This window comes from Kitasatospora sp. NPDC052896 (genome assembly GCF_044547075.1).
GTDB lineage: Bacteria > Actinomycetota > Actinomycetes > Streptomycetales > Streptomycetaceae > Kitasatospora.
The window spans coordinates 1142991-1258333 of record NZ_JBITZU010000001.1 but is presented as its reverse complement, the minus strand read 5'-3'; the positions used below and the strand labels follow the sequence as shown (position 1 = coordinate 1258333).

96 protein-coding genes, 1 tRNA gene and 3 pseudogenes (1 of these 100 only partly in view) are annotated in these 115343 nt (G+C 70.4%); 49 read left to right on the top strand and 51 right to left on the bottom strand.

Going from position 1 to position 115343, the window contains the following annotated elements; genetic code table 11:
* Nucleotides 1-1055, bottom strand: partial view of a LamG-like jellyroll fold domain-containing protein gene (locus ACIGXM_RS05815; protein ID WP_396557147.1) — the 5' end (the start) only. Its footprint begins 3136 nt before the window's first position; 1055 of the gene's 4191 nt are visible here — the first part of the coding sequence; it begins with the start codon at nucleotides 1053-1055; the stop codon falls past the left edge of the window.
* A 559-nt stretch (nucleotides 1056-1614) separates the two neighbouring features.
* On the opposite strand from ACIGXM_RS05815, the gene ACIGXM_RS05810 reads away from it, so the two are divergent.
* From ACIGXM_RS05810 to ACIGXM_RS05800, 3 genes are all read left to right on the top strand, one after another.
* Nucleotides 1615-8343: an RHS repeat-associated core domain-containing protein gene (locus tag ACIGXM_RS05810; protein ID WP_396557145.1), complete on the top strand. Its 6729-nt coding sequence runs from the start codon at nucleotides 1615-1617 to the stop codon at nucleotides 8341-8343.
* On the top strand, nucleotides 8312-8734 hold the full coding sequence (locus ACIGXM_RS05805; RefSeq protein ID WP_396557143.1) for a hypothetical protein: 423 nt from the start codon (nucleotides 8312-8314) through the stop codon (nucleotides 8732-8734). The genes ACIGXM_RS05810 and ACIGXM_RS05805 overlap by 32 nt, the downstream gene beginning before the upstream one ends.
* A 377-nt stretch (nucleotides 8735-9111) precedes the next feature.
* Nucleotides 9112-9339, top strand: coding sequence for a hypothetical protein (locus ACIGXM_RS05800; protein WP_396557141.1), 228 nt, complete (start codon nucleotides 9112-9114; stop codon nucleotides 9337-9339).
* A gap of 597 nt (nucleotides 9340-9936) precedes the next feature.
* On the opposite strand, the gene ACIGXM_RS05795 is transcribed toward ACIGXM_RS05800, so the two are convergent.
* The 3 genes and pseudogenes from ACIGXM_RS05795 to ACIGXM_RS05785 all read right to left on the bottom strand — a co-directional run.
* A complete protein-coding gene (locus ACIGXM_RS05795; protein ID WP_396557139.1) occupies nucleotides 9937-10821 on the bottom strand; it encodes a phosphotransferase enzyme family protein in 885 nt (294 codons plus the stop codon).
* Nucleotides 10818-11828, bottom strand: coding sequence for a hypothetical protein (locus ACIGXM_RS05790; RefSeq protein WP_396557400.1), 1011 nt, complete (start codon nucleotides 11826-11828; stop codon nucleotides 10818-10820). Before ACIGXM_RS05790 ends, ACIGXM_RS05795 begins: the two co-directional genes overlap by 4 nt.
* A gap of 159 nt (nucleotides 11829-11987) precedes the next feature.
* A pseudogene (locus ACIGXM_RS05785) lies at nucleotides 11988-12188 on the bottom strand (helix-turn-helix domain-containing protein); the annotation flags it as partial.
* 247 nt (nucleotides 12189-12435) lie between these two features.
* On the opposite strand from ACIGXM_RS05785, the gene ACIGXM_RS05780 reads away from it, so the two are divergent.
* The 12 genes from ACIGXM_RS05780 (at nucleotide 12436) to ACIGXM_RS05725 (ending at nucleotide 26621) form a co-directional block, all read left to right on the top strand.
* Nucleotides 12436-13686, top strand: coding sequence for a methionine adenosyltransferase (locus ACIGXM_RS05780; protein WP_396557138.1), 1251 nt, complete (start codon nucleotides 12436-12438; stop codon nucleotides 13684-13686).
* Nucleotides 13686-14645: an aminoglycoside phosphotransferase family protein gene (locus ACIGXM_RS05775; protein WP_396557136.1), complete on the top strand. Its 960-nt coding sequence runs from the start codon at nucleotides 13686-13688 to the stop codon at nucleotides 14643-14645. The genes ACIGXM_RS05780 and ACIGXM_RS05775 overlap by 1 nt, the downstream gene beginning before the upstream one ends.
* Complete coding sequence (locus ACIGXM_RS05770; protein ID WP_396557134.1) at nucleotides 14642-15352, top strand: histidine phosphatase family protein; 711 nt, start codon at nucleotides 14642-14644, stop codon at nucleotides 15350-15352. Before ACIGXM_RS05775 ends, ACIGXM_RS05770 begins: the two co-directional genes overlap by 4 nt.
* On the top strand, nucleotides 15345-16637 hold the full coding sequence (gene serS, locus ACIGXM_RS05765) for a serine--tRNA ligase (protein WP_396557132.1): 1293 nt from the start codon (nucleotides 15345-15347) through the stop codon (nucleotides 16635-16637). The genes ACIGXM_RS05770 and serS (ACIGXM_RS05765) overlap by 8 nt, the downstream gene beginning before the upstream one ends.
* A 156-nt stretch (nucleotides 16638-16793) precedes the next feature.
* The gene (locus ACIGXM_RS05760) at nucleotides 16794-17660 is read left to right on the top strand and encodes a glycosyltransferase (RefSeq protein WP_396557131.1); all 867 of its coding nucleotides are present in this window, start codon (nucleotides 16794-16796) and stop codon (nucleotides 17658-17660) included.
* Nucleotides 17654-18694 (top strand): hypothetical protein, encoded by a 1041-nt coding sequence (locus ACIGXM_RS05755; RefSeq protein ID WP_396557129.1) that lies wholly within the window; start codon nucleotides 17654-17656, stop codon nucleotides 18692-18694. The genes ACIGXM_RS05760 and ACIGXM_RS05755 overlap by 7 nt, the downstream gene beginning before the upstream one ends.
* A gap of 3 nt (nucleotides 18695-18697) precedes the next feature.
* On the top strand, nucleotides 18698-18973 hold the full coding sequence (locus ACIGXM_RS05750) for a hypothetical protein (protein WP_396557127.1): 276 nt from the start codon (nucleotides 18698-18700) through the stop codon (nucleotides 18971-18973).
* 160 nt (nucleotides 18974-19133) lie between these two features.
* Nucleotides 19134-19682 carry a hypothetical protein gene (locus ACIGXM_RS05745; protein WP_396557126.1) on the top strand — a complete coding sequence of 183 codons (549 nt, stop codon included), beginning with the start codon at nucleotides 19134-19136 and terminating at the stop codon, nucleotides 19680-19682.
* A complete protein-coding gene (locus tag ACIGXM_RS05740) occupies nucleotides 19679-20359 on the top strand; it encodes a hypothetical protein (protein ID WP_396557124.1) in 681 nt (226 codons plus the stop codon). The genes ACIGXM_RS05745 and ACIGXM_RS05740 overlap by 4 nt, the downstream gene beginning before the upstream one ends.
* 411 nt (nucleotides 20360-20770) lie before the next feature.
* Nucleotides 20771-22342 carry an N-6 DNA methylase gene (locus ACIGXM_RS05735; RefSeq protein ID WP_396557122.1) on the top strand — a complete coding sequence of 524 codons (1572 nt, stop codon included), beginning with the start codon at nucleotides 20771-20773 and terminating at the stop codon, nucleotides 22340-22342.
* Nucleotides 22335-23513, top strand: coding sequence for a restriction endonuclease subunit S (locus ACIGXM_RS05730; RefSeq protein ID WP_396557120.1), 1179 nt, complete (start codon nucleotides 22335-22337; stop codon nucleotides 23511-23513). The genes ACIGXM_RS05735 and ACIGXM_RS05730 overlap by 8 nt, the downstream gene beginning before the upstream one ends.
* Before the next feature lie 69 nt (nucleotides 23514-23582).
* On the top strand, nucleotides 23583-26621 hold the full coding sequence (locus ACIGXM_RS05725) for a type I restriction endonuclease subunit R (RefSeq protein WP_396557398.1): 3039 nt from the start codon (nucleotides 23583-23585) through the stop codon (nucleotides 26619-26621).
* Nucleotides 26622-26722: 101 nt separating this feature from the next.
* Here the strand turns inward: ACIGXM_RS05725 and ACIGXM_RS05720 are convergent, their stop codons facing one another.
* Genes ACIGXM_RS05720 through ACIGXM_RS05695 form a run of 6 tightly spaced genes read right to left on the bottom strand, consistent with a single transcriptional unit; the run spans nucleotide 26723 to nucleotide 36637 of the window.
* Nucleotides 26723-27292 carry a transposase gene (locus tag ACIGXM_RS05720; RefSeq protein ID WP_396557396.1) on the bottom strand — a complete coding sequence of 190 codons (570 nt, stop codon included), beginning with the start codon at nucleotides 27290-27292 and terminating at the stop codon, nucleotides 26723-26725.
* Entirely contained in the window at nucleotides 27208-27804 is a 597-nt protein-coding gene (locus ACIGXM_RS05715) for a winged helix-turn-helix domain-containing protein (RefSeq protein ID WP_396557118.1), read from the bottom strand. Before ACIGXM_RS05715 ends, ACIGXM_RS05720 begins: the two co-directional genes overlap by 85 nt.
* Nucleotides 27805-27856: 52 nt before the next feature.
* The gene (locus ACIGXM_RS05710; protein ID WP_396557116.1) at nucleotides 27857-30712 is read right to left on the bottom strand and encodes an RNaseH domain-containing protein; all 2856 of its coding nucleotides are present in this window, start codon (nucleotides 30710-30712) and stop codon (nucleotides 27857-27859) included.
* A gap of 52 nt (nucleotides 30713-30764) precedes the next feature.
* Nucleotides 30765-34073: a hypothetical protein gene (locus tag ACIGXM_RS05705; protein ID WP_396557114.1), complete on the bottom strand. Its 3309-nt coding sequence runs from the start codon at nucleotides 34071-34073 to the stop codon at nucleotides 30765-30767.
* Complete coding sequence (locus ACIGXM_RS05700) at nucleotides 34070-35317, bottom strand: hypothetical protein (protein WP_396557112.1); 1248 nt, start codon at nucleotides 35315-35317, stop codon at nucleotides 34070-34072. Before ACIGXM_RS05700 ends, ACIGXM_RS05705 begins: the two co-directional genes overlap by 4 nt.
* Nucleotides 35318-35377: 60 nt before the next feature.
* Nucleotides 35378-36637, bottom strand: coding sequence for a helix-turn-helix domain-containing protein (locus ACIGXM_RS05695; protein ID WP_396557110.1), 1260 nt, complete (start codon nucleotides 36635-36637; stop codon nucleotides 35378-35380).
* Between the two features lie 143 nt (nucleotides 36638-36780).
* Between ACIGXM_RS05695 and ACIGXM_RS05690 the strand changes: the two genes are divergently transcribed.
* Nucleotides 36781-38439, top strand: coding sequence for a PE-PGRS family protein (locus ACIGXM_RS05690; protein WP_396557108.1), 1659 nt, complete (start codon nucleotides 36781-36783; stop codon nucleotides 38437-38439).
* Here ACIGXM_RS05690 and ACIGXM_RS05685 read toward each other — a convergent pair.
* Nucleotides 38369-39214, bottom strand: a complete 846-nt coding sequence (locus tag ACIGXM_RS05685; protein WP_396557106.1) for a PE-PGRS family protein — start codon at nucleotides 39212-39214, stop codon at nucleotides 38369-38371. The genes ACIGXM_RS05690 and ACIGXM_RS05685 overlap by 71 nt on opposite strands.
* Before the next feature lie 177 nt (nucleotides 39215-39391).
* On the opposite strand from ACIGXM_RS05685, the gene ACIGXM_RS05680 reads away from it, so the two are divergent.
* The 3 genes from ACIGXM_RS05680 (at nucleotide 39392) to ACIGXM_RS05670 (ending at nucleotide 42015) form a co-directional block, all read left to right on the top strand.
* On the top strand, nucleotides 39392-40159 hold the full coding sequence (locus ACIGXM_RS05680) for a hypothetical protein (protein WP_396557104.1): 768 nt from the start codon (nucleotides 39392-39394) through the stop codon (nucleotides 40157-40159).
* 439 nt (nucleotides 40160-40598) lie between these two features.
* Nucleotides 40599-41177 carry a Uma2 family endonuclease gene (locus ACIGXM_RS05675; protein ID WP_396557102.1) on the top strand — a complete coding sequence of 193 codons (579 nt, stop codon included), beginning with the start codon at nucleotides 40599-40601 and terminating at the stop codon, nucleotides 41175-41177.
* Nucleotides 41178-41301: 124 nt separating this feature from the next.
* Complete coding sequence (locus ACIGXM_RS05670) at nucleotides 41302-42015, top strand: oxygenase MpaB family protein (RefSeq protein ID WP_396557100.1); 714 nt, start codon at nucleotides 41302-41304, stop codon at nucleotides 42013-42015.
* 8 nt (nucleotides 42016-42023) lie between these two features.
* On the opposite strand, the gene ACIGXM_RS05665 is transcribed toward ACIGXM_RS05670, so the two are convergent.
* Nucleotides 42024-42365, bottom strand: coding sequence for a transcriptional regulator (locus ACIGXM_RS05665; RefSeq protein WP_396557099.1), 342 nt, complete (start codon nucleotides 42363-42365; stop codon nucleotides 42024-42026).
* Nucleotides 42366-42381: 16 nt separating this feature from the next.
* Entirely contained in the window at nucleotides 42382-42816 is a 435-nt protein-coding gene (locus ACIGXM_RS05660) for a hypothetical protein (protein WP_396557097.1), read from the bottom strand.
* 235 nt (nucleotides 42817-43051) lie between these two features.
* On the opposite strand from ACIGXM_RS05660, the gene hrpA reads away from it, so the two are divergent.
* Complete coding sequence (hrpA, locus tag ACIGXM_RS05655; protein ID WP_396557095.1) at nucleotides 43052-47038, top strand: ATP-dependent RNA helicase HrpA; 3987 nt, start codon at nucleotides 43052-43054, stop codon at nucleotides 47036-47038.
* 116 nt (nucleotides 47039-47154) lie between these two features.
* A tRNA-Asp gene (locus ACIGXM_RS05650) sits at nucleotides 47155-47228 on the top strand.
* Nucleotides 47229-47712: 484 nt separating this feature from the next.
* Here the strand turns inward: ACIGXM_RS05650 and bldC are convergent.
* On the bottom strand, nucleotides 47713-47919 hold the full coding sequence (gene bldC, locus ACIGXM_RS05645) for a developmental transcriptional regulator BldC (protein WP_014137253.1): 207 nt from the start codon (nucleotides 47917-47919) through the stop codon (nucleotides 47713-47715).
* Between the two features lie 517 nt (nucleotides 47920-48436).
* Nucleotides 48437-49339, bottom strand: a complete 903-nt coding sequence (locus ACIGXM_RS05640; RefSeq protein ID WP_396557093.1) for a hypothetical protein — start codon at nucleotides 49337-49339, stop codon at nucleotides 48437-48439.
* 140 nt (nucleotides 49340-49479) lie between these two features.
* Between ACIGXM_RS05640 and ACIGXM_RS05635 the strand changes: the two genes are divergently transcribed.
* On the top strand, nucleotides 49480-50655 hold the full coding sequence (locus ACIGXM_RS05635) for a Glu/Leu/Phe/Val dehydrogenase dimerization domain-containing protein (RefSeq protein WP_396557091.1): 1176 nt from the start codon (nucleotides 49480-49482) through the stop codon (nucleotides 50653-50655).
* A 350-nt stretch (nucleotides 50656-51005) separates the two neighbouring features.
* The gene (locus tag ACIGXM_RS05630; protein ID WP_396557089.1) at nucleotides 51006-51257 is read left to right on the top strand and encodes a DUF3073 domain-containing protein; all 252 of its coding nucleotides are present in this window, start codon (nucleotides 51006-51008) and stop codon (nucleotides 51255-51257) included.
* A 126-nt stretch (nucleotides 51258-51383) separates the two neighbouring features.
* On the opposite strand, the gene purM is transcribed toward ACIGXM_RS05630, so the two are convergent.
* The 3 genes from purM to ACIGXM_RS05615 form a co-directional block, all read right to left on the bottom strand.
* A complete protein-coding gene (purM, locus tag ACIGXM_RS05625) occupies nucleotides 51384-52463 on the bottom strand; it encodes a phosphoribosylformylglycinamidine cyclo-ligase (protein ID WP_396557088.1) in 1080 nt (359 codons plus the stop codon).
* 70 nt (nucleotides 52464-52533) lie between these two features.
* Entirely contained in the window at nucleotides 52534-54114 is a 1581-nt protein-coding gene (gene purF / locus ACIGXM_RS05620) for an amidophosphoribosyltransferase (protein WP_396557086.1), read from the bottom strand.
* Nucleotides 54115-54303: 189 nt separating this feature from the next.
* Nucleotides 54304-55137, bottom strand: coding sequence for a diacylglycerol kinase family protein (locus tag ACIGXM_RS05615; RefSeq protein ID WP_396557084.1), 834 nt, complete (start codon nucleotides 55135-55137; stop codon nucleotides 54304-54306).
* A 126-nt stretch (nucleotides 55138-55263) separates the two neighbouring features.
* Between ACIGXM_RS05615 and ACIGXM_RS05610 the strand changes: the two genes are divergently transcribed.
* The 4 genes and pseudogenes from ACIGXM_RS05610 (at nucleotide 55264) to ACIGXM_RS05595 (ending at nucleotide 59472) form a co-directional block, all read left to right on the top strand.
* On the top strand, nucleotides 55264-56547 hold the full coding sequence (locus ACIGXM_RS05610; RefSeq protein ID WP_396557082.1) for an adenylosuccinate synthase: 1284 nt from the start codon (nucleotides 55264-55266) through the stop codon (nucleotides 56545-56547).
* Between the two features lie 125 nt (nucleotides 56548-56672).
* Nucleotides 56673-57275, top strand: coding sequence for a GNAT family N-acetyltransferase (locus ACIGXM_RS05605; protein ID WP_396557080.1), 603 nt, complete (start codon nucleotides 56673-56675; stop codon nucleotides 57273-57275).
* A 30-nt stretch (nucleotides 57276-57305) separates the two neighbouring features.
* Nucleotides 57306-57605: pseudogene (locus ACIGXM_RS05600) on the top strand (type II toxin-antitoxin system PemK/MazF family toxin); the annotation flags it as partial.
* Between the two features lie 40 nt (nucleotides 57606-57645).
* Entirely contained in the window at nucleotides 57646-59472 is a 1827-nt protein-coding gene (locus ACIGXM_RS05595; protein WP_396557078.1) for an NHL domain-containing thioredoxin family protein, read from the top strand.
* A gap of 43 nt (nucleotides 59473-59515) precedes the next feature.
* On the opposite strand, the gene ACIGXM_RS05590 is transcribed toward ACIGXM_RS05595, so the two are convergent.
* Both ACIGXM_RS05590 and ACIGXM_RS05585 read right to left on the bottom strand, forming a co-directional pair.
* Nucleotides 59516-60820 carry a M18 family aminopeptidase gene (locus ACIGXM_RS05590; RefSeq protein WP_396557076.1) on the bottom strand — a complete coding sequence of 435 codons (1305 nt, stop codon included), beginning with the start codon at nucleotides 60818-60820 and terminating at the stop codon, nucleotides 59516-59518.
* 340 nt (nucleotides 60821-61160) lie between these two features.
* The gene (locus tag ACIGXM_RS05585) at nucleotides 61161-62990 is read right to left on the bottom strand and encodes an acyl-CoA dehydrogenase (RefSeq protein WP_396557074.1); all 1830 of its coding nucleotides are present in this window, start codon (nucleotides 62988-62990) and stop codon (nucleotides 61161-61163) included.
* A 433-nt stretch (nucleotides 62991-63423) separates the two neighbouring features.
* On the opposite strand from ACIGXM_RS05585, the gene ACIGXM_RS05580 reads away from it, so the two are divergent.
* Together ACIGXM_RS05580 and ACIGXM_RS05575 are read left to right on the top strand one after the other, a co-directional pair.
* Nucleotides 63424-63963, top strand: a complete 540-nt coding sequence (locus ACIGXM_RS05580) for an SseB family protein (protein WP_396557072.1) — start codon at nucleotides 63424-63426, stop codon at nucleotides 63961-63963.
* 353 nt (nucleotides 63964-64316) lie between these two features.
* Nucleotides 64317-65267, top strand: coding sequence for a pirin family protein (locus ACIGXM_RS05575; protein WP_396557070.1), 951 nt, complete (start codon nucleotides 64317-64319; stop codon nucleotides 65265-65267).
* Between the two features lie 120 nt (nucleotides 65268-65387).
* On the opposite strand, the gene ACIGXM_RS05570 is transcribed toward ACIGXM_RS05575, so the two are convergent.
* Entirely contained in the window at nucleotides 65388-66209 is an 822-nt protein-coding gene (locus tag ACIGXM_RS05570; RefSeq protein ID WP_396557068.1) for a protein phosphatase 2C domain-containing protein, read from the bottom strand.
* A gap of 377 nt (nucleotides 66210-66586) precedes the next feature.
* On the opposite strand from ACIGXM_RS05570, the gene ACIGXM_RS05565 reads away from it, so the two are divergent.
* Nucleotides 66587-66817 carry a DUF5302 domain-containing protein gene (locus ACIGXM_RS05565; RefSeq protein WP_396557066.1) on the top strand — a complete coding sequence of 77 codons (231 nt, stop codon included), beginning with the start codon at nucleotides 66587-66589 and terminating at the stop codon, nucleotides 66815-66817.
* 48 nt (nucleotides 66818-66865) lie between these two features.
* Here the strand turns inward: ACIGXM_RS05565 and ACIGXM_RS05560 are convergent, their stop codons facing one another.
* Nucleotides 66866-67507 carry a TetR family transcriptional regulator C-terminal domain-containing protein gene (locus ACIGXM_RS05560; RefSeq protein ID WP_396557065.1) on the bottom strand — a complete coding sequence of 214 codons (642 nt, stop codon included), beginning with the start codon at nucleotides 67505-67507 and terminating at the stop codon, nucleotides 66866-66868.
* A 99-nt stretch (nucleotides 67508-67606) separates the two neighbouring features.
* Between ACIGXM_RS05560 and ACIGXM_RS05555 the strand changes: the two genes are divergently transcribed.
* Entirely contained in the window at nucleotides 67607-68794 is a 1188-nt protein-coding gene (locus tag ACIGXM_RS05555; protein WP_396557063.1) for an acyl-CoA dehydrogenase family protein, read from the top strand.
* 62 nt (nucleotides 68795-68856) lie between these two features.
* Here ACIGXM_RS05555 and ACIGXM_RS05550 read toward each other — a convergent pair whose 3' ends face one another.
* Genes ACIGXM_RS05550 through ACIGXM_RS05535 form a run of 4 tightly spaced genes read right to left on the bottom strand, consistent with a single transcriptional unit; the run spans nucleotide 68857 to nucleotide 71858 of the window.
* A complete protein-coding gene (locus tag ACIGXM_RS05550; RefSeq protein WP_396557061.1) occupies nucleotides 68857-69105 on the bottom strand; it encodes a hypothetical protein in 249 nt (82 codons plus the stop codon).
* A gap of 32 nt (nucleotides 69106-69137) precedes the next feature.
* Nucleotides 69138-70190: an allantoicase gene (gene alc, locus ACIGXM_RS05545; RefSeq protein ID WP_396557059.1), complete on the bottom strand. Its 1053-nt coding sequence runs from the start codon at nucleotides 70188-70190 to the stop codon at nucleotides 69138-69140.
* A 50-nt stretch (nucleotides 70191-70240) separates the two neighbouring features.
* Nucleotides 70241-71173, bottom strand: a complete 933-nt coding sequence (locus ACIGXM_RS05540; protein ID WP_396557057.1) for a LysR family transcriptional regulator — start codon at nucleotides 71171-71173, stop codon at nucleotides 70241-70243.
* Between the two features lie 31 nt (nucleotides 71174-71204).
* Nucleotides 71205-71858 (bottom strand): ATP-binding protein, encoded by a 654-nt coding sequence (locus tag ACIGXM_RS05535; RefSeq protein ID WP_396557055.1) that lies wholly within the window; start codon nucleotides 71856-71858, stop codon nucleotides 71205-71207.
* A gap of 244 nt (nucleotides 71859-72102) precedes the next feature.
* On the opposite strand from ACIGXM_RS05535, the gene ACIGXM_RS05530 reads away from it, so the two are divergent.
* The 9 genes from ACIGXM_RS05530 to ACIGXM_RS05490 all read left to right on the top strand — a co-directional run bounded on the left by ACIGXM_RS05530 (nucleotide 72103) and on the right by ACIGXM_RS05490 (nucleotide 81754).
* Nucleotides 72103-72909: a hypothetical protein gene (locus tag ACIGXM_RS05530; protein WP_396557053.1), complete on the top strand. Its 807-nt coding sequence runs from the start codon at nucleotides 72103-72105 to the stop codon at nucleotides 72907-72909.
* 121 nt (nucleotides 72910-73030) lie between these two features.
* Nucleotides 73031-73738 (top strand): YcnI family protein, encoded by a 708-nt coding sequence (locus ACIGXM_RS05525; RefSeq protein ID WP_396557051.1) that lies wholly within the window; start codon nucleotides 73031-73033, stop codon nucleotides 73736-73738.
* Between the two features lie 89 nt (nucleotides 73739-73827).
* Nucleotides 73828-74493, top strand: a complete 666-nt coding sequence (locus ACIGXM_RS05520; protein ID WP_396557049.1) for an SCO family protein — start codon at nucleotides 73828-73830, stop codon at nucleotides 74491-74493.
* Nucleotides 74490-74960 (top strand): copper chaperone PCu(A)C, encoded by a 471-nt coding sequence (locus ACIGXM_RS05515; RefSeq protein WP_396557047.1) that lies wholly within the window; start codon nucleotides 74490-74492, stop codon nucleotides 74958-74960. Before ACIGXM_RS05520 ends, ACIGXM_RS05515 begins: the two co-directional genes overlap by 4 nt.
* A 6-nt stretch (nucleotides 74961-74966) precedes the next feature.
* Nucleotides 74967-76913 carry a copper resistance protein CopC gene (locus tag ACIGXM_RS05510; RefSeq protein WP_396557045.1) on the top strand — a complete coding sequence of 649 codons (1947 nt, stop codon included), beginning with the start codon at nucleotides 74967-74969 and terminating at the stop codon, nucleotides 76911-76913.
* Nucleotides 76914-76922: 9 nt separating this feature from the next.
* Nucleotides 76923-78146 carry an iron uptake transporter deferrochelatase/peroxidase subunit gene (efeB, locus tag ACIGXM_RS05505; RefSeq protein ID WP_396557043.1) on the top strand — a complete coding sequence of 408 codons (1224 nt, stop codon included), beginning with the start codon at nucleotides 76923-76925 and terminating at the stop codon, nucleotides 78144-78146.
* Nucleotides 78147-78236: 90 nt separating this feature from the next.
* Complete coding sequence (gene pheA / locus ACIGXM_RS05500; protein ID WP_396557041.1) at nucleotides 78237-79172, top strand: prephenate dehydratase; 936 nt, start codon at nucleotides 78237-78239, stop codon at nucleotides 79170-79172.
* A gap of 504 nt (nucleotides 79173-79676) precedes the next feature.
* On the top strand, nucleotides 79677-80951 hold the full coding sequence (serS, locus tag ACIGXM_RS05495; protein WP_396557039.1) for a serine--tRNA ligase: 1275 nt from the start codon (nucleotides 79677-79679) through the stop codon (nucleotides 80949-80951).
* Nucleotides 80948-81754, top strand: coding sequence for an HAD family hydrolase (locus ACIGXM_RS05490; RefSeq protein WP_396557037.1), 807 nt, complete (start codon nucleotides 80948-80950; stop codon nucleotides 81752-81754). The genes serS (ACIGXM_RS05495) and ACIGXM_RS05490 overlap by 4 nt, the downstream gene beginning before the upstream one ends.
* A 35-nt stretch (nucleotides 81755-81789) precedes the next feature.
* Here ACIGXM_RS05490 and ACIGXM_RS05485 read toward each other — a convergent pair whose 3' ends face one another.
* Nucleotides 81790-83412, bottom strand: a complete 1623-nt coding sequence (locus ACIGXM_RS05485; RefSeq protein WP_396557035.1) for an LCP family protein — start codon at nucleotides 83410-83412, stop codon at nucleotides 81790-81792.
* A gap of 194 nt (nucleotides 83413-83606) precedes the next feature.
* Nucleotides 83607-83930, bottom strand: a complete 324-nt coding sequence (locus ACIGXM_RS05480; protein WP_396557033.1) for a hypothetical protein — start codon at nucleotides 83928-83930, stop codon at nucleotides 83607-83609.
* 160 nt (nucleotides 83931-84090) lie between these two features.
* Here ACIGXM_RS05480 and ACIGXM_RS05475 point away from each other — a divergent pair, with 160 nt between their 5' ends.
* On the top strand, nucleotides 84091-84816 hold the full coding sequence (locus ACIGXM_RS05475; RefSeq protein WP_396557031.1) for a FadR/GntR family transcriptional regulator: 726 nt from the start codon (nucleotides 84091-84093) through the stop codon (nucleotides 84814-84816).
* Between the two features lie 57 nt (nucleotides 84817-84873).
* Nucleotides 84874-86115 carry a CynX/NimT family MFS transporter gene (locus tag ACIGXM_RS05470; RefSeq protein ID WP_396557029.1) on the top strand — a complete coding sequence of 414 codons (1242 nt, stop codon included), beginning with the start codon at nucleotides 84874-84876 and terminating at the stop codon, nucleotides 86113-86115.
* Nucleotides 86116-86190: 75 nt separating this feature from the next.
* Here ACIGXM_RS05470 and ACIGXM_RS05465 read toward each other — a convergent pair whose 3' ends face one another.
* The 4 genes from ACIGXM_RS05465 to ACIGXM_RS05450 are packed head-to-tail and all read right to left on the bottom strand — an operon-like array spanning nucleotide 86191 to nucleotide 89772.
* Nucleotides 86191-86910 carry an ABC transporter permease gene (locus ACIGXM_RS05465; protein WP_396557394.1) on the bottom strand — a complete coding sequence of 240 codons (720 nt, stop codon included), beginning with the start codon at nucleotides 86908-86910 and terminating at the stop codon, nucleotides 86191-86193.
* A 59-nt stretch (nucleotides 86911-86969) separates the two neighbouring features.
* Complete coding sequence (locus ACIGXM_RS05460) at nucleotides 86970-87887, bottom strand: ABC transporter ATP-binding protein (RefSeq protein ID WP_396557027.1); 918 nt, start codon at nucleotides 87885-87887, stop codon at nucleotides 86970-86972.
* A gap of 9 nt (nucleotides 87888-87896) precedes the next feature.
* The gene (locus ACIGXM_RS05455; RefSeq protein WP_396557025.1) at nucleotides 87897-88823 is read right to left on the bottom strand and encodes an ABC transporter permease; all 927 of its coding nucleotides are present in this window, start codon (nucleotides 88821-88823) and stop codon (nucleotides 87897-87899) included.
* Entirely contained in the window at nucleotides 88807-89772 is a 966-nt protein-coding gene (locus tag ACIGXM_RS05450; RefSeq protein ID WP_396557023.1) for an ABC transporter ATP-binding protein, read from the bottom strand. The genes ACIGXM_RS05455 and ACIGXM_RS05450 overlap by 17 nt, the downstream gene beginning before the upstream one ends.
* Before the next feature lie 249 nt (nucleotides 89773-90021).
* On the opposite strand from ACIGXM_RS05450, the gene ACIGXM_RS05445 reads away from it, so the two are divergent.
* Nucleotides 90022-90603: a hypothetical protein gene (locus ACIGXM_RS05445; protein WP_396557021.1), complete on the top strand. Its 582-nt coding sequence runs from the start codon at nucleotides 90022-90024 to the stop codon at nucleotides 90601-90603.
* Here ACIGXM_RS05445 and ACIGXM_RS05440 read toward each other — a convergent pair.
* A complete protein-coding gene (locus ACIGXM_RS05440; protein WP_396557019.1) occupies nucleotides 90578-90802 on the bottom strand; it encodes a hypothetical protein in 225 nt (74 codons plus the stop codon). The two genes, ACIGXM_RS05445 and ACIGXM_RS05440, sit on opposite strands and share 26 nt — an antisense overlap.
* Here ACIGXM_RS05440 and ACIGXM_RS05435 point away from each other — a divergent pair.
* Nucleotides 90801-91037, top strand: a pseudogene (locus ACIGXM_RS05435) (LLM class flavin-dependent oxidoreductase); the annotation flags it as partial. The gene ACIGXM_RS05440 and the pseudogene ACIGXM_RS05435 overlap by 2 nt on opposite strands.
* A 44-nt stretch (nucleotides 91038-91081) precedes the next feature.
* Here the strand turns inward: ACIGXM_RS05435 and ACIGXM_RS05430 are convergent.
* From ACIGXM_RS05430 to ACIGXM_RS05415, 4 genes are all read right to left on the bottom strand, one after another.
* Nucleotides 91082-91543, bottom strand: a complete 462-nt coding sequence (locus ACIGXM_RS05430) for a hypothetical protein (protein WP_396557018.1) — start codon at nucleotides 91541-91543, stop codon at nucleotides 91082-91084.
* On the bottom strand, nucleotides 91540-92187 hold the full coding sequence (locus ACIGXM_RS05425) for a DUF433 domain-containing protein (protein WP_396557016.1): 648 nt from the start codon (nucleotides 92185-92187) through the stop codon (nucleotides 91540-91542). Before ACIGXM_RS05425 ends, ACIGXM_RS05430 begins: the two co-directional genes overlap by 4 nt.
* 76 nt (nucleotides 92188-92263) lie before the next feature.
* Entirely contained in the window at nucleotides 92264-93517 is a 1254-nt protein-coding gene (locus ACIGXM_RS05420) for a hypothetical protein (protein ID WP_396557014.1), read from the bottom strand.
* Nucleotides 93518-93570: 53 nt separating this feature from the next.
* A complete protein-coding gene (locus ACIGXM_RS05415) occupies nucleotides 93571-93882 on the bottom strand; it encodes a hypothetical protein (protein ID WP_396557012.1) in 312 nt (103 codons plus the stop codon).
* Nucleotides 93883-93967: 85 nt separating this feature from the next.
* Between ACIGXM_RS05415 and ACIGXM_RS05410 the strand changes: the two genes are divergently transcribed.
* Nucleotides 93968-94855 (top strand): LLM class flavin-dependent oxidoreductase, encoded by an 888-nt coding sequence (locus ACIGXM_RS05410; RefSeq protein WP_396557010.1) that lies wholly within the window; start codon nucleotides 93968-93970, stop codon nucleotides 94853-94855.
* 127 nt (nucleotides 94856-94982) lie between these two features.
* The gene (locus ACIGXM_RS05405; protein ID WP_396557392.1) at nucleotides 94983-95282 is read left to right on the top strand and encodes a hypothetical protein; all 300 of its coding nucleotides are present in this window, start codon (nucleotides 94983-94985) and stop codon (nucleotides 95280-95282) included.
* Between the two features lie 15 nt (nucleotides 95283-95297).
* Here the strand turns inward: ACIGXM_RS05405 and ACIGXM_RS05400 are convergent, their stop codons facing one another.
* The 4 genes from ACIGXM_RS05400 to ACIGXM_RS05385 all read right to left on the bottom strand — a co-directional run bounded on the left by ACIGXM_RS05400 (nucleotide 95298) and on the right by ACIGXM_RS05385 (nucleotide 98507).
* Nucleotides 95298-95909, bottom strand: coding sequence for a hypothetical protein (locus ACIGXM_RS05400; protein ID WP_396557008.1), 612 nt, complete (start codon nucleotides 95907-95909; stop codon nucleotides 95298-95300).
* Nucleotides 95906-97075, bottom strand: a complete 1170-nt coding sequence (locus tag ACIGXM_RS05395) for an MAB_1171c family putative transporter (RefSeq protein WP_396557006.1) — start codon at nucleotides 97073-97075, stop codon at nucleotides 95906-95908. The genes ACIGXM_RS05400 and ACIGXM_RS05395 overlap by 4 nt, the downstream gene beginning before the upstream one ends.
* The gene (locus tag ACIGXM_RS05390; RefSeq protein ID WP_396557004.1) at nucleotides 97072-97722 is read right to left on the bottom strand and encodes a hypothetical protein; all 651 of its coding nucleotides are present in this window, start codon (nucleotides 97720-97722) and stop codon (nucleotides 97072-97074) included. Before ACIGXM_RS05390 ends, ACIGXM_RS05395 begins: the two co-directional genes overlap by 4 nt.
* A 155-nt stretch (nucleotides 97723-97877) precedes the next feature.
* Entirely contained in the window at nucleotides 97878-98507 is a 630-nt protein-coding gene (locus ACIGXM_RS05385; protein WP_396557002.1) for a helix-turn-helix domain-containing protein, read from the bottom strand.
* 279 nt (nucleotides 98508-98786) lie between these two features.
* Between ACIGXM_RS05385 and ACIGXM_RS05380 the strand changes: the two genes are divergently transcribed.
* On the top strand, nucleotides 98787-99617 hold the full coding sequence (locus ACIGXM_RS05380) for an HAD family hydrolase (RefSeq protein ID WP_396557000.1): 831 nt from the start codon (nucleotides 98787-98789) through the stop codon (nucleotides 99615-99617).
* A 56-nt stretch (nucleotides 99618-99673) separates the two neighbouring features.
* Here ACIGXM_RS05380 and ACIGXM_RS05375 read toward each other — a convergent pair whose 3' ends face one another.
* The 6 genes from ACIGXM_RS05375 to ACIGXM_RS05350 all read right to left on the bottom strand — a co-directional run bounded on the left by ACIGXM_RS05375 (nucleotide 99674) and on the right by ACIGXM_RS05350 (nucleotide 108711).
* A complete protein-coding gene (locus tag ACIGXM_RS05375) occupies nucleotides 99674-100609 on the bottom strand; it encodes a phosphate ABC transporter ATP-binding protein (protein WP_396556998.1) in 936 nt (311 codons plus the stop codon).
* A gap of 150 nt (nucleotides 100610-100759) precedes the next feature.
* Nucleotides 100760-101698, bottom strand: a complete 939-nt coding sequence (locus ACIGXM_RS05370) for a sortase (protein ID WP_396556996.1) — start codon at nucleotides 101696-101698, stop codon at nucleotides 100760-100762.
* Nucleotides 101695-103473 (bottom strand): substrate-binding domain-containing protein, encoded by a 1779-nt coding sequence (locus tag ACIGXM_RS05365; RefSeq protein ID WP_396556994.1) that lies wholly within the window; start codon nucleotides 103471-103473, stop codon nucleotides 101695-101697. Before ACIGXM_RS05365 ends, ACIGXM_RS05370 begins: the two co-directional genes overlap by 4 nt.
* 65 nt (nucleotides 103474-103538) lie before the next feature.
* Nucleotides 103539-104681 (bottom strand): phosphate ABC transporter permease PstA, encoded by a 1143-nt coding sequence (gene pstA, locus ACIGXM_RS05360; protein ID WP_396556992.1) that lies wholly within the window; start codon nucleotides 104679-104681, stop codon nucleotides 103539-103541.
* A gap of 109 nt (nucleotides 104682-104790) precedes the next feature.
* Nucleotides 104791-105933 carry a phosphate ABC transporter permease subunit PstC gene (pstC, locus tag ACIGXM_RS05355; protein WP_396556990.1) on the bottom strand — a complete coding sequence of 381 codons (1143 nt, stop codon included), beginning with the start codon at nucleotides 105931-105933 and terminating at the stop codon, nucleotides 104791-104793.
* Between the two features lie 186 nt (nucleotides 105934-106119).
* On the bottom strand, nucleotides 106120-108711 hold the full coding sequence (locus ACIGXM_RS05350) for a hypothetical protein (protein WP_396556988.1): 2592 nt from the start codon (nucleotides 108709-108711) through the stop codon (nucleotides 106120-106122).
* 498 nt (nucleotides 108712-109209) lie between these two features.
* Here ACIGXM_RS05350 and ACIGXM_RS05345 point away from each other — a divergent pair, with 498 nt between their 5' ends.
* Nucleotides 109210-109956: a class I SAM-dependent methyltransferase gene (locus ACIGXM_RS05345; RefSeq protein WP_396556986.1), complete on the top strand. Its 747-nt coding sequence runs from the start codon at nucleotides 109210-109212 to the stop codon at nucleotides 109954-109956.
* 173 nt (nucleotides 109957-110129) lie between these two features.
* Here the strand turns inward: ACIGXM_RS05345 and ACIGXM_RS05340 are convergent, their stop codons facing one another.
* The 4 genes from ACIGXM_RS05340 to ACIGXM_RS05325 all read right to left on the bottom strand — a co-directional run bounded on the left by ACIGXM_RS05340 (nucleotide 110130) and on the right by ACIGXM_RS05325 (nucleotide 113460).
* Nucleotides 110130-110759, bottom strand: a complete 630-nt coding sequence (locus ACIGXM_RS05340; protein ID WP_396556984.1) for a hypothetical protein — start codon at nucleotides 110757-110759, stop codon at nucleotides 110130-110132.
* Between the two features lie 376 nt (nucleotides 110760-111135).
* Entirely contained in the window at nucleotides 111136-112191 is a 1056-nt protein-coding gene (locus ACIGXM_RS05335) for a PstS family phosphate ABC transporter substrate-binding protein (RefSeq protein WP_396556982.1), read from the bottom strand.
* Between the two features lie 305 nt (nucleotides 112192-112496).
* Nucleotides 112497-112919 (bottom strand): hypothetical protein, encoded by a 423-nt coding sequence (locus ACIGXM_RS05330; protein WP_396556980.1) that lies wholly within the window; start codon nucleotides 112917-112919, stop codon nucleotides 112497-112499.
* On the bottom strand, nucleotides 112912-113460 hold the full coding sequence (locus ACIGXM_RS05325) for a YegP family protein (RefSeq protein WP_396556978.1): 549 nt from the start codon (nucleotides 113458-113460) through the stop codon (nucleotides 112912-112914). Before ACIGXM_RS05325 ends, ACIGXM_RS05330 begins: the two co-directional genes overlap by 8 nt.
* A 479-nt stretch (nucleotides 113461-113939) precedes the next feature.
* Here ACIGXM_RS05325 and ACIGXM_RS05320 point away from each other — a divergent pair, with 479 nt between their 5' ends.
* Nucleotides 113940-115109: a hypothetical protein gene (locus tag ACIGXM_RS05320; protein ID WP_396556976.1), complete on the top strand. Its 1170-nt coding sequence runs from the start codon at nucleotides 113940-113942 to the stop codon at nucleotides 115107-115109.
* Nucleotides 115110-115343: the final 234 nt, after the last annotated feature.

Sequence of the window (115343 nt, the reverse complement as noted above, 5' to 3'; positions counted from 1 at the left end):
AGGGCGCCGGTGTCGAACTGGAAGAAGCTCCGGTAGGTGTCGGTCGGCGAGCAACTGCCGCCTGCGGCGTAGTAGCCGCACAGGCCGACCCCCGGGTGGTCGGTGTCGGCACTGCCGCTGCGATCCCAGTTGGAGAGGTTCGGATAGGCGGCCTGCACCCAGGTCCAGGCGCTGGCCTGGTTGCTGTAGGGGATCCAGGCCGGGTCGATGTAGAACGGAGCGGTGCCGTGGGCCAGCAGGTTCTGGTCGGGAGTCAGGTCGATGCCGTCGGCGTTCACCTTCACCGGCATCTGGGTGACCTTGGCCCCGTCTCCGGGACCGGCCTGGGTGCTCGTCGCTCGGCTGTGCTCCTGGGCATCGGTGGTGGGAACGTTCGCTGTGGGCGCCCCGGCGTCGGCGGTCCGGGCGGCGGCCTCGGCCGCCGATGTCGGGGCCGTGGAGCTGTCCCACATCTGCGGGGTCGGCGCGGTCCAGAGGACCGCGCCGTTGCTGCCGCTGGCGGTCAGGGCGCCGCTCTTGTCGGCACTGAGCGTCACTCCATCGGCGGTGGTCCCGAAATGCAGATCGCGGACCACCGGGTTGGCTGCGGCGGCCCGGGTCTTGAGGACTACTACGGTGGTCAGGCCACCGAACTTGGTGGCGGTGACTTGCAGATCGGTGTCGGGGGCGACGTCCGCGTAAGTCAGCACGTCACCATTGACCGTCGGGGCCGGCAGGCTGAACGGCGCGGTGATCGCCAGCTTCTTGCCGTTGCCGCTGGTCATCGTGGCCAGCGGCCCGTCGCCCCCCTTGGACAGCACCAGCGAGCCGGCCGCCGCCTTGGGCGAGAACGTCCCGTCGGAGTTGGTGACGAGCGTGGCGTCCAGGGGGACCCAGGTGCCGTTCCTCTTCATCCGCTGCTGGTCAGGGTGCTCGGTCAGCTGCAGGTGGCCGGCGGGCGTGGCCACCGTCTCGCTGAACTCGGTGGTCAGCGAGTCGATCGGGACGTTCCCACCAGTGGCCTTCGCCTGCGCGATGGCCTTGTCGGTCTCGTCGGCCGGAGGCTCCTCCTTCATGCGCTGCGCGGTCGCGGCCGTAATGGCGCTCTGGGAGGGCATGTCCACGGCCGAGGCGGCGCGCGCTCCCGGACCGGCGAGCGTGACAGCGAGTGTCGCTGCGGCGGCCAGTGCCAGGAGGCGGGTCTGGGCCGGCCTGCGCCGGCGGTGTCTGTTCAAGGTGGTGATTCCCCCCAAGGAACGTGAGCAGCTCCATGCTCTCTGTACAGAGGTCAGGGAGCACGGTGGTGGGTGGATGCCATTCAAGCAAGCAATTTTGGCGGTGACATGTCCCCTTTGGTTGCATTCAAGGCATTGGTGAGTCAGTGATATGACTCACTGTCAGAATTTCAACATCCTTGAGCTCAGCTTGAGTTGAGCTGATAGGGCGCCTGGTGAGATCAGCTCCGTCCGTCGGCTACTTCGCGAATCATCGAGCGGCGGAACGTGTCGGCCCGTAGTGTGCGAACGGCTCACGCCAAGAGAAGTTGACTGTAAATCAACTAAACGAGGACACATGCTGGTTCATCGACGAAGTTCGACCCGAAGCAGACCGCCTGGATCGCTTGCCGGGAAGCTGGTGGCAGTCAGCGCGATGACGTTGGTGGGTTCCCTGCTGGTCCCGGCCCAGGTGGCCGGTGCGGCAGACCTGCACGACTACTCCCGGAAGTGGTCGCCGCCGAAGACCGCGCTGCCCAGGACGCCTTCGGTGAAAGGCAAGAACGCCCCATCCACACCGGTGACCAAGCCGGCCCACCCGGTGCCCCCGACCTGGCAGCCGCCGGCCGCCGGTGTCGTCGAGGCCCGACCGCACGGCACAGCCGACGTGGTGCTCGGCACCGCGCCGGCCGTCGACTCGAAGGCCGCCGCCCATGCGGACGGTGCCCAGGCCACCGAGCCGGCGGCCGGCGCCGCCGTCCAGGCACAGGGCCTGCCGGTGAGCCTGGCTCCCCTGGCCGGCTCCCCGAATGCCTCCGCGCAGGCCGTGCGGGTGACCGTGGCCGATGACAAGACCACCTCCGCGGCCGGTATATCGGGAGTCGCGTTCTCGCTACTGCGGGCGGACTCCTCGGTCCGGAGCCAGGTCCGGGTGGCCGTCGAGGTCGACCAGCTGGGCAACGCCACCGGCGGCGACTGGACCGACCGTGCTCGGCTGGTCGAGCTGCCCGCCTGCTCCCTCTCGACTCCTCAGCTGCCCGGCTGTCTGGCGCAGACGCCGGTCTCCTCGCACTACGACGCGGCCGCCAAGAAGCTGGTCGCCGACGTCGTCCTGCCGGCGAGGGCTACCACGCCGCGCGGCGAGCCGCACGCCATGTCCACGACGGACCGGACGCAGATGCAGACCGCGGCGCCGATGGTGCTCGCCACCGTCAGCGGCTCCTCCAGCGGCGCCGGCACGTACGCGGCAACCAGCCTCAACCCCTCGCAGGCCTGGACGGCCGGCGGATCCTCGGGCTCGTTCACCTACAACTACCCGATCGCCGCGCCACCGACCCTCGGTGGCGCGCAGCCGCAGGTCGCGCTCGCCTACGACTCCTCGGCGGTGGACGGCGAGACCTCCTCCACCAACTCCCAGGCGTCGTGGATCGGTGACGGCTGGAGCTACAGTCCCGGCTACGTCGAGCGCTCCTACCAGCCCTGTGACAACGACGGCATCAACAACTCGATGGACGACTGCTGGGCGGGTGCCAACCTGACCCTCTCGCTAGCCGGCCACTCGGGTGAGCTGGTGCCCGACGACGCGAGCTGCCAGGCGAACGCCCCCGGCACCACCGAGCAGTCGAACTGCACCTGGCGGCTGAAGGACGACGACGGCATCAAGGTCCAGTTCCTGACAGGTGCCACCAACGGCACCTGGAACGGCGCCTACATCAAGGTGACCGACACCTCCGGCGGCGCCTACTACCTGGGCCTGAACCACTTGCCCGACCCCAACGGCAACCCGACCACCACCGGTCCGGCCAGCAACTCGGCCTACACGGTGCCGGTCTACTCTCCCAAGAGCGGTGACCCGTGTTACGACAGCGGCAAAGGCCAGAACTCCTGGTGCACCATGGCCTGGCGCTGGAACCTCGACTACTACGTCGACCCACACGGCAACCTGACCAGCTTCACCTACACGCCGGAGACCAACTACTACGCGCTGGGCGGCGGTCAGAACAACGGCACCGGGACCAACACCATCTACACCCGGGCCGGCGTGCTGAACACGATCAGCTACGGCCAGCTGCTGTCCGACCAGCTGAACGCGGGCGGTACCTACCAAGCGGCCGCGCAGATCGCCTTCAACTCCTCCGAGCGCTGCGTCACGTCCACGTCGGCCTGCGACCCGTCGCAGCGCACCAGCGCCAACGCGGGGAACTGGCCGGACGTTCCGATGGACGAACAGTGCGGTGCCACGGGCTCGTGCACCAACTACCAGCCCACCTTCTGGAGCACCAAGTGGCTTTCCGGCATCAGTACCCAGATCCGGTCGGGTGGCAAGTACATCCCGGTGGACACCTACACGCTGAACCACAGCTTCGTGAACGTGCAGAACGCCACGGAGAACACCCAGGTGCCCTGGCTCGGCTCGGTGCAGCGAACCGGACAGGACTCCACCGCGTCCGGGACGCAGGTCCCTCTACCGCCAGTGACCTTCACCGATGAACTGCTGCCCAACCGGGTGGACGGCACCAACCTGGTCCCGGCCCGTCCGGCGTTCAACCGCCCGCGCATCCAGCTGATCACCACTGAGACCGGCGGCACGATCGGCGTCAACTACGCCCCGCCAGCCTGCTCCCGGGTGAGCAACGTGATGCCGACCTCGGCGGACAGCGACACCTTGTCCTGCTTCAACGTCAAATGGCACCCCAGCACCGAGCAACCGGGCGCCCAGCCGATCGACGACTGGTTCCTGCGCTACCCGGTGGCCAGCGTGACGGTGAACCCGAACATCACCAACTCGGTTCCGCAAACCACTTCCTACACCTACGGCAACGCCGCCTGGCACCGCGACGACTCACCGCTGACCAAGAACATGGACCGCACTTGGGACCAGTTCCGCGGCTACGCCTCGGTCACCACCACCACCGGTAGCGGCCAGGACGGGCCCCAGGCTCAGACGTCCAGCACCTTCTACCAGGGCATGGACGGCGACCTGCTGGCCAACGGCAGTACCCGCAGCGTCACGGTGGCGGGTCCCAGGAGCGGGACGGTCACCGATACCGACTGGCTCTCCGGCCAGACCCTGGAGTCCGACACCTACTCGGCGGCCGGCGGTTCGATCACCTCGTACACCGTGAACACCAGCAGCGGCCCGTCGACCACCGCGACCCACAGCCGCGGCAGCCTGCCGGCCCTGATCGCCCGCTACGCCTCCACCACCGCAGTCTCCACGACCAAGGCGCTGAAGGCAGACGGTAGCTGGCGGACCACCAGTACCACCACGACCACCGACCCGGTCCACGGCAACCGGGTGCTGACCACGCTGAACAGTGCGGACAACCTACCGGACAGCTGTGAGCGCGACGTGTACGCGGCCGGCCCCGACCCGCAGGTCTCCTCCCTGCTCTCCGAGCAGCAGACCATCTCCGGCACGGGGGCGTGCACCACGACGCCGACCGCGGCCAACACGGTGACCTGGACCCGCTCGCTCTACGACGGGCAGCCGCTCGGCCAGCTCGGTGCCAAGCACGAGGTGACCAGTGCCCAGGCGGTGGAGGGCATCGACGGCTCGGGCAACCCGACCTTCACCACGTCGGCGGTCACCACCTACGACGCCTACGGACGTTCGATGGCGGTGACCGACCCGAACCACACCGACGCCACCCACCCCAACGGTGTCACGATCACCACCGCGTACTCCTCGGCGAACCCCGGCGAGCTGCCCAACGCGATGACCGTCACCACCCCGGCGCCAGCCGGTGCCCCGGACGCGCAGAGCGCGGGCCGGGTCACCACCACGACGCTGGCCGCCGGCCGCGACCTGCCGCTGGTGACGACCGACCCCAACGGACGGGTGACCACCCGGACTTACGACGAGCTCGGCCGCCTCACCGCAGTCTGGCAGCCGGGTGAGCCAACCGGTCAGCCGGCCAGCACGACCTTCGCCTACTCGGTACCGGGGGTGGTGAACAACGCACTGGTGCCGCCTACCATCACCACCAAGACTCTGCTGTCGAACCAGTCCTACACCACCTCGATCCAGATCATGGACGGGCTGGCGCGGACCGTGCAGGTACAGGCGGACCCGGCGATCTCGGCCTACACCGGCCGCGTGATCACCGACACGATGTACGACTCGCAGGGCCGCACCGCCCGCTCCAACGCGGCCTGGTACAACAACGACAGCGCACCCAGCACCACGCTGTACCAGACGAACACCCAGCAGGTGCCGGCGCAGACCGACACGGTCTTCGACGGCCGGGGCCGGCCGGTCAGCAGTCAGTTCCTGGCCTACGGCGTGGTACAGACCACGACCACCACCGCTTACCCGGGTGTGGACCGCACCGATGTCACCCCGCCTGCCGGTACCACGCCGACCAGCACCGTGACCGACGCCCGCGGCCAGGTGGCGCAGATCTGGCAGTACAGGACCACCACCGCCACGGGTAACGCGTCGGACGCGGACGTCACCACGTTCACCTCCACGCCCTCCGGCAAGCCGGCCACCCGCACCGACTCATCGGGCAACAACTGGACCTACAGCTACGACCTGCGTGGCCGCCAGACCAGGTCGACCGATCCGGACAGCGGAACCGTGACCCAGGTCTACAACCCGGGCGGCAGCCTGGTGAGCCAGACCGATGCCCGCGGGCAGACCATCGCTTACACCTACGACCTGCTGGGCCGCAAGACCGGCTCCTACCAGGGATCGGTGTCATCGGCCAACCAGCTGACCGCGCAGGCCTACGACACCGTGGTCAAGGGCCAGCCCGCCTCCTCGACCCGCTATGTGGGCGGGGCGGGTGGCACCGCGTACACCAGCAACGTGCTGGCCTACGACACCGCCTACCACCCGACCAAGACCACGACCACGATCCCGGGCACCGACATCGGCCAGGGTTCGACTCCGTTCACCTACACCTACCAGGCCGCCTACGACCCGATCACTGGCGCGCTGACGGCCGACAATCGCTCGGCGGTCGCGGACATCCCGGCCGAGACCGTCACTTACCACTACGACGTCTACGGGCCGCTGATCACCTTCGGCAGCGCCTCCACCACCTACGACCTGTCCTCGGACTACGACGCCTACGGGCGCGACATCCGCTCGACGGTCAACCCGTGGGGCACCCAGATCGTCCTGACCAACACCTACGACGAGTCCACCGGCCGTCAGCTGCAGCAGTTCGTCGACAAGCAGACCGCCGCCACCGGCTCGGTCCAGCAGACCACCTACGCCTACAACCCCTCGGGGCAGGTCACCGGCGTCCGGTCGATCGCCGACAACACACCGAGCAGCACGGACCTGCAGTGCTTCGGCTACGACTACCTGGGCCGGCTGACCACCGCCTGGTCGGACACCGGCACCCTGACCCTCACCCCCAACCCCTCGGTCGGTGGCCAGGGATCCTGCGCCAACAGCTCACCCACCAGCGGGGCACAGGCGCTGGCGGCCACCACGGTCGGCGGACCGGCTGCGTACTGGCAGAGCTACAGCTACGACGCCAGCGGCAACCGGACTCAGTTCGTCCAGCACGACCCGTCCGGCAACACTTCCAAGGACACCACCGTCACCCAGTCCTTCCCTGCCGCGGGAACCGTTAACGGGGCGAACGGCGCCACCGCTGGGCCGCACGCGCTGGTCTCCGCCAGCTCAGTGACCGGCGCCGGCACCCCGGCGGTGACCACCACGCAGTACGACCAATCGGGCAACACCACCCAGGTCACTGACCCCAGCGGCAACCAGTCCAAGCTGACCTGGAACAGCGAGGGCCAACTGAGCCAGTTCTCCAGCCCCAAGGCCGGCAACGTCACGTACATCTACGACGCTTCCGGTCAGCAGTTGGAGAAGCAGACACCTGGATACACCACGGTCTACCTCGGCGACGACGAACTGACCTACCAGGACGGCACACTGACCGGGACCCGGTACTACAGCATCCCCGGCGGCATCACCCTGGTCCGCCAAGGCGGCAAGCAAACCTATGAGTTCGCCGACGACCACGGCAGCAACACACTGTCGATCGACGGGACCTCACTGGCCGAGACCAGGCGTCCACTCGATCCGTTCGGCAACCCGCGCGGCCTCCAGCCGAGCACCTGGGCCGGTGACAAGGGCTTCGTGGGCGGCCTCGAGGACGACACGACTGAACTGACCACGCTCGGCGCCCGGTTCTACCAGCCGAGCACCGGACGCTTCATCAGCCCCGACCCGCTCACCCAACCCACCAGCCCCCAGCAGTGGAACGCCTACGCCTACGCCAACAACAACCCGGTCGACAGCAGCGACCCGACCGGACTCTGCCCGGCGGACCTCTGCGGGATCGGCACCCCGATCGGAGGCACCGGAAGCGGCCCGGACAACCCGGTCAGGGTGGTTACCACCGGTCCGGAGGACCCCGACAATCCGGACAGCGGCGACGTTCACAACGGGGTCCTGACCAAGCCCTACTCTCCCCCGGACGACAAGGTCGACAAAGCCCAGAGCGCGGGGTTCGGATGCGACAAGCCGACCGGCTCCCAGCGGACCTGGTTCATGGACAAGGCCGGCAGCGACCACGGCATCATCATGGTGAGGTTCTTCATCCATCACAAGGACGCCGCCTTCGGCTCCCTACTGGGTGACGACCGCGGATTCTCCGACGACCCGGATGCCCCCTACCGCATGGTCCTGTACTGGGACACCGAAACCGGTGAGATCAGCTTCACCGTCGCGCCCTCCACAGAGCCGGGAACCTACCAACCCGCCGCGACGAGGTTCGGCCGACCCCCCACGGCCCCGCCGACGCTGCTTCCGGCACGGCCATTGGACGTCGGCCCCTACAGCGCTGAGACGACCCTGAAGTGGCACAACAACATCAACCCAGAGATCGAGACCCCCGATGAGGTCAAGGTGGACATCCACGGCATCAACGCCGGAATACCGGTGTTCTCGGCCAATGCGACAGTGACCATCAGCCTCGGCAGTCACTCAGTATCGGTGGAGCGCAAGGGCGACAGCTATCCGGACATGGAGGTGGTGCAGTACCGTCCCGGCATGACACCGAACACGATCGGCCAAGACCCCATGCAGAAGGTCAGCGGCTCCCCGGACGACGGCATCATCACCGTGCCGGGCCTCGCTGGGAACCGTGATCACACCTTCGGTTGCGATGCCTGCTAACCAGCAGCCCGGGGGAGCGCTGCGCTGGTTCGTCACGGCGGCCGGGAGATACGTGCTGGCCTGTACCGCCTTCTGGCTGGCCCTCGCCGCGACCGCCGCTTTGTTGACGGAGCTGCACACCGACTCGGGCTGGACCCAACTGCCGAACCTGATCAGGCGAGGAATTCCGATGCTCGCCGGAATATCGATCCCGCTGCTCCTGCTGGTCATTCCGATACGGTATACAAAGGAATCACGAGCGATGGCCGGGCTGGTCCTGTCATTCCCGCTGATCTGCCTCATGTTCCTTTTCGGGCCCGCGCTGCTGCTGGTTGCTCTGATCGCGTTCCAGGCCGCTTTCGCGTGGTGGGGCCTGCCCACCCGCCGGCCCGGGGCTACCGGCAACCGCTGAGCGAACACCAGACGCCGGTCCGTGAGAACTTCTCACGGACCGGCGTGCTCTCGTGTTCGCCTCGACCGTCTGGTCTTGCGAGGTGGCCATACGGAACCCTGAGCTGGCGATGTGCCTGGCTGAACTCCTCTCGCGCCCAGGTCGGTTCCCTGGTGTTGGCCGAACAGGACCTGGCCGTTGAGCTGGGAGTCCATCTCTGCGGTCTACGGCTGCGCCAACACTCGTGACAAGGTCTCACTTGGCTGGAGGACCCCGCGCTCAACGGCACAGATAGCCTCATCGCTTTTCCAATACCCCTCGACAGCGAGCTGCGCTCCACCGCCCAGCAGCAACTGCACCACCGCGTCGTCAGGGCCGTCGGCGAGGCGGTAGCCGCCGTGATCGCCATGGACCAGCTGGTCCGAGCGGTGTACGCCGACCTCGACACGGACATCATCACCAGCATCAGCCAGGTCGACCTCGCCCAGCTCCACGCCCACCGCCCCTCCCTGGCCTGGGAGGACGCCGTCAAGACCCTGGTCAACAACCGGCTGCCCGACACCCCCCGCCTCACCGCCCTCGCCTACCAGGCCGTGGCCGATCAGCTGGCCGCAGACCGCCAGTAGCAGGCAGCCCTGTGGCTGCCACCCCCACGGTGGGCGGCAGCCACAGGGCGTATGTCGCTTCGATGTCGTTCCTGCCAGTCACGATCCATTCAACGGCCTTGCAGCGTATGGTCCTTGCTACCGAACCGCTCTGCGAAAGGATCGCATGACCGACTACGACCACAAGTTCTATAACCCCGCCCCGAACCCGCCCGCACCGCCATCCTCGCAGTCCCCCACCCCGCAGAGCTCAACCCCCACGGCATCACCATCACCTGCACCAACTGCGGCGCCCACCGCGACTGGCTCCTCCTCGCCGTCCGCGACCAGATCTTCGTCCGCTGCCACTGTGCCCACGAATAGCGCGAGGCCGACCTCACTCGTGCCGAATTCGACCTGCACTACGTCGAACCCGAGCGTGAATGGGCCGACTTCGAGACCACCATGAGAGCCCTCGCCTTCGACGGGATGATGGCCGGAACGACTTGGAATTGACGAGCCGGATTGCGCTCGTCGCAACCGATGCGTCCTCGTTCCGATTATGGGACTGGCGCGCAGCGAAGGCCGGGACTGGGATCCCGTGCGGCGGGTGAAGTGCTGGATCTCACCAAGCTGGCGTCAGCCGACTGCCGTCCACCCCCAAGGTCGGCGCCCGTTCTCTCCCCGTAGGCACGCGAGCCGGTAGTGGGCCTCGGCACGGTGCCGAGCCGGATCGGCCGCGGCGTGCTGGAGCGCGAAGCAAGTGACCCGGAGCTCGCGGATGTCCCGCAGTACCGGGTAGCCGGCCCACGTCATCACGTCGGTTCCGTACGCCTCGCAGTACGCCGCGTACTCCCGTTCCGAAACGGTGCCGAAGGTGCCGTAGCCAACCGCAGTGGCGGTGAGGTCCCACTCTGGGGGCCCGAGCGACGTTCGTTCGAAGTCCAGCAGGTACGAGGCAGTTGGCGTGACGGCCACGTTTCCGCGCCAGGCATCGCCGTGGATGACGCTCCTCGGCAGGCCCGGCGGGAGACCGAGCCATGCCTTCTCCAGCTCGATCAGACGGTCGCGCAGCCACTGGCGTTGCGCGTCCTCGAGGGTGGCCGCACCGTCGATCCGAGCGGCGAGCCGGACAAACGGGTCGAGGATGCCCAGCGCCAGCTCCGGAATTGGGAGTTCGTGGACACGGCGGAGGAGCGGCGCGATGTCGGCGGCGGTCCCCGGCCGGTGCGGAGGCAGCTCGTGCCAGAAGGTCACCGGGCTGCCGTCGACGTCCACAGGCTTCCGTAGGTGAGCGAGCGGGCGCACCGCCGGCACCCCGCAGTCGCGCAGCCATCGGGTGACCGCCAGCTCACGTCCGGCAGCAGCCAACTGCCCGGGGCGGCTGATACGGGCCACGACCCCGCGCGGCAGCCGCCACAGCGCGTTCTCACCGATCTGGATCGGCTCGGCGCCAGCCGCGGACAGGCCCACGGCCGCGCACGCCTCGAGCAGCAGGGAGTGGGAGTCCTCGATGCTGCTCACAAGGCCACCGCAGCGGCGATCTGCTCCCGCAGGTCGCGGACGTCGGCGAGACTGCGGTGGCGGTGGGCGACCCGGCCCAGTTCGGCCAGTTCGTGGTTGGCACGCAGCGAGCGGAGGTCGCTCACTTCGGCGAGCGCGCTGAGTCCCTCAGCCAGGGCCTGCTCCGGGTCACTGGCTGCCATCTGCAGCGTGGCCAGCTTGGTGCGTGAGAACGCGCGGGACCTGGCGAAGCCGTCGCCGTGGCTGTCGACTGCGGTCTGCAGCCGCCGGAGCGCCTCCTGGGGCGGATGGCCGGCGAGGGCGAGGTCGAACAGGGCGTGACCGGTGTCCCCGTGGTGCTGCGCGCTGTCGTAGTACGCCATCCACGGTCCCTCGGCCGCCGGGACAATCGACGCGAACGAGTCGTCGGAGGCGCCGATGGCGGCCAACGTCGGTTGGGTCCGGCCCATCTTGGCCAGGGCCCGGGCGCGCGCGTTGTGGAGCATGGAGCGCTCGGCAGGGGAGAGCCGGTCGGCGCGGGCCAGGCCGAGCTCCGCGAGGGTGAGACCGGTGTCGGGATCGCCGCGCCAGATGGCCTGGCGGGAGCGCAGGTTGTAGGAGATGGCGCGCAGCGGCCAGTTGTCCACTTCCTCGGAGCACGCCGTCGCGAAGGCGAACAGGCGCTGCGCGTCCTCGTGGGCGAAGGCGTCGAAGGCCGAGGCCCCGACCACGGTAGCGAGGCGGCTCACGGCGCTGAACAGGTCACCGCGCAGCGGTGCTGGGCAGCGGCTGTTCAGGAGGGCGGCGGCCCAACGGAGTTGGGCGAGTGCGGTGTCGCGGACGACACCCGCGCCGCCGTAGAGGTTGTCCCAGCTGCGCAGAGTGGTCGCCGCACTGTGGATCTGTTCGACATCGGCGGGTCGGACCACGGCGGGTGCGGCGGGTGCAGGGGTGGCGGCCAGCAACTGGAGCAGCGGACCGGCGGCGATGGCCGTGCTCGTTGCGGCGAGAAAGTTCCGTCGTTCCATGGGATCGGACTCGCTCCACTCGGAGGTGGGTTGGGATCCCTCCAGCCTGCCTCCGAGACGGGTCTGTCGGGGAGACTCAGTGGGCCCGCCGTGCCGTTTGTCCATTTCCCGGGAGCGGTTGTCCATTTCGGCTTGAGCCAGTGCCAGGCTCCGCGCGAGAACGCCCCCCGTGTCCAACGCGGCGTCTAAAGCCTTCGCGTGCTGGAGCTTGCACACCCGCTCCGCCCGCTCGAACTTGCTGATCAGGTCACCACTGAGGTGGACCAGGCGCCCGAGTTCGTCCTGGCTCAGCTTCCTGAGCTCCCGCCAGTGCCGGAGTTCCGCGCCGAACCAGTGCGCCGCGGACTGGGTGGGGTCCAAGGGCTTCGGTGGTCGCGGCAACTGATCCCCCAGGCGTCTCTAGTGGACAGCAGCCGCTGTCCGATTGCCGGGACTGGTCGGGCGGTTCCCGGCAGGGCTGGATGTCTCCAAGCGCTCACCGCCCATTACACACCGCTACCGGTGCGGTGTGGAGGGGGATCGGCGCATTCGCAACGACGAACCGCATGTGCCCATGGTCCGGGCGCGCAGTCGGTTCGACGACACCCGCCTGGAAGAGGAGATCGCCGTGCAACGTGTCAGCACGATCGTGCAGAACACCAGCATCACCATCGAAACGGGACGCCCGCAGCCCACTGACCTCGTCCTGCTGGAGCGGAAGGGACTCGGTCACCCCGACACCCTCGCCGACCACCTGGCCGAGGAGCTCTCCAGGGCCTACAGCCGTTACACGCTCGACCGCTTCGGGGCCGTGCTCCACCACAACTTCGACAAGCTCGCCCTGCTCGGCGGCTCCTGCGAGGTCCGCTACGGCGCCGGCCGGATGACGGCTCCGGTGAAGGTACTGGTCAATGGCCGGGCCGCGTACGCCTGCGGCGGCGAGGACATCCCGGTGTGGGAGTTGGTCGAGCAGGCCGTCATGGCCTTCTTCCACGACCGGCTGCCCGAGCTCGCCGGCCACCTCGACCTGGTCTTCAACATCACCAGCAACCCCAGCCCCGGCGCGGTGGTCACTAACGAGAGTGGCACCGACCGCTCGCGCTGGTTCGCCCCCCGCTCGGTGGACGACCTGCGCGAGCGTCACACCCTGCTCGCCAACGACACCTCGCTCGGCACCGGCTGGGCTCCGATGGCCCCGTTCGAGCAGTTCGCCCACGCACTCGTCAACCACCTGTCAGGGCTCAGCGAGTTCACCCGGGCGAACCCCTGGTGCGGCTCCGACGTGAAGCTGATGGGGCACTTCGACGGCGCCAAGGCCGAGGCCATCCTGTGCGTCCCGCAGAAGTCCGAGCACGTGCCCGACCGGGCCGCGTACCTCGCCAACAAGGAGGAGGTCCTGGCCGAGTGCGCCCGGTTCACCGAGCAGCACCTCCCCGGCGTCGAGATCACCTTCCTCCTCAACGCCCATGACGTCCCCGAGAAGGACGAGCTCTACCTGACCTACACCGGCAGCTCCATCGAGTCGGGCGACGAGGGCGTCGTCGGCCGCGGCAACCGGGTCAACGGCCTGATCACCCCGCTTCGCCCGATGAACCTGGAAGGGGCCAGCGGAAAGAACCCCGTGTACCACGTCGGGAAGCTCTACAACCTCGCGGCCACCCGGCTCGCCCAGCGCCTGTACGACGAGACCGGCAGCTACGCCGAGGTGCACCTGGTCAGCGCGACCGGCCAGCGGCTCGACCAACCCTGGAAGGTCCTGGTCCGGCTCGCGGCCGAGGACCCGGAGATCGAGAAGGTACAGGCCCAGGTCACCCTGGCCCTCGGGGGCTTCCCGGAGCTCACCGCCGAGCTGGTCCACCACGGCGTCCGCCTCAGCTGATGCACACCGACTCGCCCACGCTCCTGCCCCCGCGCAGCGCTTGGCAGCGGCTCCGGGAGCACTACGGTCCGGGGGTGCACGGGTGGCTGGCCCGAGCCCCTGAGGTCTTCAACGAAGCCGCACGCCGCTGGCAGTTGACCCTCGACAGCTACCACGACGCCGGCCACGCCTCCCTGGTGATGGTGGCGCGCGAGCGAACCAGCGGGCGCGAGGTCCTGTTGAAGGCATGGCCCGACCACAGCCGCTACCGCAACGAGATGATCGCACTGGGGATCTGGGCGGCTGGGCCGGCCGTCAGGGTGCTCGAGCACGCGGACGACCTCGGCGTCGCCGCCCTGGAGATGGTGGCAGCCGTACCCGGCGGTTCCGTCGGACCGGAGATGCACGAGTACGAGACAGTGGCCGCCGCTCTGTGGCAACTACATCGCCTCGGCCGGGCCGCGAACACCGCAGCGGCAGCACTTCCCAGCCTCCACGACTTCCTCGAATGCGAGTTGGTACCGCGAGTGCACCGTCGCCTGGCGGCGCAACGCCCCCAGCTGGAGGTCGACTGGGCGAGGCTCGGCGAGCGCTTGGTCACCGGCCTGCGCCCGGACGCGGCACGGGCATCGGTCCTTCACGCGGACGTCTACCGCGAGAACGTCCTCTTCGACGACCACCGGAAGCCGGTCCTTGCGGACCCCCTGCCGATGGTAGGCGACGAGGTCTTCGACTGGGCGTTCTGGACCGTCTACTACAACCTGGGCACGGACACACGGGACCGCTTCGAGATCGCCGTCACCACCGCTGGCCACGATCCGCGGCGGCTACGCCACTGGAGCCTCGCACTTTGCGTGGACGGACTCCTCTACTACCGCGAACTGGGGGACCACCGCGCCTTGGTGATGGAGCGGGTGATCGCAGGGCTGGCCGGCGACCTCGATCTCACTGCGGTACCGGAGAAGGGCGGCCAGACGTGACCACCTACCTCCTGCGCCATTCCAGCACCCACTACAGCGCGGCTCACCGGGTCAACGGCGACCCGACTGTCGATCTTCCACTGGATTCGGCGGGACGCGCCGCCTGCCGGACCGGTAGCGGCGTGCTCGCTGCAGTTCAACCGAAGATCTGGCTCACCTCGGCGTTCGCCCGGACGGGTGAGACGGCCCGGCTGCTGATGGGCGATGCCGATCAGCCCGTCAGGGTCGAGCCCGCCTTCAATGAAGTCGACTACGGGCACTTCGAAGGCGGCCTCTTCACGGAGTACGCGCGCTGGCTCGTGGCCGCCGGACCATGGGAAAACCCGCCCGGGGCCGCCGAGTCACAGCGCGAAGCCATCCGCAGAATGCTTGCCGGCCTCCGGAGCGCACTCCAACTGCCCTCGCCTCGGACTGTCGTCGCGCACGGCCTGCTGGCCTCCGTGCTGCGGTGGCAAAGACGGACCTCGCACGACGCCCCCGGGCGGGCCATGCCGATCTTCTTCGACGAGGTGCCCTGCCTGTACCTGGTCAGGATCGAGGACGGCGAACTCGAAGACCTGACCACGGCCCTGCTCGAAGTCCTGGAGGCGGAGGAAAAGGACACCGCCGCAGCGGGCGGATGGTCATCGCGGCCAGAAGACCAGCGCACGCTTGCTACCTTCGATGGACCATCTGTCCAGCTGGAGGAGAAGAACTCCCATGCATGATCCCCGCGCCCTCATCGAGATGGGCTCCGAGGCGGTCCGCCGCCTCGCCCGCCGCGGCTACACCCTGGATCTCTCTGCGTTGGAGTCTCTTCAGTCCCGCCGATCCCAGCTCATCACTCGCGTGGACGAGCTGCGGGCCGAGTCGAAGCGGGTCGCCCAGCAGGTCCAGCAGGCGGCCCGCCAGGGCGGCGACACCGAGACGCTGAAGGACCGGGCCCGCGAGCTCAAGGAAGAGATCCGGTCGGCCGAGGCGGAGCAGGAGCAGGTGCAGCAGGAGTTGCGCGACTTCCTGCTGACCATCCCCAACCTGCCGCTCGACAGCACCCCCGAGGGCGACTCGGACGAGCACGCCGTCGAGATCCGTCGCGTCGGCGCGCCGCCGTCCTTCTCCTTCGAGCCGAAGGACCATGTGGACCTCGGCGAGGCCCTCGGCATCCTCGACTTCGCCCGTGCCAGCAAGCTCTCCGGCTCCCGGTTCAGCGTCTCGCGCGGTCCCGGCGCCGCCATCGAGCGCGCCCTGGCGACGCTCTTCCTGGACCTGCACACCAAGCGGCACGGCTATGTCGAGCACGCCGTCCCGTACCTCGTCACCCGGCAGACCATGACCGGCACTGGCCAGCTCCCGAAGTTCGAGGAGGACCTCTTCGCCACCGGCATGGGGGAACGCGAGCTCTTCCTGATCCCGACCGCCGAGGTCCCGCTCACCAACCTCTACGCGGACGAGATCATCCCTCCCGCCGAACTCCCCCTGGCCCTCACCGCGCACACCCCGTGCTTCCGCTCGGAGGCCGGCTCCTACGGCCGTGACACCCGCGGCATCCTGCGCCAGCACCAGTTCTCCAAGGTCGAGATGGTCCGCATCTGCGACCCCGAGGACTCCCAGGCCCAGCTGGAGAAGATGCTCAGCCACGCCGAAGCCTGCCTCAAGGAGCTGGGACTGGTCTACCGGGTCGTCCAGCTCGCCGCCGGCGACCTCGGCTTCTCCGCCCAGATCACCTACGACATCGAGGTCTGGCTGCCCAGCCAGCAGACCTACCGCGAGATCTCCTCCGTCTCAGACTGCGGCTCCTTCCAGGCCCGCCGCGCAGGCATCCGCACCCGGGACGAACACGGCAAGACCAAGCCGGTCGCCACCCTCAACGGCTCCGGACTGCCCATCGGCCGCACCCTGGCCGCCCTTCTCGAACAGTGCCAGCAGCAGGACGGCTCCATCGTTCTGCCCGAGGCCCTGGTGCCCTACCTCGGATTCCGCCGGATCTCGGCGGACGGAACAACGGAGGCATAAGTGTTAGTCGGCATCTGCGACTTCCCCAGCAGCTACACCTTCCCGCCCGTCGGCTACGGCGGGATCGAACGCTGGCTCTGGGCAGTGGCGGAAGGCGCCCGAGCCGCAGGCGCCGACGTACACCTCCTCGGCCCCGGCTGGAGGACCGACCTCGGAGTGGACTGGGCTCTGCGCCCGGTCCGGCTTGAGGACCTCCAGCCGGGTACCCGGACGACCCGCGAGCTGCGCGCGACCGAATACGACCTGCTCGTCGTCGGACATGAATACCCGTCACATCCCCAGTGGCGGAAGGTCTGGGACGAGCTCGACTGCGATGTCGCGACCTTCCAGCACTCACCCGTGTTCCAGCACACGGTGGACGCGTTCGACGGCCGACGCTCCAGGCTCTACTGCTACTCACCGGAGATGGCCGCGCGCTACGCGACGCACAAGCCGGTCCTGGAACACGCCGTCCACCTTGGCATCGGCGAAGCCGAGCCGCCGGCCGTTCCCGGCTGCGACCTGGTCTGGCTCGGCCGCATCGACGAGGAGAAGGCACCCCACCTCGCAGTCCGAGCCGCCCAGCTGCTCGGACGACGGATCAGCATCGTCGGCCCCGTGTTCGACACCGACTACCTGCGCAGGCACCAGCCCCTTCTCTCTGCCAACCACGTCACCTGGGTCGGCGAACTGGGCGGCGCCGCCAAGACCGCCACTTTCTCCAATGCCGCCGCATTCGTCTACACGTGCTCCCGAACCTACATAGAGGCCGGCGCCGCGGTATTCGGCGAATCACTGCGGGCCGGCACCCCGGTCGCCGCGCTCTGCTGGCGCGAAGGAACCTGCGCAGAGGCGGCGATCTGCGACACCACCGGAGCCGCCGCGTACGCCGACCCGGACAGCGACGACGAGGCAGCCGCCCGCGCCCTTGCCGTTGCAATCGAACAGGCCCTGACGCTGGACGCGCCCACCGTGCAGGAGATCGGGCTCCAGCGCTTCGACCCGGCACGCCACTTCCGCACTCTGGCGACCCAGCCATGCTGACAACCGATATACCGTCGAGGAAGGTAGGCCTCCTGGACAGCGACCGCCTTGGGCTCGGCCCAAAGTGGGAGATAGCCCAAAGCCCCGACGGACGCTTCGAAATCCGCCACCGCGACCGAGGAACGCCGTACCGGCCGACGACCCGACCCCACTCGTGGGCCAGCCTGCTGGACCGACTGGAGCACAGCTTCCGCGCGGCAGGCGTGCCGCGAGCCAGACCACTGCCGACGAAATGGGGCCGAGACACCGAACTGACGATCTCCGCCGTCCAGGCGCTCGACCCCCTCCTCAAGGACGGCGAACCGTACGTCCTCCGCCGAGGCTACCTTCCTCAGCCAGTCGTCAGGATGACCGGCGAGCGGCACCCCACCGGCGCCCTAAGAGACGGATTCCTCACCTCGTTCGTCAACGTCTCGCGCATCGAACCCATCGCCCAGAAGGCCGAGTTCACCGGAATCCTCGACCACTGGCTCACGGTGCTCTCCGATATCGGACTCCACGCCAGGCACATCACCATCCACGGGCACAACGCAGTCTGGAGACGGCGAGAGGTCTGCGGATTCACCGTGCACTTCCGCCACCTGGACCTGCCGATCAGCGACATCGTCCTGCTCTGGAACGCCGAAGACCCCACCAGCATGGCAGTGGACCTGGGCTCCGGACTCGAACGCCTCGCCTGGGCACGCACCCGCCAACCCTGGTGGGACCTAGTCCTCGACCGCTTCGCCACGACGGGCGCGACACCCGACGCGCTCGACGCCATCCGGACCGCCACCCTCCTCGTCGGCGGCGGCATAAGCCCAGCAGCGAGAGGCGCCGGCGGCATAGTCCGCCGAGTCCTTGCCAACGTTCCTGCCGACGCCGCGCCGCTGGGAGTCAGCGCCCTGGTGCGCGCGAGCCACGGCTACTGGAGCCTCACCTCGCCGATGGCCGTGCCCTGGCCTGAGGTCGCGTCCGTCATCGAGCGTGAGATCCACCGACGTGGCCTGAGAGCGGACGTGCCTATTCCAACTCCTCGGGCAGGGTGGAGCTAAGGCGTGAGGGCCAGACGCGACCGCAACCCACCCGTCGAGTTCCACCTCCGCTTCACCTGGACGACCGGATTCTGCTTCAAGTGCGAAGAGGTCACCCAGGTCGCCGAGATCGGAACACTCACCGTTGAACGGGAAACCGTCACCCTCGCGGCCTGCCACCTATGCGCCTGGCGCCTGGAACGGCAGCACCACCACGCCCGCCAGGCCCACCTGCGCGCTCAGCTCGCCACCGCATGGGCCGACGCGACCAGGCGGCGGTGGCCTGTCGCGCGGTCGTGACGGGGCCAGGTCTGCCGCGCACCGCACGGCTGCGCGACGGGTGCGACCCCCTCCGCTGCGCTGAAGGGCCAACCACAGCCGACTCGCACGCCCATCTGTCAGCCCTGCCCCCTACGGTAGAGGAGCGACGAGCGGCTCAGACTGCGGTGGAGAAGACTGGATGAACGAGTTCGAGCTACGCCAGACGGAGCAGGCGCTCCGCGAGGTGCTGTCGGGCAGTGCCCTCGAGTGGGTGCTCAATGAGGTGGATGCCGCCATCGCGGAGGGTGTGGCTGAGGAGAAGGTGCTTCGCCGCCGGAACCGAAGCGGCCAGCAGCGCCGGGCCGCCGAAGGATCACTCTACGAGGCTCTCGAGCGTTCCCTCGTCAGCGCCGAGGAGTACGAGGCATCGCGGAAGCGGGGCTCACTGGTCATCACGACCAGGGCCATGACGGTCCTTGAGCGAGTGGAGTTGCTCCTGCAGGCTCTTCGGCGGGTTCTGGTGGAAGTGCCCCTGATCGAGGAGGAGACCCTCAAGTCGCTCATGGCAGCACCGGCCGACGAAGCCGGCCAGCGCGCCGCCGCCGAAGGCGTCTCGTTCGAACCGGAGGAGGACGCCTTCCGCTCGCGCGATCAGCGCGCGGATCTGCGGTACGGCCGGGTCGAGGACGAGGAACGAGAGCGCCTGACAGTCCTCTTCAACGACGCCATGAGCGAGGTCCAGAGTTGAGTCCCGTCAATCAGCTGATCCACGAGATTCAGAACCTTCTCGCGACGCAGCAGGTGCCGTACCACTCCGCCTCGGCTCCCTCGGACGTCTATGAGGGATACGTATTCTCGCTGATCGCGGCGACCGCAAGCCGGCACGGCGCCACCGTCACCTACGAGGATGTCTACGGGGCAAATGCCACCAAGCTCGTCTTCCGCACGAGCCCCGGCCAGCTATACGGCAGCAGCCAGCCCTTCACGCATGCGCGAATCGAGTTCCAGGGGGCGCCTGCACTCGAACTGCATCTCGGGGTCCAGGTGCAGGGCACCTCCGGTGTCCTGCACGAGTGCGACGTTCTCCTGCTGCCCGTAGAGGAGGCGGCCCTGAGCCGCGCTGAACGGATCGCTCCTCGGGGCAGCCAATGCCTGCTTATCATCGAGTGCAAGTACTATGTGGCCCCCATGAACATCGGCCTCGCTCGGAATTTCGAGGGGCTGCGCGCCGATATTCGTACCCACAGCGAACTCTTCGTCTCCAACACGAGCACGTCAAGCATTGTGCGCTACCTGCACGCGCGCAAGCGCGGGTCGGAGCGAGACGTAGTGCCGAACTCGGCCCAAGCCGGCTACCTCCAAGGGAAGATCCGCGAAGTCTTCAAGGATTACCTCAGTCGGCACTCTCCTTCAACGGTGATCTGATCAAGCCCTGGGACTCCAGCCTGGCTCCGTGATCTCGTGGTGGACCCGGCATCCCCAGCTCAGAGTGCCGGGCGAACATGATGTCGGGTTTCGGGCGGGGCGTAGAGCTGCGGTTGGGCGGGAACCCTGGCGAGGCGCCCACCATGGCGCGTGCCTGGCCAAGGAGTTCGATGGCGTGGCTCAGGCGGCGATGCTGGAGCGGGAAAGAAGATCAACAAGCGGGGGTTGTCCCGGGGGAGGGATATCGTTGGCGAGTCGCCCGCACAGGGATTACGACGCCCAGCGTGGCTTCACCCAGCAGGACACGCCCGGCCTATACATGCCGAGCGCGCCCCAAACTTGGGGTGACCAGCAGGAACACCACGGCCTTCGGGTCACCCACCCTTTGACGAGCAAGGACACCCCCGACTGATGGCAGTGACCCAACAGGAGATCGAGAACCGGCTGTGGGACGCCGCCGACGAGCTGCGTGTGGCGATGCCTGAATCGCAGTACTCCTCGGTCGTCTTCCCGCTGATGTTCTGGAAGTACCTGTCGGACACCTGGGAGCACCGCCGCCAGGAGTTCCAGGCCGAGAACCAGGGCCTGGACTACTCCGCTGAGGAAGCCCGCGAGATCGAGTACCGCGACTACCAGTCGTTCGAGATCCCGTTCATCCACCCCGGCACCGTCCAAGAGCGTCGTTCCTCTTGGGCGTCCATCCTCGCCACCGTCACCCGGCCCGGCCTCGGCCAGCGGGTCCGCGCCTCCCTGCAGGCCATCGAGACGGCCAACCCTGACAAGTTCTCCCGCATCTTCGGGACCATGACCTGGACGTCCGAAGAGGTGCTGTCGGGGGAGGTCCTGGCAGCGGTCATGCAGGCGATGGACCGAGTCCCGAAGATGCACGAGGGCAACATGTCCTACGACGTGCTCGGTGGGGCGTACGAGTACCTGCTGAAGCGCTTCTCCGACGGGTCTGGCACCCGCGCCGGCCAGTTCTTCACCCCGCGCGAGGTCGTCGAGCTGCTCGTCGAGGTCCTGGACCCCCAAAACCGCGACTCGGTGTACGACCCGACGTGTGGGTCGGGCGGCATGCTCATCGCCTCCGCGAACCTCCTGAAGGCACACAATAAGCGTGGCTACACGCTCAAGCTGCACGGGCAGGAGGCCGTAGCGGACACCGCGGGTGTGGCACGCATGAACCTCTTCATGCACAACCTCACCGACTTCAAGGTCGAGGTTGGCGACACCCTGAAGGACCCGCGCTTCAAGAAGTCGGACGGATCCGTCGCGCAGTTCGACGTGATCCTCGCCAACCCGCCTTACAGCTTGAAATGGAAGCCCTGGACCAAGGACCCGCGTGCCATCGGTGGAGTCGCGCCCCTGTCATCGGCGGACTGGGCGTTCGTGCAGCACATGATCGCCAGCATGGACCCGATGAAGGGCCGCGCCGGCGTCGTCCTTCCTCACGGCGTTCTCTTCCGCGGCGGCCAGGAAGCAGCTATCCGCCAGCGAGTCCTGGATGACGACCTCCTGGAAGCCGTGATCGGGCTGCCGGCGAATCTCTTCTACTCGACGGCCATCCCCACGACGATCCTGGTGTTTCGAGCATCCGGTACCAAGCCCCCGGAGCGCAAGGGCGGGGTGCTGTTCATCGATGCCTCCAAGCGGTTCACCAAGGCCAAGAACCGCAATGTCCTCACCAAGGTCGACATCGCCGACATGGTGCGCGCCTACCAGGCGGACTTCGACGCCGACGGCAACCCGGTGGACCTCAGCGTAGAAGCTGCTCTGCCAGCACGGTTCGTGCCCACCACGGAGATCGTGGCTCATGGATACGACCTGAAGATTGACAGGTACGTCAAGCAGGTCGTCACTGAGAGCGAAGACCTTGGCACCCTTATCGACGCCTACAACGTCGCGCGTGCCGAACGGCAGAAGAGCGAGGCTCGCATGCTCGCCGTACTCGCCGACGCCGGGATCGAGGGATTCGATGAGTGACTCGAGCAATGACCAGGCCGCCGAAGTGCAGGAGGGCTGGATCCGGGCGCCTTTGGCACGGTTTCTCGTGCCGAAGGTTGAATCTGTGGACGTGGACCCGCAACAGATGTACCCAACCGTCGGGGTGCTGAACAGGGGGCGAGGGCTCCTCTACCGCGATCCCGTAGCGGGGAGCTCAACCTCCTACAAGAAGCTCAACCGGATTGGCTCGGGCGTGCTTGTCTACAGTCGACTCAAGGCGTTCGAGGGTGCGATCACCGTCACGCCCGACGACCTGCCGGAATCGTACGCGTCACAAGAATTCCCCACGTTCGCCTTCGCGTCCGACGTGGACCCCGAGTTCTTTCGCATTCTCACCACGACTCAATCCATGTGGGATGCCCTTCAGGGCGCCTCCAAGGGGATGGGTGGCAGGCGTGAGCGAGTGAAACCCGCGGACTTCCTCAACATCGTCATGGACATTCCATCGCTGCCGGCACAGGAGCGGATCGTCGAGGTCATTCGCGCAGTCGACGACCAGATCACCGCGCTCGGCGCTGAAGCAGACGCGCTAGAAAAAACTCTCGACGGTTTGATTGCAACCGAGTTCTCAACTGCCGATCGCAATGCGCCCTTGGGAGATATTGCTGAAGTTCAGCTAGGCAAGATGCTCTCAAAGGAACGGGCTGCAGGACCGGAGCAAGCCCCGTATGTCCGGAACGCGGACGTGCAGTGGCAGGGTCTGAACCTCACCGATCTGAAGACGATGACGTTCACTGAGAAGGACCGTGGACGGTTTGCGCTGCGCGCCGGCGACATCCTCTCGTGCGAGGGTGGCGATCCAGGCCGAAGCGTCATCCTGTCCGAGGACCTTGATGGGATCTACTATCAAAAGGCCGTGCACCGTGTACGTGCCACTGGGGTGAACCCTCGCTTCCTCTACGTCGCCATCAAGCATTCCTACGCAAGCGGCGCGATTGCAGACCTGTGCACCGTTACGACCATTAAGCACCTGACCGCCGAGAAGTATCGAACTCTTCGCGTTCCATTGCTCGATGATGAACAACAGGTGCGAGCAGTCGAGGTGCATGACGCGTTCTTCGCTCAGGTCGCCGCGATCCGGGCCGAGGCCAGCCGCTTGAGCGGAGTACGCGCTGGCCTGCTGGCGGGGCTGCTGGACCGCACCATTTAGATTGAGTCTGCCGAACTGGGGGGTTGAACTGTGGCGAAGGGCATTCGGGAGCGCGAGTTCCAGAACTTGATGATCCGGTGGTCCCTCCCTATGGGCTGGGGCTTCACCGCGGGGCGGGCGTTGCCGCGTGAGACGACGCAGACAGTGATTGCCTCTCAGCTGCGAGATGCCATCGTCAGGTTGAACCCCCGGGTGATCGGGGGGTTCGACGTGGACGCCGTGGTCGAGGAAATCGTCGCGACGATCAATGCTGTCGAAGGCGGACTGGTTCGGGCCAACAAGCAGGTACTGCGCCTGCTGCGCGGACACAAGGAGTTCCGGGACGCCGATGGCGTGTGGCACGCCCTAAAGGTCATCGACTTCGAGCACCCGACTGCCAACACGCTGGTCGTGTCCGATGAGGTGACCATCACCGTCCCCGGCAAGACCTCCCGCCGCTTCGACCTCGTGTACTGGGTCAACGGCCTGCCCCTAGTCGTGGTCGAGGTGAAGTCACCGACCGCAAAGTCCGGGTGGGTCGACGCCGCCAACGAGATCAACAACGTGTACGCCACCGAGTACCCGTGGTTCTTCACGCCCAACGTGTTCGCCGTCGCCTCCGACGGGCTGAAGCTGCGGTTCGGTGCCGCCGGCGCGCCCACGAACCTGTGGCAGCCGTTCCGGTCCACCGCCGACGACGAGAACCTGTCCGGGCAGGCCGACGTGAAGCGCTCCGTCGAGCTGCTCATGAATCCGGCCACGATCCTGGACATGCTCGCCAACTTCGTCCTCTTCGACACTGCCGGGGGTGGGGCTGACATCAAATACCTGCCCCGCTATCCGCAGATGGAGGCCGCCCACCTGATCCACGAGCGGGTCCTGGAGGGCGGGTCGAAAGGTCTGGTCTGGCACCATCAGGGGTCGGGGAAGACGCTGCTGATGGTCTTCGCCGCCTCGCTGCTGCTGGCTGACACCCGCACCGATTCACCCACGATCATCCTGCTCTCGGACCGGACCCACCTCGTGCGGCACACCGCCGGGGTGTTCACCTCCGCCATGGGGGATGCCTACTTCCACCGGCCCAAGACCAGCCAGAAGCTGCGTTCCCTGCTGGCCGACGATGTGCGCGGTGTCATCTCCACGACCGTCCACAAGTTCGCCGACGCTGGCGAGAACCTGTCGACCAGGGCCAACATCATCGTGCTGGTCGACGAGGCACACCGCACCCAGTCCGACAAGAAGAAGTCCCTGGCCGGGCAGATGCGCGCAGCGCTGCCGAACGCGAAGTTCTTCGGCATGACCGGCACCCCCGTACGGAACCTCGCCACTGACACCTTCGCCCTCTTCGGCGAGGAGGCCGACCCGGGCAGGGTGCTGCACCGCTACTCGGTGTCCCGGTCTCTGCTGGACGAGGCGACCGTGCCGGTCGTGCTGGACCCGCGCCCGGTCGTCTTCGAGATGAACGACCAGGAGTTGCAGGCCGAGTTCGACCAGTTCGCCGACGATTTCGATCTCGATGACCCCGACCGTGAGACGCTGTCCCGGAAGTTCGGCCGTCTCACCTCGGTCTTCGCCAACCCCGACCGCATCCACGCGGTCTGCCAGGACATCGTGGACCACTACCTGGCTGGCACCTACCGCAACGGGCTCAAGGCCCAGGTCGTCGCCTTCAACCGCGAGCTGGCCGTGGCATACATGGAGAAGATCAACGAGCTGCTGGCCGGCTTCGAGGCGTCACAGGTGCTCGCCGAGGTCGGGAAGCACGTCCGGATCACCGCCGAGGTGAACATCTCCGTCTCGGATGCCAAGGACGAAGTCGCCGCCATGAAGCCGTTCCAGCTCTCGGAGGCCGAGGAGGAGGAGCAGAAGCGGCGGTTCCTCTCCCCGGACGACCCGCTGTGCTTCCTGGTGGTGACCGCAAAGCTGATGACGGGGTTCGACGCCCCGAACGAGGGCGTTCTCTACCTGGACAAGCCCTTGAAGGCCCACAGCCTGTTCCAGACCATCACCCGCCCGAACCGCACCTGGGTGTCCCCGACGGGGTTCGTGAAGACCCGCGGCGTGGTCGTGGACTACATCGGCCTGGCCGAGGAGGTCCAGCGGGCCGTCGTCGACCCCACCTCGAAGGGAGCCGGCAAGGGCGGCGGATTCGTCACTGACTTGTCCGAGCTGGTCGCCGAGTTCCGCACCACCTTCGCCCGCATCGAAGACCTCCTCGCGGACGTGGACGGCCTCGACCTCACAGTCCACGGTTACGAGTCCGTACGGGCCATCAACGTCTTCCTGGACGCCAACCCTGACGCGGCCGAGGTGTTCACGAAGGACTACCGGCTCCTGGCCCGCCTGTACCCGCTCATCAACACCGACAAGCGGGTCGCCAAGTACCAGGACGGCTTCGGGCTGTTCGGATCGGTGTACACGACTCTGTTCAAGAAGTCCTCCGATGAGGAGAGGAAGGAACGGCTGGGCGAGCTGGGGCCGATGGTCCTGGAGATCATCAACGCTCACGTCCACTCCTTCTCCGTGGCCGCCTCCCAGGAGGAAGCCCTCGTCCTGGACGCTCAGGGCATTGTCATCCTGAAGGAGCTGCTGGCCCTCGTCCGCCCCAAGCCCGACAAGGGTGACGGTGAGGACAAGACGCCGCCGTCCGCGGCGGAGATCCTGGACCACATCAAGGCCGCCCTCGACAAGGGCGTCGAACCGGGGTCCGCGAGGTACACCGCCCTCGCGGAGCGGATAAGGCTGCTGCGCGACCGGATCATCCAGAACGCTCAGGACGCCCTGGACTTCCTGTCCGAGGCGCTCCGGATCGCCCGCGCCGTCGTAGACGCCGAAAAGCACCCCGACACGGCCGTCGTCGTGCTGGACGACGACCACGTGGGTGTCCTGTCGCGGATCATCCACGACCACGCGCCGTCCGGCCTCACAGTCACCGAAAGGAACCTGGCCGAGGAGATCGACCAGGTAGTCACCCGCACCCTCGCCCGATCGTGGGACAACGCCGACGCTCGCAACCGGGGCGCCCGCCGCGCCACCGCCGCAGTCTTCCGCCGGTACATGCTGAAGCCAGTGGGGGAACCGTACGACTCCACCGTGGCCTACATCGAAGCCCACTACCTCGTCGACTGACGACCCGGCGGAGGCCCGGCAAGCTGTGACGGCTGCCGGGCCTCGTCGCTGCGCGACCCAGACCTACGCTAATCCTCTGCTCCATTACTGACCTCGGCGCTTCAAGGTGATGGCGGCGGGAGGTCGAGGGAAAGTCCGGTCCCGGTGAGGAAGCCGTCGAGGATGTCGGAGCGGTACTGCAGTCGTTTGAGTCGGTTGCGGACGAGGGCTTCGAGGCGGTCGAGGGCGACGCTGGCAAGGTTCACGAGACTGCGTTTGACATGGGCCCACAGGTACTCGACCGCGTTCAGCTCGGGTGCGTAGGCAGGCAGGATGAACACCGACAGCCAGTCCCGCGCGTCGATCAGGTCGCGCATCGCATGGGAGACGTGGGTGTTCAGCCGGTCCCACACCAGCACGATCGGCGCCTTGACCAGCTGGTGAACCCCGTCGATCAGGCCGATGTAGTCGTGCTCGGACAGGCTGCGGCGCTCGCCCTTGCGTCCGGTGTGCCGACGCAGCCGGTGGCACAGCCGGGTCCGGGAGCCCGGTCGCATCGCGATCAGCCCGGCGGCCGAGACCCGTCCCGAGCGGCTGCCGCTGACCTTCACCACCGGGGTGATGCCGCGGCGTCCCCACGTGCGTCCCTTGGGCGGCCTGCGGGTGAACCCGGCTTCGTCCTCGAAGCATATGAAGCCGTTGCAGGCCGCCCGAGCGCTTTTACCTCCGCCCAAGTCGCCTCCTTCCATGTGGTGACGGCCTGCTCGTCGCGTTCGGCTGCCCGACGCACGGGGACCCGCGGGGTGAAGCCCAGCCGACGCATCAGACGGGTGGCCCCCGAGACGCTGTGGGACACGTGGAACTTCCGCCCGATCAGCGTGGCGACCCGCGCGCCGGTCCAGACCTGGTCCTGGTCCCAGCCGTGGGCGGCCGGTCCCTGCTCGAGATACTCGGCGAGCTTGTCCTGGCATCGAGCCGACAGCTTGCACCGCTGCCCACCCGGTCCCCGTGAAACCAGCGCCCCGGCCCCGTCCTCCCGCCAGGCCTGATGCCACTGGTAGGCCGATTTCGCGGTCACCCGCAACCTGCGGGCAACCTCCCTCGGTGGGACACCTTCGTCGAACAACGTGGCGGCCTCCAGCCGCACCGACTCGCGGCGCTGACGTGCCTTCGCCGTCAGCCCGCCCCCATCCGCATAGCGCATACCAACGACATAGCGCGCAAATGACCGTCCGTCAGCTACGCAAACAGGCCAATCACTTTGAAGCGCCAAGGTCAGTAACCGGTGCTTCCTCAGCACCTGGTTCCGCGAGCGGCTTCTCCTCCGGTGCAGCGGTGCGCCGGTACTGCGGATGGTCGAGGTCCATCTGCTTCGCCGCGTGCAGAGGAAGGGGGAAGCGGGAGCGTCCGTCCCAGAACTGGGCCTGGTGGGAGAGCTTCGCTGTGGTGATGGCGAGAGCCTCCTCAGAGACGCCCTCGGCGCATGCGAGCGGGTAGATCTCGTTGGCCGTCATGGAGTACCAGTTCTGGGGCATCTCACCCTTGCGTCGTCCCTCCTTCTTGTCGGAGAAGACGGAGGGCTTCGCGTCCCATCGGGTGTACTTGGATCCCAGCCGGCCTGCGCCGTCCCCATCGAAGGCGCGTGGCACGTTGCAGAAGATCCACACCGGGGTGCCGAAGTCCGTGGTGACCTGGTACAGCGTGGTCGCGGTGTCCTGTTCCACAGGGTCGCCGCCCTTGGCCTTGGCGATCCGGGTCGTGCTGACCGGTTGCGGAACCTCCTCATCGCTGACGTTAATACGGATGACGGCCTGGGGCCGCTCGTCACGGCTCAGGGTGCTGCCGGGAAGCCAGTAGCGGCTGTTGCGCTTCTCGGGAGAGCTGCCGAGACGCATGTTCTGCAGCCCGTCCCACATCCGTCGTGAGGCAAGCTCGTCCACGGTGACGACGTACGGGGTGTCGTCCAGTTCCTCGGACAGATCGGCGAGGGCTCGCTCGACGGTCTCGGCCGCGTCGTCCCATCGCTGCCGGTAGGTCTTCTTGTCGCCGGTGCCCTCGGGGTAGGCGCTGGCGTGGAAGGCCGGTTGTGCCAGGCGGTAGGGCTGCCATACAGGCCGGGTGGAGCTCCAACCGAGCATCGTCCAGGTGCCACCGGCAACCGCCGGGGGCACGAGGGCCGAGGCGGTGATGACCACCTTGGGCTGGCCGAACTCTCCCTTACGCCTGTTCTGCTGCCTTACGTGGATGCCGACGTGGGCGATGCGGTCGACCGGATAGCCCGCCTTCTCGGGTTGCAGCGCATTGGCGATGCGGTCGTCGATGACGCCGAGCGAGCGGTAGAGGTCGAGGAGGGCCATCTCGGCGGGGTGGTCCTTCGCCTTGGGCTTGATAACGCCCTTCTCGTCCTTGCCCCGGAGGTACTGGGTCGGGACACCGAGGTCAGCGAGGATCTTCCTGGTCTGAGGCTTGGCGTCAAGGTCGTCGGGGCTCGTCTCACCGCCGCCGTCGGCGTCGGCCGCTGTGGGGATCTCGGTCTCGCACCAGGCACCGACAAGCACCCCGTCCTGGGACCGAAGCGCGGCTCCGGTGGCCGCCAGCGCCTCCTTGCGGCCACCGGAGGGCCCAGGTTCAAGGAAGTCGCCGGCCTGATGGAAAACGGCGGTGATCTGATCTCCGTACAGGCTGAGCTCGTCGCCACCGCGCGGGTCGAGGCCCTCTGGCTCGAGGCCGAAGGTCTTGCAGAAGGTGTCGAGCATCCGCAGTCGGGTTTCGTCCCGATACCACAGGCAGACGATACGCAGCTTCTTGAAGCCGGCAGCTTCGATGGAGGCGAAGATGGACTCCGGGGTGGGGAAGAGGCTGCCGCGTTGGCGGATCGGGCCGAGCGTCTTCGGATCCGGATGCTGCTCGCGCTCCGCCTTGCGGCGCAGGTACTCCTGCTTGGAAATGTTCTCCGGGTCGGTGGGGCGGTGCGGGAGGCTCATTCGCACCTCGAGCATGTCCAGGTGCTCGGCGCGGTCGGCGAAGACGTTGGTGAAGTGCTGGTGCAGGAGCCGAAGGTGGTGCATGCCAGTGCCGGTGCCGATGGGGAAGGAGAAGTTCTTCGGCAGGATGGGCCAGACCTGTCCGGGGTGCTCGCGCGGGAAGCGGGCTGCTTCCTTCTTTTCCTTCGCGTCGGCGAGGAGCTTCTGCTCCCGCTTCGAACGGTCGTCGATGGTGCGCAGGATCGAGTAGTTCATCTCCAGCCGGCCGAGGGCCTGGAGAGCGAGGCGGTTGATGGTGCGGGCGCCACCGCGGCCGTTGAGCTTGACCTCGAGCAGTGGGTTGTCCGGGCCGGGCTGCTCCGCGAGGGCGGTGGTGGAGAAGACGAGGGAGGAGGAGACGCGGGTCACCCGGGAGCTCAGCAGCAGCACGGGGTTGGCGACGTTGGGCAGGGTCTTCAGCTTCAGCGCGGTCCGGGAGAGGGCGAAGCGGCCTCCCTGTTCGTTCTGCCAGGGGTCGTCGAAGGCGACCAGGCCGCCGGTGGTGTCCGCCCGTAGTTGGATGGACTTGCTGTCGGAGATCGCCCAGGGCTCGGCGGCGAAGCGTCGGGACAGCTCCCAGGCAACTGTGCTGAAGAGCCAGTTGGGGGCACTGGGTTGGGTGTTGTTGGTGGGTTGGAGGTACTCGGCCAGCAGGTGCGTGCGCTCCGGGGTGTCGGCGATCCGCTTGGCCAGTTCGGGCGCTGTGGTGATGTCGATCGTGCTGACGTCCTGACCGAGGGCCAGGTAGTGGGTGAGGGTGAAGACGCGGCGGAGCAGTTTGCTGTCGACTGGGCGGAGCGAGGCGAGGAACGGGGCGCGGCGGTCCGGGTCGAAGCAGACGTAGCCGCCGCTCATCATGCTCAGGACGGTGGTGGCGATGGAGTAAGGGGCCTGGGCCGAGTCATTGTTGAACTTCTTCTTGCACAGGTGGTCGAAGTCGTCCCAGAGCTTCCAGGTCGCTTCGTCGAAGTGCCGCACGTGGACAACGGCATCGCCGACCAGCTCGGGGGTGCAGCGGAAGGCGAGGGTGTTGAGGTACTTGCCGGGTGCGCGGTCCTGGTCGCCCGGTGCGGGGTCCTGCTCGGTCACGTGGTCTCTTCTTCTCTCTTGTGAGTCTCGTCGGTTGCCCGGGTGCCCAGGGTCAGTGGGGGTCGATGCCGGCGTAGGAGAGGAAAGCGTTGAGTGCCTCTCCGTACAGGTCGTTCATGCGTCGTCGCACGTCGGGCGGCCACTGGGAGTGGATGCGCCGAAGGACGGTCTCCAGGTCGGCGCTCCAGGTGTCCTCGTGGAAGGCGTAGTCGACCATGTGCAGCACGGCTTCGGTGCCGCCGCGACGGGCGCGACCGGCAAGCTGGATGAGGTCGACGATCATGCCAGCGACGACCTCCTCCTGGAGGGACTTGTGCATCGCCGTGAACTGTGGGGCTGTGCGCAGGAGGAGCGCCAGGCGGTCCCATGCCGCCGCACGGGCACCGGCCAGGGCCTGCGACGGGTCGGAGACACCGCCAGCCGACAGGGCACGCAGCCCGGCGGCGTTGATGCTGCCGTACATCTCGGCGGGTTCGTTGAGCAACGCGAGGGGGCGCACGCACAGGTAGACGGATCGGACCGCTGAGCGGGTGCCCTTGACGATGTTGAGCCCACGGGCGATGAGCGACAGCGGAACAACGAGGATTTTGCCGTGGCTGGGGAAGTCCTCGAACTCCTCGGCGGTCAGGCGTACGGCCACGGTCTCCCTGGGCAGTTCGGGGTCGGCACCGTGCCGGTTCTCCGCGCGGACAGCCAGGCACAGTCCGCCGTCGTACTGCCCGGCCTGAGCAATTCCGCGGGCGAGCCACGCGCACTGTTGGTAGGAGTTGGCGACGACCAGGACATGTGCCCGATCCGGGTCCTTGGCGGCGGTCCGTTCGAGTTCGCGGTGGATGTACTGGTCGTACAGGTTGCCGCCGAGCTCGATGAGCGCGTCCTTCTTACGGCTGGGGTGGGTGCCGGAGACCTTGATCGGTTCTCCGAACAGGGGGTGGCCTTCGCCGTAGTCGATGCGGTGTTTCCTGGCCCGGATGGACTTGGCCTGGGCGTCGGTCATCCACCAGCGCACCGGGGCGTGGAGGTGCTCTCGGACCGCCTGGGGGAAGTAGGCGGTGGCCGACAGCCCCATCACCGGCCGTTCGACGCCTGCCAGGATGAGGGAGACGATCCCACCCAGCTCGGCGGTGAAGGTGTGCGGGTCACCGGCGATGGTCTGGGCGACCAGGGCCGCGTTCTTCTCCTTGTCGTCGAGTCCGGTGACTCGGTAGCCGGTGATGGCTTGCCCCAGCATGCCGAGCGGCAGAACGGCGGAGATGGCAGTCGCCTGCAGGTTTTCCACGATCTTCTGGGCCGAACGCAGACCGGAGGAGCGGTAGTCGTGGGCCTTCTCCTGGAGGGCGGATAACGCCTCGTCCAACTCGATCATCGCGGTCCGGGTGACCAGCAGGTTGACCGCCTGCGCACGCCTGTGCGGGTCCTTGACGCTGGGCTCGAGCAGACCGTGAAGTTCGATCTTGACGGCGTCCAGCAGGTGCTCGCCGCGAGGGGCCACCAGTGCGCTGAGCGCCTCCCTGACGTCATGCCAGTCGGGGTCGAGCAGGCTCGCCTGTCGGCTGAGCGGATCGCGGCGCTGATAGCGGGTAGGCATGAGGGCGTTGAGCTGCTGGAAGAGCTCAGCCGGGATGTCTGCACCGTCGCCCGTCTTAGTCGGCGACCACAACAGCCGGAGGAGGGTACGGTCACGCCCACGTGCCAGGTGCCAGCGGGTACTGGTCTGGTCGGGGATGCGCTCCTGGGCCCGGTCGTCCTCCGTGGCGTGCAGGCTGAGCGCGTTCTTGCAGATGCTGAGCAGGAGGAACTCGGCCATGAGACGGACGTGGCTGACAGCGGGCAACAGGTTGTGCTCGTCGTCGATGCGTAGCCGCTTGGCGTCGGTGTCCATCTCCTGCGGTGCGGCCGACCAGTGCCGGCGGGAGTGCAGGATGATCTCGCTCGCGCACTTGTCGACGGCCCGGGACTGGAACTGGTCGACCTCGTCGATGAGAACAGCGTGGCAGGTCCGCAGCGCGAACTCGGCTGCGGTCATGCTGCGTACGGGCCGACCGTCGAGGTTGACGCCGATCCGCAGGTTGCCCTGCATGAACACGTAGTGGTTCATGATGACGACATTGGCGTCGGCCGCCTCGTACACGGGAGCGTACCTGCCGCAGGTCGGGATCCAGGGGCAGGCCGCAGCCCCGACACCCTGCTGGTGCAACGACAGGCACGGCTCGCGCCCCGGCGGATAGTCCCCGGTGGCTTCCAGGAACGTCTTCAGGGCGCATCCGTACGCCAGGGGATCGACGTCGCGTTCGGCACGTTCGCCCCACTCGCCGGGCGCGTCTGGGTCCTCGTTGATCAGAGAGGCGAGTTTGAGGGCGCGGTCGTGCATGCCGGACGACGACATCAAGTGTGCGCACGTGGCCTCGTGTTCGATGACCTTGGACCGGTGAAGGTGGGCCAGGTCCTCGCGCACGTTCCAGGTCATGGCAAGGCACGCCTTGATGTCCGGCAGGACGATCGTGACGCGCAGGTTGTGGGTGGCGAACCAGGCGGCCATGACGCGGACCATCACGCTCTTGCCGGTGCCGGTCGGCGCGTTGAAGATCTCCATGCCGCCGGCGGTCAGCGCGAGGGCCTCGGTGGGGGACATGCTGTCCGTGGTCTTCAGCGCGTCGAAGAGCTGCCCGATGGTGTGGCGCAGGTAGCGCTTGTTCTCGGGGTAGCGCTGGTCGATCTGCTCGGCGAGGTCGAGCAGATCGGGCGTGGGGATACGGAGGTCGGCCATGTACGGGACAGTCGAGAGGTGGGGGAGGCTGTCGTGGCTGAGCGCCTCGGCGAATTGGGGGTAGGTGGGGATCGTCAGGCGCCCGTGGATCTGGCCCACGTCCTTGACGAAGATCTCCCCGGTGAACCACGTGCCGGGGCCGGCGAACTCCGGAGGTCTCGGCCGGGCGCTCGGGCGCCGGAAACGGGCAGTCAGACGGTCGACGTAGCCGAGCGGATCGCCTCCGAGTCGTGGGAACGCGGCATCGGCCGTGAAGGGGTTGTCGCCCACGGTCTCGAAGGGGGCCATGACCGATGCGTCCCCTGGAGCTTCCCCGTTCAGCCCGGCCAGCAGGGAACGCGCTGCCACCGAGAACTTCCGAACGTCGGCGAGTTCACCCGGCGCGATGGAGCAGACCGCGGCGATCCGCCGTTTCTCCTCATGAGGCAGCATCTTCCAGCGGTCCCATGCCTGGTACGTCCCCGAGAGCAGGAACGCTGCCTCGGCGAAGGGAGCGGCGGTGCGGGATTCGCCGTCGACCACTAACGGGAAGTAGTGGCCGGCGAGGGCCAGTGCAGCGCATACCGCGGTTTCCTCGATGGGCAGGTCACTCATGTCCAGTTCACCCCGGCCTTCTCGCAGACCAACTCGCCGAACTCGGAGGCGGTCGCGACCTGCATGTCCCCGTACTTCGCGCACACCCCCGACAGCAGGGGGACCTGGCGGGCCCGGTAGTCCGGCACCACAAGCCAGTCGGCTCCGCCCCGGTCACCCTCCTGGGCATGGACGAGGCTCCCCAGGACTGTGGCCGAAGTGTAGTCCTTGACGTCGACCTTGAACGTCGTCTTCTTGCCCCGCTTCGGGCCGACCTCGATCAGCAGGTCGTAGGCGTCCAGGCCCGGCCACAGCGAGACCTTCAGCCCGCGCTCCGTCAGCCGGTCGTACAAGGCCAGTTCGGGCAGACCGGGAACAGTCGTGTAGCGCCAGATGCCTCGGGTGACGGCCTTGTGGCTCTCTGCGGGCAGAGCCTGCGGGACTTCTCCGAGATCCGGATAGAGGACCGCCTCACGACCTTCCGGACGAGGCGGTGCGGGCTCCGGCAGTAACTCTGGTGCACTGCCGTCGGCTGGCAGCCGGAAGAGGTAGGAGGCCCCCATGTCCGCGTGGGGCGTGTGCCAGCAGCGCGCGGCTCCCACGGAGGTTCCCGCGTTCCTCCGGACGACGACCCGCATCGGCCATCTGCAGACGGGGCACGGGAACCACCAACCCCGATAGACGGAGTCGAAGGGAATCTCCCGATAAAAATCTGCGACCAGCGGTGGCAGCCGCAGCTCGCACAGTTGGTCAACGGGCCCTGCAGGGCAACGGATCAGATCCTTGCGGCCGGCCTCGTACACGGCTTGCTCACCTTGCTTGCGCAGTAGTGTGAAGGCCGTCTCCTGGTCGATCTCCGACTGGAGATCCCGGTCGCTGACGACACCGGCGAACGTGTCGAGCTTGCGCAGCGTGTGCAGCAGCATCTGCTGCTCGAGATCGAGGTCGAAGGCGTCCTCGGTGACCTGTCCGTCCTGGTCGACGACCAGCATCCCGCCTAGGTCCAGTGGCCTGACGCCCTCGGGTAGCAGGACCGCTAGGTCCCCTCTGAGCGCACGTCTGAACTCTCCGAATGCGAGGGGTCTACCTGGGCCGCGTGCCGCATGCAGCATGCCGTGGCACTCCATCAAGGTCGTCAGGCGCTGCTGAGGTTCCAGGCCCGGCGCGGTCATCGCCTTCGCAGCGCGCAGCGCAGCGCGGGTCACCAGGTAGCGGACCCGGTCGTCATCGAGCGTCTGCGCACCTTCGTCCAAGGGACTCGTCACGATCCGGAGCGTACGGGGCACCTACGACAAACACGCCACCAGAGAAGAAAAGAGGCTCACTTACGGCATCTTGTTCGCACGCATGTCAAGCCCTGTGGTATTGACGCGCGGATAGAGCTCTCGGTAGACATCGAGGTACTCCACCACGTGACGCCGACCGAGCTGGGTAAGCCGCCAGCGGTACTCAGCGACATGCGTCCCCCCGGGGGCCATGACGGGCACCGAGTCCACCAGGCCGCGGCTCGGCTGCCCCCCAGCCCTGCCTCGATAACCCACACCGATGAAGAACAGTGAGCGGCCGGCCAACTGGTCGTCCTCCAACCCAGCGGGCTCAGCGGCTGCAACACGCGCCAGAACCCCCCAGAGCCACTCCGACAACAGATGGGCCGCAGGGTCCGGCTCCCGCGGTTCGCCAAGCCCAGCACGCGCAGCCGCACGGCCCCGTCGGGTGATCTCGACCAGTACCCGGCCGACCTCTCCGCTAGCAGGGTGCTCGACCGAATCCTCAGTGACCACGAGCAAACCTCTCCGCTCCAGCGCGTGCACCGTCTGTCCGGCCCCCGGGTCGTGCACACCATGCTGGCGTAGCCTTTCCTGCAACCGGGTGTACCCGACAAGAGAAGGAGCAGCCTTTAGCGTCAGCGGCAACTTGCGCCACTCGGCGGCCTTCGGCACAGGCAGCCGCTGGACCCGGCGCATCCACATCTCGGTCTCCGTCATGCGGTCGTCCCGCATGATCTCGCCCAAGTAGACCTGCTGGCGTTCATTCAGCGACTCCCACGCCACCAACGCCGCCCGTGAAGGCTCCTGCTTCCGCTTGGCGACCAAGATCGGAGCCTGCTCGTCCGGCCTCGTGCGCATCCAAGCGTCCAGAACCATCCGCACCGGGACTCCGTACGCCTTCGCAAGGGGGGCAAGAAGCCGCCCCGTCGCCTCGGGGTCCTGCCAGTGCCGCCCTCGGACCTGCAGCCCCTTCTCCAGTGCAGAGATCTTGGGCGCCGACACAGACAACTCACGGCCTGGCACCGACGCCCGCAGAAGCTCGGCGACCCGTTCCAGCGTCAGCCCAGCGGCATACCTTAGATCGACCAGGGTCTCCTGTCCCTGCGGAGCCCCGGTGAGCGCATCCATCTCGCAGCCGAGAGCGGATGCCAACCGCTCCAGTCGAGGCGGAGTGGGCGTGTGCCGGCCCTCCTCGTAGAAGAAGATCATCCGAGACGAGACCCCAGCCCTCGCAGCCAGCACTTCGCGTGTCAACCCCAGCTCGACACGTCTGGACACCAATCGCGCTGGGTCGATCGTGCGCAAGGGAAGAGGCATACAGCCATGGAAGTCCAATGAAGACTTCATTGCAATAGAGCCACGCCTCGAAAGCCGCAGCGCGGATGCCGAGCAGTCCTCTTTCTCCGCAGATTTGATCAATCGGCTTGTGCCGGACGGAAGTGAGGCGGTACCACGGCGGTATGCACCGCTGGACTCCTCTCAACGAGCGTCAGCTCGCTCTCCTGACTCGTATCAGTGCGGGCGTCAACCCCGTCACCTCGGACGAACCCGCGCTCGCCGTTACGGCACGGGCACTCAAGGGCCGCGGGCTCATCCTCATGCCGAAGGCTGCTGACACGAAGTGGCGGGCAGAGATCACCGACGTTGGACGGTTCTATCTGGAACATGACCATCACCCGGACCAGCCGGCCAAGAAGGTCGGTCGGTCTGCTGAGCGAGGCCAGATTCAGGAACCGGCTACGAAAGTCGTCCGGCAGGACGCTCAGCCGGACGAAGGGGCCATGAGCCCGAAGTCGGCGGCGCCTACCCGCCCCGCCCGCCCGCTGCCACCTCCTCGCTCGGTGACTGGGCCGGCGTTGATCGAGCAGGTTCAGCAGGCCGGGCGCTTCCTGCGAATCTCGGATCCGCCTCCCGAGGAACGTGCACGGCTACGGCGGGCCTTTGACGCCGCTCGCGAGTACGCGCCCGACGGCTACCAGCTGAAGTACAGCGGACGGGAGAAGGGCGACTTCTTCCTCGGCCTGCTGCGGACGAACGGGCTCGACGAGACCGAGTGGAACCGAATCCGCCTCCAGCGAAGCAGGGTCATCACGGACGTCGACGACGTGATCGCGGCGATCAAGGCCGACCACAGCGCCTTCGAGATCTCCGAAGACGTGCTCCCACGAGTCCTGTCGATCGTCAGTCTGATCGCCGAGGAAGCCCTGTCCAGGCACGGGGACATCACGATCTCGAAGAAGCGGCGCCAGGCCAGGCCGATGCTCAACGTCCACGGCAAGACCTGGGAGATCGAATTCAAGGAGCGGCAGAAGCAAGTCAAGTACGTTCCCGCCCCCAAGGGGCGACGCAAGACCTATGACTGGCAACGGGTCACGCCCGCCCACCGATCCGAGCCGTCCGGCGAACTCGACCTCTACCTGGTCGAACCTCACCACGGCTACAACCGCGCCAACGCCTGGACGAAGCAGTGCGGAGACACACCCAGCCGTCAGCTGGAGGAACAGATCGGGGCTGCCTTCCGCGCCCTGAGAGCACGCGCCGAGGAACAGGAAACGCACCGTCTGGCGCACGAGGCCGAGCAACGACGGCTCAAGGAGGAGCGGGAACGGGCGGAGACCGAGCGGCGACGGCTGGAGGCCGAGGAGAAGGAGCGCAAGCAGCGGAAGTGGGAGAAAGCCATCGCCGCCGCCAAGGTCCACGCCGCCGAGGCTGCGCGGGCAGAGACCTTCGGGGCGGCCCTGGACCGGTGGCGTGCTGCGGCTGAGATCCGCCGGTTCTGCGCGGAGCTGGAGGAATCCGTGTCCCGCGCCACGTCCGTCGCAGAGGCCGATCGCCTGCGTCAGTGGGCCAAGTGGGGCGAGGAAGAGGCCGACAGGATCGACCCGACGTCGCCCGGCCGCGGGCTCGGCGTCGAGGACTTCGAGACCGAACCCACTGACGAGGCTCTGCGCCCCTTTCTCAAGGGCTGGAGCCCGCACCGGCCCGTCAAAGAAACACCGCCGGCTGAGCCTGCCCAGCCACCCCACCAGCCAGACCCCTGGCGCGACCTCAGCGCCTCACCTCGGGACCAAGGCTGGAAATACGGACCCCAAGGTCGCGCTCAATGGTGGAGGCGATGACGCCGTGCCCGCGCTCGCGCAACGCCTTCACGGCCCGCTCGATCAGGCTGTTCAGCCGCTCCACCTCTTCGCGAAGCGCGAGCAGCTCGTCATAACGGTCCACCCGCTCCTGGCCACACCACTCGCGGATGGTGCGGAGGGCGTCGTCCTCGGCCTTCAGCTTCCCGTCGTCCCGGCGGCGCTCCCAGGAGTGCCATGACAGAACGGCCCGCTCGCGGTCCACGGACTCCTGCCGGCGGTCGACCTCCGGCAGGATCTCCTCGGCCAGCATTTCCGCAACGCGCCGGGCGATCCGCTCGACGACCGGCCAGCCCGCCAGGCACAGCCCTGACCGATTTTCGTAGACCATCGGATCGGCGCGCAGCTCGGCCGGATCAAGGCCCAGGCGCTGCGCTGTGGCATCCAGATCTGCCAGCTCCAACACGCCGGCGTCAGCCACGCCTTTGCGCAGCCGGACCTGGCTCTTCGGGCGGATGAACCCCAAGATTGTCCGGGCCGCCTCGAACTCGGGGCTCTTGCGCACCTGCCGGGACGCCTCGGTCAGCCTCAGCTCCCCAGCATCGTCAGCACGGAAGACCTCAAGGTCAGCCCACCGGGCGACCAGTGATGCCTGCGCCACCCACTCCTGCAGTCCGACCTCTTCACCTTCGAGGAACCGGACGTGAACCTGGGCCGACCGACGGGGGTCTCCCACCCGGACGATCTCCACACGGCGGACGGCGCCACCGAGCAGCTTGGGCTGGGCACGATAGGCCCAGTTCTCGTTGATCTCCACGCACCTATTGAGCCAAAGCGGTGCCCTGCTGCGCTACCGCTTCCCAGCACCGTTACTGGCCGGAAATGGAACGGGACCGCTGTGAGGTGGCGCAGTAGACCAGCAAAGTCCGCGGCTGGTAATAGGGTTGCCAGTCCAGGAAGTTGAGACGGATCCTCACGGGACAAGGGGCACAGTGTGAGTGAGATCGCCAAAGCGGTAGCCGCGCTTGAGGAACAGGCCGCCGAGGCTCGCGAGCTTCGACAGACCATTGAACGCATCGAGGCCGAGGTTGGTGCACATCTGGACGAACTCAGCGGCATCGGCAGTGCGATCCTCCACCTCCACTTCGACCTTGACAACCAGATCGCCGAGCACGACTACTCGGCTGTCGAGCAGGCAGTCGGAACCCTTGAGGGCCTCGTGGACGTCGCCGAGGTCCTTCCCAAGATCGACGCGGTCTTGCTGCTGACCGGGCTCTTGGAGGGCACACCCACCCCCGACCTCACGGTGCCGATCGGGCTGTTCAAGGCTGGGGAAACACCTGCCTTCGAGTACCCGCGGCTGACCCAGGAGGACCTCGACCGCCAATTCCAGAACGAGATGGCCGACTGGTCAGACCCAGACGAGCAGGACGACCGATGGGCTGAGGACCACGAGATCGCCGAACAGGAAGCCATTCGTAACCGTGCCCGCAGGGCCGGCCTGCACCTGATGGAGCTCTTCGACCACATCGGAGACAACCTCTGGCCCGAACTCATCGAGTCAGTCGAGACCGGCCACCGCGACAACGCGGTTCGCGCGCTGGCAGCCGCCGCTGCAGCAGCGCGCGACGCACGGCCCGCTTACAAGCTGTACGAGGTCAACCTGTCGGCTCAGTACACAGCAAACCCGTCTTCACTGGGGGCTATGGGCGAGTTCCTGTCCGGCTTCGAGACCTGGCTGACGTCCCAGGGGCACTCGTAGGGGCACCTCACCAGTCGCACGGCCGGGCGACGGGTGAAGAGCCCCGTATGGCACCCGAGCCACCGCCCCACCGGGCACCAGTGCCTCGAGCTGGCCCCCGGTTGACGCCAACGCTGACGCCAACCGGCCCGGATGACGATGTCCGATGGCAGCCGTCCATGGACGGCAGAATCACTCAAACTGGGGCATCTCACCTCCCCGGCTTGGCCTGAAAAGCGGAAGGTCGCCGGTTCGACCCCGGCCCTGGCCACCACGCCTGACCAGGCACTACGCCCTCGAAGCAGTTCGCTTCGGGGGCATTTTCATGCCGTCTGACACCAACGGCGCAGCGAACGGACAGCCGTCCGGCTCAGCGAACCCCGCAACGATCCGAGCGGCGGAGTCTGCGGCGAACACCGCGTACGGGCGAGGTCGGACCCGGTGGCGGACTACCCTGAGGGTGCTGCCCGGCACACCCCAGGAGACACCGCCCAGGAGCCCGGAGCACTTCGCACTCCTCGAAGAAGCCCGCGGGAGCCTGCCCGACGGATTCAAGGTGGAACTCTCGGGCGACACCATCGTCGTGACGGTCAGCCCCTCGGGCATCCACCAACGGAACCTGCTGCTGGTACGCCGCCAGTTCGACGCGCACGCCCCGCTCGAGCTGCTGCCGAGCGAGAACACCGACCTGGTCTCACCGAATGTCGGCAAGAGCCGCAACCCGGACCTGACATACCTTCCGAGTGAGGCCTTGGAGACGTCTGACAACCAGGTCCCGTCCGAGCTCGCCGCCATCGTCGTCGAACTGGTTTCCCCCTCGAACCCGGAGAACGACTGGGTCGGGAAGGTGCGCGACTACCCTTTGACGGGTATCCCGCTGTACTTGCTGGTCGACGCCAGGCAGAAGACCGTCACCCTGTTCAGTCGGCCGGACGGCACGAGGTACCACCACCGCGAGGACATCGAGTTCGGTGAGACGCTGCACATCCCCGAGCCGTTCGGCTTCGACCTGGTCACAAGCGACCTGCTGCCGTACTGACCCACGCCGGCACGTGCCGCCCGCCACCGGTTGACGCCGACGCCGCGCCCAACTGCCCGGGGGCGGGGCGGAGTAGCCCGCCGCACGGTGGACGGCTCCCGCGGTGGGACGGCAGGATCTCCCCATGACCGGGACCACGCCCGACCGCAGCGCCTACGCACGGCTCGTCCTGGAGACGATGCCGCAGGAGTCCCGGATCGGACTCACCCTGGGCTTCGTCCGGACCTTCGGCGTCCCGGAGATCGCCGAAGTGCTCCACGCCACCGGGCGGATGACCACCGAGCCGTGGGACCGGGCCAAGGCCACCGGGACCGCCATGTTCGCCCTGATCGAGCACGGTCCGGGCAGCCCCGAAGGACGGCGGATCGTCGACGAGCTGCGCCGGGTGCACGATCGGCCCGGCATCACGCCGGAACTGATGCACTATGTGCTGGCCTGCTTCACGGTGTGCCCGCTGCGGTTCCTCGCCGACTACGCCGGCCGGCCGGCCACCGGGGCGGAGCTGGCCGCGGCCCGCACCTTCCACCACGACCTCGCGGCGGCCCTCACGCTGCCCGAGCCACCCGCCGCCGAGCTGGCCGGCCTGGCCGGCTGGATGAGCGCCTTCGAGGACCGCCGGTTCGCCCCCAGCCCGGCGGGCCGGGCGCTCTGGGAGGCGACCAGCGGCCTGTTGGCCACCCGGTTGCCCACCCCGCTGGCGCCGCTGGGACCGGCCGTGGCCGCCGCGCTGCTGGACCAGCCGCTCCGGACGGCGCTGGGGATACGCCGACCACCGGCCCCGATCCGCGCCCTGGTGTCCCGCGCGCTCAGGGCCCGGGCCCGGCAGGCCGCCGGCTGACCAGCGGCTCAGCCGGGGTCGGCGTCCGTCTCCGCCGCCCGCGCCAGCTCCGCCGCGTTGCGCGCGTTGCGGCCGGCGATCTCCTGCAGCGCCGCCAGGTGCCCGGCCAGCCGCTCCCGGCCGTGGGCGGTCAGCGACAGCCAGGTCCGCGGCCGCCGGCCCAGGTGCCCCTTGCGGATCCGGACGTGCCCCTCGGCCTCCAGGGCGGTGGCGAGCTTGCTCAGCGCCGAGTCGGACAACCCGCACTCGTCACGGACGGTACGGAAGTCGGCCTCCGCGCACCCGGAGAGGAAGGCCACCACGGCCAGCCGGTTCGGGTGGTGGAAGGCGCTCTCCAGCGCACCGTTCACGCTTCTCTCCTCGTCCTCAGCACTCCGGCCGGCCCAACCGGGCCAGCCGGTACCACTCCGCCGCTCCCCCGGTGATCCCCCAGACGATCAGCATCCAGGGCAACCCGGCGATCGCCCACACCACGATGCCGAGGGTCGTCGCCACCAGGCTCGGGGCGTTGTCCCGCCAGCGCCGCGCGTTGCTCCGATTCTGCAGCCGCGGGACGACCCCGCCCGCCATCGCGAAGCGGCCCATCAGCCCGAATCCCACCACCCAGGCCACCGCGCCGACACCGATCAGCGCCAGCCGCCAGGACCGGTGCGCCTCCTCGGGCAGCAGGGCGACCCCCAACGCGACCTGACCGAGGCCGCAGAGCCCACCACTCACCAGCGGGTACCAGCCGGGCCGGCGGTTGCGGACCGCGGCCCGCCGTGCCCCCGCCGCGAGCCGAAGTGCTTCCTCCGCGTCCATGTCCTTCTCCCCATCAGACGAACCCGGGCGAGCCACTCCGCGGCCCCGCCCCTTGCTTTCGATGCTGGCATCTACTTTCCATATTGGCAAGTAGATGCCCACACAGCAACCCAAGGCATCCCCGCCTGCTCACTCCCAGGTGTGACACTGGATGCGCCAAGAATCCGATCGTCCGACCCATCACCGCCCCAAAACCGAGGTGCGCCCGTCCGCCCCTCCTTGCGAACCTAGAGGGATGCCCCCAGTGAGTTCTCCCGCAGCCCAGCCGACCGAGGCACCCACGGCCGAGGCGCCCACCATCGGCGAGCTGGCCGCCCGTCTCCCCGAGCTGACGCTGCGGGACCAGCAGCGGCTCGGCCGGCGGCTGGACGGCGCACGACGGGTCCGCAAGCCCGAGGCCCGGCAGCAGATCGCGGTCGAGCTGGCCGGCGAGATCGCCAAGGCGGAGCTGCGGGTCGAGCAGCGCCGGGCGGCCGTCCCGGAGATCAGCTATCCGGCCGAACTCCCGGTGAGCCAGAAGAAGGACGAGATCCTGGCCGCCATCCGCGACCACCAGGTGGTGATCGTGGCGGGCGAGACCGGCTCCGGCAAGACCACCCAGATCCCCAAGATCTGCCTGGAGCTCGGCCGTGGCGTCAGGGGCCTGGTCGGCCACACCCAGCCGCGCCGGATCGCCGCCCGCACGGTGGCCGAGCGGGTCGCCGAGGAGCTGCGCAGCCCGCTCGGCGAGGCGGTCGGCTGGAAGGTCCGGTTCACCGACCAGGTCGGCCAGGACACCCTGGTCAAGCTGATGACCGACGGCATCCTGCTGGCCGAGATCCAGACCGACCGCGAGCTGCGCCAGTACGACACCCTGATCATCGACGAGGCCCACGAGCGCAGCCTCAACATCGACTTCATCCTCGGGTACGTCAAGCAGTTGCTCCCCCGCCGCCCCGACCTCAAGGTGGTCATCACCTCCGCGACCATCGACCCGGAGCGCTTCGCCCGCCACTTCGGCGACGCCCCGATCGTCGAGGTCTCCGGCCGCACCTACCCGGTGGAGGTCCGCTACCGTCCGCTGCTGGACGAGTCGGAGGATCCGGAGAGCGACGAGCTCGACCGGGACCGCGACCAGATCCAGGCGATCTGCGAGGCCGCCCAGGAGCTCCAGGCCGAGGGCCCCGGCGACATCCTGGTCTTCCTCTCCGGCGAGCGGGAGATCCGCGACACCGCCGACGCGCTCAACAAGCTCAACCTGCGGTTCACCGAGGTCCTCCCGCTCTACGCCCGGCTCAGCTCGGCCGAGCAGCACAAGGTCTTCCAGCGCTCCAGCAACCGCCGGATCGTGCTGGCCACCAACGTCGCCGAGACCTCGCTGACCGTCCCGGGCATCAAGTACGTGATCGACCCGGGCACCGCCCGGATCTCCCGGTACAGCCACCGCACCAAGGTCCAGCGGCTGCCGATCGAGGCGATCAGCCAGGCCAGCGCCAACCAGCGCAAGGGCCGCTGCGGCCGAACCTCGGACGGCATCTGCATCCGGCTCTACTCGGAGGAGGACTTCCTCGCCCGCCCCGAGTTCACCGACGCCGAGATCCTGCGCACCAACCTCGCCTCGGTGATCCTCCAGATGACCGCGGCCGGCCTGGGCGACATCGCCGCCTTCCCGTTCCTCGACCCGCCGGACTCCCGCAACATCAAGGACGGCGTCAACCTGCTGCACGAGCTCGGCGCGCTCGACCCGGCCGAGAAGGACGTCCGCAAGCGCCTCACCCCGCTCGGCCGCAAGCTGGCCCAGCTGCCGGTCGACCCGCGGCTGGCCCGGATGGTGCTGGAGGCCGACCGCAACGGCTGCGTCCGTGACGTCATGGTGATCGCCGCCGCGCTCTCCATCCAGGACCCGCGCGAGCGGCCCACCGAGAAGCGCCAGGCGGCCGACGAGCGGCACCGCCGGTTCGGCTCGGAGACCTCCGACTTCCTTTCCTACCTGTCGATGTGGCGGTACGTCAGGGAGCAGCAGCGGGAGCTCTCCTCCTCCGCGTTCCGCCGGATGTGCAAGGCCGAGTTCCTCAACTACCTGCGGATACGGGAGTGGCAGGACATCTACACCCAACTCCGCACAGTGGCGAAGCAGTTGGGTGTCACCGTCACCGAGCCGCATCCCGACGCCGAACCGGACGCGGACCGGATCCACCAGTCGCTGCTGTCCGGCCTGCTCTCCCACCTCGGCCTGTACGACGTCGAGAAGCGCGAGTACGGCGGCGCCCGCGGCGCCCGGTTCGCGGTCTTCCCGGGCTCCGGCCTGTTCAAGAAGCCGCCGCGCTGGGTGATGTCGGCCGAACTGGTGGAGACCTCCCGGCTGTGGGCCCGGATCAACGCCAAGATCGAGCCGGAGTGGGTCGAGCCGCTGGCCGGCCACCTGATCAAGCGGACCTACAGCGAACCGCACTGGGAGAAGAAGGCCGGCGCGGTGCTGGCCTACGAGCGGGTCACCCTCTACGGGATGCCGATCGTCGCCCAGCGCAAGGTGAACTACGGCCGGATCGACGTCGAGCTCTGCCGCGAGCTGTTCATCCGCAACGCCCTGGTGGAGGGCGACTGGGAGACCCACCACGACTTCTTCGCGGCCAACCGCCGGATGCTGGGCGAGGTCGAGGAGTTGGAGAACCGCGCCCGCCGGCGCGACATCCTGGTCGACGACCAGACCCTCTTCGACTTCTACGACGCCAGGCTGCCCGAGGACGTCGTCTCCGCCCGGCACTTCGACGCCTGGTGGAAGAAGGCCCGGCACGACCAGCCCGACCTGCTCAACTTCGAGAAGTCGATGCTGATCAACGACGCCGCGGACGGCATCACCGAGGCCGACTACCCGGACCACTGGCAGCAGGGCAAGCTCCGCTTCAAGCTGACCTACCAGTTCGAGCCGGGCAGCGACGCGGACGGCGTGACCGTGCACATCCCGCTCCCGGTGCTCAACCAGGTCACCGCGGAGGGCTTCGACTGGCAGATCCCGGGCCTGCGGGCCGAGCTGGTCACCGCCTACATCCGGGCACTGCCCAAGGCGGTCCGGCGCAACTTCGTGCCCGCCCCCGACTACGCGCGCGCCGCGCTGCGCGAGGTGACCGACCGCCAGGAGCCGCTGCTGCCCACCCTGGAACGGATCCTGCACCGGATGTCCGGCGTCCCGATCCCGCCCGAGGCCTGGGACGACGAGCGGGTGCCCGACCACCTCAAGGTGACCTTCCGGGTGGTGGACGGCAAGCGCAAGCTGGCCGAGTCCAAGGACCTGGAGGACCTCCGGCTGAAGCTCAAACCCAAGCTGAAGGAGACGCTCTCCAGCGCCGCCTCCGGCCGCGGCATCGAACAGACCGGGCTGACCGCCTGGCCGGCCTCGCTCCCGGTGCTCCAGCGCACCTTCGAGCAGCGCTCCCGCGGCCACTCGCTGCGCGCCTACCCGGCCCTCGTGGACGAGCGGGAGAGCGTGGCGATCCGGCTCTTCGACACTCCCGAGGCCCAGCAGCAGGCGATGTGGGACGGCACCCGGCGGCTCCTGCTGCTGCTGACCAACTCACCGGCCAAGTCGATCCAGGGCCGGTTGGGCAACCAGGCCAAGCTGGCGCTCTCCTACAACCCGCACGGCTCGATCCCGGCCCTCTTCGAGGACATCGTGGCCTGCGCCGCCGACCGGCTGATGACCCTGGCCGGCGGCCCGGCCTGGGACGAGCCGGCCTTCGGCAAGCTCTTCGACAAGGTCCGCGCCGACCTCTACGAGCTGTCGGCCGACACCACGATCAAGACGGCCGGCGCGCTGATCGCCTTCCACCGGGCCTCGACCCGGTTGAAGACGGTGAGCAGCCCGGTGCTGCTCAGCGCGGTGAACGACATCAAACTGCACCTCACCTCGCTGGTGCACCCGGGCTTCGTCACGGACAGCGGCTGGCAGCGGCTGCCCGACCTGAAGCGCTACCTGCTCGCGGTGGACCGGCGGCTGGAGGCGCTGCCCAACCACCCGCAGCGCGACCTGCAGCAGCTGCTCAAGGTCCAGGAGGTGCAGCGGGCCTACGGCGAGCTGCTGGCCGCCGTGCCGGCCGGCCGGCAGCCCTCGGCCGAGCTGCGGCAGATCCGCTGGATGATCGAGGAGCTGCGGGTGAGCTTCTTCGCCCAGTCGCTGGGCACGCCGTCCCCGGTCTCGGAGAAGCGGATCATGCGCGCGATGGACGCGGCGGCGGCCACCCTCTGACGCGCCGCGCGGGCCCCCGGCGACCGGTTCGACCTGGGGGCCCGCGATGCAGTACGATCTGTCTTGTCGCCGCCGGAGACGGCAGCGACGGACACCAGATCAGAAGTGAACACTCTGGTCCCGTGGAGCAGTTGGTTAGCTCGCCACCCTGTCAAGGTGGAGGTCGCGGGTTCAAGTCCCGTCGGGATCGCAGGAAGCGAGAGGCCCGGAACCGTCAGGTTCCGGGCCTCTCGCCGTTTGGGCACTCGACAGCACCGGACGCTCCGTCAGCCCGCATTATCGACGTCTTGGTCCAGACCACAAGAGACCATCCTGTGACGGTCGTCACTTATTTTTTCTTGAGGTTGGCGCCCGTGGACCCCCCCTAACGAGGGGCTCATTTAATATATAAAATTGCACTGTGCGGGTAGGCTTTTCGTCCTTTTCATAACCGGAATCCCAGGCGCCGCACCGGCCCCATTCACCTTCCATTCACGCTTCATTGTCACCCCAAGGGACAGTCATGAAAAGGTGTATGCTGCTGTCGCTCCAGCCAATCATCGGACCTTTTCGAAATTGCTTCGAACCATCCCCGCGGCACGCCAAAGGGGCCGCATCCCGGACCCGGCGGAGTCCGGGGATGCGACCCCTTGGCGAAGCGTTCGATCACCGGGCCCGGCGGCCCGGCGGGCCATTCAGGCCTCGGTGCGCTGGGCGGGGATACCGGCCAGCAGGGCGCGCACCTCCGCCTCCCGGTAGCGGCGGTGCCCGCCGAGCGTGCGGATCGACGTGAGCTTGCCCGCCTTGGCCCAACGGGTGACCGTCTTGGGGTCCACACGGAACATGGTGGCGACCTCTGCCGGCGTCAGCAGAGGTTCGGCGTCAGGGGTACGAGCGGTCATGAGCGGCCTCCTCGGAACCGAACCAGGGCGGTTCTATCCTTCAAATTCTGCACCTTGGCCCGCGATGCCCGAAATGGCAGGGACGGACCGAGTCGGTTATAGGACGAACGGCTTGTCCTGGTGTCTACAACTACACCATCCGTCCAGCCCTATCGACCAAACCGCCAAAATTGGCCCCTCACGGGTTCAAGAGCGACGGATGGCGATGGACCACCCCATAACGGACAGTCACCCTATCGTGACGCCCGGTTAGGGAATGGCCAGACCGATCGATTCCCCCCAAAGGGCACACCGACCCCCAGAACCGCCCAGACGCGGGCAAGGACGAGGAGACTTGGGCTGGTTGTCCCATTTCTACCCTTAACGGTTACTTCAGGTCAACGGTGAGTAGTGTCACGTTCGTTGGCTATTGACCCGAACCGGGACCTTGGTCCCGGGTTTCGGAACATGCTTCCTACACCCCCTTCCCTCCCCGCTCCTGGCCACCGGCTGACCCGGGGTCAGCCGCCCCCGCGGCTCAGTTGGCCTGGCGCAGCGCCTGGACCTGCCGCCAGCGCTCGGTGACCGTCCGGTAGACCCGCGACGCACCCTCGGCGTCCCCCGACCGCAGCGCCTCCAACCCGTCGGCCACCTCGGCCGCCGTACGGTCCGCCGCCAGCCGCTCCGCCCCCATCACGTGCACCAGCCCCCCGTAGTCCAGTTCCACCAAAGAGCGCGGATGGAACTCCTCCAGCCAGCGCCCGATCTCCTCCGCCCCCAGCGCCAGCGGCGTCCCGCGCAGCCTCTCCCGCAGCACCCGGTAGCCGCGGGCCACCCGGCGCCGCGCCTGGGCCATCGAGGTCAGGTAGAAGAGCGTCGCGGGCTCCGGCCGGCCCTCCCCCTCCACCGGGCCGGCCGGGACGAACCGGCGGTCCTCCGCCCCGAACGGCAGGAACCAGCGCATCGGCACCTCCCAACGGGCCGTCAGGATCCAGGGCCGGGCGTCCGGATGCGCCACCCGCCAGCGGGCCCGGGCAGCCACCGCGTCCTGCCGGACCGCCTGCGGCAGCACGGTGTCCAGCAGCGCGACCGGCATCGACTCGGTCAGCTCGTCCAGCGCCTGCCAGCTGCGCAGCCGGGTCGCCCACGGGCAGACGTAGGTCACCCCGTCGACCAGCCGGACGAAGGCCTGCTCGCTCTCCCGTTCGGGCAGCGCGCGGGGAGTCCGGGCGAGCAACTCGGCGAGCGCCCCCCGCTGTGCGTCGAGCGCTGCCCGGGCCACCGGCTCGGCGGCCGACCCGGCGTCCGGCCCGCGGGACGCGGCGTAGGCCTGCCAGCGGGCCCGCTCCGGCTCGGGGTACGCGGCGAGCGGCTCGTACACCCGCAGGTGGGCGGCGTAGGGCGGCAATACCGAGGTGCGCACAGCGGTCACGCTCTGCATCGTCGCACGCACCCGTGACGGACCGGGAGGACCCGGGACGGGTTCGGGAGGGGGCCTCCCGGGCGCCCCCGCCCCTGACTACGCTTCGCGGTAGATGCCCGCACCACAGCAGCGGGCCAGCAGATACTGGAGTCACCACAGTGACCGACGTACGCACCGAATCCGCGACGCACCCCGCATCAGGCGTGCTGAGCCGGATCTTCCGTACTGAGCAGGACGGCGTCCCGGGCGACGGCCACGAGCAGGTCGTGCTGTGCCACGACCGGACGACCGGACTCAAGGCGATCATCGCCATCCACTCCACCGCCCTGGGCCCGGCTCTCGGCGGCACCCGGTTCCACCAGTACGCCTCCGAGGAGGAGGCGCTGGAGGACGCGCTGCGGCTCTCCCGCGGGATGAGCTACAAGAACGCGCTGGCCGGGCTGGACCTCGGCGGCGGCAAGGCCGTGATCATAGGCGACCCCACCGCGAAGGCCGAGGGCGGTGACAAGTCCGAGGCGCTGCTGCGGGCCTACGGCCGCTTCGTGCAGTCGCTGGCCGGCCGTTACATCACCGCCTGCGACGTGGGCACCTACGTCCAGGACATGGACGTGGTCGCCCGCGAGTGCGACTACGTCACCGGGCGCTCCCCCGAGCAGGGCGGGGCCGGCGACTCCTCCATCCTCACCGCCTTCGGCGTCTTCCAGGGCATGCGGGCCTCGGCCCAGGCCCGCTGGGGGGCACCCACCCTGCGCGGCCGCAAGGTCGGCGTCGCGGGTGTCGGCAAGGTCGGCCACTACCTGGTCGGTCACCTGGTCGCCGACGGCGCGACCGTGGTGATCACCGACGTCTCGGAGGCCGCGGTCAACCGGGTCCGCGCCGCCCACCCGGACGTCGAGGTGGTCGCCGACAGCAAGGCCCTGCTCGCCGCCGGTCTGGACGTCTACGCCCCGTGCGCGCTGGGCGGCGCGCTGGACGACGACACGGTCGGCGCGCTGACCGCCGCCGGCACCTCGGTGGTCTGCGGCGCGGCCAACAACCAGCTGGCCCACCCCGGGGTGGAGAAGGACCTGGCCGACCGCGGCATCCTCTACGCCCCCGACTACCTGGTGAACTCCGGTGGCGTGATCCAGGTGGCCGACGAGATCGACGGCTTCAACTTCGAGCGGGCCAAGAACAAGGCGACCAAGATCTTCGACACCACCCTGGAGATCTTCACCCGGGCCACCGCCGACGGCGTGCCGCCGGCCGTCGCCGCCGACCGCCTCGCCGAGCGGCGGATGCGGGAGATCAGCGCGCTGCGCACGATCCTGCTGCCGGGTGCCCGCAGGGGCTGATCCGCGTCGGGTCCGGCGCCCGCATCACAATGTGGAACCGGATTCTCGGTCTGTCCCCCGATCGGGCGATCCAAGCGCCCCGGTCGGGGGATAATCGATCGGAGAAGAACGGTCCCGGTCACCCTCCGGGCAGCCTGCGAAAGCCTGGAATTCCCCGCGTGACCTGGTCAGACCTGGTCCCTCGGGGCGACAGTGCGCGCCACGTCACACCGGCGACGTACCGTCCGACGGCGGAAACAGGTACCGTTAATGCTCCAAGGGACGGCTCTCCCACTTCGGGCGCGCCGCTCCTGATCATGAACACGTGTCAGACTCGGGGCCGTGAGCCCCACCGTTGAGGGGGTCGACCCATGGGGCGCGGCCGGGCCAAGGCCAAGCAGACGAAGGTCGCCCGCCAGCTGAAGTACAACAGCGGCGGCTTCGACGCTAACCGTCTCTCCAGCGAGCTGGGCGTTTCGCCCGTTCCCTCGATCAACCCTGAGCCGGTCGAGGACGAGGACGAGGACGACCCCTACGCGGCGTACGCGGATTACTACGCCGACGAGGACGAGGATGACGAGGAGGCGGGCGCCGGCCACCAGCAGGCCCGCCGCCGCGCCTGACCGTCGGCCCTGACCGGTCCGAGCGCCCACCGCGCCGGGCCGGTCTTCGGCGTGTCCGCGACTCTCGGCCGCCGGACGCAAGAACGGGCCGCTCCCCTGCCGGGGAGCGGCCCGTTCGGCGTTCCGTCAGCTCGCGTACTCCCCGTACAGCGCCGCGCCGGCCGCGTGCTCGGTGCTGTCCCGGGTGACGACGTCGCCCAGCTCCCAGGCCTCGACGCCCCGGTCCTCCAGCACCGAGAGCACCACGTCCACCGAGCTGGGCGGGACCACCGCGACCATGCCGACGCCCATGTTGAGGGTCTTCTCGATCTCCAGGGTCCGCACCCGGCCGACCTCGGCCACGGTCTGGAAGACCGGCAGCGGGGTCCAGGTGCCGCGGTCCAGCCGGGCGTGCAGGTGGTCCGGGATCACCCGGGCCAGGTTGGCGGCCAGCCCACCGCCGGTGACGTGCGAGAAGGCGTGGATCTCGGTGGCCCGGGTGAGCGCCAGGCAGTCCAGCGAGTAGATCCGGGTCGGCTCCAGCAGCTCCTCGCCCAGGGTGCGGCCGAACTCCGGCACCTCGCGGTCGAGCTGCCAGCCGGCCTGCTTCAGCAGCACGTGCCGGACCAGCGAGTAGCCGTTGGAGTGCAGGCCGGAGGCGGCCATCGCGATCACCACGTCGCCGGCCCGGACCCGGTCCGCGCCGAGCAGCGCGTCCGCCTCGACCACGCCGGTGCCGGCGCCCGCCACGTCGTACTCGTCCGGCCCGAGCAGGCCCGGGTGCTCGGCGGTCTCGCCGCCGACCAGCGCGCAGCCGGCCAGCACGCAGCCCTCGGCGATGCCCTTGACGATCTGCGCGACCCGCTCCGGGTGGACCTTGCCGACGCAGATGTAGTCGGTCATGAAGAGTGGCTCGGCGCCGCAGACCACCAGGTCGTCGACGACCATGCCGACCAGGTCGTGGCCGATGGTGTCGTGCTTGTCCATCGCCGCGGCCAGCGCGACCTTGGTGCCGACCCCGTCGGTGGCCGAGGCCAGCAGCGGCCGCTCGTAGCGCTTGAGCGCGGAGACGTCGAAGAGCCCGGCGAAGCCGCCGAGGCCGCCGACCACCTCCGGGCGGTTGGTCCGCTTCACCCACTGCTTCATGAGCTCGACGGCGCGGTCGCCCGCCTCGATGTCCACGCCGGCGGCGGCGTAGCTGGCTCCGGACTCTTCGGTGCTGGTCACAGCTGCAAGGCCCTCTCGGGTCTAGGGGGGTGTGCACCGCGGGGCCCGGCCGGACCCCGCGGCGGGAGAACTACGGGCGGCGCAGCGCGTCGGCCGCGCCGTGGCCGCCGAGCAGCGACTGCACGCCGTCCAGGTCGGAGCCGGTCGGCTTGCCGCGGCTGGCGGGACGCTGCTTGCTACCGGCGATCTCGGCCTCCAGCAGCAGCTTGCCGAGCAGCGCCGGGTCCGGCAGCTCCATCGGGTACTCGCCGTCGAAGCAGGCCCGGCAGAGCCGTTCCTTGGGCTGCTTGGTCGCCTCGATCATGCCGTCGAGGGAGATGTACGCGAGCGAGTCGGCGCCGAGCGTCTTGCCGATCTCCTCGACCGTCATCCCGTTGGCGATCAGCTCGGCCCGGGTGGCGAAGTCGATGCCGAAGAAGCACGGCCACTTCACCGGCGGGGAGGAGATCCGGATGTGCACCTCGGCGGCGCCCGCCTCGCGGAGCATCCGGACCAGCGCGCGCTGGGTGTTGCCGCGGACGATCGAGTCGTCCACCACCACCAGGCGCTTGCCCGCGATGACCTCCTTGAGCGGGTTGAGCTTGAGCCGGATGCCGAGCTGGCGGATGGTCTGGCTGGGCTGGATGAAGGTCCGCCCGACGTAGGCGTTCTTCACCAGGCCCGAGCCGTAGGGGATGCCGCTGGCCTCGGCGTAGCCGATCGCGGCGGGCGTCCCGGACTCCGGCGTCGCTATCACCAGGTCGGCCTCGACCGGGGCCTCGGCGGCCAGCCGGCGGCCCATCTCCACCCGGGAGAGGTGGACGTTGCGCCCGGCGATCGAGGTGTCGGGGCGGGCCAGGTAGACGTACTCGAAGACGCAGCCCTTGGGGCGGGACTCGGCGAACCGCGAGGTACGGATGCCGTTCTCGTCGATCGCGACCAGCTCGCCCGGCTCCACCTCGCGGATGAAGCTGGCGCCGCAGATGTCCAGCGCGGCGGTCTCCGAGGCGACCACCCAGCCGCGCTCCAGCCGGCCGAGCACCAGCGGGCGGATGCCCTGCGGGTCACGGGCGGCGTAGAGGGTGTGCTCGTCCATGAAGACCAGCGAGAAGGCGCCCTTGACCCGGGGCAGCACCAGCTGGGCCGCCTGCTCGACGGAGAGTTCCGGGTGGCCGGCGAGCAGCGCGGTGACCAGGTCGGTGTCGTTGGTCGCGGCGGTCCGGCCGGAGCGCGAGACGTGCTCCTCGCCGGGGAGTTCGGCGACCATGGCCGCCAGTTCGGCGGTGTTGACCAGGTTCCCGTTGTGGCCGAGGGCCAGCGAACCGTGGGCGGTCGCCCGGAAGGTCGGTTGGGCGTTCTCCCAGACCGACGACCCGGTGGTCGAGTAGCGGGCATGTCCGACGGCGATATGCCCGTGCAAGGACCCCAGCGAGGACTCGTCGAAGACCTGGGAAACGAGTCCCATGTCCTTGAAAACGAGAATCTGGGACCCATTGCTCACTGCGATGCCCGCGGATTCCTGTCCACGGTGCTGCAGGGCATAAAGGCCGAAGTACGTGAGCTTGGCGACCTCCTCGCCGGGAGCCCAGACGCCGAAGACGCCACAAGCGTCCTGGGGGCCTTTCTCACCGGGAAGAAGATCGTGGTTGAGTCTTCCGTCACCACGTGGCACGCCTTCGAGTCTAGGGCAGTTGGCACAGGCTTCCGGTACGGGGACGGCCCGCGGACTGGGCGAATTGCCGACAACGCGCGTAGATCGAGCCCCTTACCACGGCGGTCGGCCAGGCTGGGCCCGGCGGACCCCGAGGGGCACGTGACGCTGCTCACGCCCCGGCGCTCACCCCGGTCCTCCACCGATCGCTCACCCGGCGGGCAGCAGCAGCTCCCAGGCGGCGGGCTGCGCGGTCCAGGTGCGGGTCCGGACCGGGCCGGCCGGGCAGCCGTCCGCCTCGTACCCGAAGGTCCGGCCGGCCACCGTGACACTGGAGGCGCGCACCCGCAGCAACGCCCCGCCCGGACCGGGCCGGCGGATCAGCACCTCGGCCGAGGCGGCCCCCGCCGGCAGCCGCAGCGCCACCAGCCGAACCGGACGGTCGCGTCCGCCCAGCGGACGCCCGTCGGCCTCCACGCGCAGGCGGACAGGCTCGGGTTCCACCTGCTCGGCTGCAACAAGTTTCGCCCATAGCGAACGCCAGCCCCCCGGATGGCCCTGCCCCCGCCCGGGGATCCGCACCTCCCCCAGCACCACCCCGCCGTCGTCGTCCAGCAGCATCCCGAACTCGCGCGGCACCCCGGCCAGCACCGCCCGGGCCGCCGCCACCGGATCGGACGGCACCCCGAGCGCCCGGGCCAGCGCCACCGCCGGCGCCCGACCGACCGGTACCAGCCCCAGCGGCCCCGAGCCCAACTCGCGCTGCCGGTGCAGCGCCTGCACCACCCGCTGGAGCGTCAGGTCCGAACCGATCACCACCGGACGGCGCCGGCCGCGGTGCGACAGCACCCGGTCCAGCTCGGCCGCGCTCTCCGGCAGCACCACCTTGACGTCCGCACCCCCCGACAGGACGTCCCGGGCGATCCGCACCGCCTCCCCGTCGGCCGCCCGCGCCACGGGGTCGAGCAGAACCAGCAGCGGGGCGTTCGCGGGCGGTTCCGGTGTGTCGGGGGACGGGGGTACGGACGTGGACTGGGACGACACGACCGGTCCTTCCTCAGGTAATCTCTCGGTGCAAGAGCCCCTTGCGCTATTGCGCCAGGGGCTTCGTCTATCTCGGGGCAGACTGCGGCCTACGCAGGATGCCCCAACCGGAAGGGGTGTACGCCTGTGCCGGCACTCGTGCTCGTTGGTGCCCAGTGGGGAGACGAGGGCAAGGGGAAGGCCACGGACCTCCTCGGCGGCTCCGTCGACTACGTCGTCCGCTACCAGGGCGGCAACAACGCCGGTCACACGGTGGTCATCGGCGACCAGAAGTACGCCCTGCACCTGCTCCCCTCCGGAATCCTGAGCCCGAACGTCACGCCGGTGATCGGCAACGGCGTGGTGATCGACCCGGGCGTGCTGCTCTCCGAGCTGAGCGGGCTGGACGAGCGGGGCATCGACACCTCCAAGCTGCTGATCTCGGGCAACGCCCACCTGATCACCCCGTACCACCGCACCCTGGACAAGGTGACCGAGCGCTTCCTCGGCAAGCGCAAGATCGGCACCACCGGCCGCGGCATCGGCCCGAGCTACGCCGACAAGATCAACCGGATCGGCATCCGGGTGCAGGACCTCTTCGACGAGTCGATCCTGCAGCAGAAGATCGAGGCGGCGCTGCACGACAAGAACCAGATCCTGGTCAAGCTCTACAACCGCCGTGCGATGCCGGCCGACCTGGTGGTCGAGGAGTACCTGGGCTACGCGGACAAGATCCGCCCCTACCTCGCCGACACCACGCTGGTCCTGGACCGGGCGCTGAAGGACGGCAAGGTGGTCCTGCTGGAGGGCGGCCAGGGCACCCTGCTGGACGTGGACCACGGCACGTACCCCTTCGTGACCTCGTCCAACCCGACCTCCGGCGGTGCCTGCACCGGCGCCGGCATCGGTCCCACCAAGATCGACCGGGTGATCGGCATCCTCAAGGCCTACACCACCCGGGTCGGCTCGGGCCCGTTCCCGACCGAGCTGCTGGACGAGGACGGCGAGGCGCTGCGCCGGATCGGCGGCGAGCGCGGGGTCACCACCGGCCGGGACCGCCGCTGCGGCTGGTTCGACGCGGTGATCGCCCGTTACGCGACCCGCGTCAACGGCCTGACCGACTTCTTCCTCACCAAGCTGGACGTGCTCACCGGCTGGGAGCAGATCCCGGTCTGCGTGGCGTACGAGATCGACGGCCAGCGGGTCGAGGAACTGCCCTACAACCAGTCGGACTTCCACCACGCCAAGCCGATCTACGAGACGCTGCCGGGCTGGAACGAGGACATCAGCAAGGCGCAGTCCTTCGGCGACCTGCCGAAGAACGCCCAGGCCTACGTGAAGGCGCTGGAGGAGATGTCGGGCGCGCCGATCTCGGCGATCGGCGTCGGCCCGGGCCGGACCGAGACCATCCAGATCAACTCCTTCATCTGACAGCCGAGTTGAGTCACTGAAAGGGCCCCACCCACTCGGGTGGGGCCCTTTCCCATACCCTCTCCCGTTTGCACTAGAACATAAAACACTTGCCACTAGTCCAATCCGCGGCTAGCTTTCCCGACATGACCGCGAAGCAGCCCGTTCCCGTCGTACTCTCCGGCCGGCACGTCCGGCTGGAGCCGCTCTCCCGCGACCACCTGGCCGACCTCTTCGCCGCCGGCGGCGGGGACGAGGAGGTCTGGCGCTGGATGCCGACACTCGCGCCGCGGACCGCCGAGGAGCTCGGCGCGGTGCTGGACGCCCGGCTGGCCGAGGTCGAGCGGGGCAGCAGTGTCGCGTTCGCCGTCATCCGGCTCGCCACCGGCCGCGCCGTCGGCTGGACCACGTACTACGACATCAGCACCACCGACGAGCGCCTGGAGATCGGCTGGACCTGGTACGGCCGCTCCGCCTGGCGCACCGAGGTCAACACCGAGGCCAAGTGGCTGCTGCTGGTCCACGCCTTCGAGGAGCTGGGCATGGGCCGGGTCTCCTGGCGCACCGACCACCTCAACGAGCGCTCGCAGAACGCCATCCGCCGCCTGGGCGCCCGGTACGAGGGCACCTTCCGCCGCCACCGCCGGCGCCCGGACGGCTCCTGGCGGGACACCGTCTACTTCTCCCTGCTGGCCGAGGAGTGGCCGGCCGCCAAGCAGCGCCTGACCGACCGCATGGCGGCCGGGTAGTGCCACCGCGAGCGCCATCCGGTTCGCGGCGGTGAGGCGAACGAGGCGTGCCCCGCGGTCATCGTCTCGAACGGCTCGGCCAACCGGTCCGCCGCCCGGCACGGTCGGGGCGTGCTGACCGTCGTGCCGATCACCTCGAACACGGACTGGGTGTTTCCGTTCCGGGTGCCACTCCACGCCACCTCCCGCGGGCTCGACCGCGACTCCGGGGCCCAGGCCGAGCAGGTCCGTGCGGTCGCGGTCGAGCGCCTGCCGCACCCGATCGGCACCGTCCCCGCCGACCAGCCGGCACTGCTGGACGCCGCCCTTCGTCCGCACCTCGCCCGGTAGCGCGGAATGACCGCGCACACCCATGCGGTTGTATGTCCACATGGCTTCTCGTGCACGAGTTCGCGCCCCTGAGCTGGTCGGGGCGGGCGGTTGGTTGAACACCGGTGGCAAGGATCTCTCCCTGGCGGATTTCCGGGGCAAGATCGTCATCGCCGACTTCTGGACCTTCTGCTGCATCAACTGTCTCCATGTCCTCGACGAGCTACGGGAGCTGGAGGAGCGGCACCGCGACACCGTGGTGATCGTCGGGGTCCACTCGCCGAAGTTCGCGCACGAGGCGGACCACCAGGCCGTGGTGGACGCGGTTGCCCGGTACGAGGTGGCGCACCCGGTGCTGGACGACCCCGCGCTGGTGACCTGGAAGCAGTACGCGGTACGGGCCTGGCCGACCCTGGTGGTGATCGACCCCGAGGGGTACGTGGTCGCGCAGCACGCCGGGGAGGGGCACGCGCACGCGATCGAGCGGCTGGTCGAGGAGCTGGAGGCCGAGCACGAGGCCAAGGGCACGCTGCGGCGCGGTGACGGCCCGTACGTGCCGCCGGAGCCGGCGGCCGGGGTGCTGAAGTTCCCGGGCAAGGCGATCCGACTGCCCGGCGGCGGCTTCCTGGTCGCGGACTCCGGCCACCACTCGCTGGTCGAGCTGGCCGAGGACGGCGAGACCGTGCTGCGGCGGATCGGCGACGGGGAGCGCGGGCTGGTGGACGGCGGGCCGGCCGCCGCCCGGTTCAGCGAGCCGCAGGGGCTGGCCCTGCTGCCGGCCGGGCTGGACCTGGACTACGACGTGGTGGTCGCCGACACGGTGAACCACGCGCTGCGCGGCGTGCGGCTGGCGGACGGCGCGGTCCGCACCCTGGCCGGCACCGGCGCCCAGTGGTGGCAGGGCTCCGCCACCGAGGGCCCGGCCCGCGAGGTGGACCTCTCCTCGCCGTGGGACGTCGCCTGGTTCGACGACCGGGTCTGGATCGCGATGGCCGGCGTGCACCAGCTGTGGGCCTTCGACCCGCTGGCCGGGACGGTCGCGGTGAGCGCCGGGACCACCAACGAGGGCCTGGTGGACGGCCCGCTCGCCGAGGCGTGGTTCGCCCAGCCGTCCGGGCTGGCGGTCTCGGCGGACGGCGAGCGGCTCTGGGTGGCCGACTCCGAGACCTCCGCGCTGCGCTGGGTTTCACGTGAAACACGGCAGGTGCACACCGCGGTCGGCACCGGCCTCTTCGACTTCGGCCACCGCGACGGCGCCGCCGAGCAGGCGCTGCTCCAGCACCCGCTGGGCGTCACCGTGCTGCCGGACGGCTCGGTGGCCGTCGCCGACACCTACAACCACGCGCTGCGCCGCTTCGACCCGGCCACGGACGAGGTCAGCACGCTCGCCACCGACCTGCGGGAGCCCTCCGGCGCGGTGCTGGTGGACGACGACCTGGTGGTGGTGGAGTCCGCCCGGCACCGGCTGACCAGGCTACGGCTGCCGGAGGAGGCGGTCCGGGTGGCGGCGGTGGCCCACCGCACCCAGCGGGCGGCGACCGAGGTGGCGCCGGGGACGCTCCGGCTCGACGTGGTCTTCTCGGCGCCCGCCGGGCAGAAGCTGGACGAGCGCTACGGCCCGTCCACCCGGCTGCTGGTCAGCTCGACCCCGCCCGAGCTGCTGGTCTCCGGCGCCGGCGCGGACACCGCGCTCTCCCGCGAGCTGGTGCTCTCGGACCAGCTGACCGAGGGCGTGCTGCACGTCTCGGCGATGGCGGCGTCCTGCGACGACGACCCGGCGATCGAGTACCCGGCCTGCCACGTGCACCAGCAGGACTGGGGGGTGCCGGTGAAGCTGGTGGCCGGCGGCGCGACCCGGCTGCCGCTGGTGCTGGCCGGGCTGGCGTAGCGAGCGGTCCGTGGGGCGCGGGCCGCGCCCCACGGACCGGGGGTCAGTCCTCCAGGAACGCCTTGATCGCGGAGGCCAGCAGGTACGGGTCCTCCGCGCCGCACAGCTCGCGCGCCGAGTGCATGGAGAGCGCGGCGATGCCGCAGTCCACCGTGGTGATGCCGAGCCGGGCCGCGGTGATCGGGCCGATCGTGGTGCCGCAGGGCATCGCGTTGTTCGAGACGAAGCTCTGCCACGGCACGCCGGCCCGCTCGCAGGCGGCCGCGAAGACGGCCCGCCCGACGCCGTCGGTGGCGTACCGGTTGTTGACGTTGACCTTGAGGATCGGGCCGCCGTTGGGCAGCGGGTGGTGCCCCGGCTCGTGCCGCTCGATGTAGTTGGGGTGCACCGCGTGGCCCATGTCGGAGGAGAGGCAGATGGTCCCGGCCAGCGCCCGGGCGCGGTCCTCGGCGCTGCCGCCGCGCGCGTGGATCGTACGGTCCAGCACGTTGCCGAGCAGCGGGCCCTGCGCACCGGTGTCCGACTCGCTGCCGGTCTCCTCGTGGTCGAAGGCCGCCAGCACCGGGATGTGCCGCAGCTCGCCGTCGCCCGCCGTGACCGCGGCGGCCAGCGCGGCGGTGGCCGCGTGCACCGAGAGCAGGTTGTCCAGGCGCGGCCCGGCCAGCAGCTCGCGGTCCTTGCCGAGGTAGGACGGCGGCTGGACGTCATGGGTCATCAGATCCCAGCCCACCACCTCGGCGGCGTCCACCCCGGCACGTTCCGCGACGTAGGAGATGAGCGCGCCCTCGTCCACCTCGCCCAGGCCCCAGATCGGGGTCAGATGCCGCTGCCGGTCCAGCTTCAGTCCGTCGTTGACCTGCCGGTCGAGGTGGATCGCCAGCTGCGGGACGCGCAGCAGCGGCTCGTCCAGCTGCACCAGCCGCGTCGACCCGTCGCGCAGCACCAGCCGACCGGACAGCCCCAGGTCCCGGTCCAGCCAGGTGTTCAGCGGCACCCCGCCGTAGATCTCCACCGCCACCTGTCGCCAGCCGGCCGAGGCGGTGTCGGGGACCGGCTTCACCCGCAGGTTGGGCGAGTCGGTGTGGGTGCCGACCACGCGGAAGGGCGTCTCCGCGCCGGCCCCCTCCGGCACGTACCACGCGATCAGCGCGCCACCCCTGATGACGTATCGCCCGCCGGACGTGCCCTCCCACGCGTCGGTCTCGGCGACCTGGCGGAACCCTGCCTTCTCCAACCGCTCGGCCGCGCCCGCCACCGCGTGGTACGGCGAGGGGGACGCCGCCAGATAGGCGATCAGATCATCGGTGTGGGTCCGGTCGAAGTAGACCGAGTGGTCGGCGGTCGACATGCTGCTCCTGGGTTGAGGGTGGCGGAGAGCCCGGTGGGGAGGGGCTTTCCACCTCGAGCATATGCCCGTACACCGACAGAACGGTCAAGACTTGGTATGGTCCTCGACCCCCATGGGCCCGCTACCAGTACCGTTCGCACACCTTCGTTTACTTGTGTTCACGAGATGAAAACCCGGGCGAAGACTCCACGATAAGCCCGCCCGACGAAGAGCACGCCCGGCGAAAAGCCCACCTGGCAAAAAGCCCGGAGGGGGCCGAGCGCGATGCGCGGGGCCCCCTCCGGACTGAGGGTGGGTCAGGCGGTACGGGCCGGGCCGACCTCGGGGATCAGCTCGGGGATCAGAAGGCCTCCTCGGCCAGCTCCATGATCTCGTTGTCGATGCCCTCGGCGATCAGGCGCTGGGCGCTGATGGTCGGCAGCACGTTGCGGGCGAAGAAGCGGGCGCCGGCCACCTTGCCCTGGTAGAAGGCGACGTCCTTGCCGGTGACGCCGGCCTCCAGCTTGGCCAGTGCGACCGCGGCCTGACGGAGCAGCAGCCAGCCGACCACCACGTCGCCGGAGACCAGCAGCAGGCGGGTGCTGTTGAGGCCGACCTTGTACATGTTCTTGACGTCCTGCTCGACCGAGGACAGGTCGGCGAGCAGCTTGCCGACGATGGCCTCCAGGTCGCCGGCCGCCTTGGCGAGCAGCTCGCGCTCGGCCGCCAGGGCGTCGCCGCCCTCGTTCGCGGCGAGGAACTTCTGGATCTGCTCGGAGACCGCGGTGAGCGCCTGGCCGCCGTCCTTGACGATCTTCCGGAAGAAGAAGTCCAGGCCCTGGATCGCGGTGGTGCCCTCGTAGAGGGTGTCGATCTTGGCGTCCCGGATGTACTGCTCGATCGGGTACTCCTGCAGGTAGCCGGAGCCGCCGAAGGTCTGCAGCGACTGGGCCAGCTGCTCGTAGGACTTCTCCGAGCCGTAGCCCTTGACGATCGGCAGCAGCAGGTCGTTCAGGCGCTCCGCGGCCTCGTCGTGCTCGCCGCGCAGGCGGGCGGCCTGCATGTCGTCCTGGACCGACGCGGTGTACAGCACCAGCGCGCGCATGCCCTCGGCGTAGGCCTTCTGGGTGAGCAGCGAGCGGCGGACGTCCGGGTGGTTGGTGATGGTGACCCGGGGAGCGGTCTTGTCCAGGAACTGCGAGATGTCGGCGCCCTGCACGCGCTCCTTGGCGTACTCCAGCGCGTTCAGGTAACCGGTGGAGAGGGTGGCGATGGCCTTCGTGCCGACCATCATCCGGGCGAACTCGATGATCTTGAACATCTGGCGGATGCCGTCCACGGTCTCGCCGAGCAGCCAGCCCTTGGCCGGGTGCTTGGCACCGAAGGTCATCTCGCAGGTGTTGGAGGCCTTGAGGCCCATCTTGTGCTCGACGTTGGTGGCGTAGACACCGTTGCGCTCGCCGAGCTCGCCGGTCTCCCAGTCGAAGTCGAACTTCGGGACGATGTAGAGACCCAGGCCCTTGGTGCCCGGCTTGCCACCCTCGGGGCGGGCCAGCACCAGGTGGATGATGTTCTCGGACATGTCGTGCTCGCCCGAGGTGATGAAGCGCTTCACACCCTCGATGTGCCAGGAGCCGTCCTCCTGCTTGATCGCCTTGGTGCGGCCGGCGCCCACGTCGGAGCCCGCGTCGGGCTCGGTGAGCACCATGGTGGCGCCCCACAGGCGATCGGTCATCCGCTTGGCGACCTTCTGCTGCTCCTCGGTGCCCTCGTCGAAGACGACGCCGGCGAAGGCCGGGCCGGAGGAGTACATCCAGATGGCCGGGTTGGAGCCGAGGATCTGCTCGGCGTAGGCCCAGATCAGCGAGGACGGGGTGACCTGGCCGCCGATCTCCTCCGGGATGCCCAGGCGCCACCACTCGGCGCCCATGTAGGCGTCGTAGCTCTTCTTGAAGGTGGCCGGGACCGGAGCGGTGTTGGTCTCCGGGTCGAAGACCGGCGGGTTGCGGTCGGCGTCGGCGAAGGAGGCGGCGAGCTCGTTCTCGGCCAGGCGCGAGATCTCGCTCAGGATGTTCTTCGCGGTCTCGACGTCCATGTCGGCGAACGGACCGGTGCCGTACACCTGGTCGCGGCCGAGCACCTCGAAGAGGTTGAACTCCACGTCCCGCAGGTTGGACTTGTAGTGACCCATGACCGTTTCTCCGGTTCGTCGCTTCCGGGCGCGCCTTCCGATGCCGGACGCCCCTACCCGCCAGTAGAACCCCATGATGCTACCGGTTAGTAACTTCTTCAAGCCCTCCACGGGCAACCGGACGGTAAATCCGAAGTGAAGGTAGTCACGTCGGTCGGCACGGTCCCGCCGTCGCGACCTGACCCTCGCCATGCGGCGGCCGTCGCCTGCCGACTCCGACCGTCGCCCTCCGGTGGTCACGGTCTCGGCGCCGCAGTCTCGGCGCCACGGTCTCGGCGCCACGTCCCGCCGTCGCACCCTCGCCGTCACGGTTTCGCCGTCGTACCCTCGCCGTCACGGTCTGTCGGTAGTCGCCTCCCGACAGTTCCATCCCAGTACGACTTGTCCGGATCGGCCGCCGCGGCAAGTGGGTCGGGACCGCTAGCCTGTCCGTGTGTACGGCTACGAGCAGAGCGCACCCGGCGCTGGCGGCTACCCCGGTGGCTCCTACCAGGCGGCGGGGCAGCAGGGCATGAACGGCATGTACGGCCAGCCCGGGTACGACGGCCAGGCCGGCGGTGCAGGGTACGGCGAGCAGCCGCCGTCCGCAGGGCAGTCCCTCTACCCGGAGCCGTCCCCGCCGTCGCTGGCGGACGCCGTGCGGGCGTTCACCACCGGCTCGATGGCGGTGGAGGACTTCCAGGCCATCTTCATCACCTCGAAGGTGCACTGCCCGCGCGGCGAGCGCCCCGGATTCCTGGCGCTGCACAACACGCCCACCCCGGTGATTCCGATGTTCAGCTCGCTCAAGGAGCTGCGCCGCTACGCGGGCAAGGAGTCCAAGTACTTCACGGTCTCCGGCGCCGAGGTGCTGGACCTGCTGCCAACCGGATACGGCTTCGCGCTGGACATGGAGGGCGAGCACCGGATGGTGTTCGACGCCAAGGCCGTGGAGCAGATGGTCGACTTCACGATGCGGCGGATGTACGGCTGATCCGCGCGGCTCCGCACGGGTCCATACGGCTGATCGCGGGTGCGGGCGTGGGCAGCGCCGGCACGAGAGCGGTGATCGCAGATGCGAGCACCGCTCTCTTTTGCGTGCGGCGCTCTCGCCTGCGTCCGGCGCTCTCACTTGCGTGCGCCGTCCACTCCAGGGCATGCCACCCCCACTCGAGAGCAGCGCTCTCCTTTATGTGCACCGTTCATGATTGAGAGCACCGCCCTCTAACAAGATCGGCACTCTCCCTCTCCCCTCGACAGCAGGTGATTGAAATTTCAACTTGCTTCTTGTTGAGGATTGAACTAATCTCGCGGACGTAGGCCAGAACACCCCCGAAGGAGGCCGACATGCCCGCCGTGACCGTCGACAACCCGCTGACCCTGCCGCGCGTCGCCACCCCCGACCCCGCCGTCACGGCGCCCCGGCCGGTCCTGGCGGTCGCCACCGCACCCGAGGGCTTCGAGGGCGAGGGATTCCCGGTCCGCCGGGCCTTCGCGAAGATCAACACCAAGTACCTCGACCCGTTCATCATGATGGACCAGATGGGCGAGGTGGAGTACGCGGCCGGGGAGCCCAAGGGCACTCCCTGGCACCCGCACCGCGGCTTCGAGACCGTCACCTACCTGATCGACGGCGAGTTCATCCACAAGGACTCGCACGGCGGCGGCGGCCACCTCGGCGGCGGCGACACCCAGTGGATGACGGCCGGCTCGGGCATCCTGCACATCGAGACCCCGCCGGAGTCCCTGGTGCTCTCCGGCGGTCTGTTCCACGGCATCCAGCTGTGGGTGAACCTCCCGGCCACGGACAAGATGACCACCCCGCGCTACCAGGACATCCACGGCGGCCACGTCAAGCTGCTCACCAGCCCCGACGGCGGGGCGATCCTCCGGCTGATCGCCGGCGAGTTGGACGGCCACCGGGGACCGGGCAGCACGCACACCCCGATCACCCTGCTGCACGCCACCCTCACCCCCGGCGCGCGACTGACCATCCCGTGGCGTAGGGACTTCAACGCCCTCGCGTACGCACTGAACGGGGACGGCCGGGTCGGCGCCGAGGACCGACCGTTCGGCACCGGGCAGGCCGTGGTGTTCGGCGAGGGCGACACGCTGACCATCTCCGCCGACCGCCAGCAGGAGTCGCGGCACCCCAACCTGGACGTGATCATCCTGGGCGGGCAGCCGATCCGCGAACCGGTCGCCTGGTACGGGCCGTTCGTGATGAACAGCCACCGTGAGCTGGAGCAGGCCATGGCGGACTTCCAGTCCGGGAAGTTCGGCCACCCGCAGGACTGACCGACCGGACCGGCCCCGGATCTAGCCGGATCTGACCGGACCAGACTGGACCGGCCCGGATCTAGCCGGGCCGGGCCGATCAGCAGTGAGAGCACGAACCACCCTGCCGCGGGCGGGCGTTCAGAACCGCGCGTAGAGCGCCGTGGCGTCGTCCCGGGCCTTCCCGCGCGGCCACCGCTCGCAGCAGGGGTCGCTCCGCTCCGCCTCGCGGACCCGGGCGATCAGCGCGCCCGGCCCGCTCTCCGCCATCAGGCGCAGCGCGTCCGACCAGTCACCGAGCGCGTACCGCTCGGTGTACCGACCGGCGCCGTCGGTGAGCGCCGCCAGCGCGCTCAGTGTGTCGAGCCGGACGAACCCGGTCTCGGCATGCCCGGCCGCCTTCGGCGCGGCGGCGGCGATCCACGGCCCGCGCCCGGTGTTGCGCACCGCCCGCACCGCCAGCGCGTACCGCAGATGCAGCGCGGCCCGCTCGGCGCTGCCCGGCTCGCTGCGCCGGACCGCGTGCCGCAGCTCCTCCCCCTCCGTGAACGGCTGGTTGTCCCCGAGCACCCGGAGCGGCCCCTCCTTCGGCTCCAGCACCAGCAGCGAGTCACCGAGCACCAGGTACTCCAGCGAGCCGCCGTGCTTGCGCGCCGCCACCACCATCGCGGCCGGGGTGTTGGGGTGGGCCAGGTCGCACCGGCCACCGTGCAGCGCGGCGGTCTCCACGATGGCGTCGGCCAGGCACTCGGCGATGTCCCGGTCCGAGCGGTCGGTCAGCCGGGCGAGCAGATGCACCCCCAGCCGGCGGACGAACCACGCCGTACCGTGCCGGCACCCCGACTCCATGCCGTCCGGTGAGCCGGACCCGTCGAGCAGCACCAGCGCCTCCGGTGTGGCGGTCGCGAAGTCCTCGCTCTCCCGACCCGGACGCTGCGCTTCCCCCGCCAGTTGTACCTGCATGCCGCCAGTGTGCGGGCCCCGGAGCACTCCCGGACAGCCCTTGGCGCAGGTTCCCTCGTACGGGGTCCCGAGGGCGCCCCGGCGGACGCGGCGGGGCGTACAGGGGGGTGCGCCGCGCGGTGGCAGGTCACCCGGTTATCCCCTAGCGTCGCAGCTGGGGCGTACCGCGACAGAGTGCGAGGAGACCGGTCATGTGGTGGCAGTTCGTCCTGGTCGTGGTGGGTTCGATCGGCTTCCCGGTCGCCGCGCTGCTCTTCTTCATCGGCGGCCCGAACTACCACGGTCGGGCCTCCGATAACTGATGTCCCGTCCGGGCCGGGACGTGGCACAGTGTGCTCCAGCACGACCCACGTACCACCCGGCCCAGGAGGTCCCGCATGAGCAGCGACACAGGAGCGGACACAACAGTGACGGAGAGCGCCGAGAACCCCGAGCCGGCGGAGACCCCCGCCGAGGAGGACGTGAAGGCCAAGTTCCGTGCCGCGCTGGCGCGCAAGCAGGGGGTCCACACCGACGGCGCCGGCGGCGGCCCGGGTGGCGACTCCAAGATCCACGGCGCGCACTCGGCGGCCGGCGGCAAGCGCACGTTCCGTCGCAAGAGCGGCTGAGCGAGGCCGAGGACCAGTGGCACGCCGGGGTCGGCCCCGGCGTGCCGCTCACTCCGCCGGCAGCAGCGTCTCGTCCGCCGCCTCCGAGCGCAACAGCAGCAGGACCGACCGCCGCGCCCGCCCGTACGGCGCCTCGTCGTCGTGCAGCAGCGACAGCGCGTTGGCGTGCTCCAGGAAGCTCACCAGCTCGAACGCCAGCTGCTCCAGATCCGCGTCCGCCCGCAACTCCCCGGCGGTCCGGGCGGATTCCAGCATCCCCAGCAGCGTCCGGTGCCACTCCCGACTGCTCGCCGCGAGCGCGTCCCGCACCCGCCCCGGCTGCGCGTCGAACTCCGCGCCGACCGCGCAGAAGAAGCAGCCGCCCGCGAACACCCGGCCGCGCGAGTACTCCAGCCAGCGGATGCAGAGCTCCCAGAGCTGCCCGACCCCCGGCGGCCGTAGCAGCGCCGGCGCCACCACGGTGTCCAGGTAGATCCGCTGCGCGGCCCGTACGGTGGCCAGTTGCAGCTCCTCCTTGGAGCCGAAGAGCGCGAACACCCCGCTCTTGCTCAACTCCAGCTCGGTGGCGAGCCGGCCGAGCGAGAGGCCACCGAGCCCCTCCACCGAAGCGATCCCGACCGCCCGACCGAGCACCAGGCGACGCGTCTCGTTGCCCTTCTGGACCCGGCCGTCCGTCGTGGCATCGCGCACTGCCCACCACCGTCTTCCGTGTGACTGCTTTCCGGTCAGCGTAAAGCCTGATACGGATGGTCCGGCACCGTGCCGACCCCTAATCCGTGGAGAACCCTGATGGCCAGCGCAGCCCGCCCCGGCGGCCCCGACCCGCTCGACCTGCTCGCGGTGGGCGAACTGCTCTCCGACGAGGAGCGGTTGGTCCGCGACACCGTGCGCCGCTTCGCCGACGACCGGATCCGCCCGCACCTCGCCGACTGGTTCGAGCAGGGCGTCTTCCCGGCCCGCGAACTCGCACCGGAGCTGGGGGCGTTGGGCCTGCTCGGCATGCACCTGGACGGCTACGGCTGTGCCGGCGCCTCGGCCGTCGCGTACGGGGTGGCCTGCCTGGAGCTGGAGGCCGCCGACTCGGGCCTGCGCAGCTTCGTCTCGGTGCAGGGCTCGCTGGCGATGCGGGCGATCCACGCCTTCGGCGCCGAGGAGCAGAAGCAGCGCTGGCTACCGGAGTTGGCGGCCGGCCGGGCGATCGGCTGCTTCGCCCTGACCGAGCCGGACTTCGGCTCCGACCCGGCCAACATGCGCACCACCGCCCGCCGCAAGGGCGGCGACTGGGTGCTCTCCGGCAGCAAGATGTGGATCACCAACGGCAGTGTCTCGGACATCGCGGTGGTCTGGGCGCAGACCGACGAGGGCGTCCGGGGCTTCCTGGTCCCGCGCGAGGCCCGCGGCTTCACCGCGCGCGACGTGCACGGCAAGCTCTCGCTGCGCGCCTCGGTCACCAGCGAGCTCTCCTTCGACGAGGTGCTGCTGCCCGCCGACGCCGTGCTGCCGGGCGTCAGCGGGCTGCGCGGCCCGCTCTCCTGCCTGAACGAGGCCCGCTACGGGATCCTCTGGGGCGCGGTCGGCGCGGCCCGGGACTGCTACCAGAGCGCCCTGGAGTACGCGAAGAGCCGGGTGCAGTTCGACCGGCCGATCGCGGCCTTCCAGCTCACCCAGCAGAAGCTGGTCGAGATGGCGCTGGAGCTGGAGAAGGCCTACCTGGTCGCCTGGCGGGTCGGCCGGCTCAAGGAGGAGGGCAAGTCCCGCGCGGCACACGTCAGTTTCGGCAAGCTGAACAACGTCCGCAGCGCGCTGGAGATCGCCCGCAGCGCCCGTACGGTGCTGGGCGCCAACGGCATCACCACCGCCTACCCGGTGCTGCGGCACGCCAACAACCTGGAGTCGGTGCTCACCTACGAGGGCACCAGCGAGATCCACACCCTGGTGCTCGGCGAGGCCATCACCGGCGAGTCCGCCTACCGCTGACCGCCGGCGGGCCGCCCCGGAGGGCGGCCCCAACCGGTCGGCCCCAACCGGTCGGCGGGGCGCTACGGCAGGTACGACGACCGGTCGTGCTCGTCGGCCAGGAACGGCACCGACTGGAACCACAGCACGCCGCACATCCGGCAGCAGCCCTCCTCGGTCGTCCCCCACTCGGTGGACGGGCGGGTGGCGGAGTCCGCCGCCAGCTCCCGTCCGCACAGGCTCACGGTCTTCTCGTCCTGGACCATGTGCCACTGCTTCACCGGGCCGGCCGGGCCCGCTTCGCCGTACTCCGCGCGCATCATGTGCAACATATGTCAACTGTGCTCCCGGCCCGTCCCAAACGCTAGGCGAGCGAACCGTGCAGGCGCAGCCGGGCGACCCCGCCGTCCGGGAAGACGTCCAGCCGGGCGTGGGTGGCCGGGCGCGGGCGCTCGACCGGGAACCGGTGCACCGCGTCCGGCTGCAGCCGGGTCCGCGGCACCAGCTCGAACCAGCCGTCCGGCCCGGCCGGGTCGCCGCCGGTGCTCGCGTCGAAGCCCAGCACGGCGGCCCAACCGGCGGCGTTGCCGACGTAGTTGCCGGTGTCCAGCTCCACCGCGCCGACCAGCCCGCGACCGGCCAGCCGGAGCCGGACCCAGTCGTGCCCGCCGTCCCGCCGGCGGCGGTTCTCCCAGCCCTCGCCCATGCTGCCGGAGCGGCCCGGCAGGATCAGGTTGACCGGCGGCGAGAAGAACCGGTCGGAGGCGTCCTCGATCGCGCCGCCGTGCTCCAGCGCGGCCAGGTCGAAGCGGCCGAGCGCGGCCAGCCAGGCCCGGTCGGGCCGGGACTCGCCGTGCACCCGCAGTCGGGCGATCCCGCCGTCGGGGTACTGCTTGAGCCGCAGGTGGGTCCAGCGGCGGCGGTCGGCCACCGGAAAGCCGTTGGCCGCGTGGCCGCGCACGGCGCCGCGCGGGACGATCTCCTGCCACTTCACGTCCGGCGCGAGCAGCTCCTCGGGGCCGGGGGTGCCAGGCAGCTCGGTGGCCTCCAGGCTGATCTGCTGCGGATGGTTGCCGCGGAAGTGCGCGGTGTCCACCACCACGCCGTGCACCACGCCCGGCAGGCCGAGCCGGACCAGTACCCAGTCGTGGTCGTCGGCGGCCGGGTGCGGCTGGTCGTCGCCGCGCCGGCGGCGGGTCTCCCAGCCGTCCATCAGCTGGCCCTTGGGGCCGAAGGTGTGCGGCTGGAACACGGCGGGGGTGGGGAGCAGCAGGTTCTCCCGGAACGCGAACAGCTCGTCGTTGGCGGCGATCACCCCGGCGCCCAGCCGGCGGTCGGCCAGGTCGGTGAGCCGGGTGAACGGGAGGTCGGCGGCGGCGTTGTCGTAGTCGGCGTAACCGGGGTCGTCGGGAGTCATGGCTCAACTGTGCGAGCAGGCCATTTTGCAGGTCCATCTCAAGTTTTTAATCAAAACGTTGAGCCGACCTGAACGATCTCGTCCAGCACCCGGCGCAGCGGCGGGGTCTCCCCGGTACCGGCCCGGACCGCGGCCACCACGCGGCGGCTCGGCAGGTCGACCGGCAGCGCCCGGACCGCCACCGGTCCTCCGCCGCCCCCGGTCCCGACTCCGCCCCCGGCGCCGCCTCCGGCGAGCAGCCGCGGCACCAACGCCACTCCGAGACCGGCCCCGACCATCGCCAGGATCGCCGCCCAGTCGGCGGCGGTGTGCGCCCGCTCGGGGACGAAACCGGCGTCGGCGCAGGCCCCGAGGGTGATGTCGCGCCACGGCCCGCGGGCGCCGAAGATCCACGGCTGGTCCGCCAGGTCGGCCAGCCGCAGGCCGCTCGCCCCGGCCAGCGGGTGGTCGACCGCCAGCGCCACGTCCAGCGGGTCCTCCACCACGGCGACCTGCGTGAACCGCGGGTCGGCGGCGGTCGAACCGCGCACGTTGAGCGAGACCGAGAGGTCCACCTCGCCGGCCGCCAGCAGCTCCACCGCCTCCGCCGCCTCGGCCTCCACCAGCCGCACCACCAGCCGCGGCGCCCGCTCGCGCAGCCGGACCACCGCCGGAACCACCAGCCCGCTGATCGCGGTGGCGAACGCCCCGACCCGCACCTCGCCCGCCTCGCCGTGCAGGTAGCCGGCCAACTCGGCCTCGGCCTGCTCCAGTTGACCGAAGACCCGGTCGGCGTGCCGGAGCACCAGCCGGGCGGCCCCGGTCAACCGCACCCGACGGCCGTACGGTTCGAGCATCGGTGCGCCCAACTGCCGGGCCAGTGTCGCAAGTTGCTGGGACACCGCGGAGGGCGTCAGATTGAGCCGGGCGGCCGCGGCGGTGACCGTCCCGCACTCGTCCAAGGCCCGCAGAATCAGCAGCTTCCTGAGCTCCCAGTCGATCACCGCCCCAGCGTACGGGCGGTGCGGGCGAGCCTCAGGAGGCCACCCGGAGCACCGACTCGCCGCGCCGCTTGAGCACCTTGTCGAAGCTGACGATCGCACCGCGCAGCGGGTGGTTGCGCAGCTGGACGTGGTCGGTGAGGGCACGGATCAGGAAGAGACCGCGACCGCTCTCGGCGAACGGGTCGGGCGGCGTGTCCAGGTCGGCGAGCCGCGGGCCGGCCGGGAGCGGCCGACCGACCGGCAGCACGTGCGTGTCGTACGGCGCGGGCCGGTCGAAGCCGTGCAGCCGGCGGGCTCCCAGAGCCAGCGCGTGCGCCGGCAGCGAGGCCCGGCCACGGCGCCGGCGCGGGCCGCGACCGGCCGGCCGGGTCGGCGCCGGCGCGTGCCTGGTCGGCACCAGCCGCGGCACCAGGTGCGGGGCGACCGCCAGGCCGGGCCCGGAGTCGACGACCTCGATCCGCAGCAGGTCGCCCTCCAGCGCGGCGGTGACCTGGAAGCACTCGTCCGGCCGCCCACCGCCGGCGTGCTCGACCGCGTTGGCGCACGCCTCGGTCAGCGCGACGCCCAGATCGTGGGCGATCTGCGGATCGACCCCGGCACTCTCCATGGTGCCGAGCAGGACGCGCCGGGCCAGCGGAACGCTGGCCAGGTCACGCTTGAGATGCAGAGTCCACCAGATGTCCACGACAGGTCCCTCCTGGCTGCGGCTCCACATACAACTAGGTATTGCCGACCGATCGGGTGGCGAACCGTCCGGCGAGTCCCGGACCGCCCGTTCGGCGGATGGACTGGGACGGCACGCTGTGCCGAGCGGCGCGCGGGTCCACCCGCACGCCCCTGCGTCCACGGGCCCCGGCCAGAGGGTGGGAGAGGGTCACCCGTGCCCCCGCCCCGGGCGGCGCGGACCCCGATGAGATGATGGCCCGGCCATGACTGACCGCCATCCCGCCCCGCAGCCGGGCGCCGCCGACCCGGTGCGCCGGGCCGCCGCGGCCGCCTGGGACCTGCGGTTGCTGCGCGCGGTGCCGTTCGCGCTGGTCTGCAGCGTGATCGCGGCCGCCGGGCACTGCCTGGCGGGCGGCGGCCAGATCGCCCCGAGCACCCTGACGCTCGGCTTCGCCGTGGTCTGCGCGCTCGCCGCGCTGCTCGGCGGGCGGGAGCGCTCGCTGACCGGGATCGCCGGCTCGCTCGGGATCGGTCAGCTCGGTCTGCACCTGCTCTTCCACAGCACCGGCCAGGCGATGCCCGGCATGACGATGCCCGGCATGACGATGGAGCAGGTCGCGGGCGCCCTGGTCTGCAACAACCACGGGCACGGCGTGCCGCACACGCTGCCGCCCGGCGTCACGCCGCAGCAGCTGATCAGCGCCGCCGGGCTGAACCCGCAGGCCTACCACGCCGCCACCGGCATGCCCTGGTGGCAGTTCGGCCTGACCCCGGCGATGCTGGCCGGTCACCTGCTGGCCGCCGTGGTCGCCGGCTGGTGGCTGCGCCGCGGCGAGGCCGCGCTCTGGCGACTGGTCCGGCTGGCCGGCACGGTCGCCCGGGCCGGGGCGGCCTCGGTGCGGACGGCGTTCCTGCTGCTCGCCGCGCTGCTGCGGGGCCTGCTCGGGGCGCCGGAGCCGACCCTCCGGGCGGCGCGCCCGGACGCGGGGAGTGCGCGGCTGCCGGTGGCGGCCGCGCTGCGGCACAGCGTGATCCGTCGGGGTCCGCCGATGGCGGCGTTCGCGCGCTGATCCGCCGTCGCCGAGCCCAGGGCCGGCGCCGGGAGCGGTGGCGCGCGACGCGCACGACGTCGTCATGCCCCCGTTTCCAGGGCACCCGTGTGCCCTGCTCCCGATGGAGATCACCGCACTCATGCGTTCGATTCCTGCCCGCCGCCTGGTCACCACCGCCGCGCTCGCCGCGGGCACCGTGCTGGCCGCCGCCGTCCCCGCCTTCGCGCACGTCACCGTGCAGCCGGGGACCGCGACCCAGGGCGGCTACACCGCCGTCGCCTTCCGGGTGCCGGACGAGAGCGACACCGCGAGCACCACCAAGCTGGAGGTCGACCTCCCCGCCGACCAGCCGATCGCCTCGGTGGCCACGCAGCCGGTGCCGGGCTGGACCGCCGCACTGGAGAAGAGCCAGCTGTCGACCCCGATCAAGACCGACGACGGCAGCATCACCCAGGCGGTCACCAAGATCACCTGGACCGCCGACGCCGGCGGCGGGATCGCCCCCGGCCAGTTCCAGGAGTTCAAGGTCTCCCTCGGCCCGCTGCCGGCCAGCACCGACAAGGTGGTCTTCAAGGCGCTGCAGACCTACAGCGACGGCAACGTGGTCCGCTGGATCGACGAGGCCAAGCCGGGCCAGCCGGAGCCGCAGCACCCGGCCCCGACGCTGACCCTCACCCCCAAGGCCGGCACCGCCTCGGCCGCCCCCGCCGCGCAGAACAGCGCCGCCCCCGCGACGGCCGGGTCCACCGACGACACCGCCCGCGCCCTCGGCGTGGCGGGCCTGGTCGTCGGCCTGGCCGGCACCGCGCTCGGCGTGGCCGGCCTGCGCCGCAAGAACGCCTCCTGACCCCCGGCCGCCGGGGCCGTGCGGCGCTCCCGCCCGGCCCCGGCGGGCCTCCAGAACCCCCGAACTTCGATCGGACCACCATGCACCTCATGACGTCGCGTCGCCGGCCCGCCGTGGCCGCCGCGCTGGCCCTCACCGCCGCCCTCGCACTGTCCGCCTGCTCCTCCGCCAACGCCAACAACAGCGGCTCAGCCGTCGTCCAGCAGCAGGCGGTCAAGTCGCCGTACGAGGGCACCCCGCTGACCAACCCCTTCACCAAGCCCGACCTGGTGCTGCCCGACACCAGCGGCCAGCCGTTCGACCTGCGCCAGCGCACCGACGGGGTCACCACCCTGCTCTTCTTCGGCTACACCGACTGCCCCGACGTCTGCCCGACCACCATGGGCGACATCGGCGTGGCGATGCAGAAGCTGCCGCCGGACGAGCAGAAGAAGATCGACGTGGTCTTCGTCTCCACCGACCCGGCCCGCGACACCCCGACCGTGCTGCGCACCTGGCTGGACTCGTTCGACAAGAACTTCATCGGGCTGACCGGCAACCTGGACGAGGTCAAGGCCGCGGCCAAGTCGCTGGGCATCCTGGTCGAGGACCCGGTCGTCAACAAGGACGGCACGGTCACCTCCTCGCACGGCGCCCAGGTGCTGGCCTTCCTGCCCTCCGACAACAAGGCGCACGTGCTCTACCTGAGCAACAGCACGATCGACGTCTTCAGCCACGACCTGCCGCTGCTCGCCAAGGGGGTGCCGGCGACGTGACCGGTTTCCGACGGGCCTCGCTGGGCGGCGCGGCACTGGCCGCCGTACTGGCCGCCGGCGCGGTGGTGGTCGCCTGCGGCGGCTCCGGCCACCCGACCGCGGCCAAGCTCAGCGTCACGAACCCCTACATACCGCTGCCCGCCGGCGACGGCATGGCGGCCGCCTACCTGACGGTGGAGAACCAGGGCGGCAGCCCCGACACGCTGGTCAAGGTGACCAGCCCGGGAGCCAGTTCGATCACCCTGCACAGGTCCACCGACACCACCATGGAGGAGGTCAGCGACCTCCCGGTGCCCGCCGACGGCGAGTTGCAGCTGAGCCGCGGCGGGCTGCACCTCATGATCATGGGATGGCAGCGGAAGCCTGCTGTCGGAGACCAGCTGGAACTCGACCTCACCTTCGCGCACAGCGGCACGATCGCCGTCCAGGTGCCGGTGAAACCCCTCACCTACCGACCCGGGAGCTGAGAGACCATGCGCAGAGCCAGGGCGGTACTGACCACCGTCGGCACACTGTTGGTACTGCTGCTCGGCACGGCCGGTCCGGCCGCCGCGCACGCGGCGCTGCTGCAGACCGACCCCGCGCAGAACTCGGTGGTGGCGACCGCGCCGACCGAGGTGACGCTGACCTTCAGCGAGGGGGTCACCCTCTCCTCCGACTCGGTGCGGGTGCTCGATCCGTCCGGGAAGGCCGCGGACACCGGCAACCCGGGGCACGCCGGGGGGAGGGACGACACCGCCCAGGTCGGCCTGCGCGCCGGGCTCGGCAACGGCACCTACACGGTGGCCTGGCGGGTCGTCTCGGCCGACACCCACGTGGTCGGCGGGGCCTTCACCTTCTCGATCGGCGCGCCCTCGGACACCTCGGTCTCCGCCTCGCAGATCCAGGGCGCGCAGGCCGAGCCGGTGGTCTCGGCGCTCTACGGGACCGGGCGCGCGGTGGCGTACGGCGCGTACGCACTGCTGGTCGGGGTGGCCGCGTTCGTGCTGCTCTGCTGGCCGCGCGGAGCGGGCGTGCGCGCGGTGCAGCGGCTGCTGATGACCGGCTGGGTGGCGCTGCTGACCGCCACCGTCGCGGTGCTGCTGGCCCGCGGACCGTACGAGAGCGGCGGCGGTCTCGGCAAGATGTTCGATCTGGCACTGGTGCGCAGCAGCCTGGACGAGCGGCTGGGCACCGCGCTGGCCGCCCGGCTGCTGCTGCTCGCCGCGGCCGGCGTCTTCCTGTCGCTGCTGGTCGGGCAGTTGGGCCAGACCCCGGCCGCCGCGCCGCCGCTGGAGCCCACCGGGGATCCGGAGGAGGACGAGCTGCGTCGGCTGGAGCGGCGCGCGGCGGAGCGCCCGCAGCGCGAGGCGCGGCTGGTGCTCGGCGTCGCGGGGCTGCTGCTGGCGCTGGCGCTCGGCGCCACCTGGTCCGCGGCGGACCACGCCGCGGTCGGCATCCAGGTCTGGCTCGCGCTGCCGTTCGACCTGCTGCACCTGCTGGCGATGGCCTGCTGGCTGGGCGGGCTGGTGACGCTGCTGGTCGGACTGCGGCACGGGGCCGGGTCGGCCGAGGTGGACCGCTTCTCCAAGGTGGCCTTCACGTCGGTGGCGGTGCTGGTGGCCACCGGGCTGTACCAGGCCTGGCGGGGGATCGGCTGGTCCTGGCACGCGCTGGTGGACACCGAGTACGGGCAGCTGCTGCTGATCAAGGTCGGCTGCGTGGCGGTGATGCTGGCGGCGGCCGGTCTCTCCCGCCGCTGGGCCGCCCGGCTGCGGGCGGCGGGCGAGGGCGACCTGGTGGCGGCGGAGGATGCCGCGGATCCCGTGCCGATGCCGGCCGGCGCCGGGGCGTCCGAGGACCCGCGGCGGCGGGCCCAGTTGGAGCGCCAGCGCGCCGCGCTGGCCAGCGCCAAGGTGCGCCGGGCGCAGGACGGCTCGCCGGTCCGGGCCGGGCTGCGCCGCTCGGTGCTGGTGGAGACCGCGGTCGCCGTGGTGGTGCTGGTGGTGACCACACTGCTGACCAACCAGGCGCCCGGCCGGGTGGCCGCCGAGGTCGCGGCGAGTTCCGCCGAGGCGCCGGCGGCCGGCTCCGGACAGCCCGTGCAGCTGAGCATCCCCTACAACACCGGCGGCACCGAGGCCGGCGCCAAGGGCACCGCGACGCTGACCCTGGACCCGGCCCGGACCGGCGCCAACCAGGTGAAGCTGGTGATCGCCGACTCCACCGGCAAGCCGGTGGATGTCCCCGAGGTGGACCTCTCCTTCACCCTCCCGGACCGCGACCTCGGTCCCCTGCCGGTGACCCTCAACAAGGCCGGCACCGGCACCTGGACCGGGGACCCGCAGCTACCGCTGGCGGGCGAGTGGGTGGCCGCGGTGACGGTCCGCTCCTCGGCCATCGACAACGACATCGAGACCAAGTCCGTCAAGATCGGCTGAAACAGGCTCATGACACCCTCCATCAGCGGCGGTTTCTCCCGCCGCGCACTACTCGGCGGCGCCGGGGCGGGCCTGGTGGCCGGCGCGGCCGGCGGCGCGCTCGGCCATGCCGCGATCGTCCCCGCCCAGGCCAGCGCCCCCGGCCTGGGCGCCGGCCGGATCGACTTCCGGGGCCCGCACCAGGCCGGCATCGTCGAGCCGGCGCAGGCCCACGTGCAGCTGGCCGCCTTCGACCTGACCCCCGGCGCGGGCGCGGCCGGCCTCCAGGCACTGCTCAAGCGCTGGTCCGCCACCATCGCCCTGCTGGCGGCGGGCGAGCCGGCCGGCGACGGCGAGAACCAGATCGCCCTGGACGCCGGCCCCTGCTCGCTCACCGTCACGGTCGGCTTCGGCAGCACGCTCTTCGACCGGACCGGGCTGCAGGCCAAGCGCCCCGCCGCGCTGGCCCCGCTGCCGGCCTTCCCCGAGGACGCCCTCGACCCGGCCCGCAGCGACGGCGACCTCTGGCTGCAGATCGGCGCGGACGACGGGCTGGTCGTCTACCACGCGCTGCGGGTGCTCCAGCACCAGGCCGCCGAGGTGGCCACCCCGCGCTGGCAGATGGCCGGCTTCAGCCGCACCCCGGGCGCCACCACGCGGCCACGGACCCCGCGCAACCTGATGGGCCAGGTGGACGGCACCAACAACCCCAAGCCCACCGACGCCGGCTTCGCGGCGAAGGTCTTCAGCACCGGGCCCGGCTGGATGTCCGGCGGCAGCTACCTGGTGATGCGGCGGATCAGGATGCTGCTGGACGACTGGGACAACATCTCCACCGACCGCCAGGAACGGGTGATCGGGCGGCGCAAGTCGGACGGCGCGCCGCTCTCCGGCGGCACCGAGTTCACCCCGGTCGACCTGACCAGGCAGAACCCGGACGGCTCGCTGGCGATCCCCGCCGACGCGCACATCCGCTCCGCCGCGCCGGCGAGCAACGGCGGGGCGGCGATGCTGCGCCGCGGCTTCTCGTACGCGGACGGGATCCGGCCGGACGGCGCGCCGGACGCCGGGCTGCTCTTCCTCGCCTTCCAGGCCGACCCGGCCCACGGCTTCGTCCCGGTACAGCGCCAACTGTCCCGCGGGGACGGGCTCCAGCGGTTCCTGAAGCACGAGGCGAGCGGGCTGTACGCGGTGCCGCCGGGGGTGCCGGCGGGCGGCGACGGCTACCTCGGGCAGGCCCTGCTGGAGAGCTGACCACAGTCTGGACCCATCCCTCCGGTGGCGGGCCGGAGGGATAGGGTGGCGGGTCTGGCTCTGCTGTGTGGAATCGTCCGGAGGCACGAAATGTCGGCCACCCGCTACACCTACCTCGGGCCCGCGGGCACCTTCACGGAGGCTGCCCTGCACACCCTGCCCGAGGCGGCGACCCGCGAGCTGGTGCCGGTCGGCTCGGTGCCGGCCGCGCTGGACGCGGTGCGGGCCGGCGAGGCCGCCGGGGCGTTCGTGCCGATCGAGAACTCGGTGGAGGGCGCGGTCACCGCGACCGCGGACGAACTGGCCACCGGCGCGCCGCTGATGATCTACCGCGAGGTGCTGCTGCCGATCGCCTTCGCGCTGCTGGTCCGACCCGGCACCACGCTGGCCGACGTCAAGACCGTCACCAGCCACCCGGTGGCCCAGCCGCAGGTCCGCCGCTGGCTGGGCAAGCACCTGCCGGAGGCCCGCTGGGAGTCGGCGGCCTCCAACGCGGACGGCGCCCGACTGGTCCAGGAGGGGCGGTTCGACGGCGCCTTCGCGGGCGAGTTCGCGGCCGCGCTGTACGGGCTGGAGCCGCTGGTCACCGGGATCCACGACGCGGAGAACGCGGCCACCCGGTTCGTGCTGGTCGGCCGGCCGGGCCGGGTCTCCTCGCCGACCGGCGCGGACAAGACCTCGATGGTGGTCTGGCTGCGCGACGACCACCCGGGTGCGCTGCTGGAGCTGCTGCAGGAGTTCGCGGTGCGCGGGGTCAACCTGATGCGGATCGAGTCCCGACCGACCGGGCAGGGGCTCGGCAACTACTGCTTCTCGTTCGACTGCGAGGGGCACCTGACCGAGCGGCGGGTCGGCGAGGCGTTGATGGGGCTGCGGCGGATCTGCCCGCAGGTGCGGTTCCTCGGCTCCTACCCGCGGGCCGACCGCCGGGATCCGGCCGGCCGCCGGCCGGGGACCTCGGACCGGGATTTCGTCGACGCCGCCGACTGGCTGGCGCGCTGCCTGGACGGTCGCGGCGAAGTCTGAATGAAGCCCGAATACCGGCTCGCCTGAACGGATGGTGAACGGCGGCCGGCCATTCGGAATGCCGGTGCGCCCGCGGCCGACCGTCATCCACAGGCCGGGCGGTGGAATCCCGTCATCCCCAGCAGGCCCGGTGGCCACGGGTTATCCACAGGCCTGGGGATGAGTCGACAAACCGGCATAGCTACTCACAGGTCCGATCCGATCAGCTGCAAGCCACCAAGAACGGACCAATCACACCAGAGTCACCCTTGTGCCATTAAGTCACCCGATCGAGCGGGAGAATTCGCTCGACTTTGTGGCCCAATCGAGGTTTGAAACCTCGGATTACCGATTTCACACCCAGTGACCACTGATCACTCCGTCATCCACAGGCAGCCGGCGCAGCCTGTGGACAAGTCGCGGACAGCACCAGCCGGCGGCAAGTTATCCACAGGATGGCAGTGGTTATCCCCAGGCGCCCAAAGCAGTACGGTCGGCCAGCCCTGCCCCGGTAGGCTGGGCCCCGTGATTGACCTTCGCCTGCTTCGTGAGGACCCTGACCGAGTGCGCGCCTCGCAGCGCGCCCGTGGCGAGGACGTCGACCTGGTCGACGCCCTGCTCGCCGCCGATGAGCGCCGCCGGTCCTCGGGCAGTCGCTTCGACGAACTGCGCAACGAGCAGAAGCTGCTCGGCAAGCAGGTCCCGAAGGCCCAGGGCGAGGAGAAGGCCGCCCTGCTGGAGCGGACCAAGTCGCTGGCCGCCGAGGTGAAGGCCGCCGACGCCGAGCAGACCGCCGCCAAGGAGGAGGCCGAGGCGCTGGTCCGCCGGCTGGCGAACCTGATCGACCCGGACGCCCCGGTCGGTGGCGAGGAGGACTTCGTCACCCTGGAGGAGATCGGCACCCCGCGCGACTTCGCGGCCGAGGGCTTCGAGCCCCGGGACCACGTGGAGCTCGGCCAGCTGCTGGGCGCGATCGACACCGAGCGCGGCGCCAAGGTGGCCGGCTCGCGCTCCTACTACCTGACCGGTGTCGGCGCGCTGCTCGAGCTCGCCCTGGTCAACATGGCGATGGCGCAGGCCACCGCGGCCGGCTTCGTCCCGATGATCACGCCGACCCTGGTCAAGCCCGCCGCGATGGACGGCACCGGCTTCCTCGGCCAGGCCGCCGAGAACGTGTACTTCCTGGAGCAGGAGGAGCGCTACCTGGTCGGCACCAGCGAGGTGCCGCTGGCGGCGTACCACATGGACGAGATCCTGGAGGGCGAGCAGCTCCCGCTGCGCTACGCCGGCTTCTCGTCCTGCTTCCGCCGCGAGGCGGGCACCTACGGCAAGGACACCCGCGGCATCATCCGGGTGCACCAGTTCGACAAGGTCGAGATGTTCGTCTACACCACGCCGGAGGAGGCCCAGGCGGAGCACCGCCGGCTGCTCCAGTGGGAGAAGGACTTCCTCAACGCGCTGGAGCTCCCCTACCGGGTGATCGACGTCGCCTCCGGCGACCTCGGCTCCTCGGCCGCCCGCAAGTTCGACATCGAGGCCTGGATCCCGACCCAGGGCAAGTACCGCGAGGTCACCTCGACCTCCAACACCACCGAGTACCAGTCCCGCCGGCTCTCCATCCGGGTGCGCGAGGAGGGCAAGGTCCGCCCGCTGGCCACCCTGAACGGCACCCTGGTCGCCGTGCCGCGGACCATCGTGGCGATCCTGGAGAACCACCAGCAGGCCGACGGTTCGGTCGTCCTGCCGGAGGCGCTGCGTCCCTACCTCGGCGGCCGGACCACGCTGGACCCGGTCAAGTGACCGAGCCGGCGTACCGGCTGGTCGCGACCGACCTGGACGGCACGCTGCTCAGCTCCGCGGAGACGGTCTCCGACCGCACCCGGGCCGCCCTGGCCGCCGCCACGGCGGCCGGGGCGGTGCACATCGTGGTCACCGGCCGGTCGGCGCCCTGGGCCCGGCCGGTCTTCGACGCCATCGGCTACACGGGCCTGGCGGTCTGCGGCCAGGGCGCCCAGGTGTACGACGCCGGCGCGGACAGGCTGCTCACCTCGATGACGCTGGACCGCCGGACCGGCCGGCTGGCCCTGGAGAAGCTGACCGCCGAGCTGGGCCGGCTCGCGGTGGCGGCCAACCAGGACGGGCTGGAGGGCACCGTACTGGCCCGGCCCGACTACCGGCTGACGGTCGGCGGCGAGCTGCCGGTGGCCCGGGTCGGGACCGAGGACGAGCTGTTCGCCGCACCGATCAGCAAGCTCTACCTCCAGCACCCCGAGTTGGACGACGACGCGCTGGCCGAGACCGCCCGGCGAGTGGTCGGCGACCTGGTCGGGGTCACCGTGGCCGGCCCGGGCCTGGTCGAACTGCTGCCGCTCGGGCTCTCCAAGGCCACCGGACTGGCCGTCGCGGCCCGCCGGCTCGGTCTGCGCGGGGCGGACACCATCGCCTTCGGCGACATGCCCAACGACCTGCCGATGTTCCGCTGGGCCCGGTACGCGGTCGCGATGGCGGGCGCGCACCAGGAGGTGCGCGCCGTCGCCGACGAGGTCACCGCGGGCAACGACGAGGACGGCGTGGCCGTGGTGCTGGAACGGCTGTACGGCTGACCCCCGGTGACGTCCCGTGACGTCCTGGCGGGCCGTCAGCCGCTGTAGCTGACGTTGGCGCACGGGTCGTCGTCCGCCGTCCGACCGCCGTCGGTGATGCTGCTCGGCAGCGGGCCGGGCGCGACGCTGGCGGCGGGCGCCGCACCGCCGTTGGCCGCGGCGAAGTCCTTGCCCAGGACCACGCTCAGGCCGGTCCCGGTGCTCTTCTCCAGCGTCGCGCCCGGGAAGAGCTGGGCCAGCGTCTGGGCGGCCTGCGCGTTGCCGCTGCCGTACTGGATCACCGTGGTGTCGTGCGTCTGGTCGGCCGCGTTGGCGGTGCCGACCACGGTGAAGTTCGCGTTTTTGAGCTTCGCCGAGGCGGTGACGGTCAGGCCCTTGGTGGTGGTGCCGTTGTAGACGCTCACCCGGGCGCCGGCACCGTTCACGCTGCCCGCGGCGGGCGGCGGGGTGGCCGATGCGGCCGCCGGACCGGACTGCTGGCCACCGCTGGCGTCCTGACCGTCCAGCGTCCTGTCGGCCTTGAGCGCGGCCCACAGCTTGTCGACGTCCGGGTGCACCCAGGAGACCCGCGGGCCCTCGAACCGCCAGGGCACCGTGATGAACTTGATGTCGTGCAGGTCGATGGACTTCATCGAGAGCGCGAAGGACATCAGCTTGGCGGCCGAGTCCAGCCCCGGGTCGACGGTCAGCGACTTGGTGGCGGCGTCCGCGAGCGGCAGCAGGGTGGTCGGATCCATCCCCCCGCCCTTGACCTTCTTGATCATCGAGGAGAGGAAGGCCTGCTGCCGCTGCATCCGGCCGATGTCCGAGCCGTCGCCTATCCCGTGCCGGACCCGGACGTAGTCCAGTGCCTGCTGGCCGGAGACCTGCTGCACGCCCTGGGCGAAGATCTGCTTGCCCTTGCGGCCGAGGTTGGGGTTGAGGTCGCCCTCGTAGACCGCCTTCGGCACGCAGACGTCGACGCCGCCGATCGCGCTGGTCATCGCGGAGAAGCCGGAGAAGTCGACCACCATGGTGTGGTCCACCCGCATCCCGGTGAGGTGCTCGACGGTGTTCTGCGTGCAGGCCGGGTTGCCCTGGTCGGTGTTGCCCATCGCGAACGCCGAGTTGAACATCACATTGGTCTGCGTTTTGGTCCACTTGTTGTTGACCAGGCAGGGCGGGATCTCGACCAGCGAGTCGCGCGGGAACGAGATGCCCACCGCGTGCTTGTGGTCGGCGTAGACGTGCAACAGGATCGTGGTGTCCGAGCGGGCGCCGTCGTCACCGCCGCCGCCGAGGTCGACGTTGTTCCCACCGCGCGAGTCCGAACCGATCAGCAGCACGTTGACCGGCTTGTTGCCGTTGGCGTCGGCGGTGGCCTCCGGCGGGCGGTTGGCACTGATCCCGGCCTTGTCGAAGCTCTTGATGTTGCCGTCGAGCTTGTAGTAGATCGCCCCGCCGCCGGCCGCGACCACCAGCACGACCGCCGCCGAGGTCCAGGCCAGCACCTTCCTGGTGTTGCGCTTCGGGCGCGCACTCCTGCCCTGGGCACGTCGGGCCCGGGCCCGACCGCCGGGCCGCGGGCCGCCCTGGGCGGGCACGCCCCGCCGCGGGACGTCCTCCGCCCGCCGGCCCCCGGCGCTCTGGTCGGACGTCCCCGCCCTCTGGCCTGACATTCGTAAACCCTTCGCCGGCGGCAGACACGTATGAGCTTCTGCGGAGCATATAAAGAGACCAGCACTTGAGTAGTGCGTGGGATCTGCTTTACCTGCCCGGCCGAGCAGTTCAGTGTTATGAGAACACCGAGAATCGACCCACGGTTCCGGTGGTCACCGCCGTAGTTATCAGGATCACAGCCGCCGACGGATGCTCAGCCCGTCACCACCGGCCGCCCGGACGACAGTCCCCACTCGCTCCACGAGCCGTCGTAAGCCACCACCGCGCTGCGGTCGCCCACCCCGAGCGCCCGGAGCTCCCGGGTGAGGGCTTCCGGGTCGGGCATGGTGTGCGGCAGCGGGCTGGCCTGGTCGGAGAGCGCGCCGTCGAGGTCGAAGACCCGGGCCCCGGGGATCCGCCGCTCCGCACCGCGGTACGGACCCACGCTCGCGTCCAGCGCCACCAGCTCGGGGTGGCCCAACCGCTCGGCCAGCCAGTCGGCGGAAACCAACGGACCGGGGACGGACAGCGGACCCATCTCGCGGCTCTCCTCGGTGATCTGACGAGCCGTGTGACCGCCCGGGCCAGCGTACGGGGTGCGATCCCGGCCACACCGCCCCGAGTGTGGTCGGGTTGTCGGACAACCGGTTGTAGGATGACCGGGCAAGGGAGTCCCCGAATGGAGCGGAGGTGGCGTGATGACCAACGGGAACCTGCACGCCACCGGGCGCCGGTCGCTGGTCGACCTCGCCATCGAGCAGCTCCGCGAGCAGCTGGCCGCCGGGGCCTGGGCCGTCGGGGAGCGGATCCCCACCGAGCACGAGCTGGCCGAACAGCTCCAGGTCGGCCGCAACACCGTCCGGGAGGCGATCCGGGTGCTGGTGCACGCCGGGATGCTGGTCTCCCGGCAGGGCGAGGGCACCTTCGTGCGCAGCACCAGCGACCCGGCCTCGGTGCTGCGCGGCGTCCAGCGCTCGGGCGTCCGGGACGTCCTGGAGGTCCGGGCCGCGCTGGAGGCCGAGGCCGCCCGGCTGGCGGCGGTCCGGCACACCGCCGAGGACCTGGAGCGGATGCGCGCGGCGCTGGCCCGGGAGGCCGAGGTGATCGCCGCGCACAGCGAGCGGGTCGCCCGTGAGGCCACCGTCGAACACGACCTGGAGTTCCACACCGCCGTGGTCGAGGCCGCCCACAACCCGGCCCTGGCCGAGCTGTACCGCTACTTCAGCGCCTCCGTCCGGGAGGCCATGCACACCGCGTTCGGCGACCACGAGATGCCCGAGGTGGTCGTCGCCACCCACGAGGCCCTGGTCGACGCCATCGAGAGCGGCGACCCCGAGCGGGCCGAGGCGGCCTGTCGCGCCCTGCTGAACGGCCCGACGGCCGCGGTCGAGCAGCTGCTCGCCGAGTTCGCGGCCCGCAAGTAACGCCGGGCACCCCTCCCCACGCCTCCTGCCGTCCCCCCGTACCGAGAAAGCACAACCATGCCCGTCACCCGTGCCCAGCGGCCGGTGGCCGCTCCGGCCGTCCCCGTCCGCGACCGGCTCGCGCACCCGGCCCTGCTGCTCACCGGGATCGTCCTGGTCGCCCTGAACATGCGCGCCTGCCTCGCGGCCATCTCCCCGATGGTCGGCGAGATCCAGCGCACCTTCGGCCTCTCCACCACCGCGAGCGGGCTGATCACCACCGTGCCGGTGCTCTTCCAGGGCGTCGGCGCGCCGCTCACCCCGCGGCTCACCCGGCGGTTCGGCACCGAGCGGGTGGTGCTCGGAGCGGTGCTGGTGCTGGGCGCGGGCGTGCTGCTGCGGGTGCTGCCCTCGGTGGTCGCGCTCTACGCGGGCTGCGTGGTGATCGGCGTGGCGATCGCGGTGCTGAACGTCTCGATGCCCGGGCTGGTGAAGCGCGAGTTCCCGGACCGGGCCGCCACCATGACCGGCGTCTACTCGACCACCATGCTGGTCGGCGCGACCCTGGCGGCCGGCTCGTCGGTGCCGCTGGAGCACGCGCTGGGCGGCGGCTGGCGAGCCTCGCTGGGCACCTGGTCGCTGCTCGCGCTGGTCGCGGCGATCGCCTGGCTGCCGCAGGTGCTCCGGGCACGGCAGCCGCGGACGGCCGAGGCCACTCCGCTGCGGCCGGCGGCCGTGGCGCGGCCGATCAACGGGATCTGGCGGCTCCCGCTGGCCTGGCAGATCAGCCTCTTCATGGGCATCTCCTCGCTGCTCGTCTACACCCTGGTGGCGTGGATGCCGACGATCCTGGCGGCCCACGGGATGAGCCGGGACGAGGCCGGCCTGGTCTTCGCCTTCAGCAACCTGGTGCAGGTGGCCGGGGCGTTCCTGGTACCGCTGCTGGCCGGCCGGCTGCGCCGGCAGAGCGGTCTGGCGCTGGCGATGGCGGCGCTGAACGCGGCCGGGATCACCGGGCTGCTGGTGGCACCGGTGTCGGGCGCCTGGCTGGTGGCGGCGGTGCTCGGGGTGGCCCAGGGCGGCTCGCTCGGGCTGGCGCTGGCGTTCATCGTGCTGCGCACCGACAGCGCGGCCGGCGCGGCCCAGCTGGGCGGGATGACCCAGGCGGTCGGCTACCTGATCGCCGCCGCCGGGCCGGTGGGTGCCGGGGCGCTGCACCAGCTGACCGGCGGCTGGACGGTGCCGCTGGTGCTGATGCTGGTCTTCGCGGGCATCGCGGCGGCGGCCGGGCTCGGCGCCGGGCGGGACCGCACGCTGTAACGACGGGAACGACGACGGACGGCACCCGGCTCACCGCCGGGTGCCGTCCGTCGTCGTTCTGCCGTCGGTCCTCCGTCAGTCCCCGGCGGCCAGGGTGAGGCCGGCCAGCCGGACCGCGGCCAGCCAGCCGGCCCCGACCGTGACCAGCACCAGCAGCGGCACCGCCGCGCCGAGCCCGACGTTCGTGCTGATCCCCCCGTGCGGCGCCACCGCCCTGGCCACCGCGAGCCCCCACTGCTGCACCGAGAGGGTCCGGGCGCCCTCGACGAAGTTGCCGACCACGCTCTCCCAGATCAGCGCGTAGGCCAAACCGGCCACCACGGCGTTCCGGGTCACCACGCCGAGCAGCAGGAAGACCGAGCTGTAGGCGGTGCTGGCCACCAGGACGCCGACCGCGTAGCCGACCGCCAACGCGTCCTTCGTGCCGTAGAGGACCAGCCCGGCCAGCAGGGTCGGCACGGCCGCCACCACCCAGCTGGTCAGCACCGCCACGATCAACTTGGTGGTGATGATCTGCCAGCGCGGCAGCGGCTTGGCGAGCAGGTAGACGATCGAGCCGTCGTCGATCTCGGTGGAGATCACGCCGGTACCGACCACCACGCCGAGCAGCGGGACCAGGGTGCCCAGGCCGAGCTGGCCGAGGATGGTGGCGGTCAGCTGCTGCTTGTCGGCGCTCGAGCCGCGGGCGATCACGGACATCAGCAGCAGCAGGCCCGGGACGACCAGCAGCAGGAGGCCGCGCCGGCTGCCGAGCAGGCCGCGGACGGTCAGCCGGGCCACGGTCGTCCGCAGGATGGGGTGCAGCACGGGGTCAGCCTTTCGAGTGCGTGCGGTGCGGTGGGGTGCGAGGGCCCTCAGGAGGCGACCAGGTAGGAGAAGACGCTCTCCAGCGACTCGTCCGCGGGGGAGACGGTGAAGAGCCGGATCCCGGCCGCCCGGGCGACCCGCGGCAGCAGCGTGGTGAAGCCCTGGAAGTCGATCGCCTGGACCCGCAGGCCGCCCTCCTTCCGGTCCAGCTCGATCCCGGCCGTCGAGCCGTCCGCGATCAGCGCGGCGGCGAGCCGGCGGTCGTCGCTGGAGCGGACCAGGTAGCGGTGCGGACGGTCGGTCATCAGCCGGCGGATCCGGCGGAAGTCGCCGGAGGCCGCGTGCCGGCCGGCCACCACCACCTCGATGTGCCGGGCCAGTTGCTCGACCTCCTCGAGGATGTGCGAGGAGAACAGCACCGTCCGGCCGTCCGCCCCGAACCGGCGCAGCAGCTCCATCAGCTGCAGCCGCTGGCGCGGGTCCATGCCGTTGAACGGTTCGTCGAGCAGTAGCACGGCCGGGTCGTGGACCAGCGCCGAGGCCATCTTGACCCGCTGCTTCATGCCCTTGGAGTAGGTGCCGGTCGGGCGCTCCCGAGCGTGCTCCATCTCGACCAGGGCGAGCGCCCGGCGGGCGGCGGCGCCCGGGTCCGGCAGCCCGTGCAGCTCGGCGTTGGCGAGCACGAACTCCCAGCCGGTCAGGTAGTCGTACATCGACTCCCGTTCCGGGACCAGGCCGATCGCCCGGTACACCTGCTGGTTGCGCCAGATCGGCGCGCCGTCCAGGGTGACCGAGCCCGTCGAGGGGGCCAGGAAGCCGCTCATCAGGTGGATGAGCGTGGACTTGCCCGCGCCGTTCGGCCCGAGCAGACCGGTGACGCCCGGGCCGATGCTCATCGACACGTCGTTGACGGCGACCACGTTGCCGAACCAGCGGGAGACCCGGTCGATGCCGATGACAGCCATGACGCCCTCTCAGATGTTCCGGTAGCGGCGCAGCAGCAGCCCGTACGAGCCGGCCACCAGGCCGGCGATCGCCAGCCCGAAGACCGCCGCGCCGACCGCCCCGGCGGGGGTGCCCGGCGCGCCGCCCTGCCGGGCCAGGCCGCAGACCTGGTTGGTGAAGAGCCGCACCAGACTGCTCGGTGACAGCAGGTACGGCCAGCGCGAGGAGTCCCCCACGCGGTTGTCGAGCAACGCCGACAGGATGCTCGCGATCAGCTGACTGACCACCAGCAGGCCCATGATCGCGGCCACTCCGAAGCCGCGGCGCGGGGTGGCCGCGGCGACCAGCAGGCCGACCGCCGAGAAGACCACGGCGTAGAGCAGCGCGGCCAGCAGGCCGAAGCCGAGGTGCGCGGTGTTGTGGCCGATGTCCAGTCCGCCGAGCAGCGCGCCGACGTAGAGGATCAGCAGCGGCGACGCCATCACCAGCAGCAGGGCGCAGACCATCGCCGCGGCCTTGGCCCGCACGTAGTCGGTGCGGGTGATCGGGCGGGAGAAGTACAGCGGCACGGTGTGGTTGCGCAGGTCGCGGGAGAGCAGCACCGGCGCCTGGGCGGCCACGAAGATCTCCGCGAAGAGCAGTCCGACGCCGTCCAGGTACTGCGGATAGTCGGTGACCAGGCGATCACCGTGCTGCAGCACGGTGATCGCCACCAGGGCCGCGGCCGGCAGCGCCATCGCCGCCACGATCAACATCGGCAGCACCTTGGACCGGCCGGCGCGGCCGAGGCCGAAGGCGCCGCGCAGGCCCTGGGTGAAGAGCGAGCGGGTGGCGTAGGAGCGGCCGAGCCGGGGGCCCTGGTAGCCGCGGTAGCCGATGTCGTGGATCACCCCGGCGTCGGCACGGGGCCCGGTGGCCGCCGGTGGTACGGCCGCGGCGTCAGGCGGTACGGTCATCGGCTGCCTCCCGGGCGAAGATCTCGGAGACCCGGTGCCGGCGCTGTTCCAGGCGGACCAGACCGAGCCCGAGGCCGGCGACGGTGTCGCGAACGATGTCGTAGGTCTGCTCGTCGGCCAGCTCCACCAGCAGGATCCGCGAGCCCTCGGCGCGGACGGTCAGCCCGGCGGCGGTGAGCCGCTCGCGGACCGCCCGGTCGGCGTCGCGGGCGGGCTGGTCGCCGACCGGGTCGGTGACCTCCACCGCCAGCAGCCGGGTCGCCTCGGTGAAGGAGGCCGTGGAGGAGGAACGCAGCAGCCGGCCGCCGTCGATCACCACCAGGTGGTCGCAGGTGCGCTCCAGCTCGCCGAGCAGGTGGGTGGTGACCAGCACGGAGATGCCGAACTCGTGGTGGACCCGGCGGATCAGCTCCAGCATGTCGTCCCGGCCGACCGGGTCGAGTCCGTTGGTCGGCTCGTCCAGCAGTACCAGCCTCGGGTCGTGGACCAGCGCCTGGGCCAGCTTCACGCGCTGCTTCATGCCGGTCGAGTAGCCGCCCATCGGGCGGTAGCGCTCCTCGTACAGCCCGACGTGACGCAGCGTGTCGGCGGTCCGCTCGCGGGCCGCGGCGGCGGGCAGGCCGGCCATCCGGGCCATGTGCACCACGAACTCGGTGGCCGAGACGTCCGGCGGCAGGCAGTCGTGCTCGGGCATGTAGCCGACCCGCTCGCGGATCGCCGGGCCCTCGGTGGCGACGTCCAGCCCGAGCACCTCACCGGTTCCGGAGGTGGCCGGGGAGAGGCCGAGCAGGATCTTGATGAGCGTGGACTTGCCCGCGCCGTTGGCCCCGACCAGGCCGACCACCCCCGGCCGCACCTCCACGGTCAGCTGGTCGAGGGCGGTGACCCGGGGGAACCGCTTGGTGAGGGCGTCCGTTCTGATGACGGGCGGTGCAGGGGCTGTGGACACCGCTCGAACCTATCGGGCGGCAACAGTCCCTGGCGTTAGCTCGAATGACGAGGCGTCACTCCATCCGCGGGATGACGTGCCGAGCGCGGTCCCCTAGGGGCACCCCTGCCGGTGCCCGGCGGCCGACTCGCCCATCCGGCCCAGCGCGCGGCCTCCTGATGACAACTCCACCGTTCCGGCCGAACATGGTTCTAAGGGAATTCTCACCCCAGCCCACCCTCCGCACTCGCGCCCCTGGGGGGATCACCGATGCCCGCTCGTTCCAGCACCCGCCGCCGCACCCGCCTGCTGGCCGGAACCGCCGCCCTGGCGATCGGCGCCGGCCTGCCGCTGCTCTCCGCCGCCGCGGCCCCGGCCGCCGCGCCCACCCCCGCGTGCCCCGGCAACGCGACCACCGCGGGCCACCAGGGCACCGCGGCCAGCGCCTTCCTGCCCGACCAGCCGAGCAGCATCACGGCGGGCGGCAGGCCGGTCGTCATCGACCTGGAGATGGCCAACCTCACCGGCGCCGACTACCCGCGGATCGCCCCCTCGCTGCTCCTCACCGGTGCCCGGGGCGCCGACGACCTCCGCCCCGGCGACCTCAGCGTCCAGGTGATGAAGAACGGCGCGTGGCAGCCGCTACCGGTGCTGCCGGGCTGCGACTCGGGCCTGGGCGCCGACACCTCGTCCCTCGCCCAGCGGCTCGCCAGCGGCCACGCCGCGCGCTTCATGTTCCGCGTCGCCCTCTCCGCCAAGGCCCCCGCCCACCAGAACGCGGTCACGGTCACCTCCGGCACCGGCCTCAACGACCGCCCCAACCAGCTCACGCTCCACGTCCTGCGCCACTGACGGCCGGGACCGGGCGGGTGCGATCGTCGGACCGGCGCGACCGCGACGCGGCGGTGACGCGGCCGGCGCAGGCCCCGGGAGCACCGGGCACGACCGTGACGTCGCCGTGCTCCGGGTGCGGGACCGCGGCGAGCATCGCGTCGACGGCGTGCTCGTGGCCGGGCAGCCCCTCGAAGGCGAGCAGTAGGGTCGGGAGCATGCGTCTGAGCACAGTGATCCTCCCGATACACCGGTGGAACGAGGGACAGAAGATCTGGCAGCGGGCCGAGGACCTCGGGTTCCACGCCGCGTACACCTACGACCACCTGTCCTGGCGGTCCTTCCGCGACGAGCCGTGGTTCGGGGCGGTCCCGACCCTGACCGCCGCCGCGACGGCGACCGAGCGGCTGCGGCTCGGGACGCTGGTGACCTCGGTCAATCCTTTTTCACCTATCGCGGCCTGACCTGCGATGTTTCGCCGGTTCAGCCCCTGATGCCACTATCCCTGCGAGTCGGCGGGCCAGAACTTGGGCGGGGCGCTGGCAGGATCCACGATGCGCAAGCGGCTCTGCTGGGACGGGTCGACCGCATTCAGCGAGATCAGACGCTGTCCGTCCGCCTGGTCGAGTTCAGCCAAGGCATGGGGCAGGCCGGCGCACACAGTGGCGATAGCCGCACCGAGACCCACCAACCCACCGTGCTTGTGATTCTGGCGGTACTCGATGCGATGCAGGCCCGACTCGGCGATGGCGACCACCTCGAGTGGGCGGCTCAGTTGCTTCGTGTCATTCGTGACAACGAGCTCAAAGCCGTCCGCTGCCGCCCGGGCGTAGAGGTCGACATCCTTGGTTCCCGCCCAGCCGCTGAGTTCGGCTACATGCTCGACGACGTGGTGCTTCAGGAGCAGCCGCACGATCCGTGCCATGGGGAGCGGCACATTCTCGTCGAGCAGCAGCTTCAAGAGGCTGCCTGCCGGATTTCCGCGTCCTCGTAACTGTCGACATAGTCGGCGAAGTCCGCTGCGTCGCGCGCTGCCTCTGCTGTCACGCCCGGGTAGTAGTCGCCGATCTGCTCAGGTGGCACGCCATCCCTCAGGAGAGCGGCGACCTCCGTCGCCGGGATGCGTGTCCCCTCGACGACCGGCTCACCGCCTCGCACGGCAGGGTCGATGGACACGTGCGGCCGGGGTTCAAGGAGGTCCGGGATTCGTCGACCACCACGGTAGAAAGGCGCAAGCACGTCCACCATGTCGTGGATGACGACATTGCCCTTGCTCCGCACGAGGTCCACTGCGTGCTCCGGGGCTGCCAGGTAGATCGTGTCACCGCCCGCGACCAGTCGGTAGGCCGAGAGGTGTTCACGTTCGTCGAGGCCCTCGCGCAACGTGCTCAGCGCCCGCCTGATCTTCTGCAGGGATGCCTCCTCGCGAAGGCGGACACAGGCTCGCAGGGCGACCACGTCGCGAAAGGAGTAGAGGATCGGACGAGACGCCGAGATCTCCGGCACGAGGACAGCGCCGCGTTCGCCGGCGGCCCGCCGCCAGTGCGACAGCTGCCGCAGAGTCGCACCGGACAACGCGGCAGCCAGCTTGGGCTCGTACGACATGCGGCACCTCCTTGGCTCCAGCCGACGATCCGACGCTACTTCATCGTCCCGTACGGGCATCAGGCTCGCCAGCATTTCACCCGGACGAGGCCGCCGAGACACGCCGCGCTCTCGTGAGCTTCCGCCGTCGGCCGCCGGCGACGAGTTCGCTGAGGCGCTCGCCGATCACGGACACACCGGGGCGGGGTTCCTGCTCGTAGTACCAGGGCTTGCGTCGGCGTAGCAGGGCCTCGCCGTGCTCGGCCCAGGTGAATCCGGGCTTCCGCAGCAGCTTCCGGAACACCGCGTCGGTGGTTTCCGGGTGGGCGGTGGCCAGTCGGCGGATCGGAAGCGGCGCGATCGACTCTTCGCGCAGGTACGTGCGCAGCAGGTCCTGGTGCTGCCTGCGGCCCGTGAGGGCCGGGTCGGCGAAGAGATCCCGCAGCATCCCGTAGTCCGCGTAGAAGTTCATTCCATCGACGTCGTCGTAGATGACACCGATGGTGTCCGAGTCCGCGAGGTCCCGCAGCAGTTCGAAGGCCGGAAAGTCGAGGCCCGGGAGCCGCCTGCCTCGGGTGCGGTCGGGGTGCTCGGCGACGGCGGACTCCTGCCGGTGCCGGTAGTAGGCGTTGAGCCGCTCCTCGGCTTCGGCTGGGGGAAGGACCAGTTCGTCGCTGCCGAAGAACTCTACGAAGGCGGCCCGGTCCTCCCGCATCTGCCGCCAGCCCTGTTCGATCTTCTCGGTGTTGCGAAAGACCAGCTCGGGCTGGCCGGCTGCCAGTTGGACCGCGGCACGGGCGATCTCGGAGGAGCTGGACTTGGGGTAGTAGGACATTGCCCCGGAGACCAGCCAGGCCTCGTCGGTCGGGACAAGGGGCACCAGGCACGCGAGGAGGAATCCTCCCTTGGACACTCCGCGGAAGGCCGCCCGCCCGACGTTCGAGTACGTGCGGTACTCCAGGTCGTCGACCAGGTTCAGCAGGACGACAGCATCCCCGTCCTTGCGACAGATCTCGAAGATGCCTTCGACTGGATCGCGCCAGCCGAGCAGCATCTCCCGGTCGGCTTCACTCAAGTCCCGCCGCCCGGCGACGAACCGGTCCACCACGGTCGCACCGTCCGGCAGGCGGTACCGCAGGATGAAATGGTCGGTGATCCGGATCGCATCGGTCTCGTCCAGTCGCCGCTCAGGTCCGGCGGCCTCCAGCAGGAGCGGAGTCAACCACCGGTCGAAGCGCGCGCTCTGCGCGAAGGCGACCAGCTCGCCCTTCAATTCGGCGCAGCGTTCGGTGAGTTCACCGAGTGAACGGTCATCGGTCCCGTGATCCGCTTCCTGCGCTGTGATCGCCACGATCTGCCCCTCCGTACAAGCCGGTTCTGAAGTGATGTGCGAGTTGTTCCGCCTCAACCGGCCCACTGCCGGTAAGCCTCGACCCACTCGGCACCGACAGGGGCAGGCGTCGGCATCGGCAACTCCAGAATCCCGATCTTCTGTCGCGTGGCGCCGCGCGAGCACAACGCGACGATCCGGCCGTCCTCGGAGAGATCGACACTGTGCACGGCCACCTCGACTCCGAGGACCGTCGTACCGAACGGCACCGCGAGGTGCTCTTCGATCATGGTGAACAGGCCCGTCAGCTCCTCGTCCTCGCCGTAGGCATCGACGGTGGCCTCAGCGATCAGGGCCTCAAGCTCGGCCCTACCCAGTGCGCTCATAGCGCCACGCTAGCGGTAGCGCGGGTGGGTCACCGCGAGTTGCCAGAACTCTCACCCGCCGGTGTGCACGCGTAGGGTCGATGTCATGCGACTGAGTACGGTGATCCTCCCCATCCACCGGTGGAACGAGGGTCAGAAGATCTGGCAGCGAGCCGAGGACCTCGGGTTCCACGCCGCCTACACCTACGACCACCTCTCCTGGCGGTCCTTCCGCGACGCGCCCTGGTTCGGGGCGGTACCCACCTTGACCGCCGCAGCGGCGGCTACGGAGAGTATCCGCCTGGGGACCCTAGTAACTTCGCCGAACTTCCGGCACCCGGTGACCCTGGCCAAGGAGCTGATCACCCTCGACGACGTCTCCGGCGGCCGGCTGACGGTCGGGATCGGGGCCGGCGGGACCGGGTACGACGCGACCGCGATGGGCCAGCAGGCCTGGTCGCCGAAGGAGCGGGCGAACCGGTTCGGGGAGTTCCTGCCGCTGCTGGACGAGCTGCTCACCGAGCCCTCGACCACCCGGGAGGGCGAGTACTACGAGGCCGTCGAGGCGCGGAACATCCCGGGCTGCGTGCAACGGCCGCGGGTGCCGTTCTACGTGGCGGCGACCGGCCCGCGCGGGCTGCGGCTGGCGGCCGAGTACGGGCAGGGCTGGGTGACGTACGGCGACCCGCGCGGCCCGGCGGACGTGCCGGCCGACCAGGCGCCCGCCGTGGTCGCCGGGCAGCTGGCGAAGCTGCGGACCGCCTGCGAGCAGCGCGGCCGGGACGTCGCCGAACTGGAGAAGGTCCTGCTGCAGGGCTCGACCGCGGAGCGGCCACTGGCCTCGCTGGACGCCTTCGTCGACTGGGCCGGCACCTACCGGGAGCTCAGCATCACCGAGCTGGTGATCCACTGGCCGGTCCCCGACTCGATCTTCGAGAACGACCTCGCGGTCTTCGAACGGATCGCCACCGAGGGCCTGGCCCAGCTGGGCTGAGCGCCCGCCGCGGACGGGCCCTGGTTCCGCTCCGGGATTCCGCTCGTGTCGCGCGAACGGCCGGGCGCGCGACGCTGGAAGGAGCAGCCGGTTGCCGGACCGGCGGTGGATCTAGGAGGTGGCCGTGATGTACGCACGGCTGAGCACCTACCAGAGCGGCCCCATCCCCCCGCACGTCGATCTGGCCGAGGGCAGCGCGCCGGCGCTGCGCCAGGTGCGACAGCTGCCCGGGTTCTGCGGCGCCTACTTCCTGACGGACCGGGCCAGCGGCCGGGAGATCGTGCTGAGCCTGTGGAAGGACGAGGAGTCCATGTGGGCCAGTGAGGCGAAGGCTGCCCAGATCCGTGCCGAGAGCGCGGCGCGCGAGCAGCAGCAGATCATCAGTGTCGAACACTTCGAGGTCGGCTTCGCGCACCTGGAGGACTGACCCCTGTCTCCGGGATCAGCGCAGGGCCACGAAGGTGGCCCCCGCCACGGCGGCCCCGAGCGCCGTGCCGACCAGGACCTGGCCGAGGGTGTGGTCCCGCAGCTTCACCCGGGACCAGCCGACCACCGCGACCAGCGGGTACAGCGCGAGCAGCCAGGGCCCGTAACTCAGTGCCAGGATCACGACGGCGCCCGAGGAGACCGCCGTGTGCACGCTGACCTTCCAGAAGGTGGTGATCGCCAGGATCGCGGCCAGCGAGGCCAGCATCGCGGCGACCAGCGCGACCAGTGCCGAAGGGGCGTGGCAGAGCAGCATCAGCGCCATCCCGCACAGCACCGAGGCCATGATCAGCGGTATCACCACCAGCCGGTCCTGCCGCCGCCGGACGTGCCGGTCACCCCAGTGGCCGCGCCGCTCGCCGGCCTTGATCAGCAGGATCGGGATCACCCCGGAGAACAGCGCGGCCTCGACGCCCCAGGCCACCCCCGGCAGCCGGCCCGCGTGCCAGCCCACCAGCAGGGTGACCGCGATGATCCAGTTCTTCGGCTCCAGACCGTCGGTGATCAGCCGGGCCGGCCGGGACTCGACGGCGACGGCGGGCGTGGGACGGGTGGGGGCGGTGGTCACGGGATGTCCTGGGGTTCGGCGTGAGCATGGGTGTGGGCGAAGGCGTCGGCGGTGGGCGAGCGGTAGGCCTCCGCGAGGCGGCGCAGCCGGCGGGTCTCGGTCTCGAAGTCGAGTTCCGCGAACCCGCCCGCGGCCCGCTGTGCGGGCACGCCGCCCGGCGCCCGGCCGGCCAGCCGGTCGGACCGGGCCGCTCGCAGCCAGAGCGCTTCGGTCATCGCGTCCAGCGGCTCACCGCTCAGCCCGGTCCGCGCGGCCGCCCGCCGGGCCCGCTCGCGCAGCCCGTCGGGGGCGTGCGGGGCGAGCACCAACTCGGCGTCCCGGATCTCGATCACCAACCGGTGCAGCCGCACCCGCGGCCCGCGGCCGAGTTCCGCGGTCAGCACCACCTCGGGCACGGCTCCGGTGAGCGAGGTCCACAGTGCGCCGAGCCGCCGGGCGGTGTGCCAGTCGCGCAGCCCGCGCCACGCCACGCCGACCGCGGGGACCGAGTTGCCGACCACGATCAGCGCGATGGCCGACCACTCGATGCCGTAGAGGACGGCGGAGCCGATGAACATCGGCCGGTCGAAGAGGTGCAGCACCACCTGGCAGAGCCGCAGCACCGCGTAGACCACGCCGGCCGCGGTGCCGGCGCCCAGGATCCGCAGGCCGACGCCCAACCAGCCGGCCCCGGCCCTGGTCCCGTACGTCCAGAAGAGCCAGCTGGCGACCAGCATCGAGCCACCCAGGTAGCCGGTGAAGATCAGCGCGTAGCAGGCGGCCGGGACGGAACCGGGGTAGGCCAGGTAGAAGTCGGTGACCTCGGTCGGCTGGTGCAGCAGGCTGAACGTTCCTGCCAGCCCCGCCGAGGCGACGAGCACGGCGGTGCGCAGCGGTCCGCGCAGCCGGGCCGCCAGCTCGGGCCGGGAGATGTCGGCGACGAAGGTCAGCACCGCACCGCAGGCGACGATGCCGACCACGTGCTTGATCGGCACGGTCAGGTTGTGGACGTGGCTGACCCGGTCGATCCAGGCGGTCAGCGCGGGCAGGCCGAGGGTGATCGCGACCGTGAGCCCGGCGAACGCGGTCCACAGCGAGCGCTGGCGCGGGCTCCGGACGGCGGCGGGCAGGCGCCAGCAGGTGACCACCCAGAGCATGACGATGACGGCGAGCTTGGCGGGTGTCACGAGCTGCGCACCGGGTGCCCGAAGGCGTCGTCGAGGCGGGCCAGTACGTCGGCGGAGTCCCGGGCGTCCGGGTGCGGGGCGGTGGCCCGAGTGACGCGCTCCAGGATCAGCGTGGCCAGCGCCTCGGCCTCGCTCTCCTGACGGCTGCTGTAGCCGTCGCGGGCGAGCAGGGCGAGCACCCGGTCGGTGGCCAGGCCGAGCTCCTGGTCGGTGGCCAGGCCGAGCTCCCGGTCGGCGACCCGGTCGGCGGCCACGGCCAGCGCGGCCTTCGGGTCGTGAGCGGGCGCGGTGGTTTCGGCAGGGGCGTCGGCAGGCGTCCCGGCGGCGTCGGAGGCCGTGGTGAGCAGGCCGACGTCGGGCGTCAGATGGCCGAGCAGCATGTGTGAGATCTCGTGCAGGACGATCTGGGTCTTCAGGATGGGTTCGGCCGCGGCGTCGTAGAACACCAGGTCGGCGCGGTCGGTGCCGAGCCAGAGCCCGCACGGCAGGTCCACCTCGCCGGGGTTGGCCACCGGCACCAGGTGCAGCGGGCGGCCACGCTGGTCGGCGATGCGGCGGCAGAACTCGGTGAGGTCGAAGGGACGCGGCACGGTCAGCCGGTCGGCCAAGGCGGTGAGGTCGGCGCGCGCCTGTCTTCGCCACTTCATGGAGGCCCTGTTCCTCTGGGAGTCGCCTGGTGCGCCGCGCCCGCACGGCCCGGCCGCGGGTGGACGGGAGTAGCCGGCTTGTCACGGATCGACGAGTAGCTTAGACGGCCGGTACCGCGACCCCCACCGCGCTACTCACCGCGCTACTCACCGCGCTACTCACCGCGCTGCTCGACCCGCTGGCGGCCGCGCCGGGCCAGGTTCACCTCGGGCAGACCCTCGATCTTGCGGACCTGGTCGACGATGGTGCGCAGGCCCTGGAGCGCTCGCGGCGAGAGGCCGGCCAGCCGGAAGGCGACGGCGCGGATGTTGCTGTCGGCCAGCATGTCGGCCAGCTCGTCGGTGGGAGCAACCACGGGGGCCGCTGGGGCGGCGGCCGGGGGGACGGCCGTCGGGGGGACCATCGCCATCGCGGCGGGCATGGCACCCGGGATCCGCGCGGGGTCGGCGGCCCGGAGGTCCGCCTTGAGCTCGCACAGCCGCTCGTCCACCCGCTCGGCGACCGTGTCGTCCAGGAAGTAGGCCGCCGGGACGCCGAAGAAGGCCGCGATCGCCTCCAGGGTGTTGACCGTGGGGTTGGTCTTGGCCCCGGTCCGGATCTGCTGGAGCGTGCCGTGCGAGACCGTGGGGCCGCCGGGCGCGGCCTGCTGCTTGATCGCCTGCGCGACCTCGTGGTAGCTGAACGGTCCGCGGTGGGCCGGGTGGATCTCCCGGAAGAGGTGGTCGAGCTTCTCCGCGAGGGTGCGTCGGCCGGGTGCGGGCCGGATGCCCATCGACTCAGCCATCGGAATCACCGTTCCTCGTCCGCGAAGCTCCAGGGGGTTCTGTTCGAATCATCCCAGTATCCACTCAAATGGATCTCGGATCTGACTGAACCGCCTTGTTTCATCCACGGTTGACAGCCCCCGGTGGGGTCAGCGTATGTTCAAGCGCGCCGTCCAACAAAATAGACGGCAGCCGGCGGCACACGGTCACACGGGGGTTGACCGCGTGCCGCCGGCGCTGTTTCCGGGCCTGATTCCGAGCCTGTCCATCTGGCCGACCGCACCTGCGAGGATGGATGGGTGACCCAGGCTGCCCCGCGCCCCCGACTGATCGCCACCGACCTCGACGGCACCCTGCTGTGCCGCGACGGCATGGTGTCCGAACGGACCGCCGCCGCACTCGGCGCGGCCGAGGAGGCCGGGCTGCAGGTCGTCTTCGTGACCGGCCGGCCGCCGCGCTGGATGCAGCACCTCGGCCCGCACATCGGTGACCACGGGGTGGCGATCTGCTCCAACGGCAGCGTGGTCTTCGACGTCCGGCGTCGAGTGGCGCTGGAGAGCTTCCCGCTGCCGGTCGCGGAGGCTCGCAAGGTGATCGGGCTGCTGCGCGAGCGGCTGCCCGGCACGGCGTTCGCCTTCGAGTGCCCGCTCGGGTTCGCCCGGGAGCCGGAGTACCAGGTGCCGATGTGGGGAGCCGAGGAGGACCACCCGGTCGGGCCCGCCGAGGAGCTGCTGACCGACGGCCGGGTGCAGGACACCTACAAGGTGCTGGCCAAGCACCCCGATCTGGATCCCGACCGCTTCCTCGGCGAGGCCCGTGCCGCGGCCGGCCCGCTGGCCGAGATCACCCGTTCCAGTCCGATATCCCTGCTGGAGATCAGCGCGCCGGGTGTCACCAAGGCCAGCACGCTGGCCCGGTGGTGCGCCGAGCAGGGCATCGACCGCAGCGCGGTGGTCGCCTTCGGCGACATGCCCAACGACCTGGAGATGCTGGCCTGGGCCGGTACCGGGTACGCCGTCGCCAACGCCCACCCCGAGGTCCTCGCCGCGGTCGCCCAGCACACCGTCAGCAACGACGACGACGGCGTGGCCCGGGTGATCGAGGATCTGATCGGCCGCCGGGCCGGCTGAGCGCCTTCGCCGGCTACTGTCCCTCTCCCCTCCTCACGCCTCCTGGCCCAACCCCGTCAGCCGAAGCGGCCGTTGACGTAGTCGGCGGTGCGGTGGTCGGCCGGGTCGGTGAAGAGCCGCTCGGTCGGACCGGCCTCGACGATCCGGCCCGGCGTGTCGTGACTCGCCAGGAAGAACGCGCAGGACTGTGAAACCCGCTGTGCCTGCTGCATGTTGTGGGTGACGATGACCACGGTGAGCCGCCCGCGCAGCTCGGCGATGGTCTCCTCCACCCGGCGGGTCGAGGTCGGATCCAGCGCCGAACAGGGCTCGTCCATCAGCAGCACGTCCGGCGAGACGGCCAACGAGCGGGCGATGCACAGCCGTTGCTGCTGACCGCCGGAGAGCGCGCCACCGGGGGTGTGCAGCCGGCTACTGACCTCGTGCCACAGACCCGCGCGCCGCAGGCTGCTCTCCACCAGGTGCTCGCGGTGCTCGCGGGAGACCCGGATCCCGGCCAGCTTGAGACCGCTGGCCACGTTGTCCGCGACCGACATCGCGGGGAACGGGTTGGGCCGTTGGAAGACCATCCCGATCCGGCGCCGCACCTCGGCCGGGCGGCGGCCGTGCGCGTAGACGTCCTCCCCGTCCAGCAGGACCTCACCGGCGAGTTGGGCACCGCGCACCATCTCGTGCATCCGGTTCAGGGTCCGCAGGAAGGTGGACTTGCCGCAGCCGGACGGCCCGATCAGCGCGGTCACCTCACCGGCCGCCATGGCGAGCGAGACCCGGTCGAGCACCTTGCGGGCGCCGAACCACGCGGAGACGTCCCGGGTCACCAGGCCGGCCAGCCGGGCGGCCTCCGGATCGCTCACCCCGGCTGCCCCAACCGTCCCGGCCGCGGGGTCCGCGGTGGTCGGCTGGACCGGCAGCGGCAACGGCAGGGTGACGGTGCTGGCGGCGGGGGCCTCGGGCTCGTCGGCGGCGGGCTGGTCGTGCGGGTGGCTGGTCATCGGCGGTCCTTCCGGGCACTGGTACGGGCGGTGCGGGCGCGGCGGCATCGGCGGGCCGGCATGCGAGCGAGCGGGCGGGCGGGCATCCAAGCGGACGGGCCACCATGCGAACGAACGGGCCCACGAGGGGGCGGACGTCAACAGCGGACGTCAATAGAGGTTCGGCAGCAGCGCGGCGGCGTTCTCGTAGACCGCCCAGAGCAGCGCGGCGACCACCGGGGCCGACGCCAGGTACGCCGCCCGTCGCTGCCAACTACGGGCCGCGACCGTCGCCGCCAGCACCGCGCCGAACAGCGCGAGCGCCCAGAGCTGGAGCGCGGCCAGCGCGCCGGCGTCCACCGCCAACGCGTGGTCGGCCGGGAGCAGGGCCGGCCGGCCGTACGGGTTGTCCTGGGCCGGGCCGTCCAGCCGCGCGCCGACCAGCACGGTGCCGGTGGGGATCCAGCCCGAGTCGCTGGTGGTCAGCACCAGCCGGGCCGGAGCCGCCGGGTCACGGATCGGATGGCTCCCGTCCCCGTACGCGTTGACGGTGTAACTGAACCTGCCCTGGCCGGTGGTGGCGTAGATCTTGTCGCCCAACCGCAGCGCGGCGAGCCGCCCGAACGGCGCGCCGAACGCCGTGCCACGCCCGAACAGCACCGCTGTCCCCTGCTGACCGGGCAGCGCGGTGTCCCTGCGGTGGCCGGGACCACGCATCAGGTCGCGCCCGCTGGTGCCCTCGACCACCACGGCGTGCTCCAGGCCGATCGCCGGGATGTCGAGCACGGCCACCGGGGTGCCGTCCGCCGCGGCACCGGTGGGGGCCGTCGCGTTGGCCAGCTGGTAGCGGAAGGTCTGGTAGGTGGCCGCCTGGTAGTGCTGCTCCTGGAGGCCCGAGAGTGCCACCAGGTAGCCCACGAAACCGAGCAGCAGCCCGGCCAGCAGGGTGGCGGACCAGCCCACCCGGAGCAGCCGGCCGGGCCGGCGGACCGCTCGCGGGGCCGGACCGGCCACCGCGACGGGCGGCTCGGCGACCGGCGGACCCGACGGCGGGCCCGGCACCGCCGGGCTGTCCAGGGGTGCCGCCGGAGCGGCGAGCTGCTGGGTCATCGCCGGCCTCCGGAGACCGCGCCGGCCCGGCGGCGGCGCAGCCAGCTGCCCAGGAACGGCGGCACCGCCACCACCGCGACCAGCTCCAACCCGGTGAGCGAGCCGAGCACCCAGTTCTGCGGGCGACCGTCGAGGGCGACCACGGTCGCGGGCGCCGCGCCACCGACGCCCTGGGCGACCTCCTGCTCGCCGGTCTGCGGGTCGATCGCCGCCGGGCCGTTGCCGCTCCCGCTGCCATCGGTCGCCGTCGCACCGCCGGAGGCCGCACCACCCGGTCCGCTGCCGCCGGCCGACGCACCGCTCCCGCCGCGGGCCCCGGCACCAGCCGTGCCGCTGCCACCCGGCTTGCCGCCGGCGCCACCCACCGAGCCGCCCGCCCCGGAGCCGGCCGCCGACCCGGCCGAGCCCGAACCCCCACTGCTCGGCTGGCCGTTGGTCACCGTGCAGGTGAGTGGTTCACCTTGGTGGTCGCAGGGGCTCGGCTGCGGTGCGTTGACCAGGATGGTGAGCTGGCCCGCCGCGTTGAAGGTCGGGTTGGGACAGTTGGCGAGCGTGTTGGGATCCACGGTGCTGGTGTTGCCCGGGATGTGCGCAGTCTGCAGCAGGCCGCCGCGGACCAGCCCGCGCGGGATCGGCGAGTAGCCGATGGCGTCGATCCCGGCGCCCTGCCCGGCGCAGAGCACGTAGCTGAGGAACTGGCTGAGCGCCGCGCCCTTCTGGTTGTTGAATCGAGGTGGCACCGGATCGGCCGCACCCGCCCGCGGCACGATCAGGTAGCTGTAGCTGGAGAGCGGGTAGGAGCGTGGATCGGGGTTGGTGTAGACGCCGTCGAGATCCTGCTCCAGGTAACTCGGGTCGCTGGGCGAGGTGTTGTCGTCCACTCCGCGGATCTTCGCCGCGGTGAGCGCGACCGCCACGTTGGAGGCGGTGGGCAGGCTGAAGTAGCCGGCCGGGTTCAGCACCTTGACGACCGGCCAGTTGCTGGTCAGCGCGAAGGCGTACTCGTCGTAGCCGATCGCGCCGAGCCCGGTCGGCTGCTGGATGTAGTTGGCGACCGCGTCCGAGCCGTTCAGCGACACCATGCGGCCGGTCGGCGGGAAGAACTCGGTGTAGTCGCCGCAGGTCACGCCGTTGGCCGCGGTGCAGTAGGCGTCCCACTGCTGCTGGTGGGTGTGCTCCATCCAGCGAGTGAACTGCGCGGTCGCGCCGGAACCATCCGAGCGGACCACCGGCGTGATCTGCAGGTGCGGCAGTGCCCGGCCGTACTCCTGGGTGATCCTCGGGTCGTCCCAGTAGGTGATCTTCCCGGTGAAGATGTCGACCAGGTTGTCCGGGGAGAGCCGCAGGTCGGTGACCTGCTTGCCGCCGAGCTTGAGGTTGTACATGAAGGCGGTACCGCCGGCCGTGACCGGGACGTAGGAGTAGCCGTAGACCGGGAGTTCGGCGTTTCCGCTGCCCGCCCGGTGGTCGCCGTCGCTGGCGCCGGTGTCGGCGGTCGACCGGAACGGGACGTCGGAGGCGGTGAAGTCGTCCTGCCCGGCCTCCCACTGCTGCCGGCCGGCGGCCGAGCCGATCGGACGGAAGTCGATCTGGATGCCCTGGGTCGAGACGTCGGTGCGCCACTTGTCGAGCGCCGGTCCCGCCCACGACGAACCGTCGGCGCTCAGCGAGGTGTCCGCGACCGCCTGCGGCCCGGCCAGCAGCAGGACCGGAAGGGCCAGCAGCAGGGCGAGGGCACGCAGGGCCCGGCGACAGCGGGCGGGGGCCCAGGGCATGGCGGTTCCTCCGATACGAGGGGCGGGTGGCGGCGTTGCCGCGGACGTGAGCGGGCCGGCGGTTCTCATCTGCCGCCCTCCTGCCGGCTGATCGCGCGACGCTGGCGCCGGGTCAACTCGCCCGGCCGGCGACCACCGAGCAGCCGGGCGGCCACGAAGAGGACCAGCACCAGCGCCATCAGGGTCAGCCCGGCGGCGAAACCACGCGCGATCATGTCCGGGTAGGGCTGCCGCACGTAGTTCCAGATGTAGAGCGGCAGGCTGACCTGGTGACCGGTGAACGGGTCGGCGTTCAGCCGGGCGGTGAAGCCGGCCGTGAGCAGCACCGGCGAGGTCTCGCCGACCCCGCGCGCCATGCCCAGGATCACCGCGGTCGCCAGCCCCGGGCGGGCGGTGGGCAGCACGACGTTCCAGACCGTGCGCCACTGGCTGCCGCCGAGCGCGTAGGAGGCCTCCCGCAGCGTTCCCGGAACCAGCCGGATCACCACCTCGGCGGCGCGGGTGACGATCGGCATCATCATCACGGTGAGCGCCAGCGAGGCGGCGAAGCCGCTCGACTCGACACCCAGGGTCAGGATCACCACCCCGAGCACGAAGAGCCCGGCCACGATGGACGGCAGCGCGGTCATCGCCTCCACCAGGGTCCGGACCGGGCGGGCCGTCCGGCCGCCGACCTCGGAGAGGAAGACCGCCGTGGCGATCCCCAGCGGCACCGCGAACAGGGTGGCCAGGCCGAGCTGTTCGAGCGAGCCGACCACGGCGTGCAGCACCCCGCCGGAGGTGATCGGCGAGAGCGCCGAGGTGTGCTCCATGGTCTGGGTGAAGAAGTTGCCGTGGATGGCGGCGGGCAGCCCGCGCATCGTCACGAAGACGAGCTGCTCGACGATCAGCACGACCAGCAGCAGGCCGGCGCTCCAGGCCACCACCGTGACCAGCCGCTCCCGCACGGTCAGCCGGTCCCACTGCAGGCTGCCGAGCGCGTAGCAGAAGGCCAGGAAGAGCAGGTACCAGCAGAACAGGAAACCCTGCGCGCCGCTGAGCGGCAGCAGGCGCTCGTAGAGCAGCCAGTCCAGCGCCAGCGAGCCGACCGCCGCGCCGACCAGGGTGGCGACCTCCGGGCCGGTGACACCGCCGAGGCGCCGGCGGCGCTCCGGTGACACGGCCGGGCCCAGCGCCGGCACCGCCGCGGGCAGATCCAGGGTGGTCATCGGGGCTTCCCTTCGGAGTCGGACCAGCGGGGTGGTGATGCGGAGGGGCCGGGCGCGGGTTGCGCGGCGGGGGCTGACGGGTTGGCCGGCGTGGTCGGTCCGGTCATGGTCAGTCCGCCGTCGCGGCGCCGGAGCGGGAGCGGCCGACCACCACGCCCGCCAGCACGTTCACCAGCAGGGTGAGCCCGAAGAGCACCAGGCCGGCGGCCATCAGCGCGGAGAGCGAGAGGCCGTCCGACTCACTGAAGCGCAGCGCGATCAGGGCGGAGATCGAGTTGGCGCCGTTCTCCAGCACATGACCGGTGATCTTGAAGGCCGGAGAGATGATCATCGCGACGGCGATGGTCTCCCCCATCGCCCGGCCGAAGCCCAGCATCACCGCGCCGATCATCCCGCCCCGGCTGAACGGCAGCACCACCGTGCGGACCATCCCCCACCTGGTGCCACCCAGCGCGTACGCCCCCTCGCGCTCGCCCTGCGGCGCCTGCGAGAACACCTCACGGCTGAGCGAGGTGATGATCGGCGTGATCATCAGGGCCACCACCAGCCCGGCGATGAAGGTCGAGGAGGTGTAGGAGGTCCCGATGTCACCGGTGGTCACCTTGAAGAACGGGACGACACCGCCCAGGTGGAGCGCCAACCAGCGGACCAGGCCGACGATTCGCGGTTGCAGGAAGAAGAACCCCCACAGCCCGTACACGATGCTCGGGATCGCGGCCATCAGGTCCACCAGGGAGACCAGCGGCCCACGCAACCTGGCCGGCGCGTACTCCGAGATGAAGACCGCCGCGGTGAGCGAGACCGGCACGGCGAAGCAGAGCGCGACCACCGCGATCAGGACACCGTCCGGCAGCACCGCGGCGATGCCGAAGGTGTGCGCCTCGGTGCGCCAGCGCTGCTCGGTGAGGAACGACCACCCGGTGACCCGCAGTGCCTCGATACCGCGGAGCAGCAGGAAGAAGGCGATCAGACCCATGATCGCGAAGACCGAGAGTCCGGCCGCCCGCAGCAGCCCGCGGAAGACCCGGTCACCGGCGGTGGCAGGCGCGGTCAGGGCCCGCGGGCGGTCGCTGTCAGCGTCAGGGTCACCGTCGGTTCGGCCGAGGTGGGAGCCTGGCCCGGCGTCGGGAACGGCGGTCGCGGGAGCGCCTGCCGCATCCCGCACCGGGATGCGAACGGTGTCGGCCGTGGGGTCCACCGCGGTGCCGGTGGCAGGAAAGATCCCGGCGGGGAAGGAACCCTCCTCCGGCACGGAGGGTTCGGAACCAGGACCGGGCAGACGTCCGGGTCCAGGGTCGGGTCCGGCTCCGGGCTCGGCGGGCGGCACAGGCTGCTCAGGTGTCATGGGTGATCGGCTCTCCGGCTCGGACGGGGTGGGCTTCTCCTGTGGCGCGAGGGCAGCGGCCGGGGCGCGGCCGCCGCGCTGCGCGCGGGGCGTTCAGCCGCCGCCGACCGTCCTGCGCAGGCGGGCCACCAGCTGGCCTCCGGCAGCCGTACCGCTCAGCAGGAGCACGGCCGGACCGCCGACCAGCAGCACCGCCCCGGCTATCAGCACCACGGGAAGCAACAGCCGGGCCAGCCCCGCTCGGTCGGGCGCGGGCTGGCCGGCGGCCACCGGTGCCAATGAAGGCTCACTCGACGTCTCCGCCGCAGCTGCTGCTGAGGGCCCCGCGGCAGCCTTGCCGTCGCCCTCGGGAGCTGCCCCGCTCCCTCCGGGGACCAGGCCGGGAGCACCCGCCTGGCCTGCGCCCCCCGTTCCGTTCGGGTTGGCGATCGCCGGCGCCGGGGCGGCGGCAAGCGGCTGCACCCCTCCCGGGCCGGTGGTCGTCGACGCGGTGGCGGTGGGGCTCGCGGACGGGGAGACCGGAGCCGTCTGGTTGCCCGGCAGGGCACCGTCCTGCGCGGCGACGTGCTGGACGGCGGCCTGGGCCTGCGCCTGCTGCGTCTGCGTCAGATCGGCGTAACCGAGCGCCAGCTGACCGGGGTTGCGCCCGTAGACTTGCCCGCCCCCCGGGTTGGTGACCTGCTGGACGAACTGGGAGATCGCGGTCGCCTTCGCCGCCGACTGCCCAGCGGTCGGCACCATCGCGTACTGGACCGTGGTCAGCGGGTAGGCACCGGCGTCCCGCGCGTAGGCGCTGTCCGGTACGCCATAGGGCAGTTGCTGAGTGCCAGTCTGCGGGCTGACCGGCATGTCGGTCGCGGCGGCCTCGATCGAGGAGAGCGAAGGGGCGACGAACGATCCGGCGGCGTTGAGCAGTTGGGCCTCCGGCATGCCCAACGCCTCGGCCTCCCCGGTGTCCAGGACGGCGATCAACTGCCGCTGACCCTGCACCTCGGCCGCACAGGCCGGGTGCTTGCCGCTGCCGTCCATGATGGGGGACTGGCAGGTCGGGGTGTTGGAGAGGAACTGCCGGGCCACCTGGTCGAGCCCGCCGAGCAGCGGGTTCCACTCGTACTGCTGCCAGTTCGACAGCGGGTCGTTGGGGATCCGGTGGAATCCGGAGGAGTCCTGCGGGACGAAGGAGTCGACCGGGTAGCCGGAGAACGCCGGGCGCAGGTAATAGGGGTCGATCCGCATCCCCCACGGATCGGGCGCACCCTGCAGGAAGCTCTCCGCGTCCGGGTCGGCGGCGATCCAGGAGGTCAGCTGCTGGACGAGGTCCGTGGTGCCACCGACCACGATCGGCAGGCTCGACGGGGTGTTGGGGCAACTGGGCCACTGCTCGGGTGCGATCAGACTCGGCGGGTTGAGCGCCAGGAACTCCGGATCCGCGAAAATGCAGCGCGGGTTGCCGTCCACTGATGCCGGGGCACTGCCGGCCGGTTCGATGGCGTAGGACTGGGTGAGTTCCTTCGCCAGCAACCGCGCGTTGAGCCGCATGGTGTGGATCGGCCGCCCGGTCACCGGGTTGTCCACCGCGAACACCACCGAGATCGCGGAGTTCGCCAGTGGTGCGTAGACATAGGGACGCGGGGCGGGTGAGGTGTCCGGTAGCGCGGTCAACGCGACATCGGCGCCGCTCTGCCGCAGGAAGGCGGACCGGGCCTGGGGCTCACCGCCGGAGAAGGTGTACTGGATGTTCAACGGGTCGGTGGTGGCCAGGCAGAGCCCCGAGCGCCACTGCTGCACCGCCCGGTTGGCCATCTCCAGGCCGGCCATCGTGAAGTCCGCGGCGGCGACCTTGCAGGAGGTGGCGGTCGGCGCGAAGCTCAGCGGGACGACCACGTGGTTCGCCCAGGCGCAGGCCTCGCCGGTCTCGTTGTTGTTGACCAGGTTGCCGCCACCGGCGACGGTGGCGTCGGTCGCCTGGTTGGTACCGCCGTCGCGGTCGTAGCTGTGGTCGCCGCAGTTCGGCGCGCCGCTGGGGTCGTTGTTCAGCAGGGCGTCGATACCCAGCGCGTCCCCACCGTAGTTGGGCTCCACCACGATGGAGCAGGGGTGGGTGTCGTCGCAGCCGAGGCTCTGGCTCTGGACGGCCGTGAAGACCTCCAGATCGGCCTGGCCGGTGCCGTTGGGCGCGGTGGCGGCGATCGCCATGTTCGACGGGAACTCCGGCGCCGAGAGGCCGCCGCCGCGGTTGGGCTGCTGGAAACCGGCCGCCGGGTTGCCACCGTAGAGCGGGTCGCCGTAGCAGTCGGTCGGGCCCGGGTCACTGCCGCGGCACTCGTAGACCCGCACCGCGTAGATCGCGCTACTGTCGGCCACCTGGACCGAGGTCCGCGGTTGGCCGTCGATGGTCGTGGTCGGGGTGAAACCGGTCCAGGAGACGTGCACCACCTGGTCGGTCAGCGAGCTGGTCGGCGTCACCGTGACCGTCCCGGTGGGCCCGTAGGTACCAGTGGCCGGCCGCCAGACCCTGGGACCGGTCACGGTCTTGGAGTCCGCGTCCGCGCGGGCTTGTTGCACGGTACCCGCGCCGAGCGGCAGGACGGCGAGCACGGCGAGCAGCGCACAGGCGAGCACGGCCGAGAGCCCGGCTCTGGAGTACCAGCCCGGCCGCCCGAGGGCTCGGTCACGGACCTTCATGAGGGACACCTCCGGTGGCACAGGCCGCGGACGAGCGAATGGTGGGGTGACGGTCGCGCGAATGGATCCACGGATTCCCGTGACCCCATTCGTCCATGAGCACATGACCTCTGACGGCCAGCCAGGTGTACGAGGCCCCAACCGGACCCCGCCGGGGAGTGCGGCCCAAGCGACCGATCCCCACTCGCGTTCGGCGAACCGCGCGCCGGTCGGCCGCACGGACGACCGGCCGGGAGTGCGGCGCCACCGCCACCCGCCGAACGCCGCCGCGGCCTTCCGCTGGTACTCATGTCGGCACCGTAGACGGGTCAGCCGTAGTCGAACCATCCAGCGAGGTCCCGTCTTCGGGGTGGAGCCAACACCACTACGAAGACGGGCCCCTGGGGGAATGACCGACCGACCCGGCGGGCCGATGCTGGTGTTCGTCAACGGAGTACCAGCAGCTCCGGACCAGTTCGCTGACCGATGGTCAGCCGTGATCTCGAGGACGGGCTCACCATGAACGCTCGACACGCTCTGCACAGCCCCGGCCTCCGCCGTGGCCTGGCCGCCACCGCCGTCGGCGCGGCGGCCTGGTCCTGGTGGGCGCTGGACTCGGCGCCCTATCCGTACGCGCAGCGCCGCCTGCTCGACCTGCCGCTGCCGTTCCTCACCCAGCAGCGTCTGGAAAGCCTGCTGGAACTCCGCCCCGGTCAGCGGGTGTTGGAGATCGGCCCAGGCACAGGACTGCAGTCGCTCCGGATCGCTCCCCGGCTGGGCCCGGGCGGGCGGCTCGACATCGTGGACATCCAGCAGGAGATGCTGGACCACGTGATGCTCCGAGCCGGGCGGCTGGGGATCGACACCATCGTGCCGACCTGCGCGGACGCGCACGCGCTGCCCTTCCCGGACGAGGTCTTCGACGCCGCCTACCTGGTGACCGCGTTGGGCGAGATCCCCGATCCCAAAGTGGCACTGGCCGAGCTGCGCCGGGTGGTGCACCCCGAGGGACGAGTGGTGGTGGGCGAGTTCTTCGACCGGCACCAGATCAGGCGCAGCACGCTGGCGCATCGGGCGAACGCCGCTGGGATGCACGTCACGCGCCTGCTGGGTCCGCCCTTCGCCTACTACGCGCTGCTCCGCCCCTGCGGCTCCACGCACGAGGGATCGCCCCCCGAGGCTACCGAGACCCCCGCAGCCTCATTCCCGGCGCTGGAGGCCTTTTCCGGCAGGGGAGTCGGGACACCCAGCGGGGCACCGGGGTGACGACACACGGCTCACCGGTCGACCTCCGAAGTCGGCGACCCGCGAACGGGAAGCAGCGCACCAGCTCTGGGTGACCGAGCACTCGGCGGCCGGCACGCGGCGAAACGCGACCGGGCCCACTCAGATGGTGGGCCCGGGGTGGGGCAGCTGCTCCCGGTCGAGCCGGGCCGGGGTCAGCTGCCGGCGGTGAAGGTCAGCGAAGCTGTCCCGGCGTGCTGGCCGGCCACGAGAAAGGAGGTGTTCAATTGAGCGTCGGCGTACTGCGCGCCTTGAGGGTCCACTTCCAGGTCGGAGGCCTGCATGGTCTGGGTCTTCCCACTCACCGCGATGTTGGTGTTGCCGACCGGGTCCAGCAGGTTCACCGGAGTCGTCCCACCCAGCGGCACACCGGTGATCGCCCAGTTGTCGACACTGAAGGCCAGTTTGGTGAACACCACGGTCCGCCCGGTCCTGGCACTCACCAGCAGGAGGTTGCCCCCCACCTGGATGTTTCCGTAGTACCCGGGGACGTCCGCCGAGCCACCGGTCACCGGGAAGCTCGCCGAGAAGCCGGTGCTGCTGCTGTAGCCCGTGGTCGCACCAGGAAGCGCGATCGCGACGATGCCGGCCGAGAGTGACTGCTGGAGGAAGGCGCCATCCTCCTGCAGCACCAGACTGCCGGTCGGCGCAGTGGTGGTGCCAGCAGTCGAAGCCGGAGCGGCGGCGAGGGCGGTGCCACCGAGACCGGGGACGGCGAGAGCGGCGGCTATCACGACGGCGGACACGGCGAGACGGCTGCGGGCGCCGGTATTGGTGCGGGGCATGGCGGTCTCCTTGGGGATCGGTGACGACGGGAAGGGGTTCGGCAGCGCACCAGCGGGAGCGCGGGGGCTCCGGCGGAGAGGGGCAGGAGAGCGTGAAGCGGCAGCGCTCGGAGGTCGGCGAGGAGGCTGCCGGTGAAGCACGCGAGAGGAGGACGGTGCTCCGACGGGCACCGTGAGCGGTGGCCGGGCTACCGCCTCCCGGTCCGCTGGGTGGGGCGGACCGGAAGACGGGAACGCTGGGGACCCGAAAGGCCGGTGGCGGGCACCGGTGGGCCCGGTGGGTGGGCAGCTCAGAGGCAGGTGGCTGGCAGCTGAGGGGCCTTCCCCGTCCCCGGGCGGGGAAGGCCTGGGATCAGCGACGAGAGATGGCCTGAGATCAGATGTGGATGGTGCTGCCGCAGGCGCCGAACGGGAGGGTCTGGAAGCCGAAGCTGTGCAGGTCGGCCGCGCCGCTCTTGCAGATCCAACCGGTGGTACCGAAGATCGCCTTCAGCGCGGCGGCGTGCGCGTCGGTGCCGGTCCACTCGGCGTTGCGCACCACGTTGTAGACCGTACGGCCGTAAGCGGTGGAGGTGTAGGACGGGTTCAGGGTGTTCGAGGAGGTGATCGGGTTGATGCCGTCGACCGAGCGCAGGTCGAGGTAGCCGGGGGCGTCCGTGCTGGTGGTGTGGCCGCCGTAGACCTGGCCGATGTAGTGCGCGGCGGAGTACGGGGTGATGGCGTTGGGGTCGTTGAACACCGCGTCGGTGCCCTCGTTCTCCTCCGGGTTGTACGCCTCCACGCAGCTGCCCGGGGTGACCGCGGTGCCACCACCGATGGCGCTGAGGAAGAAGGCACGGGTACCGGAGTTGATCTGCGGGAGGTACGCGTCGATGGTCGCGTTGGGGCCGGTGTAGCCGGGGACGTCGGTGATCTGGCTCCAGTTGGTGATGGAGCAGGTGTAGATGCCGTTGAGGTCGGCGGTGGTCAGGTTGGCCGGGGCGTTGCCGCCGGTGTTGCCCGCCCAGGAAACGCCGTCCTTGGCGAAGGCCACGAAGAGGTCGGTGCTCAGGTCACCGGTCTGCGGCCCCCGCGAGGCGCGCGCGAAGTCCACGGTGGAGTCGGTGGTGGAGTTGAGAGCGGAGATGCCGGCACCGGAGCCGTTCGGCCGGGCGATCGAGGTGGCGCCGGTCTTGGTGGTGATCGGCGAGGTGCCGGTGGCGTCCCAGCTGTAGAGGCGCGGAGAGGTGGTGTCGCCCGTCCCGGTCAGGTAGGCGTTGTAGTCGGTGGAGAACTGGTTCAGCACTGCCTGCGTGGTGTCCGAGCCCACGCCGACGATGTCCTGGGCGGCCGGGGTGACGGCCGGGTCGGCCGAGGCCTGGCCGACCGCGATGGTGGCGAGCGAGGTCGTGATCGCAAGGGCGGCGAACAGCTTTGCGGCGGTGTGACGCATGGTGCTTTTCCTCCGGTGGGAGAGCAGGCATGACGTGAGAGGGTCCGGGGCCGGACCCATGACCGGGGGCCGCAGTTCCGACGGCCCGTCCGGCGCGACCGATCCTGTCCGGACGCCCTCCGAGCCGGAAAGGTCGGTCAGTGGTTGCTCAAGTCGAAGTGAATTCAAGGTATTTGCCAGTGGCATGGTTTAGTCGCTGGCCCGGCGCGGTGGTTCGTGGGCAGCCGGGCGGCACGATCAGGGTGCTGCGCTGCCGGACGTTCTTCTCTCGGTGGCGATTCGGGCCGGAGACGGAAACCTCTCGGTCACCACGGCCAACGCCCGTCCCCACCGGGACGGCCGGCCATGCGCCAGTCGTTCTCCAGCAGTTGGAGTCCGGCACGGAAGCTCGCCACTCCCTGCTGGCACTGGTCACGCCGCAGATAGCCCCGGGCACTGCGGGCCACCGGATCGTCGATCCCCGGGCCGGGCCGGGTGCTACGCGGGGGGAGGTAGGCGGACCAGCGCCAGGCACGGCCCTGATCCTGGCTCAGCGTGTAACGAAGGGAGCCTCGTTCGATCAGCAACTCACGTAGTGCGGCGACCAGTTCGAGTTCGCCCCGATAGAACCGCGCGGAGACCGCAAGCCGGCGACCGTTGCCGGCCGCGAGCGACCAGCCGACCTTGCGATCCGCCCCCTGGACGGCGAGCAACCGGGGCCCGCGCTGCGGCGCGCGTGGGTCAGACATCGTCGGACGTTCTCAGCGAGGAGGCTCCGGCCGGCCCGGCGGGGGTGGCAGGACCGGCGTCCGGCGGGGCGGTGGTGGGGCTGGGTGCAGAGACGGGAGAAGGCGGCTGGGAGAGAGAAGTGGAAGGGACGGCAAGGGGAGCATGGCGAGTGGCGGGCCACCGTTGACCGCGACCGTCGGGGTCGTGTTCCGGCTGGCGCCCCAGGAGGGCGACGAAGCGACGGAAGGCGTTCTGGCAGGTCGCGTACCGCTCGTAGGCGCGGTTGGAGCGGGCGTCGGGCAGCCCTCGCGGGCCCGGGACCACCCAGATCCAGCCGATGCCGTCCCGGACGTGAGTGATCCGCGCCGTCAACTCAGCTGCCGAACGGCGTAATTCGTCAAAGCTACGGGCGGCCTCGGTCGGCGACTCGTAGACCGCCGAGGAGACCGCGACAATCCGGCCGTTCGGCGCTTTGAGCTGCCACTGGTAGCGCCCGTTGGCCGCCCGTTCGGTCTGGAACCCGCCACGGATGCCGTCGGCACCCGCTTGCCCCCCGGCCATTCGGCCCACTGCCGTCTCCCGTCCGATTCCACGCGGCGTCGCACGGCGAGGGACCCGTGACCACCGCGTAGAGATCCTGTGCTCGCGTTCCAACGGCCCCACGCTAGGTGGCCGGAGCCGGACGCAGATAGGGCCGATACCGGCGCGGGAGGTCTGTTGGCCCGGAAGTTCTCCCCCGTTAACGTCGATTGATGGTTCAACTTCTGCGGGGGCCAGGCAAGATGACGAAACAGGGCAGGTGGCGCCGGGGACCACGGCACCGCCGGGACGGCTGGCCGGTAGCGCCCCGGGGGACGGCCTCCAGGGCCGGTTACGCCGTCGTGACGCCAGACGAACAGATTACGGATCTCATACTGACAGGCTTCTCTCATCGCACAGAGCGGCAGGCAGCCAGAACGGGCGCACCGAACCGGGGGACGGCAGGGCGGCTCGCAGCGAGCACATTCGAATCAGGTCCGCCACAACCGGGGGAAAGACTCATGGCCATCCGTCGCCGCCGCAACACCGCCACCGCCATCGCGCTCACCGCTGCGCTGACCACCGGCACCGCCCTGCTGCTGACCGCCTGCGGGCCGGACGCCCCGACCGCCTCGGCCGGCGCCAGCAGCAGCGCCTCGGCCGTCCCGTCCGGCGCGCCGAGCGCCGCCAGCACCGCTCCGGCGCCGGTGTCCGCCCAGCCCTCCACCGTGCCGACCGCCCCGGCCCGGCCGACCGGCGCCCCCAGCAACGCCGGCACCAAGCCGACCGGTACCGGCTCCTCGGGCGGCGCCTCCGGCGGCAAGCCGAGCAGCACGCCCACCTCGTCCGCCGCCGCGCCCAGCACGCCCGTGAACGGCACCGGGGGCAGCTCACTGACCATCAGCAACGGCACCCAGTACGTGCTGATGAACGGCACCTCGGTGAACTTCGGCACCATCGTCCGCGACCTGGCCTGGTCGCCGGACGGCAGCAAGGCGGCCTTCATCGACGGCTCGGGCAACCTGGACATCGCCAACCCGAACGGCAGCGGCCGGGTGACCGTGGCCAAGAACCCCGGCGGTCAGGCCTGGTCGCACCCGACCTGGCAGGTCGCGCCGGCCGACTCGGCAGACCGCCTGCCCGCCAAGAACAACATCTTCTTCGTCTCCGGCCAGGGCGCTGCCGCCATGCTGATGACCGTGCCGGCCACCAGTGTCAACGCCGGCCCGACCCAGCTGTCGCTGGGCTCGTACCCCTCCGACGTCCCGGCGCCGAACCCGGTCAACGGGAACTCCTGGGTGAACGGCGGCGGCGAGGCGGCCGAGGGCAGCACCGTCTACCAGAACACCAACGGCGACGTCTACATCCGGGACGACTACCTGCGCCAGCAGGGCGGTGTGCTGACCCCGGGTTCCGAGCCCGCGCTGTCGCCCGACGGCGGCGAGGTCGTCTTCGTCCGTTCCATCGACGGCCACGACCACCTCTTCGAGCAGGACCTGCACAGCTCGGGGCAGGTCGCCAAGGACCTCACCCCGAACGCGACCACGGACTACACCGAGCCGGCCTGGTCCCCCGACGGCAAGACCATCGCCGTCCGGACCCCGCACGGCATCTCGACCCTCCCGGCCAACGGCTCCGCCGCGCCGACCCAGGTCTCGACCTCCACCGGCCTGCCCGCCTACCGGGGCTGATCCGGCGGACACCGGGCCAGCGGCCAGCTGTCCGTTCAGACACCTGTCCTCCGGGCAGTTGCCTGAACGGACGGCTGGCCGGACGAACAGCACAGCGGCACGAACAGCACACCGAGCGGCGGGGGGGGGGGGGGGCGGCCGGGGCGGGCGGGGGGGGGGGCGCGCCCCGCCCCCCCCGCCCCCCCCCCCCGGCGGGCGGGGGGGGGGGGCCCCCGAGGCGGGGGGCCCATCCAC

Excerpts from the sequence above, each read along its gene's own strand:
- ACIGXM_RS05715 (WP_396557118.1), bottom strand. The coding sequence starts at position 27,804 with ATGCGCTATGCGGATGGGGGCGGGCTGACGGCGAAGGCACGTCAGCGC.
- ACIGXM_RS05455 (WP_396557025.1), bottom strand. The coding sequence starts at position 88,823 with ATGACCGTACCGCCTGACGCCGCGGCCGTACCACCGGCGGCCACCGGG.
- ACIGXM_RS05530 (WP_396557053.1), top strand. The coding sequence starts at position 72,103 with ATGACTGACCGCCATCCCGCCCCGCAGCCGGGCGCCGCCGACCCGGTG.
- ACIGXM_RS05735 (WP_396557122.1), top strand. The coding sequence starts at position 20,771 with ATGGCAGTGACCCAACAGGAGATCGAGAACCGGCTGTGGGACGCCGCC.
- ACIGXM_RS05695 (WP_396557110.1), bottom strand. The coding sequence starts at position 36,637 with ATGCCTCTTCCCTTGCGCACGATCGACCCAGCGCGATTGGTGTCCAGA.
- ACIGXM_RS05350 (WP_396556988.1), bottom strand. The coding sequence starts at position 108,711 with ATGAAGGTCCGTGACCGAGCCCTCGGGCGGCCGGGCTGGTACTCCAGA.
- ACIGXM_RS05590 (WP_396557076.1), bottom strand. The coding sequence starts at position 60,820 with ATGTCGACCGCCGACCACTCGGTCTACTTCGACCGGACCCACACCGAT.
- ACIGXM_RS05745 (WP_396557126.1), top strand. The coding sequence starts at position 19,134 with ATGAACGAGTTCGAGCTACGCCAGACGGAGCAGGCGCTCCGCGAGGTG.
- ACIGXM_RS05555 (WP_396557063.1), top strand. The coding sequence starts at position 67,607 with ATGGCCAGCGCAGCCCGCCCCGGCGGCCCCGACCCGCTCGACCTGCTC.
- ACIGXM_RS05365 (WP_396556994.1), bottom strand. The coding sequence starts at position 103,473 with ATGCCCTGGGCCCCCGCCCGCTGTCGCCGGGCCCTGCGTGCCCTCGCC.
- ACIGXM_RS05585 (WP_396557074.1), bottom strand. The coding sequence starts at position 62,990 with ATGGGTCACTACAAGTCCAACCTGCGGGACGTGGAGTTCAACCTCTTC.
- ACIGXM_RS05640 (WP_396557093.1), bottom strand. The coding sequence starts at position 49,339 with ATGCAGAGCGTGACCGCTGTGCGCACCTCGGTATTGCCGCCCTACGCC.
- ACIGXM_RS05725 (WP_396557398.1), top strand. The coding sequence starts at position 23,583 with ATGATCCGGTGGTCCCTCCCTATGGGCTGGGGCTTCACCGCGGGGCGG.
- ACIGXM_RS05390 (WP_396557004.1), bottom strand. The coding sequence starts at position 97,722 with ATGAAGTGGCGAAGACAGGCGCGCGCCGACCTCACCGCCTTGGCCGAC.
- pstA (WP_396556992.1), bottom strand. The coding sequence starts at position 104,681 with ATGACCACCCTGGATCTGCCCGCGGCGGTGCCGGCGCTGGGCCCGGCC.
- ACIGXM_RS05575 (WP_396557070.1), top strand. The coding sequence starts at position 64,317 with ATGCCCGCCGTGACCGTCGACAACCCGCTGACCCTGCCGCGCGTCGCC.
- ACIGXM_RS05660 (WP_396557097.1), bottom strand. The coding sequence starts at position 42,816 with ATGGACGCGGAGGAAGCACTTCGGCTCGCGGCGGGGGCACGGCGGGCC.
- ACIGXM_RS05410 (WP_396557010.1), top strand. The coding sequence starts at position 93,968 with ATGCGACTGAGTACGGTGATCCTCCCCATCCACCGGTGGAACGAGGGT.
- ACIGXM_RS05405 (WP_396557392.1), top strand. The coding sequence starts at position 94,983 with ATGTACGCACGGCTGAGCACCTACCAGAGCGGCCCCATCCCCCCGCAC.
- ACIGXM_RS05470 (WP_396557029.1), top strand. The coding sequence starts at position 84,874 with ATGCCCGTCACCCGTGCCCAGCGGCCGGTGGCCGCTCCGGCCGTCCCC.
- ACIGXM_RS05340 (WP_396556984.1), bottom strand. The coding sequence starts at position 110,759 with ATGCCCCGCACCAATACCGGCGCCCGCAGCCGTCTCGCCGTGTCCGCC.
- ACIGXM_RS05375 (WP_396556998.1), bottom strand. The coding sequence starts at position 100,609 with ATGACCAGCCACCCGCACGACCAGCCCGCCGCCGACGAGCCCGAGGCC.
- ACIGXM_RS05325 (WP_396556978.1), bottom strand. The coding sequence starts at position 113,460 with ATGGCCGGGGGGCAAGCGGGTGCCGACGGCATCCGTGGCGGGTTCCAG.
- ACIGXM_RS05565 (WP_396557066.1), top strand. The coding sequence starts at position 66,587 with ATGAGCAGCGACACAGGAGCGGACACAACAGTGACGGAGAGCGCCGAG.
- ACIGXM_RS05790 (WP_396557400.1), bottom strand. The coding sequence starts at position 11,828 with ATGGAACGACGGAACTTTCTCGCCGCAACGAGCACGGCCATCGCCGCC.
- ACIGXM_RS05525 (WP_396557051.1), top strand. The coding sequence starts at position 73,031 with ATGCGTTCGATTCCTGCCCGCCGCCTGGTCACCACCGCCGCGCTCGCC.
- ACIGXM_RS05385 (WP_396557002.1), bottom strand. The coding sequence starts at position 98,507 with ATGGCTGAGTCGATGGGCATCCGGCCCGCACCCGGCCGACGCACCCTC.
- ACIGXM_RS05415 (WP_396557012.1), bottom strand. The coding sequence starts at position 93,882 with ATGAGCGCACTGGGTAGGGCCGAGCTTGAGGCCCTGATCGCTGAGGCC.
- ACIGXM_RS05370 (WP_396556996.1), bottom strand. The coding sequence starts at position 101,698 with ATGACCCAGCAGCTCGCCGCTCCGGCGGCACCCCTGGACAGCCCGGCG.
- ACIGXM_RS05595 (WP_396557078.1), top strand. The coding sequence starts at position 57,646 with ATGGCTTCTCGTGCACGAGTTCGCGCCCCTGAGCTGGTCGGGGCGGGC.
- ACIGXM_RS05730 (WP_396557120.1), top strand. The coding sequence starts at position 22,335 with ATGAGTGACTCGAGCAATGACCAGGCCGCCGAAGTGCAGGAGGGCTGG.
- ACIGXM_RS05605 (WP_396557080.1), top strand. The coding sequence starts at position 56,673 with ATGACCGCGAAGCAGCCCGTTCCCGTCGTACTCTCCGGCCGGCACGTC.
- hrpA (WP_396557095.1), top strand. The coding sequence starts at position 43,052 with ATGCCCCCAGTGAGTTCTCCCGCAGCCCAGCCGACCGAGGCACCCACG.
- ACIGXM_RS05440 (WP_396557019.1), bottom strand. The coding sequence starts at position 90,802 with ATGCTCCCGACCCTACTGCTCGCCTTCGAGGGGCTGCCCGGCCACGAG.
- ACIGXM_RS05320 (WP_396556976.1), top strand. The coding sequence starts at position 113,940 with ATGGCCATCCGTCGCCGCCGCAACACCGCCACCGCCATCGCGCTCACC.
- ACIGXM_RS05630 (WP_396557089.1), top strand. The coding sequence starts at position 51,006 with ATGGGGCGCGGCCGGGCCAAGGCCAAGCAGACGAAGGTCGCCCGCCAG.
- ACIGXM_RS05460 (WP_396557027.1), bottom strand. The coding sequence starts at position 87,887 with ATGGCTGTCATCGGCATCGACCGGGTCTCCCGCTGGTTCGGCAACGTG.
- ACIGXM_RS05425 (WP_396557016.1), bottom strand. The coding sequence starts at position 92,187 with ATGTCGTACGAGCCCAAGCTGGCTGCCGCGTTGTCCGGTGCGACTCTG.
- ACIGXM_RS05330 (WP_396556980.1), bottom strand. The coding sequence starts at position 112,919 with ATGTCTGACCCACGCGCGCCGCAGCGCGGGCCCCGGTTGCTCGCCGTC.
- ACIGXM_RS05705 (WP_396557114.1), bottom strand. The coding sequence starts at position 34,073 with ATGAGTGACCTGCCCATCGAGGAAACCGCGGTATGCGCTGCACTGGCC.
- alc (WP_396557059.1), bottom strand. The coding sequence starts at position 70,190 with ATGACTCCCGACGACCCCGGTTACGCCGACTACGACAACGCCGCCGCC.
- ACIGXM_RS05670 (WP_396557100.1), top strand. The coding sequence starts at position 41,302 with ATGACCGGGACCACGCCCGACCGCAGCGCCTACGCACGGCTCGTCCTG.
- ACIGXM_RS05445 (WP_396557021.1), top strand. The coding sequence starts at position 90,022 with ATGCCCGCTCGTTCCAGCACCCGCCGCCGCACCCGCCTGCTGGCCGGA.
- ACIGXM_RS05485 (WP_396557035.1), bottom strand. The coding sequence starts at position 83,412 with ATGTCAGGCCAGAGGGCGGGGACGTCCGACCAGAGCGCCGGGGGCCGG.
- ACIGXM_RS05550 (WP_396557061.1), bottom strand. The coding sequence starts at position 69,105 with ATGTTGCACATGATGCGCGCGGAGTACGGCGAAGCGGGCCCGGCCGGC.
- pheA (WP_396557041.1), top strand. The coding sequence starts at position 78,237 with ATGTCGGCCACCCGCTACACCTACCTCGGGCCCGCGGGCACCTTCACG.
- ACIGXM_RS05480 (WP_396557033.1), bottom strand. The coding sequence starts at position 83,930 with ATGGGTCCGCTGTCCGTCCCCGGTCCGTTGGTTTCCGCCGACTGGCTG.
- ACIGXM_RS05510 (WP_396557045.1), top strand. The coding sequence starts at position 74,967 with ATGCGCAGAGCCAGGGCGGTACTGACCACCGTCGGCACACTGTTGGTA.
- ACIGXM_RS05335 (WP_396556982.1), bottom strand. The coding sequence starts at position 112,191 with ATGCGTCACACCGCCGCAAAGCTGTTCGCCGCCCTTGCGATCACGACC.
- ACIGXM_RS05345 (WP_396556986.1), top strand. The coding sequence starts at position 109,210 with ATGAACGCTCGACACGCTCTGCACAGCCCCGGCCTCCGCCGTGGCCTG.
- ACIGXM_RS05690 (WP_396557108.1), top strand. The coding sequence starts at position 36,781 with ATGCACCGCTGGACTCCTCTCAACGAGCGTCAGCTCGCTCTCCTGACT.
- ACIGXM_RS05570 (WP_396557068.1), bottom strand. The coding sequence starts at position 66,209 with ATGCAGGTACAACTGGCGGGGGAAGCGCAGCGTCCGGGTCGGGAGAGC.
- serS (WP_396557132.1), top strand. The coding sequence starts at position 15,345 with ATGCATGATCCCCGCGCCCTCATCGAGATGGGCTCCGAGGCGGTCCGC.
- ACIGXM_RS05475 (WP_396557031.1), top strand. The coding sequence starts at position 84,091 with ATGACCAACGGGAACCTGCACGCCACCGGGCGCCGGTCGCTGGTCGAC.
- efeB (WP_396557043.1), top strand. The coding sequence starts at position 76,923 with ATGACACCCTCCATCAGCGGCGGTTTCTCCCGCCGCGCACTACTCGGC.
- ACIGXM_RS05520 (WP_396557049.1), top strand. The coding sequence starts at position 73,828 with ATGACGTCGCGTCGCCGGCCCGCCGTGGCCGCCGCGCTGGCCCTCACC.
- ACIGXM_RS05775 (WP_396557136.1), top strand. The coding sequence starts at position 13,686 with ATGCACACCGACTCGCCCACGCTCCTGCCCCCGCGCAGCGCTTGGCAG.
- ACIGXM_RS05755 (WP_396557129.1), top strand. The coding sequence starts at position 17,654 with ATGCTGACAACCGATATACCGTCGAGGAAGGTAGGCCTCCTGGACAGC.
- bldC (WP_014137253.1), bottom strand. The coding sequence starts at position 47,919 with ATGACCGCTCGTACCCCTGACGCCGAACCTCTGCTGACGCCGGCAGAG.